Annotated in this window: 107 protein-coding genes and 1 pseudogene; 56 read left to right on the top strand and 52 right to left on the bottom strand. The window is 71.6% G+C overall.

What is annotated here, in order from left to right:
• Positions 1-159 precede the first annotated feature (159 nt).
• The 3 genes from ACH4SP_RS23040 (at position 160) to ACH4SP_RS23030 (ending at position 3,783) form a co-directional block, all read left to right on the top strand.
• Positions 160-924, top strand: a complete 765-nt coding sequence (locus ACH4SP_RS23040) for an RNA polymerase sigma factor (RefSeq protein ID WP_398417762.1) — start codon at positions 160-162, stop codon at positions 922-924.
• Positions 924-2,306, top strand: coding sequence for a hypothetical protein (locus tag ACH4SP_RS23035; RefSeq protein ID WP_398417417.1), 1,383 nt, complete (start codon positions 924-926; stop codon positions 2,304-2,306). Before ACH4SP_RS23040 ends, ACH4SP_RS23035 begins: the two co-directional genes overlap by 1 nt.
• A gap of 436 nt (positions 2,307-2,742) precedes the next feature.
• A complete protein-coding gene (locus ACH4SP_RS23030; protein WP_398417416.1) occupies positions 2,743-3,783 on the top strand; it encodes a nitroreductase/quinone reductase family protein in 1,041 nt (346 codons plus the stop codon).
• 75 nt (positions 3,784-3,858) lie between these two features.
• On the opposite strand, the gene ACH4SP_RS23025 is transcribed toward ACH4SP_RS23030, so the two are convergent.
• The 5 genes from ACH4SP_RS23025 to ACH4SP_RS23005 all read right to left on the bottom strand — a co-directional run bounded on the left by ACH4SP_RS23025 (position 3,859) and on the right by ACH4SP_RS23005 (position 7,431).
• Positions 3,859-4,293 carry a nitroreductase family deazaflavin-dependent oxidoreductase gene (locus tag ACH4SP_RS23025; protein WP_398417415.1) on the bottom strand — a complete coding sequence of 145 codons (435 nt, stop codon included), beginning with the start codon at positions 4,291-4,293 and terminating at the stop codon, positions 3,859-3,861.
• Between the two features lie 121 nt (positions 4,294-4,414).
• Positions 4,415-4,849: a VOC family protein gene (locus ACH4SP_RS23020; protein WP_398417414.1), complete on the bottom strand. Its 435-nt coding sequence runs from the start codon at positions 4,847-4,849 to the stop codon at positions 4,415-4,417.
• Between the two features lie 370 nt (positions 4,850-5,219).
• Complete coding sequence (locus tag ACH4SP_RS23015; RefSeq protein WP_398417413.1) at positions 5,220-6,284, bottom strand: methyltransferase; 1,065 nt, start codon at positions 6,282-6,284, stop codon at positions 5,220-5,222.
• A 33-nt stretch (positions 6,285-6,317) separates the two neighbouring features.
• Positions 6,318-7,145, bottom strand: a complete 828-nt coding sequence (locus ACH4SP_RS23010; protein ID WP_398417412.1) for a helix-turn-helix transcriptional regulator — start codon at positions 7,143-7,145, stop codon at positions 6,318-6,320.
• A 61-nt stretch (positions 7,146-7,206) separates the two neighbouring features.
• Entirely contained in the window at positions 7,207-7,431 is a 225-nt protein-coding gene (locus ACH4SP_RS23005; protein WP_398417411.1) for a hypothetical protein, read from the bottom strand.
• 338 nt (positions 7,432-7,769) lie between these two features.
• Here ACH4SP_RS23005 and ACH4SP_RS23000 point away from each other — a divergent pair, with 338 nt between their 5' ends.
• The 4 genes from ACH4SP_RS23000 to ACH4SP_RS22985 all read left to right on the top strand — a co-directional run bounded on the left by ACH4SP_RS23000 (position 7,770) and on the right by ACH4SP_RS22985 (position 10,083).
• Complete coding sequence (locus ACH4SP_RS23000; RefSeq protein WP_398417410.1) at positions 7,770-8,231, top strand: hypothetical protein; 462 nt, start codon at positions 7,770-7,772, stop codon at positions 8,229-8,231.
• A 207-nt stretch (positions 8,232-8,438) separates the two neighbouring features.
• Positions 8,439-8,789 carry a hypothetical protein gene (locus tag ACH4SP_RS22995; protein ID WP_398417409.1) on the top strand — a complete coding sequence of 117 codons (351 nt, stop codon included), beginning with the start codon at positions 8,439-8,441 and terminating at the stop codon, positions 8,787-8,789.
• A complete protein-coding gene (locus ACH4SP_RS22990; RefSeq protein ID WP_398417408.1) occupies positions 8,786-9,337 on the top strand; it encodes a hypothetical protein in 552 nt (183 codons plus the stop codon). The genes ACH4SP_RS22995 and ACH4SP_RS22990 overlap by 4 nt, the downstream gene beginning before the upstream one ends.
• Before the next feature lie 20 nt (positions 9,338-9,357).
• The gene (locus ACH4SP_RS22985) at positions 9,358-10,083 is read left to right on the top strand and encodes a hypothetical protein (RefSeq protein ID WP_398417407.1); all 726 of its coding nucleotides are present in this window, start codon (positions 9,358-9,360) and stop codon (positions 10,081-10,083) included.
• Positions 10,084-10,104: 21 nt separating this feature from the next.
• Here the strand turns inward: ACH4SP_RS22985 and ACH4SP_RS22980 are convergent, their stop codons facing one another.
• The 4 genes from ACH4SP_RS22980 to ACH4SP_RS22965 all read right to left on the bottom strand — a co-directional run bounded on the left by ACH4SP_RS22980 (position 10,105) and on the right by ACH4SP_RS22965 (position 14,000).
• Positions 10,105-11,133 carry a hypothetical protein gene (locus tag ACH4SP_RS22980; RefSeq protein WP_398417406.1) on the bottom strand — a complete coding sequence of 343 codons (1,029 nt, stop codon included), beginning with the start codon at positions 11,131-11,133 and terminating at the stop codon, positions 10,105-10,107.
• Positions 11,130-11,276: a hypothetical protein gene (locus ACH4SP_RS22975; RefSeq protein ID WP_398417405.1), complete on the bottom strand. Its 147-nt coding sequence runs from the start codon at positions 11,274-11,276 to the stop codon at positions 11,130-11,132. The genes ACH4SP_RS22980 and ACH4SP_RS22975 overlap by 4 nt, the downstream gene beginning before the upstream one ends.
• Positions 11,277-11,676: 400 nt before the next feature.
• Positions 11,677-12,993, bottom strand: coding sequence for an alpha-2,8-polysialyltransferase family protein (locus ACH4SP_RS22970; RefSeq protein ID WP_398417404.1), 1,317 nt, complete (start codon positions 12,991-12,993; stop codon positions 11,677-11,679).
• Complete coding sequence (locus ACH4SP_RS22965) at positions 12,993-14,000, bottom strand: glycosyltransferase family 2 protein (RefSeq protein ID WP_398417403.1); 1,008 nt, start codon at positions 13,998-14,000, stop codon at positions 12,993-12,995. Before ACH4SP_RS22965 ends, ACH4SP_RS22970 begins: the two co-directional genes overlap by 1 nt.
• Positions 14,001-14,164: 164 nt before the next feature.
• Between ACH4SP_RS22965 and ACH4SP_RS22960 the strand changes: the two genes are divergently transcribed.
• The 13 genes and pseudogenes from ACH4SP_RS22960 to ACH4SP_RS22900 all read left to right on the top strand — a co-directional run.
• Positions 14,165-15,529 carry a DUF6716 putative glycosyltransferase gene (locus ACH4SP_RS22960; RefSeq protein WP_398417402.1) on the top strand — a complete coding sequence of 455 codons (1,365 nt, stop codon included), beginning with the start codon at positions 14,165-14,167 and terminating at the stop codon, positions 15,527-15,529.
• The gene (locus tag ACH4SP_RS22955) at positions 15,529-16,794 is read left to right on the top strand and encodes a cytidylyltransferase domain-containing protein (protein ID WP_398417401.1); all 1,266 of its coding nucleotides are present in this window, start codon (positions 15,529-15,531) and stop codon (positions 16,792-16,794) included. Before ACH4SP_RS22960 ends, ACH4SP_RS22955 begins: the two co-directional genes overlap by 1 nt.
• A gap of 39 nt (positions 16,795-16,833) precedes the next feature.
• Complete coding sequence (locus ACH4SP_RS22950) at positions 16,834-17,751, top strand: N-acetylneuraminate synthase family protein (protein ID WP_398417400.1); 918 nt, start codon at positions 16,834-16,836, stop codon at positions 17,749-17,751.
• A gap of 5 nt (positions 17,752-17,756) precedes the next feature.
• On the top strand, positions 17,757-18,956 hold the full coding sequence (locus tag ACH4SP_RS22945) for a hypothetical protein (protein WP_398417399.1): 1,200 nt from the start codon (positions 17,757-17,759) through the stop codon (positions 18,954-18,956).
• Between the two features lie 133 nt (positions 18,957-19,089).
• Positions 19,090-20,313 (top strand): amidohydrolase, encoded by a 1,224-nt coding sequence (locus ACH4SP_RS22940; protein WP_398417761.1) that lies wholly within the window; start codon positions 19,090-19,092, stop codon positions 20,311-20,313.
• A gap of 300 nt (positions 20,314-20,613) precedes the next feature.
• Complete coding sequence (locus tag ACH4SP_RS22935; protein ID WP_398417398.1) at positions 20,614-21,657, top strand: BMP family protein; 1,044 nt, start codon at positions 20,614-20,616, stop codon at positions 21,655-21,657.
• A gap of 295 nt (positions 21,658-21,952) precedes the next feature.
• A complete protein-coding gene (locus ACH4SP_RS22930) occupies positions 21,953-23,617 on the top strand; it encodes an ABC transporter ATP-binding protein (RefSeq protein WP_398417760.1) in 1,665 nt (554 codons plus the stop codon).
• Positions 23,614-24,726 carry an ABC transporter permease gene (locus ACH4SP_RS22925; protein ID WP_398417397.1) on the top strand — a complete coding sequence of 371 codons (1,113 nt, stop codon included), beginning with the start codon at positions 23,614-23,616 and terminating at the stop codon, positions 24,724-24,726. Before ACH4SP_RS22930 ends, ACH4SP_RS22925 begins: the two co-directional genes overlap by 4 nt.
• On the top strand, positions 24,723-26,006 hold the full coding sequence (locus ACH4SP_RS22920; protein WP_398417396.1) for an ABC transporter permease: 1,284 nt from the start codon (positions 24,723-24,725) through the stop codon (positions 26,004-26,006). The genes ACH4SP_RS22925 and ACH4SP_RS22920 overlap by 4 nt, the downstream gene beginning before the upstream one ends.
• The gene (locus ACH4SP_RS22915) at positions 26,003-26,422 is read left to right on the top strand and encodes a cytidine deaminase (RefSeq protein ID WP_398417395.1); all 420 of its coding nucleotides are present in this window, start codon (positions 26,003-26,005) and stop codon (positions 26,420-26,422) included. Before ACH4SP_RS22920 ends, ACH4SP_RS22915 begins: the two co-directional genes overlap by 4 nt.
• 138 nt (positions 26,423-26,560) lie before the next feature.
• Positions 26,561-27,838 carry a thymidine phosphorylase gene (locus ACH4SP_RS22910; RefSeq protein ID WP_398417394.1) on the top strand — a complete coding sequence of 426 codons (1,278 nt, stop codon included), beginning with the start codon at positions 26,561-26,563 and terminating at the stop codon, positions 27,836-27,838.
• 223 nt (positions 27,839-28,061) lie between these two features.
• Positions 28,062-29,459, top strand: a complete 1,398-nt coding sequence (locus tag ACH4SP_RS22905) for a hypothetical protein (protein WP_398417393.1) — start codon at positions 28,062-28,064, stop codon at positions 29,457-29,459.
• Positions 29,460-29,565: 106 nt separating this feature from the next.
• Positions 29,566-29,748: pseudogene (locus tag ACH4SP_RS22900) on the top strand (hypothetical protein); the annotation flags it as partial.
• 39 nt (positions 29,749-29,787) lie between these two features.
• On the opposite strand, the gene ACH4SP_RS22895 reads toward ACH4SP_RS22900, so the two are convergent.
• The 3 genes from ACH4SP_RS22895 to ACH4SP_RS22885 form a co-directional block, all read right to left on the bottom strand.
• Positions 29,788-30,894 (bottom strand): sigma-70 family RNA polymerase sigma factor, encoded by a 1,107-nt coding sequence (locus ACH4SP_RS22895; RefSeq protein WP_398417392.1) that lies wholly within the window; start codon positions 30,892-30,894, stop codon positions 29,788-29,790.
• A gap of 141 nt (positions 30,895-31,035) precedes the next feature.
• Positions 31,036-31,761 (bottom strand): L,D-transpeptidase family protein, encoded by a 726-nt coding sequence (locus ACH4SP_RS22890; RefSeq protein WP_398417391.1) that lies wholly within the window; start codon positions 31,759-31,761, stop codon positions 31,036-31,038.
• A gap of 121 nt (positions 31,762-31,882) precedes the next feature.
• On the bottom strand, positions 31,883-33,232 hold the full coding sequence (locus ACH4SP_RS22885; protein ID WP_398417390.1) for an MFS transporter: 1,350 nt from the start codon (positions 33,230-33,232) through the stop codon (positions 31,883-31,885).
• Positions 33,233-33,294: 62 nt separating this feature from the next.
• On the opposite strand from ACH4SP_RS22885, the gene ACH4SP_RS22880 reads away from it, so the two are divergent.
• Positions 33,295-34,287, top strand: coding sequence for a LysR family transcriptional regulator (locus ACH4SP_RS22880; protein WP_398417389.1), 993 nt, complete (start codon positions 33,295-33,297; stop codon positions 34,285-34,287).
• Positions 34,288-34,332: 45 nt separating this feature from the next.
• Here the strand turns inward: ACH4SP_RS22880 and ACH4SP_RS22875 are convergent, their stop codons facing one another.
• Positions 34,333-35,436 carry a calcium:proton antiporter gene (locus ACH4SP_RS22875; RefSeq protein WP_398417388.1) on the bottom strand — a complete coding sequence of 368 codons (1,104 nt, stop codon included), beginning with the start codon at positions 35,434-35,436 and terminating at the stop codon, positions 34,333-34,335.
• 489 nt (positions 35,437-35,925) lie between these two features.
• Positions 35,926-36,699, bottom strand: a complete 774-nt coding sequence (locus ACH4SP_RS22870) for a prolyl oligopeptidase family serine peptidase (protein ID WP_398417387.1) — start codon at positions 36,697-36,699, stop codon at positions 35,926-35,928.
• A gap of 102 nt (positions 36,700-36,801) precedes the next feature.
• On the opposite strand from ACH4SP_RS22870, the gene ACH4SP_RS22865 reads away from it, so the two are divergent.
• Together ACH4SP_RS22865 and ACH4SP_RS22860 are read left to right on the top strand one after the other, a co-directional pair.
• Positions 36,802-37,944 (top strand): adenosine deaminase, encoded by a 1,143-nt coding sequence (locus tag ACH4SP_RS22865; protein WP_398417386.1) that lies wholly within the window; start codon positions 36,802-36,804, stop codon positions 37,942-37,944.
• Between the two features lie 179 nt (positions 37,945-38,123).
• A complete protein-coding gene (locus ACH4SP_RS22860) occupies positions 38,124-38,477 on the top strand; it encodes an ATP-binding protein (protein WP_398417385.1) in 354 nt (117 codons plus the stop codon).
• 102 nt (positions 38,478-38,579) lie between these two features.
• Here the strand turns inward: ACH4SP_RS22860 and ACH4SP_RS22855 are convergent, their stop codons facing one another.
• From ACH4SP_RS22855 to afsQ1, 5 genes are all read right to left on the bottom strand, one after another.
• Positions 38,580-38,780, bottom strand: a complete 201-nt coding sequence (locus ACH4SP_RS22855; RefSeq protein WP_398417384.1) for a PspC domain-containing protein — start codon at positions 38,778-38,780, stop codon at positions 38,580-38,582.
• 91 nt (positions 38,781-38,871) lie between these two features.
• Complete coding sequence (locus ACH4SP_RS22850) at positions 38,872-39,432, bottom strand: VanZ family protein (RefSeq protein ID WP_398417383.1); 561 nt, start codon at positions 39,430-39,432, stop codon at positions 38,872-38,874.
• A gap of 129 nt (positions 39,433-39,561) precedes the next feature.
• Positions 39,562-40,233, bottom strand: a complete 672-nt coding sequence (locus ACH4SP_RS22845) for a hypothetical protein (protein ID WP_398417382.1) — start codon at positions 40,231-40,233, stop codon at positions 39,562-39,564.
• Positions 40,233-41,753, bottom strand: a complete 1,521-nt coding sequence (locus ACH4SP_RS22840; protein ID WP_398417381.1) for an ATP-binding protein — start codon at positions 41,751-41,753, stop codon at positions 40,233-40,235. Before ACH4SP_RS22840 ends, ACH4SP_RS22845 begins: the two co-directional genes overlap by 1 nt.
• A complete protein-coding gene (gene afsQ1, locus ACH4SP_RS22835; RefSeq protein ID WP_189820919.1) occupies positions 41,750-42,427 on the bottom strand; it encodes a two-component system response regulator AfsQ1 in 678 nt (225 codons plus the stop codon). The genes ACH4SP_RS22840 and afsQ1 overlap by 4 nt, the downstream gene beginning before the upstream one ends.
• A gap of 181 nt (positions 42,428-42,608) precedes the next feature.
• Here afsQ1 and ACH4SP_RS22830 point away from each other — a divergent pair, with 181 nt between their 5' ends.
• Complete coding sequence (locus tag ACH4SP_RS22830; RefSeq protein ID WP_398417380.1) at positions 42,609-43,448, top strand: SigE family RNA polymerase sigma factor; 840 nt, start codon at positions 42,609-42,611, stop codon at positions 43,446-43,448.
• A gap of 427 nt (positions 43,449-43,875) precedes the next feature.
• Here the strand turns inward: ACH4SP_RS22830 and ACH4SP_RS22825 are convergent, their stop codons facing one another.
• Positions 43,876-44,634, bottom strand: coding sequence for a uridine kinase (locus ACH4SP_RS22825; RefSeq protein WP_398417379.1), 759 nt, complete (start codon positions 44,632-44,634; stop codon positions 43,876-43,878).
• A 158-nt stretch (positions 44,635-44,792) separates the two neighbouring features.
• Here ACH4SP_RS22825 and ACH4SP_RS22820 point away from each other — a divergent pair, with 158 nt between their 5' ends.
• Positions 44,793-45,239 (top strand): hypothetical protein, encoded by a 447-nt coding sequence (locus ACH4SP_RS22820; RefSeq protein ID WP_398417378.1) that lies wholly within the window; start codon positions 44,793-44,795, stop codon positions 45,237-45,239.
• A gap of 372 nt (positions 45,240-45,611) precedes the next feature.
• Positions 45,612-46,802 (top strand): mannosyltransferase family protein, encoded by a 1,191-nt coding sequence (locus tag ACH4SP_RS22815; RefSeq protein WP_398417377.1) that lies wholly within the window; start codon positions 45,612-45,614, stop codon positions 46,800-46,802.
• 27 nt (positions 46,803-46,829) lie between these two features.
• Here the strand turns inward: ACH4SP_RS22815 and ACH4SP_RS22810 are convergent, their stop codons facing one another.
• On the bottom strand, positions 46,830-47,483 hold the full coding sequence (locus tag ACH4SP_RS22810) for a PH domain-containing protein (protein WP_398417376.1): 654 nt from the start codon (positions 47,481-47,483) through the stop codon (positions 46,830-46,832).
• A 172-nt stretch (positions 47,484-47,655) separates the two neighbouring features.
• On the opposite strand from ACH4SP_RS22810, the gene deoC reads away from it, so the two are divergent.
• Genes deoC through ACH4SP_RS22795 form a run of 3 tightly spaced genes read left to right on the top strand, consistent with a single transcriptional unit; the run spans position 47,656 to position 50,955 of the window.
• Positions 47,656-48,618: a deoxyribose-phosphate aldolase gene (gene deoC, locus ACH4SP_RS22805; protein WP_398417375.1), complete on the top strand. Its 963-nt coding sequence runs from the start codon at positions 47,656-47,658 to the stop codon at positions 48,616-48,618.
• Complete coding sequence (locus ACH4SP_RS22800) at positions 48,618-50,054, top strand: aldehyde dehydrogenase family protein (RefSeq protein ID WP_398417759.1); 1,437 nt, start codon at positions 48,618-48,620, stop codon at positions 50,052-50,054. Before deoC ends, ACH4SP_RS22800 begins: the two co-directional genes overlap by 1 nt.
• Positions 50,047-50,955, top strand: a complete 909-nt coding sequence (locus tag ACH4SP_RS22795; protein WP_398417374.1) for an aldehyde dehydrogenase family protein — start codon at positions 50,047-50,049, stop codon at positions 50,953-50,955. The genes ACH4SP_RS22800 and ACH4SP_RS22795 overlap by 8 nt, the downstream gene beginning before the upstream one ends.
• A gap of 667 nt (positions 50,956-51,622) precedes the next feature.
• On the opposite strand, the gene ACH4SP_RS22790 is transcribed toward ACH4SP_RS22795, so the two are convergent.
• On the bottom strand, positions 51,623-51,826 hold the full coding sequence (locus tag ACH4SP_RS22790; RefSeq protein WP_398417373.1) for a hypothetical protein: 204 nt from the start codon (positions 51,824-51,826) through the stop codon (positions 51,623-51,625).
• A 235-nt stretch (positions 51,827-52,061) separates the two neighbouring features.
• Between ACH4SP_RS22790 and ACH4SP_RS22785 the strand changes: the two genes are divergently transcribed.
• The gene (locus ACH4SP_RS22785) at positions 52,062-52,754 is read left to right on the top strand and encodes an alpha/beta hydrolase (protein WP_398417372.1); all 693 of its coding nucleotides are present in this window, start codon (positions 52,062-52,064) and stop codon (positions 52,752-52,754) included.
• Between the two features lie 94 nt (positions 52,755-52,848).
• On the opposite strand, the gene ACH4SP_RS22780 is transcribed toward ACH4SP_RS22785, so the two are convergent.
• The 3 genes from ACH4SP_RS22780 to ACH4SP_RS22770 all read right to left on the bottom strand — a co-directional run bounded on the left by ACH4SP_RS22780 (position 52,849) and on the right by ACH4SP_RS22770 (position 56,270).
• Positions 52,849-54,531 carry a phospho-sugar mutase gene (locus ACH4SP_RS22780; RefSeq protein WP_398417371.1) on the bottom strand — a complete coding sequence of 561 codons (1,683 nt, stop codon included), beginning with the start codon at positions 54,529-54,531 and terminating at the stop codon, positions 52,849-52,851.
• 390 nt (positions 54,532-54,921) lie between these two features.
• Positions 54,922-55,731: a purine-nucleoside phosphorylase gene (locus tag ACH4SP_RS22775; protein ID WP_398417370.1), complete on the bottom strand. Its 810-nt coding sequence runs from the start codon at positions 55,729-55,731 to the stop codon at positions 54,922-54,924.
• Positions 55,732-55,832: 101 nt separating this feature from the next.
• The gene (locus ACH4SP_RS22770) at positions 55,833-56,270 is read right to left on the bottom strand and encodes a gamma-glutamylcyclotransferase (RefSeq protein ID WP_189820906.1); all 438 of its coding nucleotides are present in this window, start codon (positions 56,268-56,270) and stop codon (positions 55,833-55,835) included.
• Between the two features lie 350 nt (positions 56,271-56,620).
• Here ACH4SP_RS22770 and ACH4SP_RS22765 point away from each other — a divergent pair, with 350 nt between their 5' ends.
• Together ACH4SP_RS22765 and ACH4SP_RS22760 are read left to right on the top strand one after the other, a co-directional pair.
• Positions 56,621-58,060, top strand: a complete 1,440-nt coding sequence (locus tag ACH4SP_RS22765; protein ID WP_398417369.1) for an NAD(P)H-quinone dehydrogenase — start codon at positions 56,621-56,623, stop codon at positions 58,058-58,060.
• A 147-nt stretch (positions 58,061-58,207) separates the two neighbouring features.
• Positions 58,208-59,188: a DeoR/GlpR family DNA-binding transcription regulator gene (locus ACH4SP_RS22760; protein WP_398417368.1), complete on the top strand. Its 981-nt coding sequence runs from the start codon at positions 58,208-58,210 to the stop codon at positions 59,186-59,188.
• Between the two features lie 8 nt (positions 59,189-59,196).
• Here the strand turns inward: ACH4SP_RS22760 and ACH4SP_RS22755 are convergent, their stop codons facing one another.
• Positions 59,197-59,796 carry a TetR/AcrR family transcriptional regulator gene (locus tag ACH4SP_RS22755; protein WP_398417758.1) on the bottom strand — a complete coding sequence of 200 codons (600 nt, stop codon included), beginning with the start codon at positions 59,794-59,796 and terminating at the stop codon, positions 59,197-59,199.
• Positions 59,797-60,180: 384 nt separating this feature from the next.
• Positions 60,181-61,935: an acetyl/propionyl/methylcrotonyl-CoA carboxylase subunit alpha gene (locus ACH4SP_RS22750; protein ID WP_398417367.1), complete on the bottom strand. Its 1,755-nt coding sequence runs from the start codon at positions 61,933-61,935 to the stop codon at positions 60,181-60,183.
• 381 nt (positions 61,936-62,316) lie between these two features.
• On the opposite strand from ACH4SP_RS22750, the gene ACH4SP_RS22745 reads away from it, so the two are divergent.
• Positions 62,317-62,799, top strand: coding sequence for a hypothetical protein (locus ACH4SP_RS22745; RefSeq protein WP_398417366.1), 483 nt, complete (start codon positions 62,317-62,319; stop codon positions 62,797-62,799).
• Here the strand turns inward: ACH4SP_RS22745 and ACH4SP_RS22740 are convergent.
• The 4 genes from ACH4SP_RS22740 to ACH4SP_RS22725 all read right to left on the bottom strand — a co-directional run bounded on the left by ACH4SP_RS22740 (position 62,780) and on the right by ACH4SP_RS22725 (position 65,488).
• A complete protein-coding gene (locus ACH4SP_RS22740) occupies positions 62,780-63,400 on the bottom strand; it encodes a Maf family protein (protein WP_398417365.1) in 621 nt (206 codons plus the stop codon). The genes ACH4SP_RS22745 and ACH4SP_RS22740 overlap by 20 nt on opposite strands.
• A gap of 45 nt (positions 63,401-63,445) precedes the next feature.
• Positions 63,446-63,574: a morphogenic membrane protein MmpB gene (gene mmpB, locus ACH4SP_RS22735; RefSeq protein ID WP_398417364.1), complete on the bottom strand. Its 129-nt coding sequence runs from the start codon at positions 63,572-63,574 to the stop codon at positions 63,446-63,448.
• An 85-nt stretch (positions 63,575-63,659) separates the two neighbouring features.
• Positions 63,660-63,866 (bottom strand): acyl-CoA carboxylase epsilon subunit, encoded by a 207-nt coding sequence (locus ACH4SP_RS22730; protein WP_398417757.1) that lies wholly within the window; start codon positions 63,864-63,866, stop codon positions 63,660-63,662.
• A gap of 26 nt (positions 63,867-63,892) precedes the next feature.
• Positions 63,893-65,488, bottom strand: a complete 1,596-nt coding sequence (locus tag ACH4SP_RS22725; RefSeq protein ID WP_398417363.1) for an acyl-CoA carboxylase subunit beta — start codon at positions 65,486-65,488, stop codon at positions 63,893-63,895.
• 140 nt (positions 65,489-65,628) lie between these two features.
• Here ACH4SP_RS22725 and ACH4SP_RS22720 point away from each other — a divergent pair, with 140 nt between their 5' ends.
• From ACH4SP_RS22720 to ACH4SP_RS22700, 5 genes are all read left to right on the top strand, one after another.
• Positions 65,629-66,537, top strand: a complete 909-nt coding sequence (locus ACH4SP_RS22720) for a biotin--[acetyl-CoA-carboxylase] ligase (protein ID WP_398417362.1) — start codon at positions 65,629-65,631, stop codon at positions 66,535-66,537.
• 276 nt (positions 66,538-66,813) lie between these two features.
• Positions 66,814-68,037: an adenylate/guanylate cyclase domain-containing protein gene (locus tag ACH4SP_RS22715; RefSeq protein WP_398417361.1), complete on the top strand. Its 1,224-nt coding sequence runs from the start codon at positions 66,814-66,816 to the stop codon at positions 68,035-68,037.
• 62 nt (positions 68,038-68,099) lie between these two features.
• Entirely contained in the window at positions 68,100-68,906 is an 807-nt protein-coding gene (locus ACH4SP_RS22710; RefSeq protein WP_398417360.1) for an enoyl-CoA hydratase/isomerase family protein, read from the top strand.
• Between the two features lie 30 nt (positions 68,907-68,936).
• Positions 68,937-70,082, top strand: a complete 1,146-nt coding sequence (locus ACH4SP_RS22705; RefSeq protein WP_398417359.1) for a diguanylate cyclase domain-containing protein — start codon at positions 68,937-68,939, stop codon at positions 70,080-70,082.
• Between the two features lie 449 nt (positions 70,083-70,531).
• A complete protein-coding gene (locus tag ACH4SP_RS22700) occupies positions 70,532-71,290 on the top strand; it encodes a class I SAM-dependent methyltransferase (RefSeq protein WP_398417756.1) in 759 nt (252 codons plus the stop codon).
• Positions 71,291-71,308: 18 nt separating this feature from the next.
• Here ACH4SP_RS22700 and ACH4SP_RS22695 read toward each other — a convergent pair whose 3' ends face one another.
• Together ACH4SP_RS22695 and ACH4SP_RS22690 are read right to left on the bottom strand one after the other, a co-directional pair.
• Positions 71,309-71,707, bottom strand: coding sequence for a RidA family protein (locus tag ACH4SP_RS22695; protein WP_398417358.1), 399 nt, complete (start codon positions 71,705-71,707; stop codon positions 71,309-71,311).
• 41 nt (positions 71,708-71,748) lie between these two features.
• The gene (locus tag ACH4SP_RS22690; protein ID WP_398417357.1) at positions 71,749-73,128 is read right to left on the bottom strand and encodes a DUF2079 domain-containing protein; all 1,380 of its coding nucleotides are present in this window, start codon (positions 73,126-73,128) and stop codon (positions 71,749-71,751) included.
• 94 nt (positions 73,129-73,222) lie between these two features.
• Between ACH4SP_RS22690 and ACH4SP_RS22685 the strand changes: the two genes are divergently transcribed.
• The 6 genes from ACH4SP_RS22685 (at position 73,223) to ACH4SP_RS22660 (ending at position 80,159) form a co-directional block, all read left to right on the top strand.
• Positions 73,223-73,900 (top strand): response regulator, encoded by a 678-nt coding sequence (locus ACH4SP_RS22685; RefSeq protein ID WP_398417356.1) that lies wholly within the window; start codon positions 73,223-73,225, stop codon positions 73,898-73,900.
• 1 nt (position 73,901) lies between these two features.
• Positions 73,902-76,223, top strand: coding sequence for a sensor histidine kinase (locus tag ACH4SP_RS22680; protein ID WP_398417355.1), 2,322 nt, complete (start codon positions 73,902-73,904; stop codon positions 76,221-76,223).
• Positions 76,224-76,317: 94 nt separating this feature from the next.
• A complete protein-coding gene (gene hutH / locus ACH4SP_RS22675) occupies positions 76,318-77,883 on the top strand; it encodes a histidine ammonia-lyase (RefSeq protein WP_398417755.1) in 1,566 nt (521 codons plus the stop codon).
• 185 nt (positions 77,884-78,068) lie between these two features.
• Positions 78,069-79,265, top strand: coding sequence for an RNA-guided endonuclease InsQ/TnpB family protein (locus ACH4SP_RS22670; protein WP_398417354.1), 1,197 nt, complete (start codon positions 78,069-78,071; stop codon positions 79,263-79,265).
• Positions 79,266-79,291: 26 nt separating this feature from the next.
• Complete coding sequence (locus ACH4SP_RS22665; RefSeq protein WP_398417353.1) at positions 79,292-79,549, top strand: hypothetical protein; 258 nt, start codon at positions 79,292-79,294, stop codon at positions 79,547-79,549.
• Positions 79,550-79,610: 61 nt separating this feature from the next.
• Positions 79,611-80,159 carry a MarR family winged helix-turn-helix transcriptional regulator gene (locus ACH4SP_RS22660; protein WP_398417352.1) on the top strand — a complete coding sequence of 183 codons (549 nt, stop codon included), beginning with the start codon at positions 79,611-79,613 and terminating at the stop codon, positions 80,157-80,159.
• Between the two features lie 42 nt (positions 80,160-80,201).
• Here the strand turns inward: ACH4SP_RS22660 and ACH4SP_RS22655 are convergent, their stop codons facing one another.
• Positions 80,202-80,504, bottom strand: a complete 303-nt coding sequence (locus tag ACH4SP_RS22655; protein WP_398417754.1) for a hypothetical protein — start codon at positions 80,502-80,504, stop codon at positions 80,202-80,204.
• Positions 80,505-80,930: 426 nt separating this feature from the next.
• Between ACH4SP_RS22655 and ACH4SP_RS22650 the strand changes: the two genes are divergently transcribed.
• Entirely contained in the window at positions 80,931-82,199 is a 1,269-nt protein-coding gene (locus ACH4SP_RS22650) for an Ig-like domain-containing protein (RefSeq protein ID WP_398417351.1), read from the top strand.
• 144 nt (positions 82,200-82,343) lie between these two features.
• On the opposite strand, the gene ACH4SP_RS22645 is transcribed toward ACH4SP_RS22650, so the two are convergent.
• The gene (locus tag ACH4SP_RS22645; protein WP_398417350.1) at positions 82,344-82,820 is read right to left on the bottom strand and encodes a GNAT family N-acetyltransferase; all 477 of its coding nucleotides are present in this window, start codon (positions 82,818-82,820) and stop codon (positions 82,344-82,346) included.
• A 117-nt stretch (positions 82,821-82,937) separates the two neighbouring features.
• On the opposite strand from ACH4SP_RS22645, the gene ACH4SP_RS22640 reads away from it, so the two are divergent.
• Positions 82,938-83,276, top strand: coding sequence for a DUF1330 domain-containing protein (locus ACH4SP_RS22640; protein ID WP_398417349.1), 339 nt, complete (start codon positions 82,938-82,940; stop codon positions 83,274-83,276).
• Between the two features lie 4 nt (positions 83,277-83,280).
• Here the strand turns inward: ACH4SP_RS22640 and ACH4SP_RS22635 are convergent, their stop codons facing one another.
• On the bottom strand, positions 83,281-84,231 hold the full coding sequence (locus tag ACH4SP_RS22635) for a TetR/AcrR family transcriptional regulator C-terminal domain-containing protein (RefSeq protein ID WP_398417348.1): 951 nt from the start codon (positions 84,229-84,231) through the stop codon (positions 83,281-83,283).
• 255 nt (positions 84,232-84,486) lie between these two features.
• Between ACH4SP_RS22635 and ACH4SP_RS22630 the strand changes: the two genes are divergently transcribed.
• Entirely contained in the window at positions 84,487-85,932 is a 1,446-nt protein-coding gene (locus ACH4SP_RS22630) for an MFS transporter (RefSeq protein ID WP_398417753.1), read from the top strand.
• Between the two features lie 282 nt (positions 85,933-86,214).
• Positions 86,215-87,096 carry a GNAT family N-acetyltransferase gene (locus tag ACH4SP_RS22625; RefSeq protein ID WP_398417347.1) on the top strand — a complete coding sequence of 294 codons (882 nt, stop codon included), beginning with the start codon at positions 86,215-86,217 and terminating at the stop codon, positions 87,094-87,096.
• A 24-nt stretch (positions 87,097-87,120) separates the two neighbouring features.
• Here the strand turns inward: ACH4SP_RS22625 and ACH4SP_RS22620 are convergent, their stop codons facing one another.
• Positions 87,121-87,492, bottom strand: a complete 372-nt coding sequence (locus ACH4SP_RS22620; protein ID WP_398417346.1) for a hypothetical protein — start codon at positions 87,490-87,492, stop codon at positions 87,121-87,123.
• On the bottom strand, positions 87,473-87,736 hold the full coding sequence (locus tag ACH4SP_RS22615) for a hypothetical protein (protein ID WP_398417345.1): 264 nt from the start codon (positions 87,734-87,736) through the stop codon (positions 87,473-87,475). Before ACH4SP_RS22615 ends, ACH4SP_RS22620 begins: the two co-directional genes overlap by 20 nt.
• Here ACH4SP_RS22615 and ACH4SP_RS22610 point away from each other — a divergent pair.
• The gene (locus tag ACH4SP_RS22610) at positions 87,735-87,905 is read left to right on the top strand and encodes a hypothetical protein (protein ID WP_398417344.1); all 171 of its coding nucleotides are present in this window, start codon (positions 87,735-87,737) and stop codon (positions 87,903-87,905) included. The genes ACH4SP_RS22615 and ACH4SP_RS22610 overlap by 2 nt on opposite strands.
• On the opposite strand, the gene ACH4SP_RS22605 is transcribed toward ACH4SP_RS22610, so the two are convergent.
• The 4 genes from ACH4SP_RS22605 to ACH4SP_RS22590 form a co-directional block, all read right to left on the bottom strand.
• A complete protein-coding gene (locus tag ACH4SP_RS22605; RefSeq protein ID WP_398417343.1) occupies positions 87,902-89,044 on the bottom strand; it encodes a hypothetical protein in 1,143 nt (380 codons plus the stop codon). The genes ACH4SP_RS22610 and ACH4SP_RS22605 overlap by 4 nt on opposite strands.
• Positions 89,045-89,098: 54 nt before the next feature.
• Positions 89,099-89,938 carry a hypothetical protein gene (locus ACH4SP_RS22600; protein ID WP_398417342.1) on the bottom strand — a complete coding sequence of 280 codons (840 nt, stop codon included), beginning with the start codon at positions 89,936-89,938 and terminating at the stop codon, positions 89,099-89,101.
• Between the two features lie 252 nt (positions 89,939-90,190).
• Positions 90,191-90,889 carry a peptide-methionine (S)-S-oxide reductase MsrA gene (gene msrA, locus ACH4SP_RS22595; protein WP_398417341.1) on the bottom strand — a complete coding sequence of 233 codons (699 nt, stop codon included), beginning with the start codon at positions 90,887-90,889 and terminating at the stop codon, positions 90,191-90,193.
• Between the two features lie 104 nt (positions 90,890-90,993).
• Complete coding sequence (locus ACH4SP_RS22590) at positions 90,994-92,097, bottom strand: hypothetical protein (RefSeq protein ID WP_398417340.1); 1,104 nt, start codon at positions 92,095-92,097, stop codon at positions 90,994-90,996.
• 127 nt (positions 92,098-92,224) lie between these two features.
• Here ACH4SP_RS22590 and ACH4SP_RS22585 point away from each other — a divergent pair, with 127 nt between their 5' ends.
• Complete coding sequence (locus tag ACH4SP_RS22585) at positions 92,225-93,385, top strand: cystathionine gamma-synthase (RefSeq protein ID WP_398417339.1); 1,161 nt, start codon at positions 92,225-92,227, stop codon at positions 93,383-93,385.
• Between the two features lie 49 nt (positions 93,386-93,434).
• Here ACH4SP_RS22585 and ACH4SP_RS22580 read toward each other — a convergent pair whose 3' ends face one another.
• The 3 genes from ACH4SP_RS22580 to ACH4SP_RS22570 all read right to left on the bottom strand — a co-directional run bounded on the left by ACH4SP_RS22580 (position 93,435) and on the right by ACH4SP_RS22570 (position 94,863).
• Positions 93,435-93,689: a hypothetical protein gene (locus tag ACH4SP_RS22580; protein ID WP_398417338.1), complete on the bottom strand. Its 255-nt coding sequence runs from the start codon at positions 93,687-93,689 to the stop codon at positions 93,435-93,437.
• Complete coding sequence (locus ACH4SP_RS22575; RefSeq protein ID WP_398417337.1) at positions 93,686-94,255, bottom strand: sigma factor-like helix-turn-helix DNA-binding protein; 570 nt, start codon at positions 94,253-94,255, stop codon at positions 93,686-93,688. Before ACH4SP_RS22575 ends, ACH4SP_RS22580 begins: the two co-directional genes overlap by 4 nt.
• A gap of 104 nt (positions 94,256-94,359) precedes the next feature.
• Entirely contained in the window at positions 94,360-94,863 is a 504-nt protein-coding gene (locus ACH4SP_RS22570; RefSeq protein ID WP_398417336.1) for a MarR family winged helix-turn-helix transcriptional regulator, read from the bottom strand.
• Positions 94,864-95,087: 224 nt separating this feature from the next.
• Between ACH4SP_RS22570 and ilvA the strand changes: the two genes are divergently transcribed.
• The 3 genes from ilvA to ACH4SP_RS22555 all read left to right on the top strand — a co-directional run bounded on the left by ilvA (position 95,088) and on the right by ACH4SP_RS22555 (position 99,198).
• A complete protein-coding gene (gene ilvA / locus ACH4SP_RS22565) occupies positions 95,088-96,317 on the top strand; it encodes a threonine ammonia-lyase (RefSeq protein ID WP_398417335.1) in 1,230 nt (409 codons plus the stop codon).
• A gap of 1,040 nt (positions 96,318-97,357) precedes the next feature.
• Positions 97,358-98,335 (top strand): ATP-binding cassette domain-containing protein, encoded by a 978-nt coding sequence (locus tag ACH4SP_RS22560; RefSeq protein ID WP_398417334.1) that lies wholly within the window; start codon positions 97,358-97,360, stop codon positions 98,333-98,335.
• Complete coding sequence (locus ACH4SP_RS22555; RefSeq protein WP_398417333.1) at positions 98,332-99,198, top strand: ABC transporter permease; 867 nt, start codon at positions 98,332-98,334, stop codon at positions 99,196-99,198. The genes ACH4SP_RS22560 and ACH4SP_RS22555 overlap by 4 nt, the downstream gene beginning before the upstream one ends.
• Positions 99,199-99,269: 71 nt before the next feature.
• On the opposite strand, the gene greA is transcribed toward ACH4SP_RS22555, so the two are convergent.
• The gene (greA, locus tag ACH4SP_RS22550) at positions 99,270-99,767 is read right to left on the bottom strand and encodes a transcription elongation factor GreA (protein ID WP_398417332.1); all 498 of its coding nucleotides are present in this window, start codon (positions 99,765-99,767) and stop codon (positions 99,270-99,272) included.
• Between the two features lie 212 nt (positions 99,768-99,979).
• Positions 99,980-100,492, bottom strand: coding sequence for a DUF4307 domain-containing protein (locus ACH4SP_RS22545; RefSeq protein ID WP_398417331.1), 513 nt, complete (start codon positions 100,490-100,492; stop codon positions 99,980-99,982).
• A gap of 119 nt (positions 100,493-100,611) precedes the next feature.
• On the opposite strand from ACH4SP_RS22545, the gene mca reads away from it, so the two are divergent.
• Together mca and ACH4SP_RS22535 are read left to right on the top strand one after the other, a co-directional pair.
• Complete coding sequence (gene mca, locus ACH4SP_RS22540) at positions 100,612-101,493, top strand: mycothiol conjugate amidase Mca (protein WP_398417330.1); 882 nt, start codon at positions 100,612-100,614, stop codon at positions 101,491-101,493.
• A 21-nt stretch (positions 101,494-101,514) separates the two neighbouring features.
• Positions 101,515-101,832 (top strand): hypothetical protein, encoded by a 318-nt coding sequence (locus ACH4SP_RS22535; protein ID WP_398417752.1) that lies wholly within the window; start codon positions 101,515-101,517, stop codon positions 101,830-101,832.
• 587 nt (positions 101,833-102,419) lie between these two features.
• Here the strand turns inward: ACH4SP_RS22535 and ACH4SP_RS22530 are convergent.
• Positions 102,420-105,677, bottom strand: a complete 3,258-nt coding sequence (locus ACH4SP_RS22530; RefSeq protein WP_398417329.1) for a tetratricopeptide repeat protein — start codon at positions 105,675-105,677, stop codon at positions 102,420-102,422.
• 265 nt (positions 105,678-105,942) lie between these two features.
• Here ACH4SP_RS22530 and ACH4SP_RS22525 point away from each other — a divergent pair, with 265 nt between their 5' ends.
• Complete coding sequence (locus tag ACH4SP_RS22525) at positions 105,943-107,337, top strand: FAD-binding oxidoreductase (RefSeq protein ID WP_398417328.1); 1,395 nt, start codon at positions 105,943-105,945, stop codon at positions 107,335-107,337.
• A 105-nt stretch (positions 107,338-107,442) separates the two neighbouring features.
• Here ACH4SP_RS22525 and ACH4SP_RS22520 read toward each other — a convergent pair whose 3' ends face one another.
• The 4 genes from ACH4SP_RS22520 to ACH4SP_RS22505 are packed head-to-tail and all read right to left on the bottom strand — an operon-like array spanning position 107,443 to position 111,108.
• Complete coding sequence (locus ACH4SP_RS22520) at positions 107,443-108,861, bottom strand: amidase (protein ID WP_398417327.1); 1,419 nt, start codon at positions 108,859-108,861, stop codon at positions 107,443-107,445.
• Positions 108,858-110,102, bottom strand: coding sequence for an MAB_1171c family putative transporter (locus ACH4SP_RS22515; RefSeq protein WP_398417326.1), 1,245 nt, complete (start codon positions 110,100-110,102; stop codon positions 108,858-108,860). The genes ACH4SP_RS22520 and ACH4SP_RS22515 overlap by 4 nt, the downstream gene beginning before the upstream one ends.
• 2 nt (positions 110,103-110,104) lie before the next feature.
• The gene (locus ACH4SP_RS22510) at positions 110,105-110,626 is read right to left on the bottom strand and encodes a hypothetical protein (RefSeq protein WP_398417325.1); all 522 of its coding nucleotides are present in this window, start codon (positions 110,624-110,626) and stop codon (positions 110,105-110,107) included.
• Between the two features lie 20 nt (positions 110,627-110,646).
• Entirely contained in the window at positions 110,647-111,108 is a 462-nt protein-coding gene (locus ACH4SP_RS22505) for a helix-turn-helix domain-containing protein (protein ID WP_398417324.1), read from the bottom strand.
• Positions 111,109-111,525: the final 417 nt, after the last annotated feature.

The following is a 111,525-nucleotide window of genomic DNA, read 5'->3' as shown; positions in this document are numbered from 1 at the left end:
CTCGGTCTGTCAGCGGGTCGTTGCACGTTGTACAAGTCATGGACTAATCGCCCGTTGACGTCGTAGCGTGCACATTCGCGCTGGGGTGGGGCGTGCTGCGTGCGCCCACGGGAGACCAGCACATCGAAGACCAGCATCGACTGGGGACAGGTTGAGATAGTGCTGGGGGACGACGCGGAGCTGACCGCCGCGGTGCTCGCGGCGCAGGACGGGAACGAGCAGGCGTTCCGGACTGTGTACCGCGCCGTGCATCCAAGGCTGTTGGGCTACATACGCACACTGGTCGGCGAGCCCGAGGCGGAGGACGTCGCGTCCGAGGCGTGGCTCCAGATCGCGCGCGACCTCGACCGGTTCAGCGGCGACGCGGACCGGTTCCGGGGCTGGGCGGCACGGATCGGCCGCAACCGGGCGCTCGACCACATCCGGATGCGCGGCCGGCGCCCCGCCGTGGGCGGCGACGACACCGAACTCACCGAAAAACCGGCTGAATCGGACACCGTGGGCGAAGCGATGGAGTCGCTCGCGACGCACCGGACGATGGCGCTCATCGCACAGCTGCCGCAGGACCAGGCGGAGGCGGTGGTGCTGCGCGTGGTGGTCGGTCTTGACGCGAAGAGCGCGGCGAAGACGCTGGGCAAGAGGCCGGGCGCGGTACGGACGGCTGCCCACCGGGGACTGAAGAGGCTCGCGGAACTGCTGGAGAGCAGAGGCGCCGGGGAACACGCGGAGTACGTGGAGCAGGCGGAGTACGCGGAGTGCGCGGGGCGTGCCGAGTGGGCTGCGGGGGGCGAACTGGACGCCGTACCTCCGCAGCGGGACCGGCGGGCGGCCGCGGCGGCAGGACCGGCAGGACCGGTGCGCGGGAGGCCACGCGCATCGCACGGTGTGACGCAATCGCGCGCGCGGACGCAGAAGGAAACGTGATGGCCGACGAGCGCTACGAGTGGCTTGACGAGGAAACGGCGGAACAGCTGCTGCGCGGGGAGACGGGCGTCGGGGCGTCGGGGTCCTGGGCGGCGTCGGGGTCTGGGGACGGTTCGGGGTCTGGGCCTGGGTCTGGGCCGGGGTCTGCGGCCGGGGCGGAGCCCACGTCAGGTTCCGGTTCCACGTCCGGTTCCGTTTCGGAGGCCGCGCGGCTTGCCGCCGTGCTCGCCGAGCTGCGTGCGGGAGCGGCAGGCGCGGGAGCGGCAGGTACGGGAGCGGCAGGTACGGGAAAGGCAGGCGCGGGACTGGGTGCCGGGACCGGTGAACTCCCGGGTGAGGCAGCCGCGTTGGCGGCATTCCGGCAGTCCAGGGTCGTCGCTTCGGCACGACGGCGCAGCCGTTGGGGCCGTCCGCTGCGGCTCGGTCTGGTGAGCGTGCTCGCGGCGGGGACGCTCGGCGGTGTGGCCGTTGCCGCCGGTACGGGCGTGCTGACGTCGCCCTTCCCGTTCGGCCGCTCCGAACCCGAGCCCGCCTCGTCGGTGTCGGCCGCCGCGGACCCTGCCCCTTCGGACTCCGCCGAGACCGGTCCCGATGTGGAAGCGGACGGGGATCCGGAACGCAGCGGACGCCCCGACGACCCGGCCGTGAACAACACGTCAGGCACCGGCGGCCAGGACCCGTCCGCCGGTACGGGCGCGACCGGCGAGGTCCCCGGAGAGGCGAAGGACAGGGGCAGCGGCTCGAACGGTTCCGACGCGGGCGCCGCCGCCGGAGGAACCGGCTCGGACCACGGCTCGGCCGGTACGTCCGACACCTCCGACGCCGCCGGCACGTCCGACTCGTCGGGCTCCGGCACGGACGCGACGGAAAGCTCCGGCACGCAGGGCAGGCCGTCCAGCGACTGGCAGCGCCGTACCGCGAAGGCATGCCGGGACTACCGGGCCAACCGCCTGCCGGTGCACCTCAAGAAGTACCTGGAGGCCCAGGCCAAGGGTCCCGAGGGCATCAACCGCCTCTGTGACCGCCTGCTCGGCGGCGGCTCCCCGCCCGTGCCGGGAGGCCCGGGGCACAGCGACGGCGACCAGGGCGGCAACGGAGCACCCAGCGGCGGCACCGGTCCGGGCAGCGGAAACGGAAGCGGATCCGGAGGGAAGGACGAGAACGACGGCGACGGCGGAGACGGGAACGGCGACGGCGGCGGAGGAGGCGGAGGAGGCGGCGGGAACGGACGGCCGGGTGAAGCCGGCGGGAACCAGAGCCCTGTCCGCAGCGCCGCCAGGATCCCCGCCAGGAACCTCGCCCGCAGTGCCGTCCTGAGCCCCGCCAGCAGCCGTGACACCGCTGGCGGGGGCCGGCTGCTCACCGTTTCGAGCAGGGTGTGACGTTTTTCGGGGCGGCGACGCTGTAGAGAGTGAGCCGACTGGTCATCGGCTGCGCACGAGCCGGGGTTCCCCCCGTACCTACGGCTCTGCGCACCTGGCGCGGGCGGGATTCGTTCCCCCGGTCCCGTCCGCGCCTCTTTTCGTACGTCGTTGACAGCCGCCGCCGGTGCGGTCTCTAATGGTTGACGTGCAGCGCGGTGCCGGCCACAGAGCAGTGGGCAGGCCGGCGACCGAGCCAGCACCTTCTCCACAAGGGGCAAACGCGATGAGTCCAGACTCAGCACCCCGCATCTGACGCCGTTCCGCGTCCCGCGCCACCCTTCTCGTTCTCTCCCTCTCCTCCTCTCCTCCGCGCCGCACGAGTGCGCCCCTGAGCGCCTCGCTTGCCACGGAGTCACGGAGTCACCCACACCTGTTCAGGAGATGTCGACACCGCATGTCGTCCGCAGCAGCGTCATCAACAGAATCCGCATCCGCATCCCCGGCCGCACCCGCACCCGCATCCCCGGCCGCGCCCGCAGCAGAGCCCTTCGACTTCAACCAGTGGGTCATCGACGAGTTCCGCGCTCACGAGGGAAAGGTGGGTGGCCCCTTCGAGGGTGGTGACCTGCTCCTTCTCACCACCACGGGTGCGAGGTCCGGCAGGCGGTTCACGGTTCCGCTCGGGTACGCCCGTACCGAGGACGGTCAGCTGATCGTCACCGGCTCGAACATGGGCGCCCCGGAGCACCCCGCCTGGTACCACAACGTCCTCGCCCACCCCGCCGTCGAGGTCGAGGTCGGCACGTCGTCCTTCGGCGCGGTCGCCGTCCCGGCCGAGGGGGAACACCGCGACCGCCTCTTCGAGCGGATCGTCCGTACCGCCCCCGGCTACGCCGACTACCAGAAGCAGACCTCCCGCACGCTCCCGGTGGTCGTCCTCGAACGCACCGAGTACGGAGCCGAGTACGGAGCCGGGCCCGGCACCGGGGACAGCACCGGGTCCGGCGGCCCGCGCCCGATCCTCACCGTCGGGGACAAGCTGCTCGAAATCCACACCTGGCTGCGCGGCCAGCTCGCCCGCGTACGTACGGACGCCGAGGCCCACTTCGAGGCGGCGGCCTCGTTCCCGGGTGCTCCCACCCTGCCCGGCCTGGGCCTCCAGATCCGCCAGCACTGCCTGGCCTTCTGTGAGACCCTCGACTTCCACCACAAGAGCGAGGACGCGGCGGTCTTCCCGCAGATCGAACTCCACAACCCGCACCTCGCGGGCGCCCTGGCCCAACTCCGCGCGGAACACGTAAAGGTGGCCGCCCTCAAGTCCCAACTGGCGGAACTCCTGGGGGAGTTCCAGACCGCCGACCCGGGCGTCTTCCTCGCCGAACTCACCCGGATGTCGGACGAGTTGACCGCCCACATGGACTACGAGGAGTCGGTGATCCTCCCGATCCTGTCCGACATCCCGCTCCCGTCGGGCCCGCCCCCGGTCAGCGAGTAGCGGCGGCAGCGGCGGTGAACTGGCCGATCAGCACGGTCCAGTTCACCGCCGCGCGACGATGGTGCGCCCGCCCGGCTAGTTCCCCGTGCGCCGCAACCGCATCACCGGGATGTCCCGCTCGGTCTTCTTCTGGTAGTCCGCGTACTGCGGGAACAGCTCCACAAGACCCGGCCACACCCGCGCCTTCTCCTCCGCGCTCAGCGTCTCCGCGCGCGCAGCGAACCGCTCGGTCTCCACGCGGAGTTTCACCTCCGGGTTCTCCTGGAGGTTCAGGTACCACAGCGGGTGCTGGTCCGCGCCGCCCTTCGACGCGACGATCAGGTAGTCGTCGCCGTCCCGCCCGTAGATGAGAACGGTCCGGCGCAGGGTGCCGCTGCGGCGGCCCTCGTAGTCGAGCAGCAGGCAGGGGACGCCCTCGATGGTCGTACCCTCGGTGCCGCCGGAGGACTCGTACAGCTCGGCCTGCTTGGCGACCCAGCCGGTGGGGCTGATCTCGATCTTCTCGGTCACGTGAGCTCCTGTGGTGAGGTGGACGAGATGCTTCGCTCTGCCATTAAACGTGCCATGGCCGCGAACCGGCGGCGAACTAGCCATGGCCGCGAACCGGCCGCGAACTAGCCATGGCCGCGGACTAGTCGAGACAGAACTCGTTGCCCTCGACGTCCTGCATCGCGATGCACGACTCGTTGAACCCGTCGGCGACCAGCACTTGCACGCACACCGCGCCGAGCGCGACCAGTCGATCGCGCTCGGCCTTGAGCGTGGCGAGGCGCTCTTCGCCCACGAGCCCGGTGCCGGCCCGCACGTCGAGGTGCACCCGGTTCTTGACGACCCTGCCTTCGGGAACGCGCTGGAAGTACAGCCGCGGGCCCTCCCCCGAGGGATCCGTGCAGGCGAACGACGCACCCTGGCGCTCGGGCGGCAGCGAGCGATCGAAGTCGTCCCAGCTGGCGAACCCCTCGGGCGGCGGCGGGACGACGTACCCCAACACCTCGCACCAGAAGCGGGCCACGCGTTCGGGTTCCGCACAGTCGAAGGTGACTTGGAACTTCTTGATCGACGTCATCGGCACACCGTAGCGCGGGCTGTTCAGCGAGTCCCGGGGGTTTCGCCGCGACCGCTTGACCTGCCCCGTACGGTCCTGAGAACAGCCTTAGCCGTGCGGCAGGCGCGGCCTCGCCAGAGCGGCGAGACCGCCCCCACCTCCGGGCGCACCGCCACCGGCACCGCCGCCGCCCGCAGAGGCGGAGCTGGCGGCCGGCCCTCCGCCACCGCCACCGCACCGAAGCTCCCCCCTGACCTCGTCACCCGAACAGGTGCTGAAGGGAGGGGAGTTCAGCGCCGCGCGGGTGCGGTGCGTGCTGCGGGGACAGGGCGACCGTGCGTGAATCCGAGCCATCATCGCTCGTTTCCACGCATAGTCGCCCAGCTTGCCGTCAGCCCGCCACGACCTCGATGAGGGAGTACGGTGCGGCCTCCGCCAGCGGGGTGACCGCCGTGAGGGACAGGCCCGCGCGGTGGCACACTTCCTCGAAGTCCTTGCGGGTGCGCTCCCTGCCGCCCACGTTCACCAGCATGTTGAGGTCGCTCAAGTACGTGACTCCGCCGTCGCTGACGTCGGGTTCCGCGCTGGTGTCGACGACTTCGGGGAGCACGGGCTCCACGATCAGGACGAGCCCGCCGGGCGGCAGCACCTCGCGGCAGTGGCTCAGGATCGTGACCACCTGGTCGTCCGTCCAGTCGTGCAGGACGCTCTTCATCAGATAGAGGTCCGAGCCCTCGGGGACCGAACGGAAGAAGTCCCCGGCGATCAGCGAGCAGCGGTCCTCCAGCCCGTGCCGCGCCAGCGTCTTCGGTGCCTCGGCCAGACCCTCCGCCGTGTCGTAGACCGCACCGGTGAGGCCCGGATGCGCGGAGAGCACACCGGCCAGCAGGGTTCCGTCGCCCCCGCCGACGTCCGTGACCGTGGTGAACCGGCCGAAGTCGAAGGCGTACGGCAGCACGGCGGCGGTCTCCGAGACGGCCTGGCCCATCGCCGCGTTGAACTCCGCTGACAACTCGGGGTGCTGGGCGAGGTGGCTGAAGAAGTCCGTGCCGAAGACGGCGTCGAACGCGACCTCACCGGTCCGGACGCTGCCGTCCAGGTGCTCCCAGGCGCGTACGATCGCCGGCTCGGTGAACATCCTCACGAACGACTTGAGCGAGTCGGGGCGACTGGGGTCGAGGAGTGCGCCCGCGGAGGTCACCGAGAAGGAATCGGGGGCGTGTTCCCGCAGCACACCGAGCCCGGCCAGGGCGCGCAACAGCCGTGTCATGGGCTGGGGTTCGGCTCCGGCGTCGACGGCCACGTCGGCGGCCCGGCGCGGCGTGTCGCCCACCAGCTCCACCACCCTCAACCGGACCGCCGCGCGCAGGGTCTGCGCGGCCATGCTGCCGAACGCGAGCCGGACGATCAGATCACGGTCGGCCGTGCCTGCTGCTCGGACATCGGTGTTCGCCACAGGTGCCTTCCCTTCTTCGTGTGTGAGCACGGGTTATCCGGCGGACGTGGTCCTGCCGGCCAGCGCGCCCGGCGTGCACCCGGCGAGGGCCAGGACGTCGCGATGGAGATGGGGCTGGTCGGCGTATCCGCACGCCAGAGCGACGTCGCTGGCGCTCTCGCCCGCGCGGAGCGCTTGGGCAGCGTGGTCGAAGCGGACCAGCATGGCGGCACGCTTGGGGGTGAGGCCGATCTGGGCACTGAACCTGGACCACAGCCGCTTGCGGCTCCATCCGCAGGCCGCGGCGAGGTCACCGACCCGGATCCGGCCGCGACGGGCCACGATGGTGTCCCAGGCGGCGGCGACCTCGGGCGACATCGGCGGTGCCCCCGCGGCCCGTTTCGTGAGGAACTCGTCCGTCAGCGCGAGGCGTTCCTGCCACGTAGTGGCGTCGGTCAACTGCTCGCGGAGGCGTCGCTCGGGCCGCCCCCACAGGTCCTCAAGTCCGGTGACGGACCCGTGCAGTTCACGCGGGGAGACGCCCAGCAGCGCATGGGCGGCCCGGGGCGACAAGCACACTTCGACGCACTCGACGTGCTCGCCACGGATGCGGGCCGGTCCTGGCGACAGCGAAGCGACGAAGCTGCTCATGGGCCGGTGCCCGGTGGCGCTCTCCACCGTGACCGGGTTGCCCCCGAGCCCGATGATGACGATCACGGCGGGCTGGGGGATCACCCGCATGTCCAGCCCGGCGGCGACGCGGTCACGGAATCCGGCCATCCGGACGCCGTCGAGGGAGCTGCCGCCGAGGGGGCGGGCGACCTCCCAGCCGTACTCGGCATCGCGATCCATGGGGGTGTCCCCCACTTCGTGTCTGCGCATGCCCCTACCGTCGCCGACTGTGGTGGGCCTGTCTTGTACGAAAGTTCCGGGGTGTTCCTCGCTACCGCTTGACCCGTCCCCGTACGGCGAGGACGGCGAAGCCGAGGAGGACGGGCTCGGCGAGGCGGGAGGCCATTTCGGTGTATGTGCCGGCGGGGTTGACGGCCGGGGGCGTGTCGGTGACGTGGCGTACGTCCCCCCGGCCCGAGACGGTGCCCTGCGAGACGGGTTTCGGGTCGTCGGCGGGGAGGCCCCAGAGCATCATCGCGAGGAGCGTGCCGGCCATGGCGAGCAGCAGCCAGCCGAGGGCGCGGGTGGCGCGGAGGCCGTAGCCGGAGAGGGCCCAGTAGGTGTGGAGGAGGGTGCGTTCGGGGGGGGGGGGGGGGGGGGGGGGGGGCGGGGGGGGCCGCGGGGGGGGGGGGGGGCGGGGGGGGCGGGCCGGGGGGGGGGGGGGGGGGGGGGGGGCGGGGGGGGGCCCGGCCGCCCCCCCCCCCCCCGCCCCCCCCCCCCCCCCCCCCCCCCCCCCCCCCCCCCCCCCCCCCCCCCCCCCCGGCCGCGTCGCCAGCGAGTGCCGGAGGGCGTGCTGTCGAAGGTGCAGAGCCCTTCGAGGCGGAGCTGTTCCAGGTGGATGGTTCCGGTGAACAGGCAGCGGGTGAGGTCGACGTTCGAGAGGACGAGGTGGGCGGCGTCGACTCCGCGGAGGGAGGTCATACGGACGGAAGCGTCGGGCGTTCCGGTGACGAGGGACTCGTCGAGGACTCCTCCGTCGGAGAGTACGGGCGGAGCGGGCTCGGCAGAGATGGTCAGCGGGTACTCGAAGACGGCGTGCGCGAAGTCAACGGTGGCATGACGGAGTTGAAGGTACGCCGTCGAAATCCAGCGCGTCCGGCGGCACAGGAGAAGGCGTGCGGAGATGAGGGCGTGGTGACCGAAGGCGGCCGCGCTGAACCTGGCTTCGTTGGCGAAGAGCGCCAGGTGGAATCTGGCGTCGTCGGTGAAAGGCGCGTCATCGAAACCGGTGTTGCCGGGTTCAGCAGCAAACGGGCGTGGTGCGCGCTGCGGGACCAGGCTGGGGAAACGGGCTGACCCGGGCGGGAGGACGGACCGCCCCCGACCGTGTGTGGAAAAGAGCCATCATGGCTCTTTTCCACACACGGTCGCCCCAACGGGGGTGGGGTGTGTACGTTCGGTGGCCCATGGGGCCAGTGGGGCAGCGGGGTCGGCGAGGGGGCGAACCGGTCGGTGAAGGTACGGAAAAGTGCTCGGGCTCTTGCAGGGGCAGCGGCGCTGCTGATGGGTGCAGCCGTGGTGACCGGGGTGGTCGGGGGAGCCTCGTGGGTCGTGTCGCTGTGCCAGGGGCTGGCAGGGGCCTCGTATCTCGCGGTGGTGGTGCTTCCCGGCAGGATGCTGCTGCCCCGTGCCGATGCCGCCGTGCCCGGCCGGCGGGCCAGGCGCAACGGGCGTGCCCTGGTCGTGGCGGGCGTGCTGGTACTGACGGCCCTGGCGCTCGCCATCGCGCTCGCCGGGAACACCTCCCTGGCCCTCGGCGTCGCAGGACTCGCCCTCTTCGCCCCGGTGTCGTTCCTGCTGGGAGGGGCAGGAGCGGGAGCCGGGACGAGGGGCGGGGCGGGTGCCCGCCGGTGAGGAACGGGGCGGGGTACCTCAAGGGGCTCTACCGGTCCGTCGTGCTGTTCCTTCCGCTCCTGCCGGTGTTCGTCCTCAGCCAGATCATCTGGCATTCGGATACCGCGACGTCGACCAAGATCCTCTCCTCCCTCGGCATGCTCGGTGTCGTACTGCTGCTGTCACTCGTGCACCGGAAGGTCTTCGGGCCGCCGGTGGGGGTGGATGAGGTCGAGGCGCGGTATCGGAGCAGACTGCTGGGGCCGGGGGAGCGGCTGAAGCTGGTGGTTCCGGTGCGGGAGGCGGTGGGGCGGCTGCCGTATTCGATGCTGGGGCACGGGCTGGGGCACGGGCCGGGGCTGTGGCTGGCCTGCACGGACCGTAGGGTCGTGGCCTTTTCGTACGACCGGAAGGGCGGGGGCGGGGTGGCGCCCTTGTGGAGCGCGGAGAGCGGCGGGGTCGCCCTCCGGGGTGGGCGGGTGGTGCTGCCGGACGGTGTGGGTGGGCAGCGGAAGCTGGTGGTGGCGCCCGGGGTTCGGGGCGACGTCGAGTACTGGCTGGACTCGTGAGGGGAGGAGGGGAGGAGAGGGTGAAGGGGAAGGGGCCGGGGGCCGCTGCGTGCGCCGTGTTCTCGGGGTACGGGGTGCTCTGTGCAGGCCTGGTGTTCTTCGCCGTGCGGTGGGGGTATCCGGTCGGCGCCCTCTGTGCGCTCGTCGCCCTTGCTGCCCTCGGGCTGGGGGTGATCGGGCGGCTGATGTACATCGCGGGGCGGCCCGAGCGGCGGTGGTTCAGGTGGGAGCGGGTGGTGGGCGGGCGGCTTGCGCTGGTTCTGTATGCCGCCACCGTGCCGTTCGTCATCATCGAGATCACTGACGGCGACCGGCCGGACTGGGGGCGGTTCTCTTCCGGGGTGGCGCTCCTGGCGCTCCTCGCGATGCAGGGCGGGCAGTCCTGGAAGGACGACGACCGGGTGCGGGAGCTCCTGGCGGAGGGGGAGCGGCTGAAGGTGGCCGTTCCGGTGCGGTGGTCGCGGCGAACGTCCTTGTGGCGGCGGGCTGTTCAGGGTTCCTTTGTGGTGTTCACCGATCGTCGTGTCCTGCTTTTCGCCTATCACCGCTTCCTGGATGTTCCTGTGGCCCGCCCCCTCTGGGGCGAGTCGAGTGCGGACTGCGTCGCGATGCTCCGCGTGGCGGATCGGCGGCTCGTCCTCACTGAGGCGGGAGCAGGGGCAGGAGCGGGTGTCCAGGAGTTCAAGGTGGCGGCCCGGCGGAAGACGGATCTGGAGCGGTACGCCCTCAGGATGGCGCGGGTCTAGCGCGCCTCCGGCGTGTACGGGTCAGTCGGCCAGCACATCCACGCTCGGCTGGTCCCGGTGGCCCCGTACGGCCGTGACCAGCGCCGCCAAGTGGGGGCGGTCCAGCGCCCGGTACGCCAGGGTCAGGAGGTCGTGGGCGTGCGCTTCCAGGGCAGGGTCGCCGGCCGACGCCCAGTGCAGGTCGCGGCCCAGGGCGAGGGCCTCCGCCGGGTCGCCCGCCGCGCACCGGTCGCGGGCCTCGGTCACCCAGTCGGACACCACCGTCGGGTCCTCGAACTGGGCGTACACGTACTGCGCGAACCGGTACTCGTCCGCCCCGTTGTGCGGCGGCCGGTCCAGGATCGTGTCGCCCTCGACGAGGGCTCCCGCCTCGTCGAGGGTCGTGAGGCGGGCCGGGTCCACCGTGCGGGGGACGAAGCCTGGGTCGTAGCTGCGGGAGTAGTCGAGGCCCAGCTCGGGACGGTCCGCCGTCTCGAACGCGCAGAGTTCGGTGCGGAGTTGGGCGACGGAGCGAAGTCGCGGACTCTGTTCCGGGTTCGTCGGGTTCGTCGGGTTCGTCGGGTCGTCGTCGTGCAGGTCGCGCCAGACCCGTTCGATGATGTCGCGTACGGCGGTGAGCGGCGTGCCGGTGGAGTGGAGGGCGATGCCTCCTCCGTCGTGGGTGTAGTACGAGGCGACTCCGTCGCACGTACGCCCGTCGCCGAACCACAGGCCGTAGTGCAGCCCGTCCGAGCCGCCGTGCAGGAAGGTCAGGAACTCCGGGGGGTCGCGGTAGTAGCGGCCGTGAGAGCGGATGTCGATGCCGGGGCGGGGTGCGCGGGAGGGGTCCGCCAGGACGTCCATGATTCCGGTGGGGGAGACGTCCAGGTCCGCGAGGGTGCGGGCGCTCTCCGGGGTGAGGGCGGCCAGGAACTCCTCGAACAGGAAGAGGGAGTCGGGGAGTTCGAAGCCCCAGGAGCGGAGGACGGCTGCCCGAGCTGCGGCCTCGGCCCCGGCCTCGCCCCCGACGCCTGCTCCGGCCCCTGTTCCGGCTTCTCGGTGTGCGCTCATGGGGCGAGACTATCGACCTCGTGAACCGCCCCGACCGGCCGCTCGGGCTGCGGCACGGACTCCAGCGCCTGCATCATCGGTACCTGTAAAGCCAGCGCGATGACTGCGGCGATCAGGTGTCGTCGGGGGATGTAGGTGGCCATGGTGGAGCTCCCCTCACTGATGGCGATGCTGGTGCTGGTGGGCATCTGCCAGTAGGTCGAAGTTAGGTCGGGGACGGGTGCCCGAGCATCACCCCACGGGTCCAACTCCCATGTCGTACTTGAGTACCAGGACGGCTACGGGGTTCCGTCCGGAACGCAGGTAGTAGGGAGGGCGGAGGGGAGGGGAGGGGAGGGGAGGGGAGGGGAGGGGGGAGAGAAGGCAGGGAGGTCGGGACGGAGCAGGGGCGACTCGTCAGTACGACGATACGTGGGCGTGACCGCCCGGTCGCCGGGCGGGACCTGGTCCGCCGCGAAACCCTGCCCCTCCCCGCCATGGTCTTCATCCACGCGATCCTCGTACCGCGCTTCCGCAGGCTCAGGCCGTGAGCCTGCGGTGGCGTCAGGCCGTGAGCCTGCGGACCCGGCGTGCCATCCTCCGTACCGTCGCATTGCGCGGGATGAACGCCAGCTGCTGCGGTACCGCCCCCGGCAGGGAGAGCGCCGTCAGGCGGCGGCGTTTGAAGTAGCGGCGGGTGCGGGGTGAGAGGTGGCAGAGCAAGTAGCCCTCGGCCCTGGTGCGTTGGGCCCGCAGCACCTGTGGCTGCATCGCGAAGCCGACGGCCGCGAGGAGTGCGCTCAGCTCGCCGGTGGGCGGGGGAGCGACCTGTGTCGTCGCCTCCAGGTCCGGGAGGAGCGCGTCGACGAGCGTCACCGGGATGCGGTTGCTGTTCTCGTACGGGGTGAGGCGTTCGAGGAGCACCTCGGTGCCCACCCGGGCCACCGGGATCCCGTAGAAGGCGTGCGCGGTGAGGAGTGCCGTCGAGAAGCAGCTCACGACGAGGGCCGGACGCAGTCGCTGGAAGAGGACCTCGGCGATCAGCGGGGCGTCGAAGACCGTGAGGTGGGCGCCGAGCCGCTCCGCCTCCCGCTCCAGCAGCTGCGACCAGCGGCCCGGCGCGGACGGGTGCGGTTTGAAGACCACCCGGCGGTGGCCGCGTGCGACGGCGCCCCGCAGCATCCGTACGTGCAGCTCCTCTTCCTCCTCCGGCGTGAGGATGGAGAGCGCGGAGAGGTACTGGCCGAGGAGGAGGGCGGGGGCGTCGGTGTCCGTGGCCAAGTCGCCGTCACCGTCGGACAGTTCGCGCAGAACGCTGAGGAATGCTTCCTTCGGTACGGTCCCCTGTCGCACCCCGAACTCGCTCAGCAGCAGTGGCCGCAGGCCCGGCACCAGGTCCAGGTGGAGGAGGCGCCGCACCCGCCCGCCGACCAGCGGGTCCAGCTTGTTGCGGGTCGGGCCGTAGCTCATCAGGCCGTCCGCGTACACGTCGATCGGCGCGTCCGGGAAGCACTGGGCGATCGCCTGTGCCGGAGCGACCTGGATCGACTCCAGGATCAGGGAGAGCTTGGAGTCGCCGAGGTTCCACTCGCGCCTCAAGTGCCGTTCCCACAGGGGGACGTCGTCCGCGCGCGGCGTCCAGCCGCCGGGGTGCAGCGGGGCGATCGTCTCGTTCCAGTGGATCACGTCGTCGAAGCGCTCCCGGAGCGACTTGAAGCCCGGGGCCTCCGTCAGTGACGGGGCCGTCTCGGGGGTCGCCGCGTTGTTGCTGAGCAGCAGGACGCGGCGGGTGGCGGGCGGGAAGAGGTCGCTGTCGATCGCGGCGGCGAGGGTGGCCGTTCCGTACATGGTGGAGGCCAGGAAGATCTGCGTCGTGGGCATCAGAGCGCAGCCCCCGCCGGTCCCTGGCTCTGGACCTGGCGCAGTCCCAGTCCTGGTGCGCGTCGCAGTCTCCGCAGCCGGTTCGCCCGGTCCGCGTCCATCGAGTTCAGGGCCTCCGTCAGGACCCCTTGCGGCATTCGCCGCAGTGCCGCCGCGCTCATCGCCCGCAATTGCCTCGCCACCGCCGGTTCGAACCTTTCCGTACTTCCCAGATGGTGGGAAATGATCGCGCAGTACGTGCGTACCGCCTTCGGCAGAAGGGAACGCGCGTCCGGATCCTGTGCCGTTTCCGCCAGTACCTGATCGAAAGCGCGGATGAAATCCAGTTGGCGCACGTCCCCGATCTGAGTGAGCGAGGAGGAAATTCCCCGGCGGTAGAAGACTCCGAGAAGTCCGACCACTCCGAAGGAATCCGCCTCCCGGTGCAGTCGCCAGATCCACGGCCGGTCCTCCGCCGTGCGCAGCCCGTCCGTGAAGTGCAGCAGGCCCCGGTCGAGGAGCCGGCGGTGGTAGACGCCCGCCCAGGCGTACGCGTAGTCCACCGAGGTGGACCGGTCGGCGGGGAGGATCGCGTCGCGCGGTGACACGGACTCGCCGCGCCTGCCGTGCGGGACGCGCTGCACCGTGCGTGCGCGGCCCGTGCACTGGACGTGGTCCGTGCGGAGGAAGTCGCAGCCCAACTCCTCGATGGTGGCGAGGAGTTGGGACAGATAGCCCGGGGCGAGCCAGTCGTCGCCGTCCAGGAAGGTCAGATACTCGCCGCGGGCCGCGTCCAGGCCCGTGTTGCGGGCGGTCGCCAGGCCTCCGTTGCGTTCGTTTCTGAGCAGGACCGCGCCCGGAAGGTCGCGTTCCGCACGGCTGAGGAGTTCCGGGGTCTCGTCCGTCGAACAGTCGTCGACGAGAAGGAATTCGAAGTCCTTGCGCACGTTCGCACGCAGACTTCTCAGGGCATCTGGGGCGTATGTCTGCACGTTGTAGAACGGCACGACGACGGAGAGCTTGACCACCCGGGGGACATTAGGGCGTGCGGACGGATGAGGAGTGAACTGGTCATGTCGTAAAGGTGAATCACGAGGTCTTCCGGCCCTCGAATCCGCGCGTCGATTGCTGTTAACCGGCTGTTGCTGCCGAGTTGGGCCGACAAACGGAATCGTTCTCTAGTTTTCTCGTCGTGCCAGCAAGAACAAGCAGCGGAACGAGCAGCGGTGCAAGCCACGGTAATTCACTGCGAGTTGCTGTACTCGCGGATTCGGACACTCGTTGGAAATGGGGTGCGCTCACTGCTCGTCGGATAGTCGGGAAAAGCGGCCCCGGCGACTCCGGGGAATCCGGAGCCCCCGGCGGCACCGGTGCCTGTGCCGTCACCGGCTTCCTGCTGCGTGGACGCGCCACACCGACGGCACGTCAGCTCGGCGAGGTCGGCGGGGAGTTCGCCGCCCCGCGCGAGGTGACAGGGGCCGAATTCATCGCCGCCATGGGCCGGGAAGCGGACGCGTACGACGTGATCGTCCTCGCACTGGTGGGCGGCTCCGTCCAGGCGCTGCTGCACGGCCTCGCCCGCCTCTGGCCAGGACCGTCCCGCCGGCCGGTCCTCGTCACCGGCTACGTCGGAGTCGTCTACGAGAAGCTCGCCGACGGACTGCTGCTGCGGCACGGCGCGGACCTCGTACTCGCCAACTCCCCTCATGACGAAGGCCGGTTCAGGGAGGTGTACGAGGGCGTGGGCGCCGACGCGTCGGCGGTGACCGGTGCGCGGCTGCCCTTCCTCGGCGGTGCGCCCTACGGCGGAGTCGCCGACGCGGTCGTCTTCGCCGCGCAGCCCTCCGTGCCGGAGAAGCGGGCCGACCGCGCGTATCTGCTGCGCCGGCTGGTGGAGCACGCACGGCTGTATCCGGGGCGTGAGGTGGTGCTGAAGCTGCGCAGCAAACCGGGGGAGCACACCACGCATGTGGAGGAGCTCCCGTACCAGCGGCTGGTGCAGGACCTCCCCGTCGCCCCGCCGCCCAACTTCCGCCTCGCGTACGGGCACATGGGCGAAGTGCTCGACCGGGCGGGACTGCTGGTCACGGTCAGCTCCACGGCGGCGCTGGAATCGCTGCACCGGCGCATCCCGACGGCGGTACTGACCGACCTGGGCGTGCGCGAGCCGCTGGGCAACCACCACTTCCTCGGCTCCGGATGCCTCACCTCGTGGGACCGCCTGGACGCCGGGCACCGGCCGACGGCGGACGCCCAGTGGCTGGTCAGGCACGGGGTCGTCACGCAGAACGATCCGTACGAGGCGGTACGGGAGAAGATCGCGGACCTTCGCGGCCGGCCCGAACTCCCTTCCCCCGCGCCCTTCTACACCCCGGAATCCGCCACCGGCTACCTCCCCGGCATCCTCGCCCGCCACCGCCTCGACGAGGCACCGCCCGCGCGGGTCACGGGCGTACGGCGGGTCGTGCGCGACGCGGTGCGGGATGCGGCGCGGGGGGCTTACCGGCACGGGGTGCAGCGGGTGGCGCCCGTAATCCGACGCATGGGAGAGCTGTGATGCATGCCCCTCAGAGAGTCCTGGCGGTCATCCCCGCACGGGGCGGGTCCAAGGGCGTCCCCGGAAAGAACCTCGCCGAGGTGGGGGGAGTGCCGCTGCTGGTACGTGCGGTACGGGCGTGCCTGGCGGCGCGGCACGTGAGCGAGGTGGTCGTCTCGACGGACGACGACGGGATCGCGGCGGTGGCGCTGGCCGCGGGGGCGGAAGTGGTGGTGCGGCCGGGGGAGTTGGCCGGTGACACCGCTTCGAGTGAGGCGGCGGTGCTGCATGCGCTGGACGCGCAGGAGTACGAGGCGGATGTGGTGCTGCTGGTGCAGTGCACGAGTCCCTTCGTGACGGGGGATGACGTGGACGGGGTCGCGGGGGCGGTCCTTGACGGGGCGGACACGGCGGTGACGGTGGCTCCCTTCCACGGGTTCGTGTGGCGGGAGGGTGAGCCGTCTGCGGAGCCCGGGGCGGTGGCGAGCGCGGACCTGAACGAGAGGGCGCCCCTTCAGGGGCGCGGGGAACTGCGCGACCAGCCACGACGCACCCGCACGGGATCCGGCGTGAATCACGACAAGGCCACTCGGCCCCGGCGGCAGGACCGGCCGCAGGACTTTCTGGAGACCGGGGCCGCGTACGCCATGGCCGTCCCCGGGTTCCGTACCCACCGGCACCGGTTCTTCGGGCACACCGCCCTGGTCCGTACCGACCCCGCCCGGGTCCTCGAAGTCGACGATCCGCACGACCTCGCCAGGGCCCGCGCCCTCGCGCCCCTTCTCGATCCGCCCTCGCGGCCCACCCTCCGGGACGTCGACGCCGTCGTCATGGACTTCGACGGGACGCAGACCGACGACCGCGTGCTGGTCGACGCCGACGGGCGCGAGACCGTCGCCGTGCACCGGGGGGACGGCCTCGGGATCGCCGCGCTCCGCGACGCCGGGATCCCGGTCCTCACCCTCTCCACCGAGCGCAACCCCGTCGTCGCCGCCCGCGCCCGCAAGCTCCGCATCCCGGTGCTGCACGGCATCGACCGCAAGGACGTCGCCCTCAAGGCGTGGTGCGAGGAGCAGACCGTGGACCCCTCCCGCGTCCTCTACGTCGGCAACGACGTCAACGACCTCCCCTGCTTCGCCCTCGCGGGCTGGCCCGTCGCCGTGGCCGACGCCCACGACAGCGTCCGCGCCGCCGCCCGCACCGTGACCACCACACCCGGCGGCGGCGGAGCCATCCGCGAGATCGCCGCCTGGCTCCTCGGCCCGACCCTCAACACCCCTGCGTAAGACCCGAAATCACCCCAACACCCTTTAAGGACACGCAAGATGAGCAACGCCACCCGCCTCCGCACCCTCGGCTCCAAGACCGCGGGCCCCGGCCACCCCGTCTACATCACCGGTGAGATCGGCATCAACCACAACGGTGACCTCGACAAGGCCCTCGCCCTGATCGACGCCGCCGCCGAAGCCGGCTGCGACGCCGTGAAGTTCCAGAAGCGGACCCCGGAGATCTGCACCCCGCGCGACCAGTGGGACATCGAGCGCGACACCCCGTGGGGCCGCATGACCTACATCGACTACCGGCACCGCGTCGAGTTCGGCGAGGACGAGTACCGGTCCATCGACGCCCACTGCAAGAAGCGCGGCATCGACTGGTTCGCATCGCCGTGGGACACCGAGGCCGTCGCCTTCCTGGAGAAGTTCGACCTCCCCGCCCACAAGGTGGCCTCCGCCTCGCTCACCGACGACGAGCTGCTCCGCGCGCTCCGCTCCACCGGCCGTACGGTCATCCTCTCCACCGGCATGTCGACCCCGGCCCAGATCCGGCACGCCGTCGAGGTGCTCGGCAGCGCCAACATCCTGCTCTGCCACGCCACTTCGACCTACCCGGCCGTCGCCGACGAGCTGAACCTGCGGGTCATCAACACCCTCCAGGCCGAGTACCCCAACGTCCCCATCGGCTACAGCGGCCACGAGACCGGCCTGCAGACCACCCTCGCCGCCGTCGCCCTCGGCGCCGCCTTCGTCGAGCGGCACATCACCCTCGACCGCGCCATGTGGGGCTCCGACCAGGCCGCGTCCGTCGAGCCCGGCGGTCTCACCCGCCTCGTCCGCGACATCCGCACCATCGAGGCCTCGCTCGGCGACGGCGTCAAGAAGGTGTACGAGTCCGAGCTCGCCCCGATGCGCAAGCTGCGCCGGGTCCCGGGCGTGGTCGCCGAGCAGCAGCCCGTAGGAGTCTGATCGCCATGGCCCCAGCCAGCGCCCCCGGAAGCACCCCCGGAAGCACTCCCGGACGCACCCCGGGAAGCACTCCGGCAGGCTCCCCGCCGAGCACTCCGTCCAGCGACCTGTCCAGCGACCTGTTCAGCGTCCCGGCGAGCACCCCTGCCGGGGCCCCCGGCGGCCGCGGCACCCTCGCCTTCGTCGAGAGCCCGGTCCAGCTCCTCAACGTCCTGGAGTGGGCCCACGTCACCGCGTACGACATGGCGGACGTGACCGTCGTCGTCCTCTCCCCGCGCGACCCGATGTCCCGCGGCCAGCTCCGCCGGATGGCCGAGCTGGCCCGCGACGAGGGCTGCGCGGTCCGCTGGGAGGACGCCCGCGAGGGGGCCGGGGCGCCGCTGCGTACCGTCGCGGGGCTCGCCCCCGCCCTGCGAAGGGCCGAACGGGTCGTCATCGGCGACCCCTTCTCCCGGTACGTACAGCTGCTGCTCACGCTGGTGAGGGCGCCGGCCCTGGTGGTCGTGGACGACGGGACGGCGACGATGGAGTTCGCCGGGCAGCTCGCCCGCGGGGAGCGCCTGGTGCGCTGGCACCGGCGCGGCAGCCGCCCGGGGGTGCGCGAACTCCTCCTCGCCCCCGTGACCACCTCCGCACGCCGTCGGCTCGCTCCTGGCCCCCGGCGCACCGTGGAACTCTTCACCGCGATGCCGGTCGCCGAGGCCCTGCCCGGCATCACCGTCACCTCCAACGACCTCGCCTGGACCCGTGCCCGGTTCGGCCCGCCCCGCATCACGCGCACCGCCGACCTCGTCGGTACGTCCCTGGTGGAGACGGGCGTGGTGGACCCCGAGCACTACCTCCGCGCCGTCCGCTCCCTCACCCTCAGCCACGGCGCCACCCGCTACTTCGCCCACCGCCGCGAGAGCGCCGACAAACTGCACCGGCTCGCCCTGGAGACCGGACTTGAGATCGTCCGGCCCGATCTGCCCCTCGAAGTGATCGCCCGCCGGGGCCCGATCGGGCGTACGATCCTGAGCTTCCCCTCCACGGTCGTACACACGCTCCCGCGGGCACTCGTGGGGACGGACGTGAAGGTGGCGGTGTGCGACATCGATCCTGGCTGGCTGTCGGCCGACGCCTCGCCGCGCGCCCGGGGATTCCTCGCCGGAGTCAGCGGGACCGCCCGTGACGTGCGGAAACTCCGCGTACTGCCCGCGACGTAACCAAATGTCATACCCGTCTCACATCGTGGGCACACCTCACTCCGTCATTTTTCTTACGCCTATCGGGCTGAACTTTTGTTGATGGGTAGGCAGTTGGGGGCCGGGAGCGCCTACCGTTGACGGGGTGAACCAGTTGATCTCCCTCGTGTCCGAAGCCGGTCCCGACGCCGGAGACGATCTGCCCGGCACGCTGCCCGATGCGCTGCGTGCCGAACTGATCGCATTCCGCCGGGACTTGCACATGCACCCCGAGCTCGGCAACCAGGAGTTCCGCACCACCGCCGCGATCAAGGCCCGTCTGGAGCAGGCGGGCCTCGCGCCGCGCGTGCTCGCCTCAGGCACCGGGCTCGTCTGCGACATCGGTGAGTGGGACGGCGTGACGCCGATGCTCGCCGTGCGGGCGGACATCGACGCGCTGCCGATTCCGGACGCCAAGGTGGGGGTGGCGTACCGCTCGACCGTCCCGGACCGGGCGCACGCCTGTGGGCACGACGTGCACACCACCGTCGCCCTCGGGGCCGGCCTGGTCCTCGCCGAACTGCACCGGCGGGGTCAACTGCCGCGCCCGGTGCGGCTGTTGTTCCAGCCCGCCGAGGAGGTGCTGCCCGGCGGCGCCGCCGACGCGATCAAGAGCGGGGTGCTGGAGGGGGTCGGCAGGATGATCGCCGTGCACTGCGACCCCAAGGTCGACGCGGGGAGGATCGGCCTCCGTACCGGCCCCATCACGTCGGCCTGCGACCGGCTGGAAATCGCCCTTGACGGACCCGGCGGACATACCGCCCGCCCGCATCTGACCACGGACCTGGTGACCGCTGTGGCGAAGGTGGCGACAGAGGTCCCCGCCGTCATCTCGCGCCGCGTCGACGCCCGCTCGGGCCTCTCCGTCACCTGGGGCCGCATCGAGTCCGGCCACGCCTGCAACGTCATCCCGATGCACGCCGAACTGGCCGGCACGGTCCGCTGCCTGGACCTGGACACCTGGCGCGACGCCCCCGACCTCATCCACGCGGCCGTCGCCGACATCGCCGACCTGTACGGCGCCAAGTCGCAGATCAACTACATCCGGGGCGTCCCGCCGGTCGTCAACGACGGCGCGGTCGTCGACCTGCTGGTCGGCGCGATGGCCGCGCGGCGCGGCCCGTACTCCATCGAGGACACCGAGCAGAGCCTCGGCGGCGAGGACTTCTCCTGGTACCTCGAACACGTCCCCGGCGCGATGGCCCGGCTGGGCGTCCGCACCCCCGGCGACACCACCAAGCGCGACCTGCACCGGGGCGACTTCGACGCCGACGAGAGTGCCATCACGGTCGGGGTGGAGCTCTTCACCGCGGCCGCGCTCATGGACGTACAGGGCTAGGACCAGGGCGTACGAGGGCCGGCGCCAGGGGCGCGAGGGGTCGGCGCCGGAAGGAGCGGTAGGGCGTGCGCGGTGACCGGAAGGTCCCGCGGACGCCCTTTTGTAGGTTCCTACGGGGCCACTCGCTATGTCCGTTGTGAGTATGTACATTGCTTATGTACGACACACCCTGGCGATTCGAACGCGCGACGATCCGGTAACGACTGATGAACGGGTCTTTACGTGACATCTACGCGCGTTACGATCGCCGCGAAACCAGCGCCGTTCAGAGGCGCTTCGGTCAGGTTGAAGGAGCGTCCCGTGCGCCGGGTATCCAAGATCGCTGCAGCGAGCGTCGCCACCGCGGCCCTCGCGTTCACCGCCACCGCGTGTGGCGAGTCCTCCACCGGGAGCTCCAGCTCCGGTGCGGACGGCAAGCTGAAGATCGGCATGGCCTACGACGTCGGCGGCCGTGGTGACAACTCGTTCAACGACTCCGCTGCGCGCGGTCTCGACAAGGCCAAGAAGGACCTTGGCGCCGAGACCAAGGAGCTCACGGCCAAGGCCAACGAGACCCCCGCCGACCGCGAGGCGCGCCTCGCCTCGCTCGCCGAGGGCGGCTTCAACCCGGTCGTCGCCGTCGGTTTCGCGTACAAGGACGCGGTCGACAAGGTCGCCAAGAAGCACCCCAAGGTGAACTTCGGCCTGGTCGACTCGATCTCCGAAGAGAAGAACGTCAACAACATCGTCTTCACCGAGGAGCAGGGCTCCTACCTCGCCGGTGTCGCCGCGGCCCTCAAGTCCAAGAGCGCCCAGGTCGGCTTCATCGGCGCCGTGGACACCCCGCTGATCAAGAAGTTCGCGGCCGGCTTCGAGCAGGGCGTCACCGAGACGAACCCGAAGGCCAAGGTGCAGATCCAGTACCTCGGCACCGGCTCGGACATCACCGGCTTCGGCAGCCCGGACAAGGGCAAGGCCGCCGCCAAGGGCATGCTCGACAAGGGCATCGACGTCGTCTACACCGCCGCGGGCGGTTCCGGCGCCGGCGCCATCGAGGCCGTCGCGGGCAAGAAGGGCTCCTGGGCGATCGGCGTCGACTCCGACCAGGCCCTGGACCCGTCGCTGTCCAAGTACAAGGCGTCGATCCTCACCTCCGTCGTGAAGAACGTCGACGCGGGCGTCTTCGAGCTGGCCAAGTCCGTCAAGGACGGCAAGGCGAAGACCGGCACCTCCACCTACTCCCTGGCCGAGAACGGCGTCACCCTGACCACCACGGGCGACCACATCAAGGACATCCAGGCGAAGCTGGACGAGGCGAAGAAGAAGATCGTGGACGGCACGATCAAGGTCAAGACGACCATCTGACCCACCTCTTGAGGACGGGGCCCGCGGAGTTGCTCACGCTGCTCTCCGGGCCCCGCTTCCTGCGTCCGTACGGACAGCGGTCCGCCGGACAACCGGAACAGCCCCGCCCTCCTTCACTTTTGGGCCAGGCTGCTCCACAATTTGGCGGAGCTACGCGCGTAGCTCGCGCGGTGCGCGGTAACTTTCCGCCACACCCTTCGCGCCGTACGACCGCCGTACGACCCCTGCCGTCCCCGCAGTACCCGCCGAACCCCCTCGCCTCAGCTTCTTCGCCTCCTGCCTAGGAGAGTGCGCCATCAAAGCGTCCAGCAGTCCCCACGCCGACCCCAGCGCGAAAAGCGGCACCCCCGCTGTCGAACTGCACGGCATCACCAAGCGATTCCCCGGCGTCGTGGCCAACCACGACATCGCCATCACCGTGCGCCGCGGCACCGTGCACGCCCTCGTCGGCGAGAACGGCGCGGGCAAGTCCACCCTGATGAAGATCCTCTACGGCATGCAGAAGCCGGACGAGGGCACCATCACCGTCGACGGCACCCAGGTGTCCTTCAACAGCCCCGGCGACGCCATCGCCCGTGGCATCGGCATGGTGCACCAGCACTTCATGCTCGCGGACTACCTCACGGTCCTCGAAAACGTCGTGCTCGGCTCGGAGAAGCTGTACGGCATCGGGGACCGGGCCCGCGCCAAGATCAAGGAGATCTCCGACGCGTACGGGCTGAACGTCCGCCCCGACGCCGTCGTCGAGGACCTCGGCGTCGCCGACCGCCAGCGCATCGAGATCCTCAAGGTCCTCTACCGGGGTGCGCGCACGCTCATCCTCGACGAGCCGACCGCCGTCCTCGTGCCCCAGGAGGTCGACGCGCTCTTCGAGAACCTGCGCGGGCTGAAGGCCGAGGGCCTCACCGTCATCTTCATCTCGCACAAGCTGGGCGAGGTCCTGTCGGTGGCCGACGACATCACCGTCATCCGGCGCGGCACCACGGTCGGCACCGCCGACCCGGCGAACACCACGCCCAAGCAGCTCGCCGAGCTGATGGTCGGCAGCGAACTGCCGTCCCCCGAGACCCGCGAGTCGACCGTCACCGACGTGCCGATGCTGACCGTCTCGGACCTGCGCCTCAGCGCGACCGACCCGGACGGCGTCGTCCGTACGGTGCTCGACGACATCGCCTTCACCATCCACAAGGGCGAAGTCCTCGGCATCGCGGGCGTCGAGGGCAACGGCCAGGCCGAACTCGTCGAAGCCATCATGGGCATGCGCACCCCCGACACCGGGGCGCTCACCCTCGACGCCACCGACATCTCGGCCACCCCCACCCGCAAGCGGCGCGAGGACGGCATCGGGTACATCCCCGAGGACCGCCACAAGCACGGCCTCCTCCTGGAGTCCCCGCTGTGGGAGAACCGGATCCTGGGCCACGTCACCGAGAAGCCCAACAGCTCCAAGGGCCTCCTCGACCTCAAGGCGGCCCGCGCCGACACCCAGCGGATCGTGCGCGAGTACGACGTCCGCACCCCGGGCATCGACGTCACCGCGGCCTCCCTCTCCGGCGGCAACCAGCAGAAGCTGATCGTCGGCCGCGAGATGAGCCACGCGCCCAAGCTGCTCATCGCCGCCCACCCCACCCGCGGTGTGGACGTCGGCGCGCAGGCGCAGATCTGGGACCAGATCCGCGAGGCGCGCCGCGAGGGCCTGGCCGTACTGCTGATCTCGGCCGACCTGGACGAGCTGATCGGGCTCTCCGACACCCTGCGGGTCATGTTCCGCGGCCGTCTGGTCGCCGACGCGGACCCCGCCACCATCACCCCGGAGGAGCTGGGCTCGGCCATGACCGGCGCCGCCGCCGGGCACCTGGAGGCCTCCGCCGAAGACCTGGCCCAGGCTCAGGCCGAAGCCGCCGCGGGACGCGAAGAAGTCCCCGAGACCGACCCCCGGACTGGGGGAGAGGACCGATGAAGAAGTTCGACAAGGAGCGGTTGCTCCTGGGCATCGCGGCCCCGCTGCTCGCGATCGTGGCCGCCTTCCTGGTCACCGCCGTGGTGCTGCTCGCCACCGGCAAGGAGCCGTTCAGCGCCTTCGGCATCATGTTCGACTACGGCGTGAAGTCGGACAGCCAGGTCTACATCCTGAACAAGGCGACCACGTACTACCTGGCAGGTCTCGCGGTGGCCATCGGCTTCCGCATGAACCTCTTCAACATCGGCGTCGACGGCCAGTACCGCCTCGCCGCCTTCTTCGCCGCCGCCGTCGGCGGTGCGCTGACCCTGCCCGGCATCGTCCAGATCCCGCTGATCATCCTCACCGCGATGATCGTCGGCGCGATGTGGGCCGGCATCGCCGGTGTCCTCAAGGTCACCCGCGGCGTCTCCGAGGTCGTCTCGACGATCATGCTGAACATGATCGCCACCGCGATCATCGGCTACCTCCTCCAGCAGGGCCGCCTCGGCCACCTGGACAGCGCGGGCACCAAGGTCGCCACCAAGCCGCTGCCGGAGTCCTCGCACTTCTTCTCCTTCCCGACCCAGGCGGACCCCATCTGGGGCTTCATCGTGGTCGCCGCGATCGCCGGCGTCGCGTACTGGTTCGTGCTGGCCCGCACCCGCTTCGGCTTCGACCTGCGCACCGTGGGCCAGTCCGAGTCCGCGGCCGAGGCGAGCGGCGTCAACGTCAAGAAGATGGTCGTCACCTCGATGGTGATCTCCGGCCTCGTCGCCGGTCTGGTCGGCATGCCGACGCTGCTCAACGACAGTTACGAGTACGGCGGCGACTTCCCCACGGGCATCGGCTTCACCGGCATCGCCATCGCCCTCCTCGGCCGCAACCACCCCGTCGGCATCGCGCTCGGCGCGCTCCTCTGGGGCTTCCTGGAGCGCGGCACGGGCAAGCTCGAATTCGAGGGTTACGACAAGGAGATCGTCGGCGTCATCCAGGGCGTCATCGTCCTGTGCGTCGTCATCGCCTACGAAGTCGTCCGCCGCTACGGCCTCAAGCGCCAGCAGCGGCAGGTCGGCGAGAAGCTCGCCGCCCAGGCCAACAACTCCCAGAAGCAGGAGGTGTCGGCGTGAGCACGGCGACTTCCGTCCCGGCGGGCCCCAAGGCCCCCCGAGGCAAGCAGGCGGGCAAGCGCCGCCTCTCCTTCCCGATGGTCCTGCTGATCATCGCGGGCGCGCTCGTCGCGCTCTCGGCGGTCCGCGCCATCACCGGCGCGCAGGACATCACCGCGGCCGGCCAGATCAGCGCCGCACTCTCGATGGCCGTACCGATCGGCCTCGCGGGACTCGGCGGCCTGTGGGCCGAGCGCGCGGGCGTCGTCAACATCGGCCTCGAAGGCATGATGATCCTGGGCACCTTCTTCGGCGCCTGGGCCGGCTGGCAGACCAACCCCTGGATCGGTGTGCTCGCCGGTGTGCTGGGTGGCATGTTCGGCGGTCTGCTGCACGCGGTGGCCACCGTCACCTTCGGCGTCGACCACATCATCTCCGGCATCGCGATCAACATCCTGGCGCTCGGCGTCACCACGTACTTCGCGAAGCTCTGGTTCAACAGCGGCGAGGCCGCGGCCAAGGGCGGCAGCCCCAAGCAGTCCCCGCCGGCCGAGGACATCGGCTCGGTGACACTGCCGGGGGTCTCCGACTGGCTGGCGGACATCGAGAAGCACCACTGGTTCTTCGTCTCGGACGTCGCGGGCATCCTCGGCGGCCTGGTCACCAAGGTGTCCCTGCTGACGATCGTCGCCGTGCTGCTCTTCGCGCTGACCTTCTGGGTGCTGTGGAAGAGCGCGTTCGGACTGCGGCTGCGCTCCTGCGGCGAGAACCCGATCGCCGCCGAGTCGCTGGGCGTCAACGTCTACAAGTACAAGTACATCGCCGTCATCGTCTCCGGCGGCATGGCGGGACTCGGCGGCGCCTTCCTCTCGCTGGTCACCTCGCACATCTACAACGAGGGCCAGACCGGCGGCCGCGGCTACATCGGCCTGGCAGCGATGATCTTCGGCAACTGGCGTCCCGGTGGCCTCGCCATGGGCGCGGGCCTGTTCGGCTTCGCGGACGCGCTCCAGCTGCGCAACGGCGGCACCTCCGTCCACGCGCTGCTGCTGCTCCTCGTGGTGCTGCTGGTGGTCCTGGCGCTGTGGAAGGCGTACCGGAAGGCGTACATCGCGGCCGCCATCTCCGCCGTCATCGCGGCGGGCGTGCTGGTCTGGTACCTCGGTACGGACTCCGTGCCCAACGAGTTCGTCAGCGCCACCCCGTACGTCGTGACGCTGCTCGTGCTGTCGCTGTCCGCACAGCGGCTGCGGATGCCCAAGGCGGACGGCATGAAGTACCGCAAGGGACAGGGCAAGTGACGACCGACGGCCAGGGCGGCGACGTCGACTGGGAGAAGTTGCGGGAGGCCGCGCGGGACGCCATGTCCCGGGCGTACGTCCCGTACTCGAAGTACCCGGTCGGCGCGGCGGCGCTGGCCGACGACGGCACGGGCACCCTCCGCACCGTCTCCGGCTGCAACGTCGAGAACGCCTCCTACGGCCTCTCGCTCTGCGCGGAGTGCAGCCTCGTCTCCGCCCTGCAGGCGAGCGGCGGCGGCCGGCTCACGCACTTCACGTGCGTCGACGGCCGCGGCGAGACGCTGATGCCGTGCGGGCGCTGCCGTCAGCTGCTGTACGAGTTCGGCGGCCCGGAGCTCCTCCTGGAGACCTCGACGGGGGTCCGCACCCTCGGCGAGATGCTGCCGGACGCCTTTGGTCCGCAGCACCTCAAGTAGTACGTTCGCGGCCCCGTCACCCTGGTGTCGGGGCCGCGGCCCGTTACCCGCGCAACGCGCGTAGATGCGCGCATGGTTGTGTACGACGACAGGTTGTGTACGAGGACGTACGCATCCGTACGACCGGAAGGAACCCCCATGGACGTCATCTCCGTCATCCGCACCAAGCGTGACCGCGGCGAGCTGAGCCCCGAGCAGATCGACTGGGTCATCGACGCGTACACGCGCGGTGCGGTCGCCGACGAGCAGATGTCGGCGCTGGCCATGGCGATCCTGCTGAACGGCATGAACCGCGGCGAGATCGCCCGCTGGACCGCCGCGATGATCGCGTCCGGCGAGCGCATGAACTTCGACTCCCTGTCCCGGCCGACCGCCGACAAGCACTCCACGGGCGGCGTCGGCGACAAGATCACGCTGCCGCTGGCCCCGCTGGTGGCGGCCTGCGGCGCGGCCGTTCCGCAGCTGTCCGGGCGGGGCCTCGGCCACACCGGCGGCACGCTCGACAAGCTGGAGTCCATCCCGGGCTGGCGCGCGCTGCTCTCCAACACCGAGATGCTCGACGTGCTCGACTCGACCGGCGCCGTGATCTGCGCCGCGGGTGACGGCCTCGCCCCCGCCGACAAGAAGCTGTACGCGCTGCGCGACGTGACGGGGACGGTGGAGGCGATTCCGCTGATCGCCTCGTCGATCATGTCGAAGAAGATCGCGGAGGGCACCGGCTCGCTGGTGCTCGACGTGAAGGTCGGCTCCGGCGCCTTCATGAAGAACATCGAGGACGCGCGCGAGCTGGCGTCCACCATGGTCGGCCTGGGCACGGACCACGGCGTCAAGACGGTCGCGCTGCTGACGGACATGGCGACGCCGCTGGGTCTGACGGCGGGCAACGCGCTGGAGGTACGGGAGTCGGTCGAGGTCCTCGCGGGCGGCGGCCCGGCGGACGTCGTCGAGCTGACCCTCGCGCTGGCCCGCGAAATGCTGGACGCCGCGGGACTCGGCGACGCCGACCCGGAGAAGGCGCTGCGCGACGGCTCCGCGATGGACGTCTGGCGGCGGATGATCCAGGCCCAGGGCGGCGACCCGGACGCGGCGCTTCCGGTCGCCCGCGAGCAGCACGTGATCAACGCGTCGTCGAGCGGTGTGCTGACGAAGCTGGACGCCTACGCGGTGGGCGTCGCCGCCTGGCGGCTCGGCGCGGGCCGCGCGCGCAAGGAGGACCAGGTGCAGGCGGGCGCGGGCGTCGAGCTGCACGCCAAGCCGGGGGACAAGGTCGTCGCGGGCCAGCCGCTGATGACGCTGCACACCGACACCCCGGAGAAGTTCGCGTACGCGCTGGAGGCGCTGGACGGCGGGGTCCTGACCGCCCCCGAGGGCACCGACTTCGTACCGGCGCCGATCGTGCTGGACCGGATCGCCTGAGTCGGGGCACTCTTGGGGTGCTGCTCGTGTGACGCACGGGGCCGGTGGGACTCCTTCGGGAGCTCCTGCCGGCCCTGTCGTTCGTAGGGCGCAGAAAGCTTTCGACGGTCACCGGGAACGGTTTGCCGGGCTTCTGCCCTCTTCCGTACCACACCTGCTTCACGTACCCATGTACGAACTGACCTCTCGTGTACGAACCGCCCCATCCCAGGAGAGCCGGACCATGACCGTCGCGCCCCCGCCGCAGCGGACCGCGCAGCAGCCCGCCACCCGTCCGCGCCCGGCCCCGCAGGGTCCCGGCGGCCGACGGGCGGGCCTCTCCGGCCTGCGGCCACGACTCGGGCTGCCGCTGAACGGCGCCGACCGGGACGTGCTGTGGCTGTACCTGCTCACCCGGGTCGGGCTGTGGGTCACCTCGTACAGCGTGGCCTGGATCTTCCCGAGCGACGGCGAGGCGAAGCGCGCACCGTCGGCGCTGTCGCGGTGGGAGCAGTGGGACTGGACGCACTTCCTGCACATCGCGCAGTCCGGGTACTTCCCGGACGGCGCGGGACCCGGCACCCCGGACTGGGACAACCGGGAGGCGTTCTTCCCCGGGTTCCCGCTGGTGCTGCGGGCCGTGCACGTGATCGTCCCGAACTGGACGCTCGCCGGGCTGCTGATCTCGTTCGTCGCGGGCGCGGTGGCCGTGCTCGCACTGGCCCGAATAGCCAGGCTGCACCTGCCGGGGGAGCGTGTGGGGGCGAGCGTCGCCGAGAGCACTGCTCCGGTTCCGGTGCAGCGCTCCGGGAAGGGTGCGGCGGTACGCGCCGAGAGCAGTGCTCCCGAGAACACTGCACGCGCGAGCACTGCCTCCGAGAGCACTGCTCCCGGAATGGCGCAGCGCTCCGTTCTGTTTCTGCTGCTCTCTCCGTGTGCGGTGTTCCTCGCCGCCGGGTACACCGAGGCGCTCTTCCTCGCCTTCGCACTGCCCGCCTGGCTGGCCGCGCAGCGCCACCAGTGGCTGCTGGCCGGTGTCCTCACCGCCCTCGCCACCACCGTCCGCATCAGCGGTTTCTTCGTCGCCGCCGCCATCGGCGTGCACTTCCTGATCACCGCCTGGAAGGCCCGCACCGCCCGCGCCTGGCGCCCGCTGCCCTGGACCGTTCTGCCCGCGCTCCCGGCCTTCCTCTACAGCGCCTATCTGCACGCCCACACCGGCGACTGGATGGCCTGGAAGCACGCCCAGGAACGCGGCTGGTACCGGGAGTTCCACGCCCCCTGGGAGGCGTGGAAGACCACCTGGCAGGCCGCCTTCGACGGCGGCTACTCCACCGGCTACGCGTACATGTGGCAGGCCGAGCTGCTCGCCATGGTCGTCGGACTCGTCCTGTTCGGCGTCCTGATCGGGCTGCGCCGCTGGCCCGAGGCCGTGTACCTGGGTCTCAGCCTGTGGGCGCTGGGCACGTCGTACTGGTTCACTTCCGTGCCCCGCGCGACGCTCCTGTGGTGGCCGCTGTGGACGCTGCTCGCCGCGTGGAGCCTGCGCAGGCCACGGATCAGGACGGCGTACGTGGCGGTGGCCGCGCCGCTCATGGTGGTCTTCGCGGTGTCGTTCCTGTCGGGCCGCTGGACGGGCTGAGCCCCGGGAAGAGGCACTCGGAACCAATGGTTCCGTGCCCTACCGATGAGTTTCGGTCGCCCGTCCGGTCCTACCTCACGTGGAAGACTCATCGACGCACCGCCCCATGGCGCTCGTCTCCCCGGTGACCAGGGACGACGTACCGCACCTGTGCGAGCGGCTGCACGCACACATCCTGGCCACCGGCGCGACGGAACTGACGTGTGACGTCTCCGCCCTCACCGATCCCGGGCTGCCCGCAGTGGAGGCACTGGCCCGGATGCGGCTCACCGCTCGGCGGCTGGGATGCCGGCTCCTGCTCTGGCACCCCAGCCGCGAACTGTGCGACCTACTCGACCTCGTCGGCCTGTCCTTCGACCGGGGCACCCCCGGCGGCTCCGGCACCGGCGGCCGCGGCAGCCGCGGCGGCGGCCTCGAATCCGGAGATCCCCCCGGGCTCGGCGAGGGGGCCGGGGGTGCCGTCCGCCTCGATCCGCGCCGGGACACCGAACAGCGGGAACCACCGCTTGGTGTCGAGGAAGGTGTTGATGTGGGAGATCCGGCCGTCTGAGATCTCGACGACCTGGAGCGCCCACGGCTCGAAGTGACCCTCGGCCGTCGGGTGGTACTGCGCGAACGCGGGCGTCCCGTTGGCCACGGTCGCCAGCATCCGCGAACCCTTGCAGGCCGCACCGTGCGTGAGCATGAAGCCCGTGATGTCCGGCGCACCGACCAGCCACAGGTCGAACGGGGGCATGGAGAGCACGGCGTCCTCGTGGAGCAACGCGGTCAGGGCCTTCATGTCGTAGCCCTCGAAGGCCGCCACGTACCGCTCAAGGAGCTTGCGCTGCTCCTCGTCCATCGGTTTCACCGTGTCCGACTCGGACGTCTTCGACTCGGCGAGCGTCGCCCGCGCCCGCTGCAGCGCCGAGTTGACCGAGGCGACGCTCGTCTCCAGGAGCTCCGCGACCTCGCTCGCCTTCCAGGCGAGCACCTCGCGCAGGATGAGCACGGCGCGCTGCTTCGGCGGCAGATGCTGCAGGGCGGCCACGAAGGCGAGGCGCACCGACTCGCGCGCCACCGCCGTCTCGGCCGGGTCGGCGACGACGGTCAGCACCCGCCCGTCCGGGACCGGCTCCAGCCAGGTCGCCTCCGGCTGCGGGTTCAACTGTGCCTGGGCGAGCGGCCGCGGATCGGTGAAGTCCATCGGCCGGGCCCTCTTCTTGCTGCTGCCCAGCATGTCCAGGCACACATTGGTCGCGATGCGGTACAGCCAGGACCGCAGCGAGGAGCGTCCCTCGAAGCGGTCCTGGCTGCGCCAGGCACGCACCATCGTGTCCTGCACGGCGTCCTCCGCCTCGAAGGCGGAGCCGAGCATCCGGTAGCAGAAGCCGGTCAACTCGGTCCGGTAGTCCTCCAGTTGTGCATCCACACCTGGCGTCGCGACATCACTCACAGGGTCCACCCCACCGCTCATCCACCCACATCTCCTGTGCTGTGGAACTCTACGGGAGGGGTCTGACAACGTGGGGTGCAATGCCGTGAACCGCCCTTCCCCGTACGGGTGCCGCCCTGCGCCGACGCGGGTCCGGCCGCCTCAGGTCCCCGGCTTGCGCCCGTACACGAAGACGTCGTCCCCCTTCTTCAGCAGCCCCCAGTACTTCTTCGCGTCCGCGGTCCGCATGTTCACGCACCCGTGCGAGCCGGGCGGCCTCGACATCGGGATGCCCACCGCGTGGAAGGCGATGCCGCCGTCGAAGAACTGCGAGTACGGCATCCGCACGTGGTAGAGCGTCGAGTAGTGGTTGATGCTGCGCAGGTAGATCCGCTTCAGCCCGGTCCGCGTCTCGTACCCGTCGCGCCCCGAACGGATCGGCACCGGACCGTACTTGAGCTTCTTGCCGTCCTGGATCCAGGTCAGCTGCCGGGTCAGGTCGACGCAGGCGATGCGACCCTTGTTCACCGGGCACTTCCCGGCCGCGTTCGGATTGCGGCCGGCCGCCTTCTGCCTGTTCAGCTGCTCCATCGCCCGCCAGGTCACCGGGCCCGCGTAGCCGGCGGCCGGGGTGATGGAGTGCGTGGACTGGAAGTTCCGTATCGCCCGGCAGTCGGCGGCCGACTGCCGGCCGTCCGCCCTCAGCCCGAGGAACTTCTCCACCTGCTTCTGGTACGGACCCGTACCGGCCGTGCACGAGGCCGCCCGCGCGGGAGCGGCGGCTCCCACGGTCAGCACCGCCGGGACCACCAGCGCGGTGATCCCGACGGCTATCCCTGTACGCGTGCGCAGCGCGGCGCGCACTCTCTTCGTCTTCGTTTCCCCCATGGACGCCATGGACTTCCCTTTCCCCAGCCGTGCGGCACGCGCGTGCGTGCGGTGCTGCACGTTCTGTCCGCCTAGACGACCGGGGGATCAATCCGGTTGTACGGACAAGGGAGTTGAAGTGTCACGAATTCGCGACAACGAGGGAGGTACGCCGTTCCAGGCGCCTTTCCACCCGCGCGCAGCGCGTCCCGTACAGCGTGATCGACACGACGCCGACGACGGCCAGCAGCCCGAGCGCCACGACTCCCTCCCAGCCGCCGGCGTGGAACGCCGTCGCACCGAGGGTGCCGCCGACGCTGGAGCCGAGGTAGTACGCCGACTGGTACAGCGCGGAGGCCTGGGCGCGACCGGTCTTCGCCGCGCGGCTGACCGACGACGAGGCGACCGCGTGCCCGGCGAAGAAGCCCGCCGTGATGAGCACGAGCCCGGCCAGCACGCCCGCCAGCGAGTCCGAGAGCGACAGCAGCAGTCCGGCTGCGGTGGTGGTCACGGCCAGGTACAGCGCCCCGCGCCGCCCGGTCCGCGCCACCAGCTTGCCCGCGCCCGCCGAGGACACCGTCCCCACCAGGTACACCAGGAAGATCGAACCGACCACGCCCTGCGGCAGGCTGAAGGGGGCCTCCACCAGCCGGTAGCCGATCACGGTGTAGACCGCGCCGAAGACGGTCATGAAGAGCGCGCCGATCGCGTACAGCCGCCGCAGCAGCGGATCGGAGAGATGCGTGCCGACGGTCTTCGCGAGCACCCGCGGACTCAGCGTCCCCGGGCGGAAGTTGCGCGCCTTCGGCAGCATCAGCCGGAACACCACCGCGCACACCAGCGCCATCAGAGCCACGGCGGCGAGCGAGGCCCGCCAGCCCCAGAGCTGCGCGACCCACCCGGTCACGATGCGCCCGCTCATTCCGCCGATGGAGTTGCCGGCCACGAACAGCCCGATCGCCGCCACGAGCGCCTTCGGCCGCACCTCCTCCGCGAGGTACGCCATCGCCGATGCGGGCAGCCCGGCCAGCGCCGCACCCTGCACGGCGCGCAGCGCGATCAGCCACCCCACGTTGGGCGCGAGCGGAATCAGCAGCGCGACGCCGACCGCCACCACCAGGGAGTACGTCATCAGGGTCCGCCGCCCGAAGCGCTCGGACAGCGCACTCAGCGGCAGTACGAACAGGGCCAGCGCGCCGGTCGCGGCCGACACCGTCCAACTGGCCTGCGCGGCGCTCACGCCGAGCCCGGCGGAGATCGCGGGCAGCAGCGCCTGCGTGGAGTAGAGGAGGGCGAAGGCCGCCATGCCGGCCGCGAAGAGCGCGAAGCTCATCCGCCGGAAGCCGGGGGACGAGGGCGCCAGCCGGGTATCGGCGGCAGCGGCGGCACCATCGGCGCCGACAGCAGCAGAGGAATCAGAAGAAACAAAGGAAACGGGGTTCGCGGCGCCCACAATGACAGGTGTGGACGCCGTGGTACTGGCGGAAGGCATGCCAAGAACCTAGACCCGGCCTTCTCATGCGTCCAATGCACAAAGCCGCGATAATCCATCCCATGCTGCATAAGCAAAGCTCACAGCGTCGGCTGTCACCGAGTAGTTACGAAGAAGACATCTCGCAGGTGCTCGCCCCGCGCCTCGCCCAGTTTGCGGCGGTCGCCCGCCACGAGCACGTCACCCGCGCCGCGCACGAACTCGGCGTCCCCCAGTCCACGCTCTCCCGCGCGATGGTCCGCCTCGAACACGACCTGGACGTCAGCCTGTTCGCCCGCAAGGGCCGCACCGTCTCGCTCACCCCGGCCGGCCGCGCCTTCCTCACCGCGGTCGAACGCGCCCTCACCGAGGTCGAGAAGGCGGCCGAGCTGGTCAGGGCCGACGCCGACCCCACCACCGGCAAGATCGCCTTCGGCTTCCTGCACACCATGGGCTCGGAGACCGTCCCCGCCCTGATCCGCGCCTTCCGCGCCGACCACCCGCACATCCGCTTCCAGCTCGTCCAGAACTACGGCGAGGCCATGCTGGAGCGCCTGCGCGCAGGCGACCTCGACCTCTGTCTGACCTCGCCCGTCCCCGAGGCCCCCGACCTGGTCGCCCGCCGCCTCGACGAACAGCGCCTGCGCCTGGTCGTCCCGGACGACCACCGCCTCGCCACCCGCAAGCGCGTCCGTCTTGCCGAGGCGGCCGAGGAAACCTTCGTCACCCTCGAACCCGGCTACGGCCTGCGCCGCATCACCGACGACCTGTGCGCGGAAGCGGGCTTCAAGCCCAAGGTCGCCTTCGAGGGGGAGGAGGCGGAGACCCTCCGCGGCCTGGTCGCGGCGGGCCTGGGCGTCGCGCTCCTGCCGCCCCCCGCCGTCGCCCGCCCCGGCGTCGTGGAACTCACCGTCACCGCCCCGCGCGCGGCCCGCGAGATCGGCGTGGCCTGGCTGGACGGCCACCCGGACACGCCCCCGGTCGCCGCCTTCAAACGCTTCCTGCTCGCCCGCCGCGGCAACATCCTGCCGCAGACGGCCCTGGTGGACGTCACGGAGCGGGACGCTGCGGACTGAGAGGCTGCGGACTGAGACGCTGCGGGCCGACCGGCAGGGGATGCGCTAAGGACTGACGGCCAGCACCAGATACGCCGCGAACAGCGACAGGTGCACCCCGCCCTGCAGCGGCGTCGCCCGCCCGGGTACGAACGTCAGCGTGCCGACCGCCACGGTCAGCGCCAGCAGCACCATGTGCGTCGCCCCGAGCCCCAGCAGCAACGGCCCCTCCATCCAGATCGACGCGATCGCCACCGCCGGAATCGTCAGCCCGATGCTCGCCATGGCCGACCCGAGCCCGAGATTCAGACTGGTCTGTACGCGATCCCGCTTGGCCGCCCGTACGGCCGCGATGCTCTCCGGCAGCAGCACCAGCAGCGCGATCACCACACCCACGACGGACGCGGGCAGCCCGGCGGCGTCCACCCCCGCCTCGATGGTCGGCGAGACCCCCTTCGCCAGCCCGACCACGGCCACCAGCGACACGGCGAGCAGCCCGAGACTGATGAACGCGACGCGGGCGGGCGGCGGATCGGCGTGGTCGTCCTCGTCGATGACCTTGCCCTGCTGGGTCACGGGCAGGAAGTAGTCACGGTGCCGGACGGTCTGCGTCACGACGAACATCCCGTACAGGATCACGGCCGCGATCGCCGCGAAGATCAGCTGCGTCGTGGTGAACGCCGCGTCCGGAGTGCTCGTCGTGAACGTCGGCAGCGCCAGGCTCAGCCCGGCCAGCGTGGCGACGGTCCCGAAGGCGGCGACGGACCCCTCCGGGTTGAACACGGCCACCCGCCGTTTGAGCGAGCCGACGAGGAGGGAGATGCCGACGATGCCGTTCGTCGTGATCATCACGGCCGCGAAGACGGTGTCCCGGGCGAGCGAAGCACTCTTGTCCCCGCCGTCGGCCATCAGGGTGACGATCAGCGCCACCTCGATGATCGTCACGGCGACGGCCAGCACGAGCGACCCGAACGGCTCGCCCACCCGGTGCGCGACCACTTCGGCGTGGTGCACGGCGGCGAGGACGGCCCCGCCGAGGAAGCACGCGAGCAGTGCCACGACGGGTCCGGGCATGTCCCGGCCCCAGGAGAACCCGAGGAGGACGACGGCGAGGACGGGCACGAGGGTGGCCCAGTGGGTGGGTTTGATGTGATCCACGCTGGTGCTCATGCGATCGAGCGTGGCAGAGGGGCGGGGGTGGCGCGATTCAGCCCGTCCGGCGTTTGAGGACGCGCGGCGCAGCCGGGCGCGGGGCGCAGCCCCGGACATCAGCCCCCACCCGGCCCCGCGGCGAGCGGTTTAGGGAAGGGGCGGGGAGGGGCATGGCCCGCCGCAGGCGCGTGCAGCGGTGGCGGGCGCGTGCGGTCGCGGTGGGGGTGCGCTCCGCGTGGGGGCCGCCCCCTTGCCCACCCGCCCCCAAGCTCTCAACTTCGTTCGAGCAGGGGGGACCCCCGCCAAGCTCTTAAGGAGCAGGGGAGACCCCACTGCCCCCGGGGGGCGGCCCCGCTGCCCAAGAGGGCTAAGGGAACGGGAGTCAGGGGCGCGGGGCTGCATCGATTTGCGGCTCCGCCGCGTGGGCGCGACCAGCCACGACGCACCCGCACGTACACCCCACCCCACCGCCCTGCGCCCAGCAGCCCGCCCCGCGCAGCGGTCCGGCTACCCCCGCCCGAAACCCATCGCCAGTGGCATCCGCAGCCCCAGCGGCGGCGGTGCCGCCAGTGCGTCCGCCAGGGGCCGTGCGTACGGGCGGCCGAAGAGCGACCCCAGGACGAAGTCCACGGAGAGCGCCCGTACCTCCGCCCGGTGCTGCCGCATCCCGTGCCCGTCCGAGTGCACCTCGAACCGGCACACGTCCCGGTTCGACTTCTTCGCCCGGGCCGCCAGCCGTAACGACAGGTCGGGGTTGGCCCGCTCGTCGTTCGTGCCGTGCACGATCAGCACCCGCCGCCCCGCCAGCTGCCGCACGGGCTCCGCGTCGGCCGTGTCCGCCGCGTCCGCCGAGTCCGGCGCAGCCACCGCCCCCGGCAGCCAAGGCGCGAGCGCCACGACCGAGTTGACCGCCCCCGCCCCCGCCGCCCGCAGTGCCGCCCGGCCGCCCATGTCGACCCCGGCCAGGCACACCGGCACGTCCCCGTACCGCCGTACGGTCTCCGCGACGGCCCACTCCGCGTCCGCCGCGAGCCGCGCCGCTCCGCCGTTCCACCCGCGCCCCCGGTAGCGGACGACATGGGCGACGAGTCCCTCGGCGGCTCCGGCCCCGGCCAGCTCCCGGGCCAGAGCGCGTACGGACGCCTGGGCCAGCGCGGAAGGCCCGCGCGCGGACTCCTGCTCCCCGGGCGGCAGTACGAGAACGACGCCCGCCACTGCCCCATTCGTCCCAACGGCCCGCCCCAGCCGGGCGGTCGGGCCCGGCTCGACTTGCTGTGTCATAACAGAACAGTCTCAGAACCCGAGATGGACGCCACCCTTCCGCACGGTCACTGTTACGTATCGACCGGCGCCATCTACGCGCGTAGGGGCTACAGTGCCTCAATGACGAGCCAGACCACGAAGCAGATCCCCGTCCAGCCGCTCAACACGCCCACGGTGGACCAGATCCGCCGCGCGCCGAAGGTGTTGCTGCACGACCACCTCGACGGCGGCCTGCGCCCCGGCACGATCGTCGAACTCGCCCGCGAGGTCGGCTACGACAGCCTCCCCGAGACCGACGCCGACAAGCTCGGCATCTGGTTCCGCGAGGCCGCCGACTCCGGCTCGCTGGAGCGCTACCTGGAAACCTTCGCGCACACCTGTGCCGTCATGCAGACCCGCGAAGCCCTCTTCCGGGTGGCCGCAGAGTGCGCCGAGGACCTCGCCGAGGACGGCGTCGTCTACGCCGAGATCCGGTACGCCCCCGAGCAGCACCTGGAGAGCGGCCTCTCCCTCGAAGAGGTCGTCGAAGCGGTCAACGACGGCTTCCGCGAGGGCGAGAAGCGCGCCCGCGAGAACGGCCACCGGATCCGCGTCGGCGCACTCCTCACCGCGATGCGGCACGCCGCCCGCGCCCTGGAGATCGCCGAACTCGCCAACCGCTACCGCGACCTGGGCGTCGTCGGCTTCGACATCGCGGGCGCCGAGGCGGGCTTCCCGCCCACCCGCCACCTCGACGCCTTCGAGTACCTCAAGCGCGAGAACAACCACTTCACCATCCACGCGGGCGAGGCCTTCGGGCTCCCCTCCATCTGGCAGGCCCTGCAGTGGTGCGGCGCCGACCGCCTCGGCCACGGCGTCCGCATCATCGACGACATCGAGGTCGACGAGACGGACGGCTCGGTGAAGCTCGGCCGCCTCGCCGCCTACGTACGGGACATGCGCATCCCGCTGGAGATGTGCCCCACCTCCAACCTCCAGACGGGTGCGGCCACTTCGTACGCCGAGCACCCCTTCGGCCTGCTGCGCAGGCTGCAGTTCCGGGTCACGGTGAACACCGACAACCGGCTGATGTCCGGCACCAGCATGAGCCGCGAGTTCGAGCACCTGATCGGCGCTTTCGGCTACACGCTCGACGACATGCTGTGGACCACGGTCAATGCGATGAAGAGCGCTTTCATTCCTTTCGATGAACGTCTCGCGATGATCAACGACGTGATCAAGCCCGGATACGCCGAGCTGAAGTCCGAGTGGCTCTTCCAGTAGACCGTCGAGAACGCTCTGACCAGCAGTTTCACTGCTGAATCAAGTAGCTGTCCTCATGCATCGCACAGGCGGCCGGGAATATCAACTCCCGGCCGTCGGGTGGTGTTTGCGGGGTGCGGAAAGCTCTGACTAGCTTGCAGAGCCGCTCACTTCCCCCCATTTCTGAGGACGTTGTTTTCATGAAGCAGTCTGCTGCCAAGACCCTCGGTGCCGCCGCTCTCGGTGCCGCCTTCGTCGCCGCTGCCGCCGGCTCCGCCAGCGCCGCTCCCGCCGCCCCGGACGCCGCCGCCGCGCTGGGCACCGTCGCGGGCGCCCTCCCGGTCGACCAGGTCGCGGGCCAGCTCCCCGCCGGTGTCCCCGAGGCCCTGCAGGCGGGCTCGGACGCGCTCAACAAGGGTGCCGCCACGGCCCCGAAGCCCGGCGACCCGGTCGGCAGCCTCGTCGGAGGCCTGCCGGTCGGCAGCGCCCTGCCCACCGGCAACCTGCCCACCAGCGGCCTGCCCACCGGTGCGGTCCCGGGCCTCGGCGGCTGATCCAGCACGGCACCCGCACGGCACACGTGGAAGGGGCGCGTCTCCCACAGGGAGGCGCGCCCCTTCCACGTACGTGGGTACGGACTACCGGACGTGTGCGGACTACCAGGCGGTCTTCGCGGTCTTCTCGCCCGGCAGGAAGACCCACAGCCCCAGGTAGATCAGGAACTGCGGCCCCGGCAGCAGACAAGAGGCCAGGAAGATCACGCGCATCGTGGTCGCGGAGGTGCCGAAGCGCCGGGCCAGCGCAGCGCACACTCCGCCGATCACACGGCCGTCGCGGGGGCGGACAAGTGCGGTCATGGCGGGCTCCTTCACGAGCTCAGGTGGGGGAGCGCTTCGTCGGCTCCCGATGTACTCAATACTCCCGCCACCGCCCGAACCGGGCATCGCTCTACGGGGCGACCCCGACCCTGGAAATCCTCGGGGTCGACCCCCGCTCCGTCTCCTCCTCCGTCCGGGTCGCACCCCCTACCCGGGTACGAGCCCCCTCCCACCTGCGTCGGAGCCGCGCCCGTGTCAGCGGTACGACGACGAGGTGGGCCAGCGCGATCCCCACGGTGTTCAGCAGCACCGCGTCCACGTCCACGACCTGGCCCGGCACCCCGGTCTGCCACAGCTCGATGCCGAGCGACAGCAGGGCGCCGGCCGCCACGGTGCGTACGAGAGAGACGAACGGGGACACCCGCAGCCGCCCGCCCGCCATCGGCAGCAGCACCCCCAGCGGCGCGAGCAGCGCAAGACCCTCGCCGATCCGGCGGGCGGCCTCCACGGGCCCGAGCGCCAGGTCCGCCCGGATGCCGGCCAGCGGCCGGAGATTGGGGGCGGTCACCCACAGCACGTCGTCCAGGGGACGCAGGGTCACCCAGGCCACGAGCAGCAGATGCGCGAGGAGGAGAAGACTCCCCGTCACGCGGTAGCGGATGACGGCACTGCCGCTCTGACCTTGACGCACGCCCCCCAAGACGCGAGGGCCGCGCGGATCGGTTCCCCACCCGGAGCAAGAGGACCCGGAAAGGTGCGATCCGGTCCCGCCCAAGAGGTTTATTTACGAACAATCACGATGTGCGCTCACCACGTGCTCTCACGACGGCGAGGCACCCGGAAGCGTCGGCCCCGAACCGGCCGTGGCCGTCGGTGTGCCCCGTACGTCGCCCAGTGTCGGCACCGCCTCGGGGCGCGCCTTCAGGGCCGCCGTGCACTGGTACTTCCGGGGCGGGTCCTCGGACGGCCCGCCCAGCTCGACCGAGCCGCCGCCGTCGTCGGCCGCGCTCCCCGAGTACGTACAGACGATCTGGGCCAGCGCGTGGGGGGGCAGGTCGTCGGGCTGCCGGCTGAGCCGCAGCGTCTGCTTCGGATCCCCGGTCCGGGGCCCGGACACCGTCAGCGAGCCGCGCACGTCCGTACTGAACCCGGCCTGTTCCTCCTCCTCGGACGGATCCCGCTGGAGCTCGTCGAGGAGCGACCGGGCGGCCCGCATCCGGTCCGCGGCCATGGCCTCCTCGGGCACCGCCACCACCCGCTGCACGGACACCAGACCGGCCCCGCACACCAGGAAAACCCGCACCGTGGAGCCCGTCTGCGCCTGCTCCTCCGCGGACTTGGCCGGTACGTCGCAGGACACCCGGGACGGTGCGGCCCCCGCGTCGACGGGCACCTGGGTGGTGCGGATGCCGCACCCGGCGGTGGCCGCGAGAGCCACCAGCGCGGCGCACACGAGCCCCGCCCTCTTCCCTGCCTGCATCGGCTCCCGCATCAGCTCTGCCCCCGGACCTGGGTGTCGTCGGCCTGCTCCTCGGGCTCCAGGTCCCGGGGCAGCCGCAGCGTGAACACCGCGCCGCCGTCGGGCGAGTTGGCGGCCGTGATGCCGCCCCCGTGGATCAGCGCGTTCTCCATGGCGATGGAGAGACCGAGCCCGCTGCCTTCCGACCGGGGCCGGGACGCGCTCGCCTTGTAGAAGCGGTCGAAGACGTGCGGCAGGACGTCCGCCGGGATACCGGGGCCGTGGTCCCGTACCTCGATCACCAGCTCGCCGTCGACGGCCCGTACGGACACCCCGACCGGCGAACCCCCGTGCTTGAGCGCGTTCCCGACCAGATTCGCCAGGATCACGTCGAGCCGCCGCGGATCCAGCCGCACCATCAGCCCGCGCGTCGCGTCCAGCTCCACCGCGTCCAGCCAGGCACGGGCGTCGAGACAGGCCGTCACCTGGTCGACGACATCGACGTCGTCCAGCACCAGCCGGGCCGTGCCCGCGTCGAACCGGGTGACCTCCATCAGATTCTCGACCAGGTCGTTCAGCCGCCGCGTCTCGCTCACGACCAGGTGGACCGCGGGCGCGATCATCGGATCGAGGCTGTCCGCCTCGTCCTCAAGGACCTCCGCCACCGCGGTGATCGCGGTCAGCGGCGTCCGCAGCTCGTGCGACATGTCGGCGACGAACCGCCGGCTCGCCTCCTCCCGCGCACTCATGTCCGCGACCTTCTTCTCCAGCTGGGCGGCGGTCCTGTTGAACGTCCGCGACAGATCGGCGAGTTCATCGGTCCCCGACACCCGCAGCCGCGTGTCCAGCTTCCCCTCGCCCAGCCGCCGCGCCGCGTCCCCCAGCCGCTGCACCGGCTTCAGCACGGTCGTGGCCGCGGCCTGCGCCAGCAGCGCCGACCCCAGCAGCGCCAGCCCGGTCGCGATCCCCAAGGACCACGCCAGGGAGTTCAGATCGTCCCGCTCCTGCTTGAGCGAGGTCAGCATGTACCCGGTGGGCCCGCCCCCGATGACCTTGGCCCCGCCCACCAGGTACGGCGCGTTGCGCAGATTCGTACGCACCCAGAACAGGTGGTACGGATACGCGTTCCCGGCGGTGACCGGCTGTTCCCGGTTCACCTGCTGCGCGAGGTTGGTCGGTACGTCGTCGAGCGTGAAGGCGTCGAGGTCGGAGTACCCGACCACGGGCTTGCCGCCGTCGCGGCTGTCCACGAGCAGCACGCTGTACCCGGGGCTGGTGGACATCGCCGACATCTGCTCGGCGGCGGTCTGGAGTTCGGCCTGGGTGGGCTGGAGCGGCAGGGTGGCGACCCGGCTCTGCATCGCCTGCCGGAAGTCGTTGAGCGCGCTGTCCTGGGTGCGCGTCAGCACGGCTTCCCTGTTGAGCCAGTACGCGATGCCCGCCACGGACACGGCAGCGGTCAGCGCCACCAGGGCGAACACCACCACCAGCCGCAGCCGCAGGCTGGTCCAGCGCAGCCCGGCGATCAGGGCCCGCTTGGCGACCGTACTCACGAAGGCGTGTCCAACCGGTAGCCCACACCACGGACCGTACGGATCAGCGTCGGTGACGAAGGGACGTCCTCGACCTTCGCCCGCAGCCGCTGCACACAGGCGTCCACCAGCCGTGAATCGCCCAGGTAGTCGTGCTCCCACACCAGCCGCAGCAACTGCTGCCGGGACAGCGCCTGCCCCGGCCTCCTGCTGAGTTCGAGCAGCAACCGCAGCTCGGTCGGGGTCAGCTGCAGATCCTCCCCGTTCTTCGTCACGGTCATCGCCGAGCGGTCGATCACCAGCGACCCGAACGAGGCCGCGTCGTTGGCCTCCCGCTCACCGCGCCGCAGTACGGCCCGGATCCGGGCGTCGAGCACCCGCCCCTGCACGGGCTTGACGACGTAGTCGTCCGCGCCGGACTCAAGACCCACCACGACGTCGATGTCGTCGCTCCTGGCCGTGAGCAGGATGATCGGCAGCTGATCGGTGCGTCTGATCCGCCGGCACACCTCGAAACCGTCGATCCCCGGCAGCATCACATCCAGCACGATCAGGTCGGGGCGCTGTTCGCGCAGCAGTTTCAATCCGTCTTCACCCGTGGCTGCCGTGGCAACACGGTGTCCCTGACGCGTGAGCGACAGCTCAAGCGCCGTACGGATGGCGTCGTCGTCCTCGATCAGCAACAGGAATGGCACCTGGCCATTCTGGCCCATGGGGGCGTACGAGTTCGACAGTTGGAGCGCTCCCATCCGAGCCGACCTGCCGACACGGTCCCTGTGACAGCCCTGTGACAGTCGCCGGACCTCGCTATGAAACTGCGCGGGCAATCTCGTTTGCACACGGACTGCTACGGACTCCACCGACGGGGGGCGCGAGATGAACGCACTGCACAGCACCAACTCAAGCGCAGTTGTCACGCGTCTCCACGATGTCGTGAGGAGCATGGAGAAGTCCGGTGCTGTGACCGGGCGGGGGTGCGGTCGCAGCACCGGGCGTCAGCGGTCGTCGTCGTACAGCCAGTACATGACGATCGTGGACGTGCCGGGGGGAACCAACGGGGGGAACACCGGGGGGACCACGGGGGGCACCACCGGGGGGAACGGGGAAGCTGTCACGGGGACGCTCGGGGGAGCGTCGGCAGCACCGAAGGTGACGTACGGGGAGAGCTCGGGGGAGCGGGCGCACGCGACTGCGGCGGAGGCGGAATTCACCGCCTACGTCCAGGAGCGCCGCGCCTCCCTGTACGCAACCGCCTACCACCTGACCGGCGACCGCTTCGAAGCGGAGGACCTCCTCCAGAGCGCCCTCTTCTCGACGTACCGCGCCTGGGACAGGATCAGCGACAAGGCGGCGGTCGGGGGCTACCTCCGCCGCACCATGACCAACCTGCACATCAGCCAGTGGCGCCGCCGCAAGCTGAACGAATACCCGACGGAGGAGCTGCCGGAGACGGCTCTCGACACGGACGCCATGCGCGGCACGGAACTGCGCGCGGTCCTGTGGCAGGCCCTGGCACGCCTCCCCGAACTCCAGCGCACGATGCTCGTCCTGCGCTACTACGAGGGCCGCACCGATCCGGAGATCGCGGACATCCTCGACATCAGTGTCGGCACGGTGAAGTCCAGCATCTGGCGGTCGCTCCGCCGGCTGCGTGAGGACGAGGTCCTCAGCTTCGGCCGTGACGAGGAGGAGTCCTTCGGCGAGCTGGTCGCCTGAAGGATGTGAGGTGCTCGGGGACGAGAGTCTTTGTCCCTGGGCAACGGGGGAAATGGGGGAACGGGGGCCGCTGTTTCGGGGGAGACGGCGGTGGTACGGGGGGAATGGGGGGATCCGGGGGGATCCACGGGGGGTATGCGGAGCGGGACCACGTCGGCTGGGGGGCTGGCGGGGTCCCGTTTTCGTGTGCGGGCAAATTAGCCCGTCGAGGGGGTACCCCCTGGTCCCTAAGACCTTGGGGGAGTTTGAGGACGCGCGGCGCAGCCGTGCACCGGGCGCAGCCCGGGACATCAGCCCCCACCGGCGCGAGCCGTGAACCGCCCTGCGGCGAGCGCCACGCGGCGGAGCCGCAAATGTCACAGCGGGAAGGGGTGGGGAGGGGATGGCGCCGCAGGCAACACCGGCCACCCACCCAGCCGCACGCAGCCTACGCAGCCGGCTCCGCAGCCCCCGCCGCCGACGCGGAAGCCGTTCCGGCCGCGCCGGAAGCCCGTACAACCCCAGCTCCAGCTCCAGCTCCCGCTCCAGTTCCCGCTCCGGCAACCGCCCCCGGCCGCCGCCCCGCCGCCGCAGCCGCCAGCCGGCCCAGTGCCTCGTCCTTGCCGCACGCGAACGCCCCGAGCGCCACCTGCCGCGCCACGATCCCCCGCTCGGCGCGCATCAGCCGCCACCCCCGCCTCAGCAGGAACGGCACCGACTTGCGGCCCTCGCGCAGATCGCGCAGCAGCCGCCGACGGAACGTCGTGAAGGGCCGCCCGCGCAGACACAGCGCGTCGGCCAGCACGCCCAGTTCCCGGCACCGCGTCACGATGTCCGCCGCGAAGATCCCCTCCGCCACGAACAAGGGCGTGCGCTCGATGTCGAGCGCCTCCTCGTCCACCCGTGAGCTGGAGGCGAGGTCGTACACGGGAACAGTCGTCCGCCCGGTCCGGCAGAGCTCCTCGACGGCGGCGACCGCCACGTCCGCGTCCCAGGAGAGCGGAGAGTCCCAGTCGATGTCCGTACTGCCCGTGACCTGCGGCAACGTGGGGTCGTCGCCCTCTTTGTAGAAGTCGTCGAGGCGCAGTACGGGCAGCTGGGCGCGCGCGGCGAGGGACGACTTGCCGGAGCCGGAGGGGCCTGCGAGAAGGACGACGCGGGCGCGTACGGGAGAAGAGCTCACGGGATACAAGTGTGCGGCATTCACCCCGCCCAGGTCTCCCCGGGCGACGTCGTTCGTTTCGACGCCGACCCCTCAACTACGCTGCGTACGCGCGCGATTACCCAATCGCCGGTCACTCGTCCACGAACTCCCTCCCAGGATTACCCGATTACTCGCTCCAAGACGCAGATGGGTAGTACTTCATGGCACGTCACACAGCCCCCAGGTCCCCGCGCCGCGCCCTGCTCCAGGCCGGCCTCACGGTGACGGCGGTCGGCGCCGCACTGTCGGCAGGAGCGGGCGCCGCCCAGGCTGCTCCGGCCGCCACGCCCGCCGCGCTCGCCGTGGCCCCGGTCACCCTGCCGCTGCCCGGCGTCGACCAGTCGCTCGACGAGGTCGGTGCGACTCCGGGACAGGCACTGACCGGCGCACTCCAGCACGCGGCGGCGGGCGGCATCGCGCCCGCGAAGAGCATGCGGCTCAACCCGCTCGCGGGCACCTCGGTCGACCCGCTCGACAACACGGTCGGCACGCAGATCGCCGACTTCCAGCCGGTCAACACGGCGGCGGCGACGGCCCCCTTGGCCAAGGGCGCCGGCCTGAAGGACCTCCCGGTGGTGGGCACGGTGACGGGAGCCCTCCCGGGGTAGGGGGTGCGGGCCGCTGGGGCGCGGGGCGGCGGGGTGGTCGTCGTGCGGGCTGCTTGGCGCGGGGCGGCGGGGTGGTCTTCGTGCGGGTACGTCGTGGCTGATCGCGCAGTTCCCCGCGCCCCTAAAAGCCTGCCCCCTTAGCCCCCTAGCCCTCTTGGGCAGCGGGGCCGCCCCCCGGGGGCGGGACGGGTGGGCAAGGGGGCGGCCCCCCGCTGCGGCACGCCCCCTCACGACCGCACGCCCCCGCGACCGCACTCCCGCCCCCGCCCCGCCGTCCGAGTGCAATTCCCCCGCCACCCTCACCAGTCCGCCACCCCCACGCCCCACCCCCTGCAGCCTGTAGCTCCCGCACCCCCAGGAGCCAGGTCCGCCTTGTACGCGCAACGTACGACCGCAGCCACGATCACAGCCACAACCCCCGCAGCCGCAGCCACTCCCGCCCTCCTCGGCCACCTCGCCGTCCACCTCCTCGGTCTCTCCGTCCTCATCCCCTGGACGCATCTCCGCGGCCACGGCGTCTGGCCGCTGCTGGCCGCCTCCTGGGACTCCGAGTGGTACGCCGACATCGCCGAGCGCGGCTACGCCAGCCTCCGCAGCCTGGCCTTCTTCCCCCTCCAGCCGCTCCTGGTCAGAGGCGCGGACCAGGCACTCCCGGGGCCCTTTCCCGGCCCGGCCGCCCTCGGCCTGCTCCTCGCCGTGGCTGCGTCGTTCGTCGCCGCATGGGGGATCTTCGCCGTCGGGAACCACCTCCACGGGCGCCGTACGGGCACACTCCTCGCCGTCCTCTGGAGCGCGCACCCGGTGGCCCTCGTCCAGTGGATGGGCTACACGGAGTCGCTGTTCACGGCGCTCGCCGCCTGGACCCTGTACGCGGTCCTGACCGGCCGCTGGCTCACCGCCGCGACTCTCGCCTGCCTCGCGGGCCTCACCCGCCCCACGGGCATCGCCGTCGCGGCGGCAGTCATGGCCGCGGCCTGCTTCGGCAGCGGAGGCAGTGGAAGCAGCGGAAGCGGCGGAGGCAGTGGAGGCAGTGGAGGCAACGCAAGCAGCGGCACCGCCCGCCCCCACAGCGCCCTCCTCGCCGGCCTCATCGCCCCCCTCGGCTGGCTCTCGTACGTAGGCTGGGTGGGCCTGCGACTGGGCCGCTGGGACGGCTATCTCTCCGTACAACGCCACTGGAACAACGCGTGGGACGGCGGCGCGTCGACCCTCCGCGAGATGCGCGGGCTGCTGGTGTACTCCGCCGCGCCGCCGCTCTTCCCGGTCCTGGTGACGGGAGTGCTGGCGGCCTCCGCCGTGCTCTTCGCGCTCTGCGTCGCCGGCCGGCAGCCGCTCCCGCTGCTCGTGTTCAGCGCTGTGATGCTGCTCATCGTCCTCGGCACCGACGGCGTGTACTTCCCGCGCGCCCGCTTCCTGCTCCCGGCGTTCCCGCTGCTGCTGCCGGTCGCGGTGGCCCTCGCACGGGCCCGCGTGACGACGGCGGTGCTGGTGGTGGGCGGTGCGGCACTGTTCTCGGCGTACCTCGGCGGCTACATGACGCTGGTCTGGCCGGGGGCGCCGTAGCGGTCAGGCGGAACGTGCGCGCGGTCCCTAGACCGCCAGCAGCACGATCAGCGCCACCAGCCCCACCACGCACGGCACGATGATCTCGAACGCCCACCGCACCGACGGCTTGCCCTGCGCGCCCGGCCGCGCCGCCGACGATTCCGCGAGGTCCTGCAGGTCCCGTACGATCTGGTCGCTCGCGGCGACCTGCGGCCGGTCCGCGGGCGACGAGCGGCCGAACGCGGCGCGGCTCTGCTTCGGGTCGTCCGCCGCAGCGGCCCTCGCCTGGTTGCGGACGGCCTTCTTCCGCTGCCGCAGGGACACCGGCACGGACCACATCTGGTACTTCGCGCCGTCCGCCAGGACCTCACTGGAGTAACCGGTGCGGATCGCGTCGACGGATGCCCAGGGGAGCACGATCGTACGGAACGGATTGCGGATCCGGAGCCGGTCCTCGTTCGCGAACACGGCGGGCCGCAGCATGAACGCCACCACCAGCGGCACCGCGAAAAGCAGCCCGGAGAGCACCTTCCAGACCGTCATGGCCTCGCTCTTGCGCACCGCGTCGATGCCGAGCCAGAGGCAGACGGCGAGCATCAGGCAGCCCCAGAAGACATTGGCGCCCGTACGGAAGACGCGGTCGGCGTAGACCGTCGGCTCGTCGGAGTCCGAGGGGGGAGTGGGACCGGTGCTTGTCATGGGCCCGATTCTGCCTGACGCCCGGTACGAGGCCGAAGAAGCCCTTGCCCCCCAACGGAGCGCCCCTTCCTCCCCCACGGGGTGGCCCCTTCTTCCCCCCACGGGGTGGCCCCTTCTTCCCCCCACGGGGTGTACAGGACGCTACGCGCGTAGATATGCTCCAGTGGTGACCATGCCCACCTCTGCATCCGCTCCCGCATCCGCATTTGTCGACGCGACCGCGTCCGACAGCGCACTGCGCCGCTTCCTGCACGGGCTGCCCGGCGTCGACGCCGTCGGCCTGGAGGCCCGCGCCGCCGCGCTCGGCACTCGCTCGATCAAGACCACGGCCAAGGCGTACGCCATCGACCTGGCCATCTCGATGATCGACCTGACCACGCTCGAAGGCGCGGACACCCCGGGCAAGGTCCGGGCGCTGTGCGCCAAGGGCGCCCACCCGGACCCCACCGACCGCACGACCCCCACGGTCGCCGCGATCTGCGTGTATCCCGACATGGCGGCCACCGCCAAGGAGGCCCTGGCCGGAACCGGCATCAAGGTCGCCTCCGTCGCGACCGCCTTCCCGGCCGGCCGTGCCGCCCTCCCGATCAAGCTGGCCGACGTGCGCGACGCCGTCGAGGCGGGCGCGGACGAGATCGACATGGTGATCGACCGGGGAGCCTTCCTCGCCGGGCACTACCTCAAGGTCTACGAAGAGATCCTCGCCGTGAAGGCGGAGTGCGGCGACAGGGCCCGCCTCAAGGTCATCTTCGAGACCGGCGAGCTGTCCACGTACGACAACATCCGCCGCGCCTCCTGGCTCGGCATGCTGGCCGGCGCGGACTTCATCAAGACCTCCACGGGCAAGGTCGCGGTCAACGCCACCCCGCCCAACACCCTCCTCATGCTGGAGGCCGTCCGGGACTACCGCGCCCAGACCGGCATCCAGATCGGCGTGAAGCCGGCCGGCGGCATCCGCTCCACCAAGGACGCGATCAAGTTCCTGGTGCTGGTCAACGAGACCGTGGGCGCGGACTGGCTGGACAACCACTGGTTCCGCTTCGGCGCATCCAGCCTGCTCAACGACCTGCTGATGCAGCGTCAGAAGCTCAGCACGGGCCGCTACTCCGGCCCCGACTACGTGACGGTGGACTGATCCGCATGACTTTTGAGTACGCACCCGCGCCGGAGTCCCGCGCGGTCGTCGACATCGCCCCGTCGTACGGCCTGTTCATCGACGGCGAGTTCACCGAGGCGGCGGACGGCAAGGTCTTCAAGACCGTCAGCCCCTCCACCGAAGAGGTCCTGTCCGAGGTGGCCCTCGCGGGCCAGGACGACGTGGACCGTGCCGTGAAGGCGGCCCGCAAGGCGTTCGGCAGCTGGTCCGCGCTGCCGGGCTCCGAGCGCGCCAAGTACCTCTTCCGCATCGCCCGCATCATCCAGGAGCGCTCGCGCGAGCTGGCCGTCCTGGAGACGCTGGACAACGGCAAGCCGATCAAGGAGACGAGGGACGCCGACCTCCCCCTCGTCGCCGCGCACTTCTTCTACTACGCGGGCTGGGCCGACAAGCTCGACCACGCGGGCTACGGCGCCAACCCGAAGCCGCTGGGCGTCGCGGGCCAGGTCATCCCCTGGAACTTCCCGCTCCTGATGCTCGCGTGGAAGATCGCCCCGGCGCTCGCCACCGGCAACACGGTCGTCCTGAAGCCCGCCGAGACCACCCCGCTCTCCGCGCTCTTCTTCGCCGACATCTGCCGCCAGGCGGGCCTGCCGCGCGGCGTCGTCAACATCCTTCCCGGGTACGGCGACACGGGCGCGGCCCTCGTCAACCACCCCGACGTCAACAAGGTCGCCTTCACGGGCTCGACCGCCGTCGGCAAGGCCATCGCCCGCTCGGTGGCGGGCACCTCGAAGAAGGTCACCCTCGAACTGGGCGGCAAGGGCGCGAACATCGTCTTCGACGACGCCCCCATCGACCAGGCCGTCGAGGGCATCGTCACCGGCATCTTCTTCAACCAGGGCCAGGTCTGCTGCGCGGGCTCCCGCCTCCTCGTCCAGGAGTCGATCCAGGACGAGCTGCTCGACGCCCTCAAGCGCCGCCTCTCCACCCTCCGCCTCGGCGACCCGCTCGACAAGAACACCGACATCGGCGCGATCAACTCCGCCGAGCAGCTCGCCCGTATCAAGGCCGTGGCCGACACGGGCGAGGCGGAGGGAGCCGAGCGCTGGTCCGCCCCGTGCGAACTCCCCGCCTCCGGCTACTGGTTCGCCCCGACGCTCTTCACGAACGTCACCCAGGCGCACACGGTGGCCCGCGACGAGATCTTCGGCCCGGTCCTGTCCGTGCTGTCCTTCCGGACGCCCGACGAGGCCGTCGCCAAGGCCAACAACACGCAGTACGGCCTCTCCGCCGGCATCTGGACGGAGAAGGGCTCGCGCATCCTCGCGGTCGCGAACAAGCTCCGGGCGGGTGTCGTCTGGGCCAACACATTCAACAAGTTCGACCCCACGTCGCCGTTCGGCGGCTACAAGGAGTCGGGTTACGGCCGCGAGGGCGGTCGCCACGGCCTGGAGGCGTACCTCGATGTCTGAGTCGACCGACGTGAAGCGCCTGAGCGTTTTCAAGACCTACAAGCTGTACGTCGGGGGCAAGTTCCCCCGTTCCGAGAGCGGCCGGGTGTACGAAGTGCAGGACGCGAAGAACAACTGGCTCGCCAACGCGCCCCTCGCCTCGCGCAAGGACGCCCGTGACGCGGTCGTCGCGGCCCGCAAGGCCTTCGGCGGCTGGGCCGGCGCCACCGCGTACAACCGCGGCCAGATCCTCTACCGCATCGCCGAGATGCTGGAGGGCCGCCGCGAGCAGTTCGTCCGCGAGGTCGGCGAGGCCGAGGGCCTCTCCAAGTCGAAGGCGGGCGCGGTCGTCGACGCGGCGATCGACCGCTGGGTCTGGTACGCGGGCTGGACCGACAAGATCGCCCAGGTCGCGGGCGGCGGGAACCCGGTCGCGGGCCCGTTCTTCAACCTCTCCACCCCGGAGCCGACGGGCGTCGTCACCGTCGTGGCCCCGCAGGACTCCTCCTTCCTGGGCCTGGTCTCGACGATCGCCCCGGTCATCGCGACCGGCAACACCGTCGTCGTCATCGCGTCGGAGAAGTCCCCGCTCCCGGCCCTCTCCCTGGGCGAGGTCCTGGCCACGTCCGACCTCCCCGGCGGCGTGATCAACATCCTGACCGGCAAGGCCTCGGAGATCGCCCCCTCCCTCGCCGCCCACCAGGACGTCAACGCGATCGACCTCACGGGAGCGGGCGCGGGCACCGACCTGGCCCGCGACCTGGAGATCGCGGCGGCAGACAACCTGAAGCGCGTCCTGCGCCCGTCGGCCTCGACGGACTGGACCGCACCCCAGGGCACGGAGCGCCTGACCGCCTTCCTGGAGACCAAGACGGTCTGGCACCCGACGGGCTCGCTGGGCGCGTCGGGCTCGGCGTACTGACCGGGTAGCCCGCAAGGGACCGGGCCCCCGTACTCCCCGTAAACAGGGTGAGTACGGGGGCCTTCCGCATCCGTGGAGGACCCCGCCAAGGCTGTGGAGGAGCCCGCCAAGGGCCGTGGGGGACCCCGCTAAGGCTTCGCGCAGCCGAACTTGGCCGCGGCTGCCGCGGTGAAGGCGGCGAACACGTCGCGGGGCCGCGGCCTCCGGAGCGTACGCCTCCACCAGCCCCGCCCCGCCGTCCGTACAGGCCGCCGGGAGCTGGACCCAGGCACGGCCGCCGGGCCGCGCCGCCGCCCGGGAAGAACGACACCGTCGAGGCGTCCGGCCACCGGGCGCCGGTGGAGGCGAAGTCCCCGCGTTCGTCGGTCCCCCGGAGGTGGAGGGGCTGTGTGCCGGAGCCCGGCAGGGCCGCCGCGCTGCGCTCGATGACGCAGTCGAACCGCGTCCTGCCGTCGTCCGCACCGCTTCGCGGACCCGGACGGCCGGAGACCCTGCCCGCGCCCGTGAGTACGGCCTCGGCGTCCTGCGCGGTCACCACGCCCCCGCAGAGGGCGGAATCGCCGAACGCGTTCGTGTTTGCCGCGCCACATTGCCGGACTCCGCTGCCGCCCGATGAAGGCCTCTGAGCGAAGCGAAGCGGAGCCTACTGTGCCTCGGACAGTTCCCGTCAGGAGGGGCTGGCGCTGGCCATGACGGAGGCCACGACTCCGGTGACGACCAGGGCGAGGACCGCGAGACCCGCGAGGCCCGCCAGAGCGAGCAGCGACACGCGCAGGAAGTTCCCGGCCTGAGCTGCGATCCGCACCTCGGCACCGGCGGTGTCGCGCGGAGATGTGCCGTGCCGGTCGCTGTACCCGTTGTACGTATTCACCGTGCTTCGCCCCCAACTGTCGCTGATCTTGGGGTCACTGTACGTCAGGGGTCCGAGGGGCTCCAGGGGTTCGGGACGGGGTCGGTGGCCGGGCAGGCCCCGCGTCGTCCTCTCCGCGCGGAGGATCGCGCTCTCCGCGCTCGGGCCCGGCGGCCTTCGCGGTCGCGCCCTGGGAATCCTCGGCCTACCGTGGCTGCGAGGGGGCGGACTCCCGAGTGAGAGAGCAGGACGTGTGATGGCCGCCAAGCCCGCTGTCGTACTGGTGCACGGTTTCTGGGGCGGAGCCGCCCACTGGTCGAAGGTCATCGTCGAACTGCACCGGCGCGGGTTCACCGACCTGCACGCGGTCGAGAACCCGCTGACCTCGCTGGCCGACGACGCCGCGCGCACCCAGCAGATGGTCAAGCAGATCGACGGGCCCGTCCTGCTGGTCGGGCACTCCTACGGCGGCGCGGTGATCACCGAGGCCGGGGACCTGCCGAATGTCGCCGGGCTGGTCTACATCGCGGCGTTCGCCCCGGACGCGGGCGAGAGCCCGGGGCAGCTCAGCCAGGAGACGCCGCCCGCCGCGTTCGAGAACATCGCACCGGACTCCGACGGCTATCTGTGGGTCAGGCAGGACAAGTTCCACGAGAGCTTCTGCCAGGACCTGACCGCGGAAGAGGCACTCGTCATGGCGGTGACCCAGAAGGCACCCCTGGGCTCCGCCTTCGGCGACAACGTGACCTCCCCGGCCTGGCGCACCAAACCGAGCTGGTACCAGGTCTCCGCCCAGGACCGCATGATCCACCCGGACAACGAGCGCCGGATGGCCGAGCGGATGAACCCCCGCAAGACCATCGAACTCGACGCGAGCCACGCCTCGTTGGCGTCCCTGCCGGGTCCGGTCAGCGATCTCGTCGAGACGGCGGCGAGCGAACTCGGTTGAGCGGGGAAGAGCGAGGGGACCGTGTGTGGTTCCGAGCGGTCATCGCTCGGAACCACACACGGTCCCCGTCCTTGCCGCGCTCTCGCGGAAGCCGTCAGATGCCTGCCGCCGCCGACAGGTCGCGCTTGATGGCGGCCAGGGTTTCGGCGGCCCGGATGCGGGCCGCCGGGAGGGCGGACGCGTCCGTGACCGGGACGACGACCTCCAGGTAGCACTTGAGCTTGGGCTCGGTGCCGGACGGGCGGACGATCACGCGGGCGCCCGTGAGGTGGTAGCGGAGGCCGTCCGTAGGGGGGAGGGACTCCGTGCCCCGGGTGAGGTCCTCGGCGGATACGACCGGGAGGCCCGCCAGGGCGGTCGGCGGGTGCTCGCGGAGGCGGGTCATCGCGTTGGCGATGATGCTCAGGTCCTCGACGCGGACCGAGAGCTGGTCGGTCGCGTGCAGGCCGTGGGCGAGGGCCAGGTCGTCGAGGAGGTCGAGGAGGGTGCGGCCCTCCTCCTTGAGCTCGGAGGCGAGTTCGGTGATGGCCAGGGCGGCGGTGATGCCGTCCTTGTCGCGGACCCCGGCCGGGTCCACGCAGTAGCCGAGCGCTTCCTCGTACCCGTAACGGATGTTCTCGACGCGGGCGATCCACTTGAAGCCGGTGAGGGTCTCCTGGTAGCCGATGCCCGCCTGCTCGGCGATGCGGCCGAGGAGGGAGGAGGAGACGATCGACTCGGCGAACACGTCGTCCGGGCCCGCCGTGCCCTTGCGGACGATGTGGGCCGCGAGGAGCGCGCCCACCTCGTCACCGCGCAGCATGCGCCAGCCGCCGTCGACGGCGGCGTCGGGCACCGCCACGGCGCAGCGGTCCGCGTCCGGGTCGTTGGCGACGACCAGGTCGGGGGCGGGGGTGGTGCGGCGGGCCGTCGCGAAGGACAGGTCCATCGCACCGGGCTCTTCCGGGTTGGGGAAGGCGACCGTCGGGAAGTCGGGGTCGGGTTCGGCCTGCTCGGCGACGAGGGTCGGGGCCGGGAAGCCCGCGCGGGCGAAGGCGGCGAGGAGGACGTCCTTGCCGACGCCGTGCATGGCCGTGTAGACGGTGCGGGCCGTGCGGGGGGAACCGGGGGTCAGGACGGCGTCCGTGCGGGCCAGGTAGGCCTCCAGGACCTCCTCGTCGAGGACCAGCCAGCCGTCCTCGGGGCGGGGCACGTCCGCGAGGGCCTCGATCGCGTCGATCTCGGCGGCGATGTCGAGGTCGGCCGGGGGGACGATCTGGGAGCCGTCGCCCAGGTAGACCTTGTAGCCGTTGTCGCGGGGAGGGTTGTGGCTCGCCGTCACCTCGACGCCCGCCACCGCGCCCAAGTGCCTTATGGCGAAGGCCAGTACGGGGGTGGGGAGGGGGCGGGGGAGGAGTACGGCGCGGAGCCCGGCACCGGTCATGACGGCAGCGGTGTCGCGGGCGAAGTCCGCGGACTTGTGGCGCGCGTCGTAACCGATGACGACCACGTCGTCGGTGGAGTGGGGGCGGCCGGGCTGCTTCTTGAGGTACGCGGCGAGGCCGGCGGCGGCGCGGATGACGACGGCGCGGTTCATCCGCATCGGGCCGGCGCCGAGCTCGCCGCGGAGGCCGGCGGTGCCGAACTGGAGGGTGCCGGAGAAGCGCTCCGCGAGGTCGGCGGTGGCTTCGGCGTCGATGAGCTTGGCGAGCTCTTCGCGGGTCTCGGGGTCGGGGTCCTCGGCGAGCCAGGCGCTGGCGCGGGCGAGGAGGGTGGGGTCCTGGGGGGCCTGGGGCACGGTTCGCCTTTCGGAGGGTTGGTGGGGGTGGGGGTGGGGTGGGGGTTCTGGTCGCGGGGCGGGTCGCTCGGGCGCGGGGCGGGCCGGTGAGCGCGGGGCGGGCCGGTGGGTGGCCGGCGTTGCCTGCGGCGCTATCCCCTCCCCGCCCCTTCCCGAAACCGGGGGCAGGCCCCCGGACCCCCTGCACGGCTGCGCCGCGCGTCCTCAAACGCCGGACGGGCTGAAGTTGCCCTCAGCAGCACGGGGGCCTGCCTCTGGGGGCGCGGGGAACTGCGCGACCAGCCACGAACCACCCGCACGGACGAACCCCGCCCCCGGGAGGGGCGGCGAGGGGGGCGGGGCCGCGCAGCGGCACCCGCTCCCCGCCCGCCCGGCCCCGTCCCGCATCCGCTAGATCCGCTCCAGCACCCGCGCCAGCAGGCTGCCCATCCGGGCGGCGCTGTCGCGGCCCGCCTGGAGGACCTCCTCGTGGTTGAGGGGCTCGCCCGAGAGGCCCGCGGCGAGGTTCGTCACCAGGGAGATGCCGAGGACCTCCGCCCCCGCCTCGCGCGCCGCGATGGCTTCGAGGACCGTGGACATGCCGACCAGGTCGCCGCCCATGACGCGGACCATGTTGATCTCGGCCGGGGTCTCGTAGTGCGGGCCGGGGAACTGGACGTAGACGCCCTCCTCCAGGGTCTCGTCCACCTCCTTGCACAGGGCACGCAGACGCGGCGAGTAGAGGTCGGTCAGGTCGACGAAGTTCGCGCCGATGATCGGCGAGGCAGCCGTCAGGTTCAGGTGGTCGCTGATCAGGACCGGCTGGCCGGGGCGCATGCCGTCGCGCAGGCCGCCACAGCCGTTGGTGAGGACGACCGTCTTGCAGCCGGCGGCCACGGCGGTGCGGACACCGTGCGCGACGGCGGCGACGCCACGGCCCTCGTAGAAGTGCGTACGTCCGAGGAAGACCAGCGCGCGCTTGTCGCCGATCTTGTACGAGCGGATCTTTCCGCCGTGTCCTTCGACGGCCGGGGGCGGGAAGCCGGGCAGTTCCGTGACCGGGAACTCGGCCTCGGCCTCACCGAGGGCATCGACGGCGGGAGCCCAGCCGGAGCCCATCACGAGGGCGACGTCATGGGTCTCGGCGCCGGTCAGCTCGTGCAGACGGGCGGCCGCGGCGTCGGCGGCGGCCTGGGGGTCCGAAATAACAGATGCGTTCACGCGGACGAGGGTAGCCGCTCCAGCCCTACGCGCGTAGATGTCACGGCTGACGGCAACCCGATTGTTGCGTTGGAGGAAGCGACGAAGGGGCCGGAAAGCCCTCAGCAGGGGCGCTTGCGCAGTTCCATCACGTAGTCGTGCGGGGCGCCCGCCGACTCCGCCGCGTCGGCGATCTCGCCCAGGTAGCGGGCGGACGGCAGCCCGCCCTCGTACCCGTTGAGGACGTACATCCAGGTGGCTTCCTCGCCGTCCAGCGTGTGTACGCGGACCCGCATGCGGCGGTAGATGTCCAGGCCGACGCCCTCCCAGCGGTCCATCGAGTCCTCGTCCATCGGCGCGATGTCGTAGAGCGCCACGAAGACCTGCGAGCGCGGGGCCTCGACCACCGTGGCGAGCGAGCCCTCCCAGCCCATCTGCTCGCCGCCGAAGGTCAGCCTCCAGCCGTTGAGCCAGCCCGTGCCGCGCAGCGGCGAGTGCGGGGCGCGGCGGGACATCAGCCGCGCGTCGAGGTTGCCGGCGTACGCGGCGTAGAGCGACATGGCTCCGAGGGTACGGGAGGCCCGCTGATCCCGTACGGACGGCAAGGATCTCGTACCGGAAGAGGTGAGGAGGGCGAAGGAGGGGCGGGGAGAGGGACGGGGAGGGACAGCGGAGGGACGGCGGAGGGACGGCGGAGGGACGAGGAGGGGGATTACAACGACCGTCCGGCCCCGCTGGTTCCCGTATGGAGGGCCCCGGGGCGAAGCCCACGCCCGCGTGCGGGACAATGAAGTACGTACTGCACTCCTCCGGGGCGATCCCCCGGAACCCCGGCCGGGGCAGGCAGGACGGGCCGGGCGGAGTCGCAGCGGACTCAGGCGAACTCAAGCGAACGCGAGGCGGACTTTTCGTGACCCGGATCGTGATCATCGGTGGCGGACCCGGCGGGTACGAGGCGGCCCTGGTGGGCACCCAGCTCGGCGCAGAGGTGACCGTCGTCGACTGCGACGGACTCGGCGGGGCGTCGGTGCTGACCGACTGCGTACCGTCCAAGACCCTGATCGCCACGGCCGAGGTGATGACGACCTTCGACTCCTCGTACGAGGAGCTGGGCATCCTCGTGGCCGACGACACACCGCCGGAGGAGCAGTCCGCGCGTGTCGTCGGCGTGGACCTCGGCAAGGTCAACCGGCGGGTGAAGCGGCTCGCGCTCGCGCAGTCGCACGACATCGCCGCGTCCGTGACGCGGGCCGGTGCGCGCGTGATGCGCGGCCGCGGCCGGCTGGAGGGCCAGCAGGCCATGGACGGCTCGCGCACCGTGGTCGTCACCGCCGCGGACGGCACCGAGGAGCGGCTGACGGCGGACGCCGTGCTGATCGCGACCGGCGGCCACCCGCGCGAGATCCCGGACGCGCTGCCGGACGGCGAGCGGATCCTCAACTGGACGCAGGTGTACGACCTCGACGAGCTCCCGGAGGAGCTGATCGTGGTCGGGTCGGGCGTGACGGGTGCCGAGTTCGCCGGTGCGTACCAGGCGCTGGGCTCGCGCGTCACCCTCGTGTCCTCGCGCGACCGCGTGCTGCCGGGCGAGGACCCGGACGCGGCGGCCGTCCTTGAGGACGTCTTCCGGCGGCGCGGCATGAACGTCATGGCGCGCTCGCGCGCCGCGTCCGCCAAGCGCGTCGGCGACCGGGTGGAGGTCACCCTCGCGGACGGCCGGGTCATCTCCGGCTCGCACTGCCTGATGGCCGTCGGCGCCATCCCCAACTCCGCGGGCATGGGCCTGGAGGAGGCCGGGGTCAAGGTCAAGGACAGCGGCCACATCTGGACCGACCGGGTCTCCAGGACCTCGGCGCCGGGCGTGTACGCGGCCGGAGACGTCACCGGCGTCTTCGCCCTCGCCTCGGTCGCGGCGATGCAGGGACGTATCGCCATGTACCACTTCCTCGGTGACGCGGTCGCCCCGCTCGACCTCAAGACGGTCTCGTCGAACGTCTTCACCGACCCCGAGATCGCGACCGTCGGTTACACCCAGGCGGACGTCGACGCCGGCCGGATCGACGCGCGCGGCGTCAAGCTGCCGCTGCTGCGCAACCCGCGCGCCAAGATGCAGGGCATCAGGGACGGCTTCGTGAAGCTGTTCTGCCGTCCGGGCACGGGCATCGTCGTCGGCGGTGTGGTCGTCGCGCCGCGCGCGAGCGAGCTGATCCACCCGATCTCGATCGCCGTCGACAACAGTCTGACGGTGGAACAGATCGCGAAGGCGTTCACGGTCTATCCCTCCCTGTCGGGCTCGCTCGCGGAGGTGGCGCGGCAGCTGCACACGCGCAAGACCGCGGACGACAACTGACCGTACGGCACGCGGAGTTACCGGCCGGGGCGTGAACTCGCCACCGGCCGGGGCCGTATACCACTCCAGAGAGCTGTTTGCGACCAACTTCTGTTATTCGGCGCAAACTGCTGAAAACTATCGGCCGGTCAGGTTACTGTCAGTTTCGTGTTCGCTGCAGAACGTCGTCAATTGATCCTCGAAATGGTGCGGGCCAACGGGGCGGTTTCGCTCCGTGAGCTCGCCCGCGTCGTCCAGACCTCCGAAGTGACCGTACGGCGGGACGTGCGGGCGCTGGAGGCAGAAGGACTCCTCGACCGCCGGCACGGCGGTGCGGTACTGCCGGGCGGGTTCACCCGCGAATCCGGCTTTCCGCAGAAATCCCACCTCGCGACCGCGGAGAAGACGGCCATCGCCGACCTCGCCGCGGGGCTCGTGGAGGAGGGGGAGGCCATCGTCGTCGGCGCCGGTACGACCACGCAGGAGCTGGCGAGACGGCTCGCCCGGGTACCCGGGCTGACCGTCGTCACCAACTCCCTCCTGGTCGCACAGGCGTTGGCGCACGCCAACCGCGTCGAAGTCGTCATGACGGGCGGAACCCTGCGCGGTTCCAACTACGCGCTGGTCGGAAGCGGTGCCGAGCAGTCCCTCCAGGGGCTGCGGGTGTCCCGTGCCTTCCTCTCGGGCAGTGGTCTGACCGCCGAGCGCGGGCTCTCCACCTCCAACATGCTCTCCGCGAGCGTCGACCGGGCCCTGGTGCAGGCCGCCGCCGAGGTGGTGGTCCTCGCGGACCACACCAAGCTCGGCACCGACACCATGTTCCAGACGGTGCCCACCGACGTGATCACCCGGCTCGTCACCGACGAGCCGCCGCCCCACGACGAGCGCGCCGGTACGGAGTTGCAGGCGCTCGCCGACCAGGGCGTGCAGATCACCGTCGCCGGGCCGGGGGCCGGAGCGTCCGGCTCCGGGGGTGATGGCGTCCCGACGGGGCGTCCGCAGCCCCGCCGGGACATGCCGCTGCCGGGTCAGCGCAGGACCCATCCGGGCGGCCCCGGTTCGCAGTTGCGCAGCGCTGCCTCGATCGCCGAGCAGCAGGCGCAGTCGCCGGGGGAGCGGGCCAGGGTGGCCGATATGCGTCGCCGTTAGGCCGCGCGCTAGTCCGCCCTGGAGTCTGTCTCGTCGGTACGGGGGCGGAGCCCTCGTACCGCGAGCGACAGCAGTCGGTCGGCCAACTCCGGGTCGTCCGGGGACTGTTCGGCGGCCAGCGCGATCGCGTTGGTGAGCTGCATGAGGTCCCGGATCGGTACGTCGGGACGTACGGCGCCGGACTGCTGGGCGCGTACGAGCAGGGCCGTGCCGGCCTCGCGCATCGGGATGCTGCACGCGGACATCGCCGAGGCGCTGCTCTCGGTGCCCGCACCGCTGCCGGTGCCCGACGCCGACATGAGTGCGCGGGCCAGGCCCCGATACTCACTCGCATGAGTGATGATGGCGCGCAGCCAGGTGACGAGGGCCTCGCAGGGGGCCGTCGCATCCGCCAACGCGTGGGCGCGGGCGATCAGTTCGTCCACGGCGCCCTGGAAGACCGCGCTCATCAGGGCGTACCGGGTGGGGAAGTGCCGGTACAGGGTGCCGATGCCGACGCCTGCGCGGCGGGCGATCTCCTCCAGCGAGGCATCCGTCCCGTGCGCGGCGAACGCGGCGCGCGCTTCGGCCAGCAGCTTGTCGTAGTTGCGACGGGCGTCGGCGCGCATGGGCCGTGTGGGGCGGGGGCCCGGGACGGTGGGGGGACTGGTGGTCGCCATGGATCACAGCATGCCATTGGGAGGGGCGGGTGTGGGCGGTCGCGGGCGCGGGCGCGTGCGGTCGGGAGGGGCCGGGGCGGTGGCGAGCGCGTGCGGTCGTGGGCGGGCGTGCCGCGGTGGGGGGCCGCCCCCTTGCCCACCCGTTCCGCCCCCGGGGGGCGGCCCCGCTGCCCAAGAGGGCTAGGGGCTAAGGGGGCTGGCTTTTAGGGGCGCGGGGAACTGCGCGGCCAGCCATGACGTGCCCGCGCGACGACCACCGGCCAAACGCGCGGCGGCCCGCCACCCCCGAAGGGGGGACGGGCCGCCGCGCGGTGAAGCAGGGGGGGAGAGAGATCAGTCCTTGATCTCGCAGATGAGTGCTCCGGAAGTGACCGAGCCACCCACCTCCGCCGCCAGCCCCTTGACCGTCCCCGCGCGGTGGGCGTTCAGCGGCTGTTCCATCTTCATGGCCTCCAGGACGACGATCAGGTCGCCCTCGTTGACCTGCTGGCCCTCCTCGACCGCGACCTTGACGATCGTGCCCTGCATGGGCGAGGCCAGGCTGTCGCCGGAAGCGGCGGAGCCCGACTTCTTCGCGGCGCGGCGCTTCGGCTTCGCGCCGGCGGCCAGGCCGGTACGGGCCAGCGTCATGCCGAGCGACGACGGCAGCGACACCTCAAGACGCTTGCCGCCGACCTCGACGACGATCGTCTCGCGGCCCGACTCGTCCTCGTCGCCCTCGGCGCCGGGGACCGTGAAGGCCGGGATCTCGTTGACGAACTCGGTCTCGATCCACCGGGTGTGCACCGTGAACGGGTCCGCGGTGAAGGCCGGGTCGACCACGACCGCGCGGTGGAAGGGGATCGCGGTGGCCATGCCCTCGACGTTGAACTCGGCGAGCGCGCGCGCCGCCCGCTGCAGCGCCTGCTCGCGGGTCGCGCCCGTCACGATCAGCTTGGCGAGGAGCGAGTCCCACGCCGGGCCGATGACCGAGCCCGACTCGACGCCCGCGTCGAGGCGGACACCGGGGCCGCTCGGCGGGGCGAAGTTCGTGACCGTACCGGGGGCGGGCAGGAAGCCGCGGCCCGGGTCCTCGCCGTTGATACGGAACTCGAAGGAGTGGCCCCGTACGGCCGGGTCGTCGTACCCCAGCTCCTCGCCGTCCGCGATGCGGAACATCTCGCGGACCAGGTCGATGCCGGAGACCTCTTCGGTGACCGGGTGCTCGACCTGGAGGCGGGTGTTGACCTCCAGGAAGGAGATCGTGCCGTCCGCGCCGACCAGGAACTCGACGGTGCCCGCACCGACGTAGCCCGCCTCGCGCAGGATCGCCTTGGAGGAGGCGTACAGCTCGGCGTTCTGAGCGTCGCTCAGGAACGGCGCCGGGGCCTCCTCGACCAGCTTCTGGTGGCGGCGCTGGAGGGAGCAGTCACGGGTCGACACGACGACGACGTTGCCGTGGCTGTCGGCCAGGCACTGCGTCTCGACGTGCCGCGGCTTGTCCAGGTAGCGCTCGACGAAGCACTCGCCGCGGCCGAAGGCGGCGACCGCCTCGCGGACGGCCGATTCGTACAGCTCGGGGACTTCCTCCAGGGTGCGCGCGACCTTGAGGCCGCGACCGCCACCGCCGAAGGCGGCCTTGATCGCGATCGGCAGCCCGTGCTCCTCGGCGAACGCGACGACCTCGTCGGAGCCGGAGACCGGGTCCGGGGTGCCCGCGACCAGCGGGGCACCGGCGCGCTGCGCGATGTGGCGCGCGGCGACCTTGTCGCCCAGGTCGCGGATGGCCTGCGGCGGCGGGCCGATCCAGGTCAGACCGGCGTCGAGGACCGCCTGCGCGAACTCCGCGTTCTCGGAGAGGAATCCGTAACCCGGGTGGATGGCGTCCGCACCCGAGTCCTTCGCGGCCTGGAGCACCTTGGCCATGTCCAGGTAGCTGGCGGCCGGGGTGTCACCGCCCAGGGCGAACGCCTCGTCGGCCGCGCGGACGTGCAGAGCGTCCCGGTCCGGATCGGCGTAGACGGCTACGCTCCCGATCCCGGCGTCCCGACAGGCTCGGGCAACGCGGACAGCGATTTCGCCTCGGTTGGCGATGAGCACCTTGCGCACGATGGCTCCCTCCTTGTGAAACAAGCTGAGTTTAGGGACTGCCCACACGGCCCTACGACCCGTCCCCAATGGTGAGCTTGCCCACACGGAGTGTGATTCGAGGCGTGGTTGAGTCGCGAAATCCCTTGTCGTACCACGGTACGACGGGTTACCTCATCGCACAGTAGCCCTGTGGTGTGGCCAAGGTCTCTGTCCTGGCACCCAGTGGGGTGAGGGGTTTCTTTGTGGAGTCCCTACGAAGGGGCGGCCCATTCTTTGCCGTACGGAGGGCTCGGCACCGGCTCGGTGAGGAGGTTGTGCGGAACCCCTTGTCGTGGGCATTACCGGTTAGTAGCGTGCGCCGTTGACAGGCCCCTCCAGGCAAGTCCCGTACGGAAGTGGGTGGGCGCGGTGGCGCGCAGGCCGATAGCCGCTGTGACGGCGCTCGTGCTGTTCCTGGAGGCGATCGGCGTCGTCTTCGTCAACTACGTCCTGGGCCGGGTCGTGGACGGCCAGTCGATGTCCCTGGCGGGCCTGGACCCCGACGCGATGGCGGCGGGCGCCTGGGCGCTGGGCGGCGTCGCCGGTCTCTTCCTCGCGGTCTGCGGCGGCTTCCTGCTCCGTGCGGCGCTCAAGGACCGGGCGCCCGCCCGCCCCGTACGCATCCTGCTGATCGTCTGCGCGGTGGTGCACGGTGTGCTGGGGGCGGCGGCGGTCGGCCTGGTCGGCTGGTGGGCGTTCGCCTGGACGATGGTGGTGCTGGGGCTGCTCGTACTGAGCCTGCTGATGTACGGGACGAGGGACGCGGACCCGCGGGGCGCCGCGCCCTCGAAGCCCGCTGCGCCTCCGGCGGCCGGGCCCGACCTCAGGCCCACAGGTCCGTGATCGCCACGTCCAGTTCGGCGAGCAGGTCGCGCAGCAGGGGCAGCGAGAGCCCGATGACGTTCCCGGGGTCGCCCTCGATGCCCCGTACGAAGGGTGCCGAGCGGCCGTCGAGGGTGAACGCGCCCGCCACGTAGAGGGGTTCGCCGCTCGCCACGTACGCCGCGATCTCCGCGTCCGAGGGTTCCGCGAAGTGGACGGTCGTCGACGCGGTCGCCGCCGCCCGCCGGCCGCTCGCCGTGTCGATCACGCAGTGCCCGGTCTGCAGGACCCCGGACCGCCCGCGCATCGCCTTCCAGCGGGCCGTCGCGTCCTCGGCGTCGTCGGGCTTGCCGAGCGCCTGCCCGTCCAGTTCCAGTACGGAGTCGCAGCCGACGACCAGTGCCCCGGCGGCCTCCGGGAGCGCGGCCACCACGTCCGCCTTCGCCGTCGCCAGTACGAGGGCCAGCTCGCCAGGGGTCGGAGCGCTCAGCGCGTCCTCGTCGACACCGCTGACGATCACCTCGGGCGCGAGACCCGCCTGCCGCAGCAGTCCGAGCCGGGCGGGGGAGGCGGAGCCGAGAACGAGGCGACGGGCGGGGGAGGCAGAGGTGCTGGCAGTCATGTGTGCAGGGTAGCCAGCGTCGGCGAGCCGCTGCCACGAGCGCTGTCAGCGCACGCCCGCCACGAACATCGCCACCACCATCGCCAGTGCCAGCAGCACCCCCGCGCGGCGCAGCATGGCCTGCATGTCGCGCAGTTCCTTGGGCGGCTCATTCTTCGGGTCGGACCACAGCATGCCTTCGATAGTGCGGTCGCGATGCCGGTGGCGCCTGAGTACGTGTACTCAGGCGCCACTGCACGGAATGACTAATTCAGTGGGGCTACGAGGGCCAGTACGTGCGCCCCCACGCACTCGGTCCCGGCTGCGGCAGCCGGGCCGCCGCGACCCGGGCCGGGTCGGACCAGGCGGGGCGCGGCGCGGCAGGACCCGGTGCCGCGCTGCCCGAGGACGCGGCACGGGCCTGGACCACCGCCAGTGCGGCGGCCAGCTCCTCCGGGGTCGGGTTGCCCCGTACCACCTTGATCATGTCGGTCATGGGGCCGAACTCCCTTCCTAGAGCGGGATGTTGCCGTGCTTCTTCGGGGGCAGGGACTCCCGCTTGGTGCGCAGCTGGCGCAGCCCGCGCACGATGTGGCGGCGGGTCTCGGCCGGCATGATCACCGCGTCGACGTAGCCGCGCTCGGCCGCCACGTACGGGTTGAGGAGGGCGTCCTCGTAGTCCGCGATCAGCTCGGCGCGGGTCGCCTCCTGGTCCTCGGCGGCGGCGATGGTGCGGCGGTGCAGGATGTTCACCGCGCCCTGGGCGCCCATGACGGCGATCTGGGCGGTCGGCCAGGCCAGATTGAGGTCGGCGCCCAGGTGCTTGGAGCCCATGACGTCGTACGCGCCGCCGAACGCCTTGCGCGTGATGACGGTGATGAGCGGGACGGTCGCCTCGGCGTACGCGTAGATGAGCTTGGCGCCGCGCCGGATGATCCCGCCGTACTCCTGGTCGACACCGGGGAGGAAGCCCGGCACGTCCACGAAGGTGAGGACGGGGACGTTGAAGGCGTCGCAGGTGCGGACGAAGCGCGCGGCCTTCTCGCTCGCGTTGATGTCGAGGCAGCCGGCGAACTGCATCGGCTGGTTGGCGACGATGCCCACCGGGTGGCCCTCGACACGGCCGAAGCCGGTGAGGATGTTCGGCGCGAACAGGGCCTGGGTCTCCAGGAATTCGCCCTCGTCCAGGACGTGCTCGATCGCCGTGTGCATGTCGTACGGCTGGTTGGCGCTGTCCGGGATGAGGGTGTCCAGCTCCCGGTCCTCGTCGCTGGTCTCCAGGTCCGCCTCCTCGGGGAAGGCGGGCGCCTCGCTGAGGTTGTTCGAAGGCAGGTACGAGAGCAGCGACTTCACGTACTCGATGGCGTCCTTCTCGTCGCCCGCCATGTGGTGCGCGACACCGGACGTGGTGTTGTGGGTGCGCGCGCCGCCCAGCTCCTCGAAGCCGACGTCCTCACCGGTGACCGTCTTGATGACGTCGGGGCCCGTGATGAACATGTGCGAGGTCTGGTCGACCATGACCGTGAAGTCGGTGATGGCGGGCGAGTAGACGGCCCCGCCCGCGCACGGGCCGACGATCAGCGAGATCTGCGGGACGACGCCCGACGCGTGCACGTTGCGGCGGAAGATCTCCGCGAACAGGCCGAGCGCGGCGACGCCCTCCTGGATGCGGGCGCCGCCGCCGTCGTTGATGCCGATGACCGGGCAGCCGGTCTTCAGCGCGAAGTCCATGACCTTGACGATCTTCTCGCCGTACACCTCGCCGAGCGAGCCGCCGAAGATGGTGAAGTCCTGCGAGTACACGCAGACGGGGCGGCCGTCGACGGTTCCGTACCCGGTGACGACCCCGTCGCCGTACGGGCGGTTCTTCTCGATGCCGAAGTTCGTGGAGCGGTGCCGGGCGAACTCGTCCAGCTCGACGAACGAGCCCTCGTCCATGAGGAGTTCGATCCGCTCGCGCGCCGTCAGCTTGCCCTTGGCGTGCTGCTTCTCGACCGCGCGCTCGGAACCCGCGTGGGTGGCTTCTTCGATGCGGCGCTGCAAATCCGCGATCTTGCCGGAAGTGGTGTGGATGTCGATCTCTGCGGATCCTGCGGATTCTGCGGACACGGGGCTGCGGCTCCCTGCTTCGACTGCGTCAACGGCACGCACGGTGTCAACGGCGACGGTACGGACGGCTACTGGTCCGTAGCGTAATCGCGGGACTGCCGGGCGGCAGTGCGTCGTTTGCCACACCTACGCTGGCTTGCATGACGCCTCCCGATGCTTCAGACAGTCCTTCCGGCGGTCCTTCCGACGGTCCTTCCGGCAGTCGCTGGAACAACCTCGACCGGCCGCCCTTCAACGTGACGGGGCTGCGCCGCGCACTGGTCCGCGAGGGCGGGCTGTGGACCTCGCTCGACGTCGTCGAGTCGACCGGATCGACCAACAGCGACCTCGCCGGACGCGGAGATTCCGCCCCGGAGGGCGCGGTGCTCGTCGCCGAGGAGCAGACGCGGGGCCGGGGCCGCCTGGACCGCCGCTGGTCGGCGCCCGCGCGCTCGGGCCTCTTCTTCTCCGTCCTCCTCAAGCCGGGGGAGTCCGTCCCGGTGGAGCGCTGGGGCTGGCTGCCGCTGCTGACCGGCGTCGCGGTCGCGACCGCGCTGTCCCGGGCGGCGGGCGTGGACACCGCCCTCAAGTGGCCGAACGACCTGCTGGTCACGGTGGACGGCGAGGAGCGCAAGACGGGCGGCATCCTCGCGGAGCGGGTCGGCGACGGGGTCGTGGTCGGCGTCGGCCTCAACGTCTCCCTGCGCGCCGACGAACTCCCCGTCCCCGCGGCGGGCTCCCTCGCCCTCGCGGGCGCGGTCACCCTCGACCGGGACCCGCTGCTGCGGGCCGTCCTGCGCTCGGTCGAGGAGTGGTACGAGGCCTGGCGCACGGCCGGCGGGGACCCGGTGGGCAGCCGGCTCCAGGAGGCGTACGCGGCGGGCTGCTCGACGCTGGGCCGGTCGGTGCGGGCGGAGCTCCCGGGCGGACACGTGCTGACGGGCGAAGCGGTCGCGGTGGACGGCGACGGCCGACTGGTCATCGGGACGGCGGACGGGGTGCAGAGGCCGGTGGGGGCGGGGGACATCGTGCACTTGCGGCCGGGGGGATCCAGCCCGTCCGGCGTTTGAGGACGCGCGGCGCAGCCGTGCACCGGGCGCAGCCCGGGACGCCGGCCCCCGCCGGGGCGAGCTTGTGCGGTCGCGGTGGTGGGCGGTCGTGAGGGGGTGTGCTCCGCCCAAGGGGGCTGGGTGTCGCCAGGGACGGGGAGTGAGCCAGCGCACATCTGCCGTATCGTTGAGGCGACCCGCGGCACGCGGTCCGTGACGGGCGGTCCGGATCAGTTCGCGCGACAGATCGACAGGTGGCGGCAGAGCAGTGCGCAGGGAACGGGCAGGAGGCGGCAGGTGACCGTCGACGGAACCACGTCCGACGGGGACTCGGACCCCAACCCCTCTACTCCGGAGACCCCGGCGACCCCGGACGCTCCGGACGCCCCCAAGACCCCCAGGGCCCCGTCCGCCCCGGCGTCCCCGGTGTTCCACGAGGTCGACCACACCGCCGAACCCTCCGACGACCCCCTCGCCATCCGGCTGGAGCAGCTCATCCTCGGCGCCGAGCGCCGGTACACCGCCTTCCAGGCGGCCCGTACCGCCGGTGTCTCCATGGATCTCGCCTCCCGCTTCTGGCGTGCCATGGGTTTCCCCGACATCGGCCAGGCCAAGGCCCTCACCGAGGCCGACGTCCTGGCCCTGCGCCGGCTGGCGGGACTGGTCGAGGCCGGGCTGCTCAGCGAGCCGATGGCCGTCCAGGTCGCCCGCTCCACCGGGCAGACCACCGCCCGCCTGGCCGAATGGCAGATCGACAGTTTCCTGGAGGGCCTCACCGAGCCGCCCGAGCCCGGCATGACCCGCACCGAGGTGACGTACCCCCTCGTCGAACTCCTCCTCCCCGAGCTGGAGGAGTTCCTGGTCTACGTCTGGCGCAGGCAGCTCGCCGCGGCGACCGGCCGGGTCGTCCAGGCCGCCGACGACGACGAGATGGTGGACCGCCGCCTCGCCGTCGGCTTCGCGGACCTGGTCGGTTTCACCCGCCTCACCCGCCGCCTCGAAGAGGAGGAACTCGGCGAACTGGTCGAGGCCTTCGAGACCACCTGCGCCGACCTGGTCGCCGCGCACGGCGGCCGGCTCATCAAGACCCTCGGCGACGAGGTCCTGTACTGCGCCGACGACGCGGGCACGGCGGCCGAGATCGCGCTGCGCCTCATCGAGACCCTCTCGCACGACCAGACGATGCCCGCCCTGCGCGTCGGCATCGCCTTCGGCACCGTCACGACCCGCATGGGCGACGTCTTCGGTACGACGGTGAACCTGGCCAGCCGTCTCACCTCGATAGCTCCCAAGGACACGGTCCTGGTCGACGGCGCGCTCGCCGAGGAGCTGTCCCGCACCGGCGAGGCCCCGGTCTCCGAGGCGGAGGCCGCCGCCGAGGCGGAGAAGGCGGAGAAGGAGGGCACGGAGGCCCCCACGTACCGCTTCGGCCTCCAGCCGATGTGGCAGCGCCCGGTGCGCGGCCTCGGCATAGTGGAACCGTGGATGCTGGGCCGCCGCACGAAGCCGGACTCTTCCTGACCCCTTGACCGCCTCCCTAGGATCGATCCGAAACGATCGTTAACCGGGAGGGACCCCAGCTCATGGACGAGCAGCGGTACGGAGAATTCGTAGCGGTACGGCGCCACGGCGACGGCGGTCACGTCGCCGAGCTCGTCCTCGACCGCCCCAAGGCGATGAACGCGGTCTCCTCCGCGATGGCCGCCTCGATCGCCGAGGCCTGCACGGCGCTGGCCGCCGACCCGGCCGTCCGTACCACCGTCGTCACCTCCTCGAACGACCGCGCCTTCTGCGTCGGCGCCGACCTCAAGGAGCGCAACTCCTTCACCGACGCGGAACTGGTCCGTCAGCGCCCCACCGCCCGCGCCGCGTACACAGGCGTCCTCGACCTCCCGATGCCGACGGTCGCCGCCGTGCACGGCTTCGCACTCGGCGGCGGCTACGAGCTGGCGCTGGCCTGCGACGTGATCGTCGCCGACGGGACGGCCGTCGTCGGCCTCCCCGAGGTGTCCGTGGGCGTCATCCCCGGCGGCGGCGGTACGCAGCTGCTGCCGCGCCGCGTCGGGGCGGCGCGGGCGGCGGAGCTGGTGTTCACGGCGCGCCGGGTGGAGGCGCCGGAGGCGGCGGAGCTGGGCCTGGTCGACGTACTGGCGGAGTCCGGCGCGCACGCGCGCGAGGAGGCGCTCGCGCTGGCGGCCCGTATCGCGGCCAACTCCCCGGTCGGCCTGCGTGCCGCCAAGAAGGCGCTGCGGCTCGGCCAGGGTCTGGACCTGCGGGCGGGCCTGGAGGTGGAGGACGCGGCCTGGCGGTCGGTGGCCTTCTCCGGGGACCGGGCAGAGGGCGTCGCCGCGTTCAACGAGAAGCGCAAGCCGGAGTGGCCCGGGGAGTAAGGGGCATCAAATCGGGCCTAACCTGTACGAATGGGTGAGGACGTACGCGTGAAGGCCGTGGTTGCGCTGGCGCAGGCGATGGCGGCCGCACACACCCCGCGCGAGACGTGGCGGGCGGCGGCGCTGGGCGTGCGGGACGCGCTCGGCGGCAGCTTCGCCGCGCTCTCGGTGTGGGAGCGGGAGGCGGGCCGCCTCCGCGTCCTCGTCAACGAGGGGGACCGCGCGCCGGGCGAAGCGGAATTCCCGGAGGACGAGACGTACCCGGTCCACCAGTTCCCCGAGATCACCGAATTCCTGCACGAGCAGTGGGCGGGCGGCGGCGAACCGGACGCCTGGGTGGAGACGGCGGACGGCCCCGCGTCGTCCCGGCGCGGTTACTGCCACCAGCGCGTCGCGGCCCTGCGCCGGCGCGGCCGGGGCTGCTGCGTGGTCGCGCCGATCGTGCTGCACGGCAGGGCGTGGGGCGAGCTGTACGTGGCCAGGCCGCCGGGCCACCCCGTCTTCGACCGCGCCGACGCCGACTTCGCGACGGTCCTCGCGTCCGTCATCGCCGCCGGAATCGTCCAGACGGAACGCCTGGAGGAGGTCCGCACCCTCGCCTTCACCGACCCCCTCACCGGTCTCGCGAACCGCCGCGCCGTCGACATACGCCTCGACGAGGCGGTGGAGGCGCACCGCGCGTCGGGCGCCGTCGTCAGCCTGGTCGTCTGCGACGTCAACGGCCTCAAGCAGGTCAACGACACCCACGGCCACGCGACCGGCGACCGCCTCCTGGAACGCTTCGGCTGCGTGCTCTCGCGCTGCGGCGCGATGCTCCCCGGAGCACTGGCCGCCCGCCTCGGCGGCGACGAGTTCTGCCTCCTCTCGGTGGGCCCGACGGCCGACGACGTGGTCCGCGCGGCGGAAGAACTGTGCGTACGGGCAACGGAGTTGGAGTACGGCGACGGAGTGGCGTGCGGTGTCGCGTCCACCGGCGACCCGATCGGCGAGATCACCTCGGCCCGCCGCCTGTTCCGCCTGGCGGACGCGGCCCAGTACCGGGCCAAGGCGGCCCGCTCGCGCACACCGGTGGTGGCAGGCCGGGACGGGGCGGTGCTCCCCCTGGCAGAAGCCCCGCGCGACGCCCTGCCGGGGACGGGAGACCGGCGGAGGTTCCGGGGCGCGGGGCGGGACTAGGGCGCGTCGTACGGGGACCGGGCTCCGTCCTGCGGGGACCGGGTCCCGTAGTACAGGGCCAGTTCCGCCGATGACGGGACGGTGGTCCGCTGGGGGTGCCCCGCGCGAGGCAATGCCTCCGCGGCGGCGCGCGCGATGTGCGAACCCCGCCAGGAAACCGCCCCGGCGAAGCCGCGAAAGGCCTCTTGGCGGCTCTGGACGGGGGCGGTACGGCGATGTGCTCCCGCCGGTGAGGGGCGGGCCTCCCGCTCCGCGCCGGAGCCCGCCAGGCTCCCGCCCCCGCCCCCGTCAGGGTGCAGACAAATCCCCTCTGGCCTGGGCTTTTACCCCCGCTCCTCCTAAAATTTCCCCGTACCGCAAACAGTGCTTGGGGGGCTTTGGTGGACCACGACACGCAGCGCGACACGCAGCGCGACACGCAGCGCGGCATACGCACCGTCGACGACGTGATGAACCTGCTGGACGGCCTGTTCGGGCCGGAGGCCGACCGCTGGACCGACGGAGCTTCCGACTGGTGGGACGGCTTCTACGCGGACCGCGACAGGCCCGTCCCCTTCTTCGTGTCGAAGCCGGACGAGAGCCTGGTGGCGTACCTCGACAGCGGTCTGATCCCGTCGGGCGGCGCCCGCCCCCGCCGGGCCCTCGACCTCGGCTGCGGCCCCGGCCGCAACGCCCTCCACCTGGCCGCCGCGGGGTACGAGGTGGACGCCGTAGACCTCTCCCCGAAGGCGATCGCCTGGGCCGGGGACCGCGCCCGCGAGGCAGGTCCTGAGGTCTCGTCCCGACTGCGCCTCCACTGCGCCGACGCGTTCGCGCTCACCGCGGCCGAACTGCCGGGACCGTACGACCTGATCCACGACTCGGGCTGCTTCCACCACCTTCCGCCGCACCGCCGCGTCAGCCATCTCGCCCTGATCGGCCGCCTGTTGGCCCCCGGCGGTCACTTCTCCCTCACCTGTTTCGCGGCGGGTGAGGGCGGCATGGGCTGCGAACTCCCGGACGCGGAGCTGTACGGAGCCGCCCGCCCGCAACTCCACGGCGGTCTCGCCTACACCCCGGAATCCCTCCGCCGGATCTTCGCGGAACTCCCGGGCCTGACGGAGCTCGAACTCCGCCGCATGCGCGACGAGCCCGCCGACTCCCGGTGCTTCGGTGAGCCCTTCCTCTGGGCGGCGTTGTTCCGTCGAGCGGCAACTCGCCCCTCCTGAGCGGCAGTTGAGCTCTGCTCAGTTCTCGGTTGCCGGTACCGCGGCCAGTGCGTCGATCTCGATCCGGAACGCCGGGTTGACCAGTCCTGCCACCTGTACCAGCGAGCACGCGGGCGGGTGGGCCGCGTCCTGGTGTTCGTCCCGCACCCGGCGGAACGTCGGCAGATCGCCCAGATCGGTCAGGTACACCGTCAGCTTGACGACGTGCCGGAGGCCGGAGCCCGCCGCCTCCAGCGCCGCCGTCAGGTTCGCGTAGACCTGCCGCACCTGGGCCTCGGCATTCTCGGCGCCCACCAGGCGCCCCTCCGCGTCCACCGGCACCTGCCCGGACACGGCGACCATCTCCCCGGCGAACGAGACGGCATGGCTGTAACCGTTGACGGGCGGGGCCCCCTCGGGCCGTATGAAGTGCTGCACTTGGCTCTCCCCTCGAATGGTCGAACTCGGTGGGGCCGAACCTACCCCCGACCCCCTGCGGGCAGCTCGGAGCGGTGCAGGACGGCGAAGCCGTCCGCCGCGTACACCTGGCGGAAGCCGGGTTGGGTCGCCTTTGGCGGCTCCACCGAGAACGTGCTGTCCGTGGTGTCCAGGACCATCCAGTCGACCCGTGCGTTCGGGAGGCCCTGGCGGTGGAGAAAGACCGTCGTGCGGTCCGTGAGGTGCGGGGCGAGGCGGTTGGTGGCGGCGACCCGGGCCCCGTCGGGAATGTGTGAGAGTGCCCGGCGGGCGGCGGACGCGGTCGGCTGGTCCTGCCAGAAGGCCGGGCGTACGGCCTCGGCGAGCGGGAGGGCGGTGGCGAGCAGTGCTGCCACCGCCACAACTGCCGTACGGACCTGGGGGAATGGCGGTGGCCTGCGGTCCCGGGCGTCGATCAGGGCGAAGAACACGATCGGCATCAGGACCGCCGAGTAGTGGTGGTCGGTGTCCCAGTACATGGGGTTGGAGGACGTGAACCGCCAGGCCAGCGTGGGCAGTACGAGCAGGATCAGCGGGCTGCGCAGGGCGAGGAAGAGGGTGGGGAGGAGCAGTACGAAGAGGGTGGTGGCCTTGGTGTCCAGGCCGGACGGGGCGGCCGCGTCCGCGCCGCCCAGGGTGGAGAGGTACGTGTATCCGCCGCTCGGGTTGAAGTGCGGGAGGACGACCAGGACCGCGAGTGCCGCTGCCGCCGGGCCCAGTACGCACAGGGCCGTGCCCGCCCTCCGGTCGTGGCGGAGCAGCAGCAGGCCGAGCACGAGAACGGTCGCGCCCAGGTCCTCCTTGACCAGGACAAGCCCCGCGCCCCACATCGCGCACGCCCGCCACCGGCCCTCGCGGTACGCGGCGAGGGAGAGAGCGAGGAGGGGGAGGGCGAAGGCGACCTCGTGGAAGTCGAAGCCGATCAGCTTCTGGACTCCCCAGGAGAGTGCGTACGCGACGCCGATCCGGCGGCCTCCGGCGCGCGTGATCACGTACACCGACCAGGCGGCGAGGGCGGCCTGTGCGAGGAGCAGGGTCTCGACGTGCGGGGCGATGCGGTAGAGCGGGGCGAGGACGGCCAGGATCGGGTGGAAGTGGTCGCCGAGGAGCGGGAAAGGGGTGTCGGGGTCAGGGCCGGAGGCGGACCTGATCTCCGAGACGGGGAAGGCGAATTGGGCGTAGGAGCGGATCCCCTGGCCGAAGATGCCGAGGTCGTATCCGGTGGTGCGGAAGCTCGCGTGCATACGGAGGGCGTACGCCGCGTACACGACGAAGGCGACGCAGGCCGTCGCGGCGGCGGCACGGGTGCGTCCGGTGCGGACGGTCGTCGCGGCGGGGGCACGGGTGGGGGCCGGGGTGGGACGGATCAGGGTCGGGAACACCGGGGGAGTGTGGCTGCCACCTGCTGAGACGACGCTGAAGCTCCCTGAAGATCGTTTCAGGAAGGGGCCGGGCACCCCGTGAATACTGGGCTGCATGAGACTGCTGGTGGTGGAGGACGAGGAGCGCCTCGCCGCGTCCCTGAAGCGGGGGCTCGGCGCGGCCGGGTATGCCGTCGACGTGGCGCACGACGGCCTCGACGGGCTGTGGCGGGCGACCGAGCACCCGTACAGCGCGATCGTCCTCGACATCATGCTGCCCGGTCTCAACGGCTACCGGGTGTGCGAGCGGCTGCGGCGGGCCGGGATCGACACCCCGATCCTGATGCTGACCGCGAAGAACGGCGAGTACGACGAGGCGGAGGCGCTCGACACGGGCGCGGACGACTACCTCGCCAAGCCGTTCTCGTACGTGGTGCTGGAGGCGAGGCTGCGGGCGCTGCTGCGCAGGGGCGGGGCGAAGCGGGGGAGCGTGCTGCGGATCGGCGACCTGTGGCTGGACCCGGCCGCCCGGGAGTGCGGGCGCGGCGAGACCCGGATAGCCCTGACCGGCAAGGAGTTCGCGGTACTGGAGTGCCTGGCCCGGCGGGCGGGGGAAGTGGTGCCGAAGGTGGATGTGGTGGATGAGGTGTGGGACGCGTCCTACGACGGCGACCTCAACATCGTCGAGGTGTACGTGAGCGCACTGCGCAAGAAGATCGACGTGCCGTTCGGAAGGGCGGCCATCGAGACGGTGCGCGGCGGGGGCTACCGGGTGGCGGGCGACGGTGGGTGAGGTGCGGGTGAGGAGTGCGGGCGGCGCGGAGGACGCGGCCGTGGACGGCCCCGTCCCCGACTCCGGTCACCGGGACCGCGCTCCCTCCCGGGGGCCCCGGATCCGCACCGCCCTCGTCGCCGGGTTCTCCGCCGCCCTTGTCGTCGCCCTGCTGTCCGCCGTCTGGCTGATCGCCGACCGGGTCGCGGCCCGCGACGGCGTGGGGTCCGCCGATCCGTACGCGCCGATCCGGCTGTGGCCCGTCGTCCAGGGGACGGCCTGGTTCGGGGTGCCCGGCGGGGTGCTGCTCGTCGGGCTCGCCGTGTGGGGCGTCGCGCGACGGTGGTGGGTCGTGTGCGTGGTGGGCGGGGTGACCGGCTCGCTGTTGTGGGCGCACGCCGTCTGGGTCGAGGCCCTCAACGAGGCCGCGCCCTGGCAGACCGCCAGCGCCGCCCTGCGGGCCGGGTTCGGGTTCGCCGTGCCCGTGACCTCGCTGGCGGTCGCCTTCACGGCGTGGGTGGCGGCCGAGCCGTTGGGGCGGCTCGTGCCCTGGCGGAAGGGCGCGTGGCGGGCGCCCGTCGCGCTCGGTGCGGTGATCGTCGCGGCAGGGGCCGTGTGGGGTGTCGTACAGCCCTGGGACCGGATGCCGAACGACGCCGAGGACAACGGCCACGCCCTGTGGCTGCTCCTCACCTGCGGCACCCTCCTCCTTGTCGTCACCGGCTGGGCCGCCGCGCGCCTCACCCTGCGTCCCGTCGAGGCCATGCGCGCCGAGCTCGCCGACATCACCGCCCGCTCCCTGGACCGCCGCGTCCCGGTGCCCGCCATCGGCGGCGTCCTCCAGAAGCTCGCCCGTACCCTCAACGCCACCCTCGACCGCCTCCAGTCCGCCGCCGACCGGCAGGCCCGCTTCGTCGCCGACGCCTCGCACGAACTGCGCAGCCCCATCGCCAGCCTCCGCGCCTCCCTGGAGTCCTCGCTCACCCACCCCGGCGGCGTCGACTGGCCGCACACCGTGCGCGGCACGCTCACCGACATCGAGCGCATCCAGCACCTCACCGACGACCTTCTGCTGCTCACCCGCATCGACGGCCCCGCCCCGCACGCCGACGAGAGCGTCCCGCTCGCCGATCTCGCCAGCGATCTGGTCGAGGAGCTGCGCCACCTGCGCCGCAACAGCGCTCTGCGCGTCACCTGCACCGCCCCCGCCGACCTGCCGCCCCTCACCGGCAGCCAGGTCCGTCTGGAGCGGCTGCTGCGCAATCTCCTCGACAACGCCTGCCGGCACGCCCGCAGCGAGGTCGGGGCCGTACTGAGTACGGATGCCGGGCGGCGGACCGTACGGGTGGAGGTGCGGGACGACGGGCCCGGCATCCCGCCCGCCGACCGCGAGCGCGTCTTCGAACGCTTCACCCGCCTCGACGACTCCCGCACCCGTGCCGACGGCGGCGGCGCGGGCCTCGGGCTCGCCATCGCCCGCGAGATCGCGGTGCGGCAGGGTGGCACGCTGGTCGTGGGGGAGCGGGGGCCCGGGGGCGAAGGCCGCGGGGCCGTCCTGATCGCCGAGTTTCCCGTCGGAGCGGTACGGGAGGACCTGGCGACCGGCGCGGAAGAGGTGCCGGACGCGCCCCGCAGGCACCTCGCGGGATGGATCGCGGGCGGGGTGCTCGCGGTCGCCGTTCCGCTGCTCGCGGTGGGCTTCGCGACGACGGTGAGCGGGCCTCGGTCACCGGGCGTCGTCGGCGCCACACCGGCCCCGGCGCCGACGCCGACCGTGCAGGCATCTCCGGAGCCGTCCGGCTCCGCCATGGGCCTCCTGCAGCCCAGGGTCGAACACCTCCAGGACGGCGACGCGCACGCCGCCCTCTCCTTCTACGCCCCCGCCAGGACCGAGGAGGAGGGCTGGCAGCAGCTCGCGGCGATCGACGGGCTCTGGCCGGGGTCGGTGCCGGGCGGCAGTGTCCGCACCCCCGGAGCGAAGCTCCCGTACCCGCTCGGCCGTACCGTTTTCACGGCCTCGCTCGGCACCGAGGAGAAACCCTTCGGGTACGGAGCCCTGCCCGCGCCCGGTACCGGCCCGACCGGTACCGCCGCGGCGAAGGTCCGGGCAGGACCCGGCCCCGACGGAGTGGAGCAGAGTGCCGAACTCGTCCTCGGCTGGGCCCCGCCCACCGTCGGCGCGATCGGCTACCGCTGGTCCGACGGCACCGAGGTCCGCCCCCAGCTGCGCAGGCTGCCCGGCTCGGACCGGCTGTGGTTCGTGGTGCAGGGGCCGCCCGGCGCGACCTCCAGGGGGTACGACGTCTACGACCTCGCCGACCGCCGCACCGTCGGCAACCGGTAAGTCGGCAATCAGTAGGTCGGCAACCGGTAAGGGGCCCGTCCCGCATTGACTAGTGACAGCCACGCATTCAAACCGTAGGCTCCTGAATATGGATATGCACACCCTGGTCACGCCCGCCACCCCCGCCACCGTCGTGCTCAGCACCTCCGGCACCACCGTCGAAGATGTCATCGCGGTGGCCCGGGGCAACGCCCGTGTCGAGCTGTCCGCCGAGGCCGTCGTCGCGCTCGCCGCGTCCCGCGAGATCGTGGACGCGCTGGCTGCCAAGCCCGAGCCGGTGTACGGGGTGTCGACCGGGTTCGGCGCGCTGGCGAGCCGGCACATCAGCCACGAGCTGCGCGCCCAGCTCCAGCGCAACATCGTGCGCTCGCACGCCGCCGGCATGGGGCCGCGCGTCGAGCGCGAGGTCGTGCGCGCGCTGATGTTCCTGCGGCTGAAGACGGTCGCCTCCGGGCACACGGGCGTACGTCCGCAGGTCGCGCAGACCATGGCGGACGTGCTGAACGCCGGGATCACGCCGGTCGTGCACGAGTACGGTTCGCTCGGGTGTTCCGGCGACCTCGCCCCGCTGTCGCACTGCGCGTTGACGCTGATGGGGGAGGGGGACGCGGAGGGCCCCGACGGCACCGTCCGTCCCGCGGGCGAGCTGCTGGCCGAGCACGGGATCGCCCCCGTCGAGCTCAAGGAGAAGGAGGGCCTCGCCCTCCTCAACGGCACCGACGGCATGCTCGGCATGCTGATCATGGCGATCGCCGACCTGAAGCGGCTGTACACGTCCGCCGACATCACCGCGGCCCTCAGCCTGGAGGCCCTCCTCGGCACCGAGAAGGTGCTCGCGCCCGAGCTGCACGCGATCCGTCCGCACCCGGGTCAGGGCGCCTCCGCCGACAACATGCTGCGGGTGCTTGCGGGTTCGGGTCTCACGGGGCACCACCAGGATGATGCGCCGCGTGTCCAGGACGCCTACTCGGTGCGCTGTGCGCCGCAGGTCGCCGGTGCGGGGCGGGACACCATCACGTACGCGATCACCGTCGCCGAGCGCGAGCTGGCCGCCGCCGTCGACAACCCGGTGGTGCTGCCCGACGGCCGTGTGGAGTCCAACGGGAACTTCCACGGTGCGCCCGTCGCGTACGTCCTCGACTTCCTCGCCATCGTCGCCGCCGACCTCGGGTCGATCGCCGAGCGGCGCACGGACCGCCTCCTCGACAAGAACCGGAGCCACGGGCTGCCCGCGTTCCTCGCCGACGACGCGGGCGTCGACTCGGGGCTGATGATCGCCCAGTACACCCAGGCGGCACTCGTCAGCGAGATGAAGCGGCTGGCGAACCCGGCCTCGGTCGACTCGATCCCGTCGTCCGCGATGCAGGAGGACCACGTCTCGATGGGGTGGTCGGCGGCGCGCAAGCTCCGTACGACCATCGACAACCTCACGCGGATCGTCGCCGTCGAGCTGTACGCCGCCACCCGCGGCATCGAGCTGCGGGACGGGCTGACCCCGGCGCCCGCCTCGCAGGCGGCGATCGCGGCGGTACGCGCCGCGGGCGTGCAGGGCCCTGGCCCCGACCGGTTCCTGGCGCCCGACCTGGCCGCCGCCGACGCGTTCGTACGGAGCGGTGCTCTCGTCGCGGCCGTCGAGCCGGTCACGGGGCAGCTCGCGTAACTCACGTACGAGCAGGAGGGGCGTCCGGCACACCGCCGGGCGCCCCTCCTTCTGTGCGTTGCGGAGGCGCGACGGCTGCTCGCCGGAGGCGGGAAAAGCGAACGAACATCCAGCCGTTCCCCGGTGCGGGGGAACGGCTGGGGAAGCGGCACGTGTGTGTGGTGTCCGACCGTACGGTCGGTTGTATGAAGCTGGTGGTGCGGGTGAAGCTGCTGCCAACGCCTGTGCAGGCGTTGGTGCTTGAGGCGACGCTGCGTGCCTGCAACCGGGCCGCCACGTATGCCGCGAGGGTGGCGTTCGAGGAGAAGGTGTTCTCCCGCAACGCCCTGCAGAAGCTCGTCTATACGGATGTGAAGGCCACCTTCGGGCTGTCCGCGCAGCCCACTGTGCGGGCGGTCAAGAAGACCGACGACGCGTACACCACCCTGCGGGCGAACCTGAAGGCCGGAAACCTGGGCAAGGCGGGCTCGAAGCGGTGGGTGAAGGCCACCGGGTCACCCGTGGAGTTCCGTCCGGATGCGGCCCAGCCGTTCGACGACCGGTGTCTGTCCTGGCAGTACGACTCTCGCACGGTGTCGATCTGGACCCTGGATGGGCGGCTCAAGGGTCTGCGGTATACCGGGCAGGTGGACCAGCTCAAGGTCCTGGCCGAGCACCGGCGCGGGGAGTCCGACCTCATCCGGTGCAAGGGCAAGTGGTACCTGCTCGCCACCTGCGACGTACCCGACCCCGAGGTGTACGAGCCGGTGGACTTCCTCGGCGTGGACCGGGGCATCGTGAACCTCGCCACCACCTCCGACGGCACCAACCACCAGGGCCGACGACTCACGGGCTACCGCCGCCACCACGCCCGTAAACGCGCCGAACTCCAGGCCAGGGGCACCCGCTCGGCCACCCGCCGCCTGGCCCGCCGTACGAAGAAGGAGCACCGTCATGCCACCCAGGTGAACCACCAGATTGCCAAGGAGATCGTGTCCGCTGCGCAACGCACCGGCCGGGGCATCGCCGTCGAGGAGTTGGACGGGATCCGCGACCGGGTACGGCCAAGACGCAGCCAGCGGGACACCTTCTCTTCGTGGCCCTTCCATCAGCTCGGACAGCACCTGGAGTACAAGGCCTGCCGGGCCGGGGTGCCGTTCATTGCCGTGGATCCGGCCTACACCTCGCAGCGCTGTCCGCGCTGCGGGCATACCGAGCGGGCGAACCGGTCCGACCGGGACCACTTCCTCTGTCGTCGGTGCGGCCTCGCTGGGCCCGCCGACCACGTCGCCGGGGTCAACGTGCGCAACCGCGCACGCTCGTATGGGGTCTCCCCTGCTCGAGCGAAGCCGAGAGCTTGGGGAAGGGTGCTCGTCAACGCACCCGTCCCAGGCCCGGACTAGCTGGCCGGATCTGGGAGATGCGACCCGTGACCGCCCTACCGTCGGGGGCAGTCGGGAGCGCGACCCGGCTTGAAGGAACCGAGCCCACAAGCATCGGTCCCTTCAGTGCCGAGAAGTTGACGCTGGACTACAGCGTCGTACAGGCCACGCTCGCGCCCATCACCGTCGGCGGCTACGTCGCGGCCGGCTTCGTGGCCCTCGGCCTGATCGCCACCGCGCTCATTCCGAGGGCGGGCGTACGGGCGGCCACCTCGACGGCGGAGGAGGTCCCGGTCGCCGGTTAGGTTGGGCGGCGGAAACGTACCGCCGACGTACCGGCCCGGAAGAGAGAAGCGGACTGCCTCGATGAACGCGACGGAGCGCAAGGCGAAGGCGACGGAGCGCAAGCAGCGCGGCACACCCGCCCCCGAGGGCCCCGGCGGACAGCGCGAGCGGCTGACCGAAGGGCTGCGGCTGTACGGGGCCGACTACCAGGAAGTGGGGCGGCGGTTCGCGACCTGGCTCGGCCTGCACACCACCGACGCCGAGGCCCTGGTCCAGATCCTGTACGGCGAGGAGCGCGGCGAGCCGTTCTCCCCGGCCCGCCTCAGCGAGCGCATCATGCTCTCGTCCGGCGCGACCACCGCCCTGCTCAACCGGCTGGAGAAGGCCGGACACGTCGTGCGCACCCGCGAGCAGACCGACCGGCGGATCGTCACGCTGCGCGGCAGCGCCCGCGTCCAGGAGCTGACCGACGACTTCTTCCGGCCGCTGGCGGTGCGCATGGACGCCATGCTGGGCCGCTACTCGGCCGAGCAGCTCCAGCAGTTCGAGGGCTTCCTGAACGAGCTGCACGTCACCTTGAACGAGCACCTGGCAGAGCTGGACGGGACGGACACGCCGGGGACCCCCTAGGCCGGGCCCGGGGGACCTCCTGGGCCAGCCCCGGGGGACCTCCTAGGCCAGGCCCCGGGGAGCCCCGGCCGCGCCCCTGCGTCGTACCGAGTACGTCACGAAGCCCGCGCCGATCCCCAGGAAGGCCGTGCCGCCGATGACGTACGGAGTGGTGTCGACGCTGCCGGTGTCGGCGAGTGCGAGGCTCGTGGCGGGCTGTGCGGGGGTCCGGGCGGAGGCGTCGGGGGCGGTGGAGGTCCGAGCGGCCTGCTGGGCCTGCGCCGTCCCTCCGGCGGTGCCGGCCGTCCGCTCCGGGATCTCGACCGTCGCGTTGGCCGACGGGACGAACCACAGCGCGGCCAGCATCCCGCCGGCAGCGGTGGCGGTCAGCAGTGGTCGGAGTGCGGCCACGGTATCGATCCCCCTTGAGGCACCCGCGAATTGGTCGTGCGCGCCGATGCTAATGAAAGCAGCGGGTCCAAGGAAAGGCATGTGGGGGTGGAACCTTTGGTTCCGCCCGTCGAAACGCCCCCGAAACGGACTTAAGTCCGGCCCGGAATCTCTGCTTCCCCCGCATGACCCCGCCCGAGCAGGGGCAAATAGGGCGGCGTAGCGTCGGAAGCGTGCAGATGCCGGGCGAGCGCTCCCGCGAGTGGCATTGCCCACACTTTCCGCGAAAGTGGAACGGAGGCGTCGGTTCGCGGGTTGTAACTGCATTGACGGGGACGTGCTGCCCGGCGAGACCCGGGGAGTCCCGGCGGGGCCGGGGAAGATCGTGGGGAAGCGGCAACGATGGAGAAGCGTGTGATCACGAACAGCAAGCGACGCAAGGGTCTGATAGCCGCGTCCGCGCTGCTCGGCGGCGTTCTGGTGCTTTCGGGCTGTAGCGACGACGGCAAGAGCGACGGCGGCAACAGCGCCGACGGTTCGAAGAAGTCGCAGGAGCAGGCCGACGCCGCAGCGGCCAAGGACACCTCCAAGGCCCGAATAGAGATCACCCCCAAGGCCGGTGCCACCAACGTCGGCATCAACAACGACACCAAGGTCACCGTCGCCGACGGCAAGCTGACCTCGGTCAAGCTCACCGACGCGGCAGGCAAGGAAGTCAAGGGCAGCATTGCCGCCGACGGACTGAGCTGGCAGCCGGCGGGCAAGCTGGAGCGCGCCACCGTCTACAAGCTCAGCGCGACCGCCGAGGACGCGGACAAGCGCAGCGCCCACGAGAACCGCTCCTTCACCACCGTCTCCCCGAAGAACAGCTTCATCGGCAACTTCACGCCCGAGGACGGCTCCAAGGTCGGCGTCGGCATGCCGGTCTCGCTCCGCTTCGACAAGCCGATCACGAACAAGAAGGCCGTGCAGGCCGGCATCACCGTCACCTCCAGCAGCGGCCAGGAGGTCGTCGGCCACTGGTTCGACTCGCAGCGCCTCGACTTCCGCCCCCAGGACTACTGGAAGGGCAACTCCACCGTCACCATGAAGCTCGCGCTGGACGGCGTCGAGGGTGCGGACGGCGTGATGGGCGTCCAGGACAAGACGGTCAAGTTCACCGTCGGGCGCAACCAGGTCTCCACCGTCGACGTCAAGACGAAGCAGATGACCGTCACCCGGGACGGCAAGGTGATCAAGACGATCCCGATCTCCGCCGGTTCGCCGTCCAACCCCACGTACAACGGCAAGATGGTGATCTCCGAGAAGTTCAAGGAGACCCGCATGGACGGTGCGACGGTCGGCTTCACGGACGACGACGGCAAGGGCGAGTACGACATCAAGGACGTGCCGAACGCCATGCGGCTGTCCACCTCGGGCACCTTCATCCACGGCAACTACTGGGGCAAGGGCATCTTCGGCACCGCCAACACCAGCCACGGCTGCGTGGGTCTGGCGGACGCCCAGGGCGCCAACGACCCGAACACGCCGGGCTCGTGGTTCTTCAGCAACTCGATGGTCGGCGACGTCGTCGTCGTGAAGAACTCCCCGGACAAGACCATCAAGCCGGACAACGGTCTCAACGGCTGGAACCTGGACTGGGCGGCCTGGAAGGCGGGCTCGGAGGGCTGAGATCCCCCGCAGTCGCAGTAACGCGTACGAGGGCGGGCGTCACCCCACACGGGTGGCGCCCGCCCTCGTACGTACCGGCGGGGCTTGCGTAGCGCCGGGGCCACGCTTGCGTAGCGCCGGGGCCACGCTCGCCCCCCGCCGGGGCTACGGCTTCCAGACGAACCGGACGTCCGGCTCCAGCTCCTCGTTGCGCGAGCCGTCCGTCCGCTCGGCCTCGGTGAAGCCGTGCCGTACGTAGAACCGGTGGGCGGGCGTGTTGACCTGGAAGGTCCACAACTCAAGCCCGCCGGGCCGCAGTTCCTTGGCCTTGGCCACGAACAGGTCGCCGAGCCCGCGCCCGCGCCGCTCCGGGGCCAGGTACAGCTGGTCGATGCCCGCCTCGTCCAGTACCAGCACGCCCGCGAGCGCCCCCGTGCCGTCCGCCGCGACCCAGGTGTCGCCGCCCGGCACCAGGACGTACCGGAACCAGCCCCGTACCTCGTCGTCGCTGTGCGCCCGCCGCACGCCGGGCAGGGCGGCGTCGTACGAGCGCAGCCACACGTCGGCGGCGGCCTCCGCGTCCGCCTCGACGGCCGGGCGGAGGGTGAACGGGGCCTGTGCGTGCCGGTCGTCAAGATCCATCCGGTCAACCTACCTCTGACGTAATCGACCCCGCGCGGCCTTTTCGGCAGGATCCAATCCACCGCACAGGGCGCAACCCGCAGCCCCGGCAAGGGAATTCACCTCCAGGAGCAAGCCATGACCGCGTACGCCATCGCCCACATCGGCCCCGGAGAGGTCAACGAGGAGGTCCTCACCTACATGGACCGGATCCAGTCCACCTTCGCCCCCTTCGGCGGCCGCTTCCTCGTCCACTTCGCACAGCACGAGGTGCTGGAGGGGGAGTGGCACGGCTCGCCCGTGCTGGTCTCCTTCCCCAGCCTGGAAGCCGGCCGCGCCTGGTACGAGTCCGCCGCCTACCAGGAGATCCTCCCGCTGCGCACCCGCCACCTCGCGGGCGACATCATCCTGGTCGACGGAGTGCCGGAGGGTTACGACGCGGGGGCGACGGCGGACGGGCTGCGGAAGGCGCGGTAGCCCCTCACGCGCCTTCGCGGCCGCGGGAGATGAGGACCGCCACCCCGTCCAGGAGCCGTTCCACCCCGAACGCGAACAGGCTCTCCAGGTCCAGCTCGAACTCGTCCTGCCGGAAGAGCGCGCCGAGGATCGGGTAGTCGCCGGACGCCTGGACGGCCTCCGCGCGCGGCTCGTTGGAGGCCATCCACTCCTCCGGGGTCATCCCGGTGTCCTGCCGGGCCCGGTTCTCCCGTTCGAGGGTGGTGGCCAGCCCCTGCACGTGCCCGAAGAGGGTGAGGTGGACGTGCAGCATGTCGTACGCGCCGAGGCCCTGGCCGTCCAGCGCCCGCAGCACCCACTCGGTGTACCGCATGGCTTGCGGGGCGGCCGTCGGCCGGGTGAGGGTGGCCATGGCCTGCGCCATCCACGGGTGCCGGGTGTACATCTGCCACAACCAGCCCGCCGCATAGGTGAGTTGGGTCCGCCAGTCCGGCGGGCCGCCCTGCGCGCGGTCCTTCGTGAAGTCCCGCATGGGGCGCTCCGCGAACACCTCCTCCGACATGAGGTGCACGAGCTCCGCCTTGCCGGGGACGTGCCGGTACAGGGCCATCGTCGAGGTCCCGAGGTCGGTGGCGACGCGCCGCATGGTGAGGGTGGCGAGCCCCTCGGCGTCCGCGATCGCGAGGGCGGTGCGGACGATCCGCGCCCGGGCCAGCCCGGCGGGCCGCGGCCCGGCCGCCCGGCCGCCGGGCCCGGCGACCGGCCCCGCGACGACCGTGCCCACGCCGGGCACCGGACGTACGAGTCCCTCCTGCGCGAGCGCCGCGAGGGCCCTGCTCGCGGTGGCCATGGCGACGCCCCACTCCCGGGTGATGTGCCGGGTGGACGGAACCCGGTCGCCGGGCGCGAGGTCGCCGGACGTGATGCGGCGGCGGATGTCGTCGGCGATACGGGCGGAAGGGGGCAGGGCGTCCATACGGGGAGCGTACTAGTGCACCTGGGTAGTGCGCGAGCCCGCAGCCAGCTGTTTCTTCCGGTGCACTAGGTCACTCACTTCCTCCTGGCGGGCCAAGCTGTTTACGTCGTACGCAGCGCACGCGGCCCGCGTGCGTACGCCGTACAGACACTGTGCCGGGAGCCTGCCGTGACCACCGTCGCACCCCCACCCACCCCGCCCACCCCACCGGCCCCCCTCGCGGGCCGCCGCGAATGGACCGCCCTCGGCGTCCTGATGCTGCCCCTCCTCCTCGTCTCCATGGACGTCTCCGTCCTCTACTTCGCGATCCCCTTCATCGGCCGCGACCTCGGCCCGAGCGCCACCGAGCAGCTCTGGATCCTGGACGTGTACGGCTTCGTGCTCGCCGGACTCCTCATCACCATGGGCGCACTCGGCGACCGCATCGGCCGCCGCAAACTGCTCCTCATCGGGGCGGCGGCCTTCGGGGCGGCGTCGGTGGCCGCCGCGTACGCCCACACCCCCGAAATGCTCATCGCCGTAAGGGCGTTGCTCGGCATCGGCGGTGCGACCCTGATGCCATCGACCCTCGCCCTCATCCGCAACCTGTTCCGCGACACGGGCCAGCGGGCCAAGGCCATCACCGTCTGGACGGCCGTCATGACCGCCGGAATCTCACTCGGCCCGGTCCTCAGCGGCGTACTCCTCGAACACTTCTGGTGGGGCTCGGTCTTCCTCATCAACCTCCCCGCGATGCTCCTGCTCCTGGCCCTCGCGCCCTTCCTCCTCCCGGAGTTCAAGGGGCCGGCGGGCTCGACCGGCCGCTTCGACGTGCTGAGCGCCGTACTCTCGCTCGCCGCCGTGCTCCCCGTCATCCACGGCATCAAGGAACTCGCGAAGCACGGCGCCCAGTTGACCCCGTTCCTGACCATCGCGGCGGGCCTCGCCCTCGGTGCGCTCTTCGTCCGCCGCCAGCGCGTCCTCGCCCACCCCATGGTCGACCTGGCGCTGCTGCGCCGCCGGATGTTCGGCGGGGCGGTCCTCGCCAACGTCGTCGCGATGTTCGGCACGGTCGGCTTCGCGGTCTTCTTTACCCAGTACCTCCAGTCGGTGCGCGGCATGAGCCCCCTCACCGCCGCCCTCTGGAGCCTGGTGCCGTCGGCCGCGGTGATGGTCCTCGCCCCGGCGGGCGCGGCGCTCGCCGCCCGCACGGACCGCGCGTACGTCATGACCGGCGGCTTCCTCCTCGCCACGGCCGGCTTCCTCTGGCTCTTCGGCGCCCGCGCCGACTCCCCGCTCTGGTACGTCCTCACCGGCTGCTCGCTGTACGTCGGCGGCATCGTCGTCGCCATGACCCTCGCCAACGAGATGGCCCTCGGCGCGGCCCCGCCGGAACAGGCGGGCTCGGCGGCGGCGGTCGTCGAATCGGGCACGGAGTTCGGCGGCGCACTGGGCATGGCGATCCTCGGCAGCATCGGCGCGGCGGTCTACACCCGGGGAATGGCCGACGCGGCCCCCGCCGCGGTACGGGAGACCCTGGGCGGCGCGCTCGCCGCCGCACCCCAACTCCCGCCGCACCGGGCGGAGTCGCTCCTCGCCACGGCCCGCGACGCCTTCACGGACGGCATGAACTGGGCGGCGCTGGGCGCGGCGGCCGTCATGCTGACGGCGGCGGCACTGGTCTGCACGCTGCTGCGGACCCGAAGGAGGCGGCCCGCATGACGCGGGCCTGCACGGCGCGATCTGCATGACGTGGGCCCGCACGGCGCAGCCCCGCATGGCGCGGTCTGCATGGCGCGGTCTGCATGGCGCGGTCTGCATGGCGCGGGCCCGCATGGCGCGGGCCCGCATGACGCGGTCCGCATGACGCAGCCCCGCATGGCGCGGGCCTGCACGACGCAGTCCTGCACGACGCAGTCCTGCACGACGCAGTCCCGCATAACGCGGGCCCGCCCGGGTCAGGTATCCAGAGGCCCCCCGCCCCGCCACCTCAAGGAGCCCCGGATGCACCCCCGATCCGTCCCCCCGCCCCCACCCGTCCGTATTGCCGCCGCGAGCGTCTCCGACCTCCATCTGATGCGTGCCTGGGCGGACGCGGAGGGCTGGAATCCGGGCGTCGCCGACGCCCAGCCGTTCTTCGCCGCCGACCCGGGAGGCTTCCTGCTCGCCCGCCGCGAGGGCGACGACACCCCCACGTCCTGCGTCTCGGTGATCCGCTACGGCACCGACCACGCCTTCCTGGGCCTCTACCTCACCCGCCCCGAACTGCGCGGACAGGGCTACGGAATCCAGGTCTGGAACGCGGGCATGGAACGCCTGAAAGGCCGCAACGTCGGCCTGGACGGCGTGGTCGCCCAACAACCCAACTACCGCAAATCCGGCTTCACTTCAGCCTGGACGAACACCCGCTACGAAGGAGTCCCGCAGGACGGCACCCCGGCCCTGCCCGGTGACGTCACCGTGGTCGACGCCACCACCCTCCCCTTCACCGAGCTCGCCGCGTACGACCGCCGCTTCTTCCCGGCGCCGCGGGACGCCTTCCTCGCCTCCTGGCTCACGGCCCCGCACCGTACGGCCGTGGCGGCGATCCGCGACGGAAACCTGGCCGGTCTTGCCGTGCTCCGCACCTGCACCGCCGCCTCCCGCATCGGCCCGCTCTACGCCGAGACCCCCGACATCGCCGCCACGCTCCTCACCACCCTGGCGGCCACCACCCCCGGCGTCCCGATCGCCCTGGACGCCCCCGACTGCAACCCCGCCGCGATCCGACTCGCGGAACGACTGGCCCTGACCCCGACCTTCGAAACGGCCCGCATGTACACGGCCGAACCCCCGGACATCGACCGCACGGGCCTGTACGCGATCACCACCCTGGAACTGGGCTGACCACCCCTCCACCTACTTCCCCACCTACCCCTCCACCGTCAGCCCGCCCGGATCGGGCCAGACCGTGAGCGGCTCGTCCGCACCGGTGTAGATCTCCAGCCCCGACAGATACCCACCGGCTGTGAAGAGCAGCACCCCCGCCCCGTACTCCGAATCCGCACAGAACGCCTCCACCACCGGACTGCCGTGCTCCGGCGCCGCCGCCACGGCGGCCCGGTCCACCCCCAGATCCACGGTCGCGCACCCGCACCGGCACCGCCCCGTCACCCGCACATACGGAACCTGCTCCCGCAGCGCGGCGAGCACTGCCCCCGGCCCGTCCAACAGGACGTCGAGGACGGCGACGGCGCCGGGAGCCAGCGGCTCGTTCAGCGGCTCATTCAGCGGTTCGTTCATCGGCGAACAGGTCCTCGGCGGTGGCGGCGGTCAGGGCACGGTTGTACCAGCCCCGGATGACGGCGTCGTCGGTGCAGCCGAGCACCCGCTTCCGTACGGACTCGGGCACGGGGATCCCCCGCGCCTCCAGCACCAGCAGAACCCCGGATGCCAAGCCCTCCTCGCGGCCCTCCTCGTGAGCCTCCCTGCGGATGCGCTGCTGCGTCTCGGAGCGGAAGAACGAGAGGTCGAGGTCGGCGGTCATGAGGTCCCTCCAGATCTGGGCGGCCGGGGTGCCGTCCGAGCGGCTTGAGTTCGGTCAGGCCCGTGGGCATCTCGGTGACCGATTCCGGATCGGCGAAGGGGATGCCCAGTGCCCGGAAGGCCCGGCCGAGAAGGCCGCGGAACGGACGGGCGAGTCGGCGATCGTCTAGCGCCCGTCCGGCGGGGCAGGGTGCCTGGAGTCCCGTCGTGTCTCCAGTGCGCCCAGCACCCACGGTGCTTGACGCCGGTGCACCGCGAGCAGCAGCTCGCGGTCGCCGTCCCTGAGTTGGACGACCCGGAAGTCCTTGGCCTCCGCCGTGTTCAGCGGGCGGGTCGGGTCGGACAGGTGCCAGTGCCGTACCTGTTCCAGTACGAGACCGGGCGGCAGCTCCTCGCGGCGGAAGGCGCCCGTGGGGTCATTGGTGTACGCGAGGAGGCCGCCGGGGCCCGCCACCAGATGGCTGTGCCGGGGGTGCCCGCCGGGGCCGCTGGTATCGCCCAGGACCCGTACCGGGAACGTGCGGTCGCGGTCCGGGCGGCGGGGCGCGACCGTGACCGGGCCGGTGGGCCGGGCGGGGCGGACGCGCAGGTACAGGGCCATCAGCGCGCCGACGACGACGGCACCGGCCGCCATCCAGCCGGTCCGCTTCAGGGCCGTGCCGACCGGATCGCCGTAGGAGGCCAGTACGCCCGCGCAGATCCCGAGCATGATCAGCATCAGCGCCGGAACCTGGGCGGGCTGCAGGAACATGGGCTCCGGCTCGCCCGCCCGCGAACCCCCCGGCTCGTACCGCCGTCCCTGCAGGCCGAGCAGCGCGAAGCCCGCCCCGCCGAACGCCAGCCCCAGCCCCCAGGCCAGCGCCCCGCCGTGGGCCGTGCGCGGATTGGCGTCGGTGAAGACGGTGTGCGTCGCACCGGCAGGCGTGTAATTGAGGTGCCGCACCTCGCCGCGCCAGCTCACCAGCAGCACCGCCGTGCCCTTCGGGGCGAAACCCGTGTGCTCCCCGTCGTCGAGGCGGAACTCCAGGCGCCGTCCGTCCGCCGTGACGACCTCCGCATGGGCGCGCGGATTGCGGCCCTCGCCCTTCCAGGTCCGCTCCAGCGTGCCCCGGGCGGAGCTCAGACAGTCGCGGGCCGCCGCCCCCGCCTCCCCGGCCGGGCAGCTCCGCGCCGTCTCGTACGCCCGCCCGGCCAGCACCTTCTGCGGCACCACCGAACCCAGCAGCCACCCGGCCACCAGCATGGCGGCGAGACCGAGAGCCACGGCGACGTAGGAACGGGGCCAGGAAACGGATATCTTGCGCATCACGCACGCCAGGTTACTTATCGGGGGTGCTTTTCGGGGCTGCTTGTCGGGGCCTGATCAGCGGCGCCGGGCCCGTTTCCCTGGTTTCCGTTCCACTTGGCGTCTCTCCGCGTTGAAGTCCCTGATGACATCAGGGTCTATCGACATGGTGTAGGTCACGGTGATGTGGGCGACGGAGCCGTCCCCCTTGGCGAGGGTCGCAGATGCTCTGTCGGTTTCACTGGCCAACGTTTCCACGAACCTGTGAAATCCGTCGATCGAGCCCCGGGAATAGAGCGATGCCAGCTCGAACAGCCTGGCCATGTCGCCGGGAGGCCTCATCGACCGTAGAGCGATGGCCCAGTCCATCAGGGACTCGTAGACGCCCAGGAGGCGATGGGCGATGTGGACGATCAGCTCGGGGTCTCCGGGTGACCCGGGCAGACCGAAGGCTCTGTCCTGTGCCTCCTGGGACATCCACCTGTTCACGCTGGTGCCGGCTTTCTCCAACTCGCCGAAGGCCGCTTGGAGATGGAAGCTGGCCTCGGCCGCATCCGGGATGGCCGGACCGATCGAGCAGTGCCCCAGGCTGTAGTCGAGCCGCTTGGACTGAAGGCCTTCCAGTCCGACACGGAGCTCTCCGGCGTAGAGGAGGTACTCCCAGAGGTTGGGCCGTGAGCGACGGACCTCCGCGACTTCCGCCGGAGTCCGCGGCACCCTTGCGCCGAGGAAACCGGTGGTGGGGGGCGTGTCGGCCTCCAACGAAGCAGAGTTCGCCTGGTAGTTGACCGTGACGTTGTGGATGACTCCGGCCTGCACCACCGGGCCGGACGCCTGCCCGGAGACCGAGTTGCTGACATGCTGCGGCGGTTGGAGCAGAAAGTCCCCGTTGTGGTCGTCCGACGGCGGGACTTCCATGCGCTCTCCCGACACTCGCTACGTGCACGACCCAGGTGTTTCAGGATAGCGGTGGGTCGAGAGCGGCAAGTGGTGGTGCCGAAAGGCGCGATGCGTCACTTCGCGATGCGTCACTTCGGAGCTGAACGAGCTGCCGAGCAGCGACAAGCTGCCCGGCAGGGGCCCTGGTGAGGTCGGAACGGATCGCCGACAGGCACCCGGCGGACGGTGCCGACGTCGCCCGACCCGCTGCCCCACCGGGCAGGACGCGACCTAGCCGTCGGCCGATGCGATGCCCGTCGGGCAGGACCGGCCCCAGTTGGTCTCGGAGGGGGCGCTCAGTGTGACGCCCGTGCCGCCGATGCCGCAGTAGCCGTCCGGGTTCTTGTCCAGGTACTGCTGGTGGTACGGCTCGGCGGGCCAGAAGGGGTTGTCGGCCGCAGGGAGGATCTCGGTGGTGATCGTGCCGAAGCCGGAGCCCGTCAGGACCTCCTGGAAGGCGGCACGGGAGGCCTCCGCCTCCACCGTCTGCTCGGGGGTGTGGGGGTAGATCGCGGAGCGGTACTGGGTGCCCACGTCGTTGCCCTGGCGGAAGCCCTGGGTGGGGTTGTGGGACTCCCAGAAGAGCTTCAGGAGGGTGGGGTACGAGACGACGGCCGGGTCGAAGACGACCCGGACGACCTCCGTGTGGCCCGTGAGACCCGAACAGACCTCCTCATAGGCCGGGTTGGGGGTCGTACCGCCCTGGTAGCCGGCCAGGGTCGTCCAGACGCCCTTGGTCTGCCAGAACTTCCGCTCGGCGCCCCAGAAGCAGCCGAGGCCGAAGTCGGCGACCGCCAGGTGGGAGGGGTACGGGCCGGAGAGCGGGTTGCCGAGGACCGTGTGCCGGGACGGGACCTCGAATTCCGGGGTCGCGCGGCCCTTCAGGGCCTGCTCGGGGGTCGGGAGCTGCGGCGTACGGCCGAAGAGCATGGTTCTCCTCCAGGGACAACAGGTCAGTCGGTCCGTACAACGTGGGAGGGGCGGCGGGGATTCCCCGCCGCCCCTCCCACGTACGCGTACGCACGGCCGGGCCCCTAGCCCCGCAGCGTCGCCGGGCTCCCGCCGTTCGCCTCGTAGCCCGCCACCGCCAGGTTCCGGTGGACCGTGTAGTCGGCCGCCGGGTCCTGGCCGAGGGTCCACGGGAGGGCGCCCACGTAGCCGTCGACGGCCGCGATCTGCTTGACCGCCTCCGCCCAGCGCTCGGAGCGCACGAGGAAGAGGATCAGCAGGTGGCGCACGTGCGCCAGCATCGGATCGTCCGGGCGGGCGGCGTGCACCGCGAAGAGCGCGCCCTCGACCGCCCGGGTCACCACCGCGCTCTGGTAGAAGCTGCGCACCAGATTGACCTCGGGCAGGTGGTCGTGGACGGCGAAGAGGGGGAGGGCCGCCAGGAGCGAGCCCTGGGGGGCCCGCGAGGCGGCCGCCGTCGCGAAGGCGTCCGCCTCGGCGCGCGAGCCGTGCCACTTCTCGGAGAGGTAGTGCAGGGCGACCAGATGCGCCCCCATGTGCGTCGGCGCGCGGTCGATCACCTTCGCCCAGAGCCGGTCGAACTCGGGGCGGGGGTAGCCGAGCCCGCGCGCCACGGAGAGCTCGACGATGGCGGGGACGGGGTCGCCAGGGGCGAGCAGGGCCGCCGTGGCGCAGAGGTCGCGGGCCTCCTCCAGGATGATCCGGAAGTCGTCCGTACCGGCGGACGACGAGCGCCAGGCCTGCTGCACCAAGAACTCTGCGTGAACTTCCGCGCCGCCCGCGTCCTTGGGCGACTCGGAACGCCAGTCGCGCAGCCAGCGGCCGCCCTCGCCAGGGCGCTGGGCCAGTTCGAGGGAGGCCGCGCCCGCGAACGACTGCACGCGCTGCCAGCGCACCTCGCCCTCCTTGGGCGTACCGGAGAGCAGCTGCTGCGCCGCCCGCCAGTCCTGGGTGCGCTGCACGACGTCCAGTACGTCGAGGAGGTCCTGGTCCGGCCCGGGGAGGCGGACGTCCAGCGCCTCCTGCCGTACGAAGCCGTACTCCTCCGGGTCGGCGGCGTCGGGCGAACCGGGCGCGGCCAGCCGGATGCCGCCGCGCCTGCGCAGCAAGAACGGACCGAGGGCGGCACCCAGCATGAGCGCCGCGATCAGGAACCAGAGAATCTCCATACGGCCATTGTCCCGGACCGGCCCGCATCCCGGATCGGCCCGCATCCGGGACCGGCCCGCATCCCGGATCGGCCAATGTCCCGGACATCGGACGTGACGTGCCGGACGGCGAACTACCCTCGGCCCCATGACCCATGAGCAGAGCCGCCAAGAGCGCGCCTTCGAGACCCTCGCCATCCACGCCGGCAACACCGCCGACCCCCTGACCGGAGCCGTCGTACCGCCGATCTACCAGGTGTCGACGTACAAGCAGGACGGAGTGGGCGGGCTGCGCGGCGGCTACGAGTACAGCCGCAGCGCCAACCCGACCCGGACCGCCCTGGAGGAGAACCTCGCCGCCCTGGAGGGCGGCCGGCGCGGGCTCGCCTTCGCGTCGGGGCTGGCGGCCGAGGACTGCCTGCTGCGGACGCTGCTGTCGCCCGGCGACCACGTGGTGATCCCCAACGACGCGTACGGCGGCACCTTCCGCCTGTTCGCGAAGGTCGTGTCGCGGTGGGGCGTGGAGTGGTCGGTCGCCGACACCTCCGACCCGGCGTCGGTACGGGCCGCCCTCACGCCCCGTACCAAGGTCGTGTGGGTCGAGACGCCGTCCAACCCGCTGCTCGGCATCACGGACATCACCGCCGTCGCCGGGATCGCGCACGCGGCGGGCGCGAAGCTCGTCGTCGACAACACCTTCGCCAGCCCCTACCTGCAGCAGCCGATCGCGCTCGGTGCGGACGTCGTCGTGCACTCGACGACCAAGTACATGGGCGGGCACTCGGACGTGGTGGGCGGCGCGCTCATCACCGACGACGCCGACCTCGCCGATGAGCTGGTGTTCCACCAGAACGCGATGGGGGCCGTGGCCGGGCCCTTCGACGCGTGGCTCGTCCTGCGCGGCATCAAGACCCTCGCGGTCCGGATGGACCGGCACAGCGAGAACGCGACGCGGGTCGCGGACATGCTGACCGCGCACCCCGCCGTCGCCCAGGTCTTCTACCCCGGGCTGCCGGAGCACGCCGGGCACGAGGTCGCCGCCAAGCAGATGAAGGCGTTCGGCGGCATGGTGTCGTTCCGGGTCAAGGGCGGCGAGGAGGCCGCCGTGGAGGTGTGCAACCGGGCGCAGCTCTTCACGCTGGGGGAGTCCCTGGGCGGTGTCGAGTCGCTGATCGAGCACCCGGGGCGGATGACGCACGCCTCGGTGGCCGGTTCCGCGCTGGAGGTGCCCGCCGACCTGGTCCGGCTCTCCGTCGGCATCGAGTCCGGCGACGACCTGCTCGCCGACCTCAAGCAGGCGCTGGGATAAGGGAGTCGGGGCTGTTCGCCCTAGCGGCCCACTGAATTCGTACGGGCCGCTAGAAGCCCTCCACCGGCGGCGTGCTGTCCGCCGGTGGAGCCAGCCACGGCTGGGCGATCGACGCCCACACCAGGAACGCGATCCCGGCCGCCACCGCCAGCACCCACAGCACCCGCCGCAGCACCTTGCGCCGCCGCAGGCCGCGCACCCCGCGCTCGGTGGCCCGTACCAGCAGGTCCGCCGGTACGGGCGGGTGCGGGGCCCGCTCCAGGAGCAGCCGGACCTCGTCCTCCTTCTGCCGGCGCAGGCTCACGGCGAGGCCGCCGCCCGGCCCTGCGGAGGCCGGGGCTCCCGTGGGCCCTGCGGAGTCCGGGGCTCCCGTGCGCTCTCGTACACCTGGGAGACCGCGCGGGCGCAGATCGCCCGCACCCGCTGCACCGGCAGCCCGATCTGGGCGGCGGCCTGCTCCTCGGGGACCCCCTCGTACAGCCGCAGCACCACGATCAGCCGCTCCTGCGGGGTGAGCGATTCCAGTACGCCGCCGAGGCCGGGCCGCTGCTGTCGCTGCGGCCGGTGGGGCAGGCGGAGTGCGCGGTGGAGGTGGGGCAGGTGCGGCCGGTGGTGCCAGGCGGTGCGGGCGAAGCGCGCGGCGAGTTCCTGCCGGGTGCGGTCGTACGGGTCCTCGCCGCGCAGCGACTCCCAGTGGACGTACGTACGGGCGAGCGCGGCGGCGAGGAGGCGCTGGGCGCGCGGATTGGCGTCCGGCGGCTCCGCGCTGAGCAGCGTCGCGGCGTGCAGCAGCCGGCCCGCCGCTCCCGCGACGAAGGCTTCGAACTCCCCGGCCTGGCGCCGCTGTTGGGCCGCCTCTCGCTCGCGCACCGTGCCTCCCGTCCCCGCCCTCCCGTCCGCCGCCTCCAGTCCTCATATGAGGACAGTGGATGCGCCAGGTCAAGAGGTCGGCGGGGCCGAGCCCCCGGCCTGCTTCAGGAAGCGGGCGGGGTGTCGCCCGGGACCGCCGTCTGGCGGGCGGAGAGGGCGCCGTTGAAACGGGTCAGCAGTGTCGTGAACGCCTCGCGCTCGTCCTCGCTCCAGCCGTCCGTCACCTGTGCCATCAGCTCGCGCCGCGAGGACCGCACCTCGTCGAGGCGGGCGTGGCCGCGCGGCGAGAGCTGGAGCACGACCGCACGGCCGTCCTCCGGGTGCGAGGTGCGCTTCACCAGGCCGGAGTCGACGAGCGGCGCGACCTGCCGGGTCACGGTCGACGAGTCGATGCCCATGCCTGCGGCGAGCGCCTTGACTCCCATCGGGCCTTCCTGGTCGAGGCGGTTGAGCAGCAGGTAGGCCGCGCGGTCCATCGAATTGCGGACCTGGCCGACGCCGCCGAGGCGGGTCTGTTCCGCACGCCGGGCGAAGACGGCCACCTGGTGCTGAAGGGCATCGAGGAGACCGGCTGCGGGGTCGGTCGTCATGTCCTGGGTAGGGGGCATGGCTCGGGCTCTCTTCGTACGGTGGTCGGGTTGGTGGGGCAAGGGTACGCGGCCCCCGGCACGCACGTACCTGCGCTGCGCAAACCTGTGGATAAGTAAGGAGTGCCCAGGCCCGGAAGGCCCTACCTGCGCGGTCCGGCCCCCGGTCCGGCCCTCGGTCCGCCCCCGGTCCGGGCTCCGGACGGTGCCCCGTCCGACCCCGGCCGAGCTGCGAGACTTGCCGCATGAGCTTCCGCACGCCCGCCCACGCCCGCAGCCTGATCCTCGACGACGTGCGCGGTGCACAGAAGATGCTCTCCGGGGTGGCCCGCTGCACGCCCATGGAGGGCAGCAGGTACCTGACCCGTCTGGTCGGGACGTCCGTCCACCTCAAGTGCGAGAACCTCCAGCGGACGGGGTCCTTCAAGCTGCGCGGCGCGTACATCCGGATCGCCGGGCTCTCGCCGGAGGAGCGCGCGGCCGGGGTGGTGGCCGCCAGCGCGGGCAACCACGCGCAGGGCGTGGCCCTCGCCTCCGCGCTCCTGGGCGTGCGGTCCACGGTGTTCATGCCGGTCGGCGCACCCCTGCCGAAGGTCGCGGCCACCCGCGAGTACGGCGCGGAGGTGAGGATGCACGGACAGGTCGTCGACGAGACCCTCGCCGCCGCGCAGGAGTTCGCGCACGACACCGGGGCCGTGTTCATCCACCCCTTCGACCACGAGGACGTCATCGCAGGTCAGGGCACGGTCGGCCTGGAGATCCTGGAGCAGTGCCCGGAGGTCGGGACGATCGTCGTCGGCATGGGCGGCGGCGGGCTCGCGGCGGGCATCGCGGTCGCGGTGAAGGCCGTGCGGCCGGACGTACGGATCGTCGGCGTACAGGCGGAGGGCGCGGCCTGCTACCCGCCGTCGCTGGCCGCCGGGCGGCCGACCACGGTCGAATCCCTCCAGACGATGGCCGACGGCATCAAGGTGGGACGGCCGGGGGACGTGCCGTTCGCCCTCGTCGACGAGCTGGTGGACGAGGTGCGTACGGTCTCCGAGGACGAGCTCTCCAGCGCGCTGCTGCTCTGCCTGGAGCGGGCCAAGCTGGTCGTGGAGCCCGCCGGGGCGAGCCCGGTGGCGGCGCTGCTGAGCCGCCCGGAGTCCTTCGCGGGGCCGGTCGTCGCGGTGCTGTCGGGCGGCAACGTGGACCCGCTGCTGATGCAGCGCACATTGCGGCACGGAATGGCCGCGGCCGGTCGATATCTGTCACTTCGGTTGCGGCTGACGGACCGTCCGGGAGCGCTTGCGACGCTTCTCGGGGTGTTGTCGGTGGCGGACGCTAACGTCGTTGACGTGAGCCACGCACGGACCGGCCCGCGGCTCGGACTCACGGAGGTGGAGGTGGAGTTGCAGCTGGAGACGATGGGACCGAAGCACTGCACCGAGGTACGGGAGGCACTGCGGGAAGCGGGATACCTGGTGGTGTCCTAGAGGGCGACGAAGGCCCTCGACTCGACACCGCCACGACCGGGCGCCCTCGGGGCACGCTCGCGGGGCCCGGACCCGTGAACGGACGCTCGTCCGAGGCACGCTCGGGCCTCGGACAGGCTCGGGCACGCCCCGCTCGGGCGGCCTCGGGCACGTTGTTCTCGGACGCTCTCGATGCGGCGCTCTTGGGGGCATGGGCAGGGCGTACCCGGGTGCTCTCGGGTTCGGCGTTCTCGGGTGGTCCTGGGCGCGCTGCTCTCGGGCGCTCTCGGGCACGCCCTTTCCGGGTGGTCCTGGGTACGGCGCTCTCGGGTGGTCTCGGGCACGCCCTTTCCGGGTGGTCCTGGGTACGGCGTTCCCGGGTGTTCCTGAACGCGCTGCTCCTGGGCGGTCCGGGGCACGCACCTCTCGGGCCGCCTCGGGCATGGCACTCCCGGGCGATCTCGGGGTGCCCTTCAGCGGGCAGTTCGGAGATAGCCGGATCGGGCACTCCCCAGCCTGCCGGGCCGACACTCCGGAGCCCGCCGAACTCGACAGCCCGCGAGCCCGCGGACTGCTGGATCGGGCAGGTCTGCGATTGCCGAACCGGGCTGTCCGGCAGGCCGTCGGATACCGCTCCGGGATCGCTGGTCCGGGACCGCTGGTCCAGGTGGTCCGGGACTGCTGGTCCAGGTGGTCCGGGGCCGCTGGTCCGGGCGGTCCGGGGCCGCTGGTCCGGGCGGTCCGGGGCCGCTGGTCCGGGCGGTCCGTATGGTCCGGCGATTGCCGAGCGGTCGTGCAATGCGCCCGGCCAGGCAGTGCGCAGACCGTCGGGTCCCGCTCCGGAGTGCTGAATCCGGTGTTCCGGGGGCCGCGTTGAGCGCGTCCCTCCAGAGGGACTGGCCGGCCGTCCCGTGATCCCTCCGGGGCAGTCCCGGAAATCCCTTCTCCGGACGCGATGTATCGCGTTATGGTGTGTCTCGCGCTCTGCCTCGCCGGGCGGGACGAGTCCGGCAAACCTAAAATTTCGCGTAGGAACCACCCACACACATGGGGGACCCCTTATGCCAGGCGCCATCTATGCCGAGGGGCTGGTCAAGACCTTCGGCGACGTGAAAGCCCTGGGAGGCGTCGATCTCGACGTCCCCGAGGGCACCGTTCTCGGACTGCTCGGGCCGAACGGCGCGGGAAAGACCACCGCCGTCCGCGTCCTGACCACCCTGCTCCAGCCCGACAGCGGAAAGGCCTTCGTCGCCGGGATCGACGTCCTCAAGCATCCCAACGAAGTGCGGCGCTCGATCGGCCTCTCCGGCCAGTTCGCGGCCGTCGACGAGTACCTCACCGGCCGCGAGAACCTCCAGATGGTCGGCAGGCTCTACCAGATGTCCACGAAGGCGGCGAAGGCCCGCGCCGCCGAACTCCTGGAGCGCTTCAACCTCGGCGACGCCGCGGACCGTACGGCCAAGACGTACTCCGGCGGAATGCGCCGCCGCCTCGACCTCGCGGCAGCCCTCGTGGTCTCCCCGCCCGTGATGTTCATGGACGAGCCGACCACCGGCCTCGACCCCCGCAATCGGCAGCAACTCTGGGAAGTCATCCAGGAGTTGGTCGCCGGAGGTACCACCCTCCTGCTCACCACCCAGTATCTGGAGGAGGCCGACCACCTCGCCCACGACATCTGCGTCATCGACCACGGCAAGGTCATCGAACGCGGTACGTCGGACCAGCTCAAGGCCCGCACCGGCGGCGAGCGCATCGAGGTCGTCGTCCACGAGCGCGAGCACATCCCGATCGCCGACGAGGTGCTGCGCGGCTTCGGCAAGGGCGGCACCAAGGTCGAGCAGCACACCCGCAAGCTGACCGTCCCGGTCACCGGCGGCGCGAAGCTCCTCGCCGAGGTCATCCGCGAGCTGGACGCGCGCGGTGTGGAGATCGACGACATCGGCCTGCGCCGCCCGACCCTCGACGACGTCTTCATCTCGCTGACGGGCCATGCGGCGGAGGAGCCCGCCGAGGACGAGGAGGAGGTGGGGAAGAAGTGAGTGCCGACACCGTGACGACAGTGAAGTCCCTCGCGCCCGTGGCCAGGGGAGGCCCGCTGCAGTCGGTCACCGACTCGCTGACCATCGCGAAGCGCAACCTGATCCGGATGTCTCGGATTCCCGAAATGATCCTCTTCGGGATCATCCAGCCGGTGATGTTCGTCGTGCTGTTCACGTACGTGTTCGGCGGCTCGATCCAGGTCGGCGGCTCGACCTCGCCACAGGCCTACAAAGAGTTCCTGATGGCGGGCATCTTCGCCCAGACGGTCACGTTCGCGACGGCCGGTGCGGGCGCAGGCATCGCCGACGACATGCACAAGGGCCTCATCGACCGCTTCCGGTCACTGCCCATGGCCCGCGGCGCGGTCCTCACCGGCCGCACCCTCGCCGACCTGGTGCAGACCGCGCTCACCCTGGTCGTACTGGCGGGCGTCGCCCTGCTGATCGGCTGGCGCACCCACGAGAACCTCCTGAAGGTGCTGGCGGGCTTCGCGCTGCTGCTCCTGCTCGGCTACGCCTTCTCCTGGATCGGCGCACTGATCGGCCTGTCCGTCCGCACCCCCGAGGCGGCCACCTCGGGCGGCCTGATCTGGCTCTTCCCGCTGACCTTCATCTCGAACGCGTTCGTGCCGGTCACCGGCATGCCGACGTTCCTCCAGCACGTCGCCGAATGGAACCCGTTCAGCGCCACCGTGCAGGCGGCCCGGCAGCTCTTCGGCAACACCATGGACACCATGCCGACCTCGATCACCGGGGCCTGGCCCATGGAGCACCCGGTCTGGGCCTCGCTGATCTGGTCCGTCCTGATCATCGTGGTCTTCCGGACCCTCGCCGTGCGCAAGTACCGCTCGGCGACCGCCTGACCGTGCGTACGCGAGAGCCCCCGGCGCACAGTCGCTGCCGGGGGCTCTCGTACGTACCGAATCGTGCGGACTCAGCCCTGGTAGGGCGTCGCCTCCAGGATCCGCACCATGGCCTTCTTGCCGTTCGGCAGTTCGTACTCGGCGTCCTCGCCGACCTTCTTGCCGATCACGCCGGTGCCCAGCGGGGACTGCGGCGAGTACGTCTCGATGTCGGCGCTCGGGTACTCGCGGGAGGCGAGCAGGAACGTCATCGTGTCGTCCTCGTCGCCGTCGAAGGCGATCTTCACGACCATGCCGGGAGCCGCCTCACCACTGGCGGTGGGGGCCTCGCCGACCTTCGCGCGCTCCAGGAGCTGCTTCAGCTGGCGGATGCGGAGCTCCTGCTTGCCCTGCTCCTCCTTGGCCGCGTGGTACCCGCCGTTCTCACGGAGGTCGCCCTCCTCACGGGCCGCCGCGATCTTCGCAGTGATCTCACCGCGCGCCGGACCCGACAGGTACTCCAGCTCTTCCACGAGCTTGTTGTACGACTCCTGGGTCAGCCAGGTGACGTCGTCGCTGGTCTGGGTCACAGGTGCTCCTCGAAGTTACGGATAACAAAGCATCGCCCTACCCCAGAAGGATGTGCCTCCACGGGCGGGCGAAACCACGAGCCTAACAATTCGATGCCCGTCAGGGGAGAACCAAAACCGTCAGAACTGCGTCAACGCAGGTCAGAGGGTGTAGTTAGGGGTACGGAGCAGGTACGGGCAGGCACGGCAAGGAGCCGCCCGGTCACCATCGGCTACTGTCCGTCAGCGGTGCAGCTCAGCAGCTCCGCGCTCGTCGCCTTCGCCGTCGTGCGCACCGAGTAGAGCTCGTCGATCCGGCTCTTGCCCTTCTCCGTGATCCGTACGTCCTTGCGCCCGACCTCGGCGCCGTTCTCGGCGAGCGCGCGCACCGTGCACGTACCGGTGGCGTCGGCGTCCTTGCGGATCTCCAGGTGGACCTGCACCTCGGACTGCGAGGACTTGAGGTCGAACTTGATCAGCTCGGCGCTGATCACCTGCTTCGAGATGTACCCGTACCCGATCCAGCCGATCAGCAGGAGCAGCAGCACTCCGAGCACCGAGCCGATGACCTTCAGCTTGCGGTCCGCACGCTGGTCGGCGGAGCGGCCGTAGCGGTCCGCGGGAACACCAGGGGCGCTGGGAACACCAGGGGCGCTGGGAGCGCCGTCGGTGCCGGGCGTGCCGGAGGCGCCGGGCGTGCCGGGATCGCCGGGGGTGCCGGAAGCTCCGTCACGTACCGCATTCATGCTGTGATCCTCCGGCTGCGCAGGGGTCAGGAATATTCCCACCCCCGGTTCGGTCACTATATGAGTCGTACTTTGCGCCGCAGACACCGAGGGCGCCCGGATCACCGAGGATCGAGATCTTGACTGAGCAGCTGCGCTTGATGGCCGTGCACGCCCACCCCGACGACGAGTCGAGCAAGGGTGCGGCCACCATGGCGAAGTACGTGTCCGAGGGGGTGGACGTCCATGTCGTGACCTGCACGGGCGGGGAGCGCGGCTCCATCCTCAATCCGAAGCTCCAGGGCGACAAGTACATCGAGGAGCACATCCACGAGGTCCGCCAGCGCGAGATGGACGAGGCCCGCGAGATCCTGGGCGTCAAGCAGGAGTGGCTCGGCTTCGTCGACTCCGGGCTGCCCGAGGGCGACCCGCTGCCGCCGCTGCCCGAGGGCTGCTTCGCACTGGAGGACGTCAACGAGGCGGCCGGCCGTCTGGTGAAGTCGATCCGCGCCTTCCGGCCGCAGGTCGTCACCACGTACGACGAGAACGGCGGCTACCCGCACCCCGACCACATCATGACCCACCAGATCACGATGGTGGCCTTCGACGGAGCGGCCGACCCGGCGGCCTTCCCCGAGGACGAGTTCGGGCCCGTCTGGCAGCCGCTGAAGCTCTACTACAACCAGGGCTTCAACAAGCCGCGCACGGTCGCGCTGCACGAGGCGCTGCTGGACCGCGGCCTGGAGTCGCCGTACGGCGACTGGCTGAAGCGGTGGGAGGAGTTCGAGCGCGTCGAGCGCACGCTGACCACCTTCGTGCCCTGCGGAGAGTTCTTCGAGATCCGCGACAAGGCACTGCTCGCGCACGCCACGCAGATCGACCCGGACGGCGGCTGGTTCCGGATCCCGATGGAGATCCAGCGGGAGATCTGGCCGACGGAGGAGTACGAGCTGGCGAAGGCTCTCGTGCCGACCTCCCTCCCCGAGAGCGACCTCTTCGCGGGCATCCGCGACAATGCGTAGGTGAACGTTTCCCAGGCAGCAATGACTCAGCTCGTGCCGCTCGCCGCCGAAGGCTTCGACAAGAACAAGGTGACCCCGGGAATCCTGGGCTTCATCGTGTTCGCGGCGCTGGCGCTCGGCGTGTGGGCGCTGATGAAGTCGATGAACCGGCACATGGGCAAGGTCTCCTTCGAGGAGGCACCGGATCCGGATGCGAAGGCTTCGGAGGGTGCGGAGGGCGACGCCAGGCCGAAGGCCGCGGCGTCCGCCGCGTCCGAGACGCCCGCCAAGCCCTCCGGCGCTTCCGGCGCCTCTGCCAAGGGCTCGGGCGGCTCGGGCAGCTCCGGCAAGAAGAAGTAACCCACCGCCGGTCCGCCTGCTCGGCGGCTCGACCGCTCGGCAGCTTGGCGGTTCGGCGCTGCCGGCAGGCCGCCTGCCCGGCGGGCGGCTCGGCGCGAGCAGTCGGCCAGGTCCGGCTGCTCGGTGCGAGGGCACGCCGCCGGTGACCTGGTGACAGCGGCAGGCGCGCGGACTCCGGCCGCAGGTGGCCGGAGCCCGAGCCCGAGCCCGCTGGCCTGAGCCTGCCGGAGTCTGCGCCCGCTGGTCCGTACCCACCGGAGTCTGCGCCTGCCTGGTCTGCGCTCGCCGGTCTGCGCCTGCCGGTCCGTGCCCTCTGCCGGTCTGCGCCGCCGGTCTGCGCTCGCCGGTCTGCGCTCGCCGGTCTGCGCCTGCCGGTCCGTGCCCTCTGCCGGTCTGCGCCGCCGGTCTGCGCCTGCCGGTCGGTACCCTCTGCCGGTCTGCGCCGCCGGTCTGCGCCTGCCTGGTCTGCGCCTGCCGGTCCGCGCCCGTCCGTCCGTGCCCGTCTGTGAAGGCAGCGCCGTGCCCGGCGGTTCCCGCCTCTTGGTGAGCGCGGCTCCCGCGCCTCTCGGCCCCGTTGTTCCCCGCCGCTACTTCACCGCCCCCACCGGCACCCCCATCACCTCCCTCGAATGCCGGTTCGGGACCATGCCCAGGCGCCATGCCTGCCAGCCCGCCGTCAGGTCCGCGCCCCGGCCCAGGACCACCCGGTACGCCTCCGCGCAGTCCGTCAGGCGGTCGTCGCGGGTGGGGTGGGGCTCCGAGAGGAGCAGGGCGAGTTCCTCCTCGGCCAGCGACGTGCCCGCCTCCGCGCCGCCCGGGTGGGCGAACGGGAGGAGGGTGCAGCGCAGGAAGCGGGCCCAGTCGCCGCCGCGCCTGTCCTCGTACGAGGCGAAGAGTGCGACCGCCTCGTCGCAGAGCGAAAGGGCCTGCTCCGGGCGGGAGTTGCCCGCGTCGACGACGACCAGTTCCAGGACCGTCCACGCCTCGCCGTGGGCGACGCCGATGCGGCGGAAGTCCTGGCGGGCGTCCATCAGGAGCTGGCGGGCGAAGCCGGAGTTGCGGAGGTTGCCGGTCTGTACGGCGCGCTGGTCGCGGGTGACGCGGCCGGAGTGGTGGCGGGCGCAGGCCAGGCCGTACACGTCGCGCATCCGGGAGAACATCGTCCGCGCCCGCTCCAGCTCCCGTACCGCCTGGTCGTGGTCGCCGCGCTCCTCCAGCGCCTGGCCCAGGTAGTACAGCGTCCATGCCTCGCCGCGCGCGTCCTCGTTGTCGAGGTGGCGGGAGAGGGCCTGGCGCAGGCCGTCGACCGCCGGGCCCGGATCGCCCGCGACGAGGCGGGCGCGGGCGAGCTGGGTGAGCGCCCACGCCTCGCCTCGGTCGTCGCGGGTACGGCCGTACAGGTCGAGGGCGGCCCTCAACTCCCCCTCCGCACGCGGCACTTCACCCATCCGCAGGCACACCTGGCCGAGCTGGAAGTGCGCCCACGCCTGCCCGTGCAGCGACTCGCCCTCCCGGTGCAGGGCCAGCGCCGTGTCGAGGAGTTCGACGGCCTCGGCGAGGTTCGCCCGGTCGCGCTCCACCGCCGCGAGGGCGTGCAGGTTCCACGCGCGGTCGCCCGCCAGCGCCGCCGACGACTGGAGGTCGAGGGCCTCGCGCAGCTTGGCCGCCGCCTCGGTGAGGTTGCCCTGGTGGTGCAGGGTGATGCCGAGCGAGCCGAGCGCGCGGGCCGCGCCCGCCTCGTGCTGCGCCTCGAAGTAGAGGTCGACGACCGAGGAGAGCGTGGTGCGCGCCTTGTCGAGCTCACCGAGCTGGCGGGCCGCGATGCCGGTCCGCCACTGCACCGAACGTACGAGGAGCCCCTGGTCGACGGCTTGGGTCAGCTCGCTGATCTCGCCCAGGCGGTAGAGGTCGCCGCGCAGCAGGCAGTAGTCGCACAGGGCGCCGAGGAGGTTGAGGACGAGCTGCTGGTCGACGCCCTCGGCGTGCCGCAGGGCGGCCGTGATGAACGACGACTCGTCGTCCAGCCAGCGCAGCGCCGCGTCCAGCGAGGTGAAGCCGTGCGGGCCGAAGCGGTCCGCACGGGTCGAGTTCTTGCCGTCGACGAGGCGGATCACCGAGTCGGCCAGCTCGCCGTAGTTCTGGATGAGGCGTTCCTGCGCGGCCGTCCGCTCGGCCGGTTCCTCCTCGTCGAGCAGCCGGGCGTACGAGAAGGAGCGCACCAGGTCGTGCAGCCGGTAGCGGCTGCCGCCGACGTGGTCGATCAGCCCCGCCCCGGCCAGCTCCGACAGCCGCCGCCGCGCCTCCTGCTCGTCGGTGGCCAGCAGTGCGGCCGCCGCCGCACCGCCGAGACTGGCCCGGCCCGCGAGGGAGAGCCTGCGCAGCAGCCGCCGGCCCTGCTCGGACTGGTCGGCGTAGCGCAGCGAGAGCGCCCGCTCGACCGGGTCCACCGGCCCGTACGCCCCGAGGTCGGCGGCCAGCGTGCGCATGCTGCGCGGGCCGAGCGACGACCCCGCGACCCGCAGGGCGAGCGGCAGCCCGCCGCACAACTCCCTTGTGCGGTCCGTCGATTCACCGTCGTAGGGAGCCTGCTGCGAAGGGTGGTCGGCCTCGGCGACCGCCCGCAGCAGCTCCTCGGCGCCCGCCCCGTCCAACGGCTCCACCGCCAGCTGGTGCACCCACGCCGGGGTGTCCTGCGGCAGGTCCAGCGGGGCGCGCGCGGTGACCAGGACGAGGCTGTCCGAGCGCTCCGGGATGAGGGTGCGGACCTGCTCCGCGTCGGTGGCGTCCTCCAGTACGACGGTCACCGGCAGGCCGGTGAGGTGCTGGTGGTACAGCTCGGTCAGCCGCTTCAAGTGCTGTTCCTGCGTGGACCGTTCGGAGCGCTGCTCGCGGAAGAGGAGCTGCTCGCGGGGTGCGCCGAGCCGGTTGAGGAGGTGCAGCAGGGCGTCCCGCGTGGACGTGGGGACCTCCGTCTTCCCCGGCGCGCCGTTGCGCAGATCGACCACGCACGCGCCCCGGAACTGGTCCTTCAGCCCGTGCGTCGCCCGCAGTGCGAGCGTCGAGCGCCCTGAGCCGGGCTCCCCGTACAGCACGACCACCGTCGGCCGCGTCTGCGTGCTCGCCCGCGCCGCGTGCACCCACTGTGCGATCTGTGCCATTTCCGCCCGCCGACCCGCGAACGGCCCGTCCACCTGCCGCAGTTGGGCGAAGGACTGCTCCAGTACGGTCCTGCGCCGGGCGGCCGCACTGCGATTGCCGCCGCGCAGCACGGTCGGCGCCGCCGCCGTCTTCTGCGCCGTGCCGGGCGGCCGTGCCCGGGTCGCGGCGGCCACCATCCGCTGCTGGTCCAGATACGGGCGTACGCCCCGTACCTCCAGCGCCGTCAGCCACGTCAGCTTCAGCTGTTCGTGCCCGCCGGGCTGCCCCAGCGCACCCGCCCGCCGGTGCGCGGCCGGCCAGTGGGCGGCGGTCACCCTGGCGACGGTCGCGGCCGCCCCGGCGACGGCGACCACGGCCCCGGCGGCGAGGGCGGTGCCCGACGCCGTCCCCAGGGCCAGATCGGTGCTGAACGCGGCGATCGCCGCCACGCCCGTCACGAGCACGGGGGTGCCGATGCTCTGCCTGCTGAAACGTTCCGACAGGGGCTGATGCCCGGCGCCCGCCTTGTCGAGGGCGGCCACGTACGCGGCGTACTCCTCGGCGGCCGGTGCCAGCATCGCGTCCAGCACGGCCCGCCCCCGCACCAGCAGCGCCCGCCCGTCGGTCCGCCCGCCGGACCGCCGCACCTCTTCCTCGACGGCCCGCTCCAACACCCGCTCGGCATCCGCCCGGTGGCTCTCCCGCACGTGTGTGTCCCCCCTCCCTCAGCGATGTCCGGACGCGGCGGAGACGTCGCAGCTCCGCTGTGGGACGCCCGGATGCCTCAAGTGTCCTGCTTGACGGGCCAGTACGCGAGAGAACCCGTGCGTCGAGGGCCGAAGCGGCCGGTGCCGGGCGTCGGGCACGCCGTCGGGCGGCGGAACGGAGAAGCGGCGCAGTCGCCGAATCTCCATAACGAATGCTTCTCGACCCGCTCTTGGGGTTGCGGGAAATCGCCGACATCCTTGATCCATGGGAAATACGGCTCATCAGAGAACGCAGGAAGTCCCCACTTTCACCGGCCCGGTCTTCCGACCGGGCGACGCCGGATACGACGAGGAAGTCTCCGGCTACCAGACCGCGTACACGCACCGTCCCGCGCTGGTCGTCGGCGCGGCCGACGCGGAAGACGTCCGCAGGGCCGTGGCCCACGCGGCGGAGCACGGATTACCCGTGGCCGTGCAGGCGACGGGACACGGCCTGTCGGTGGCCGTCGAGAGCGGGGTGCTGATCAGTACCCGGCGGATGACCGAGGTGCGGATCGACCCCGGAGCCAGGACCGCCCGCGTCGCCGCAGGGGTCCGGGCGGGCGCGCTGATCGAGGCGGCCGCAGCCCATGGGCTGGCGCCGCTCACCGGCTCCTCGCCGGGCGTCGGGGTCGTCGGATACACCCTGGGCGGCGGAATCGGGCTGCTGGCCCGGCAGTTCGGCTATGCGGCCGACCACGTGCACGCCCTGGAGATCGTCACCGCGGACGGAGTGCTGCGCCGGGTGGAGCCGGGGGACGAGCTGTTCGGCGCGGTGCTGGGCAGCGGCAGCAACTTCGGCGTCGTCACCGCCCTGGAAATGTCGCTCGTCCCGGTCAGCACGCTCTACGCGGGCCAACTGGTCTTCGACGCTCCGCTGATCGAGAAGGCACTGGAGACCTGGCGACGGTGGAGCGCCGGGGCGCCCGAGGAACTGACCTCGTCCGTCACCCTGCTCGGCCTCCCCGACATCCCGCAGGTCCCCGCCCCGCTGCGAGGCCGTTACGTGGCCTCCTTCCGCATCGTCTACAACGGCCCTGCCGAGGAGGGGGAACGCCTCGTCGCACCGCTGCGCGAAGTCGGCGCCCGCCTCGTGGACAGCCTGCGGACCATGCCCTTCACCGAGTCCGGCACCATCCACAACGACCCGGTCGCCCCGCAGTCGTACGCCGGCACCAATGCCCTGCTCGGCGAACTGCCCCCCAAGGCGCTGGACTCCCTGCTCGCCGTGGCCGGGCCGCAGTCGCCCGTACCGTGCGTCCTGGCCGTACGTCACCTCGGCGGCGCCCTGCACGGGCAGGGGCAGGCCGGGATCGCGGTGGACCACCGGGAGGCGGAGTACCTCGTCTGCGCCCTCTCCCTCTACGGACCCGGCGGCACAGGCCCCGACGAGGTCCGCGACCGCCACGCCCAGCTGCGCGAGGCCCTGGCGCCGTGGACCCTCGGCCACAGTCTCAACTTCCTCTACGGAGACGGCGAGCACGCCGACGAGGACCAGACCCGGGCCGGCTACCGGCCCGGCACCTACGACCGCCTGGCCGCCCTCAAGTCCGCCCACGACCCGCAGAACCTCTTCCGGTTCAACCGCAATGTCCGCCCCGGACCTTCCGTCTCCCCGTAGGGGAAGCGCGGGCCGGCCAGGCGGGTGGGCCCGGGAGCCACCACCGGGCATCCGTGCTGCGCACGGGGTGGCTCCCGGCCTCGGCCACACCGGTCGGGCCGGCTGTCAGGCAGCCTCCGCGGCGAGTTGACCGGCCACCGCGACGACGGTGCGGTCGGCGAGGTGGGGACCGATGATCTGGACGCCGAGCGGCATCCCGTCACGGTCGCGGCCCATGGGGGCGACCGCGGCGGGCAGGCCGACGTGGCTGACGAGGTTGAGCCAGGCGGTCTGGCCGAAGAAGCTGCGCCTTTCGCCGTCGACGGTGAAGTACCGCTCGGTGGGCGGAACGCCGGTCTGGTCGGCCACGGCGGCGGTCGGCGCGGCCGGGGTGATCAGTACGTCCACGGTGCGGAAGTAGGCGGCCCATCGTTCGCGCAGCTGCTCGCGTTCTTCGTGAGCCCGCAGCCAGTCCCGGTGCCGCATCGTGCGCGACCGCAGGAACAGTGCGGCCGGGTGGTCGTCCGGCAGCTGCTCGGCGGACCGGGTCTGTCCGTCGAACTCCTCCTGTCCTGCGGTGGCGGAGGAGGTGGCGAACATCAGCTGCTGGAAGAGCCGGTCGGAGTCGGCGAAGTCGTCGATGGGACGGGAGTGTTCGTCCAGGCTCGCCCCGGCGGCGCGGAGGCTGGTGGCGACCTGTTCCAGCAGGTGGCGGGTGTCCGTGTCGACGGGGCAGTAGGGGTCGTCCGCCCAGATGCCGATGCGCAGGTCGGCGAGTGAGGTGTGGCGGGCGGCCGGCAGCTGAAGGCTCCAGCCGGGACTGTCCGCGGGGGAGGGGCCGGCGAGCACGTCGAGGGCCAGGTCGAGGTCCTCGGCGCTGCGGGCCAAGGGGCCGATGGTGAGCATGTCGGAGCTGGTCATCCAGCCCGGCGGCCGGGGGACGTGGCCACGGGTGGGCACGATGCCGCGGGTGGTGCGCAGCCCGTAGACGCCGCAGTAGTGCGCGGGAAGGCGCAGCGATCCGGCGAGGTCGGAGCCGACTTCCAGCGGGGTGAGTCCGGCGGCGACGGCGGCGGCGGGTCCGCCGGAGGAGCCGCCTGCCGTGCGCGCGGCGTCGTACGGATTCGGAGTGGTACCGAACAGGTCGTTGCTGGTCTGGATGTCCTGACACATCGGCGGGGTGTTGGTCTTGCCGATGATGATCGCTCCGGCGGCCCGGAGCAGGGCGACGGCGTCGGCGTCCGCGGCGGGGACGTGGTCGGCCAGAGCGCCGCCGCTGGTGGTGCGCAGTCCCGCGGTCTCCAGAGAGTCCTTGACGGTCATGGGCAGTCCGAGCAGCGGCCCGCCGGGCTTGCCGCGGGAGCGCCGTTCGTCAGCGGCGTCCGCCGCGGCGAGGGCCCGTTCCGAGTCGGTGGTGACGACGGCGTTGATCTTCGGCTCGGCGGTGATGCGTTCCAGGTACGCGGTGGTCAGCGCGCGGCTGGTGGTCTCGCCGCGCTCCAGTGCGTTCAGGGTGTCGCGGGCGGAGGGGTACTGCGGGGTCATTGCGGTTCGCGTTCCTTCTGCGTGGGGACGGTGAAGTGGGCGGCGATCTCGGTCAGGGCACGTACGTCCTGATCGGGGATGCGCACGTCGGCGCGGACGCTCTTGTCCGCGTACTCGGTGGGTCCCGGTGTCTCCTCCCCGTTCTCGAAGGCGAGGAGAGCGGCGTGAAGCTGGTCGGCGGTGACGGCGTGGGCCAGGCGGCGGCCGGAGAGACCGGCGGCGCGGTGCCGTTGCTCGGACTTCTGGCGCACAGCGGGCGCGAGGTGGTGCCGCAGTGTCCACTGCCCGTCCCGGATCTCCACACTGCGCCGGTGCAGGTGCCAGGTGAGGATCTCCTTGCGGCGCCCGTAGAGACGCCAGTTCAGCCGGTGCCGCAGCGCGCTGCTGTCGGACGGCGGTTCCGGGGCGGCGTGGAAGGACAGGTGCGGCAGTGCGTGGGACATCGCCGACCACAGCTGTTCCAGCCGTTGGTAGTCGCGCGGGGCCCGTACCCAGGCCCGTACCCAGGGGAGGATCTGAACGCCGAGGACGGGGACGAACCATCCACCGAGGTTGAGGAAGGTGCCGATGTCGGCGAACAGCCAGGCAGCCGACTCGGCGGCCGGCGGGAGGACGCCACCGTTCATCGCGGCGATGATCGCGGCAAGGCGTTCGATGCTGAAGCCGAGGGTCAGCAATGCGCCGACGGCGACGACGCGCAGGCCGATCGAGACCCAGCGAGGCTGTCCGTCCCGACGTGCCACGGCAAGACAGGCTCCGCCCAGCAGCAACTCCCCGGTTGCGTAGGCGCCGACGTAGATCAGCATGTACGCCTGGTAGGCGGGGGTGTGGGCGTAGGCGGCGGTGACGTTCTGCGGAGAGGAGGAAACAGGGGTGAGGGAGAAGAACAGGGTGGCAAGGACCGCGATGACGACGGCTCCGGTCAACAGCGACCGGCGTGCGACACGGCGGGCACGCGGGGCGGAAAGCCCCCAGTGGGCAAGAACGACAAGCTGGCATACCAACAAGGTGACGACTGCGCTGTGGGCCAGCAGCACGCCGGTGGAGGGACGGCCCAGTACCGCGTCGAGAACCCGCCACACGGGGTGCAGGCTGACGACGAAGGAAGCCATCGAACAGGCGAACGCGGCGGCGAGTGCGGCCCGCGAAGGGTCGTTGCGCAGTCGGCGCGGTGACCGCACCAAGGCCAGCAGACCGGCAATGGCCAGGGCCAGGCATATGGGGTGGAGCAGCTGCTGCATCTCTATTTCCCCCGGCCAAGGAGGGTGCGGGTGACCCGGTCGACCAATTCGTCGGCGACGTTCGGCCGCGGTGCGCCGGGGCGATGGATGCGGTGCTGGAGCAGCGTGGCGATCAGCTCCGCCTCCCGCTCATCCTGGTGGGCGTAGAAGGCGCGTCCCAGGACGCTGCGCACCATGTCCGGGTCCAGACGGGACGAGATCCGCCGGGGTATGGGCGCCGGGGGCGGCAATTTGGCTTCGGCGGACTGATGATTGCGCAGGATGTGCGCGACTTCGTGCGCGATGATGTGGTCCTGGTGCGATCTGCTCGTCTCCTCGACGACGAAGATGTAGTCGGTGTGGACGGTGCGCAACCACATGCCGCACACCGCCTCCTCGTCCCACTCGGGCGGCGCCGCTTCGAGGCGGATCGGCAGTCCTGAGCGTTCCTCGATGTGCGGCAGCAGCTCGCGGATGCTGCCGACGGGCGGAAGGTGCAGGCCGCGCACGAATTCCGCGCACTGACGGTGAGTAATTTCGCGCATGTCTCTCTTCTCTTCCGTTGTTATGCATCCGATTCAGGCGGAAGATCCTCCAGTTCTCGTACGTGCTCGATCTGGGCCAGAATGGCCTTCAGGGACTTCGGTGACAATCCGGCAACGCGTGCCGCGACCCGCTGCACCCCCGCATCCCGCATGACCCGCAGCATCTCCAGCTCTTCGCTCACGGCTGCGGCCTCCTCGTCGTCGAAGAAGTACGCGACCGGCACGCCGAAGAAGTTGGCCAGCGCCTCCAGATGCCGCTTGGTGGGGTTGTCGCGCCGCCCCGTCCGCAGCTGCCACAGGTAGACGTGGGAGACCTTCGACCCGCCGGCCTCCGCGATCTTCTGCGCGACTTCCTCGTTCGAGTAGGGCCCGCGGTCGCGTGGATGCACGATCTCGAAGAGCCGTGTCAACCGCTCCGCCAGGCTCTCGCCGCGTCCGGCCGCCGGCTCTGCCGGGCCGGGCTGTTGGGGGTGTTGGGGCACTCCATCCTCCGATTAATCTCAGTTGACGTGATCGCCTGGTTGCCAAGTACCCTCCTGAAGGCATTAACTGAGATTAGCAATCGACGTCACGTCATTGGCCCTGCGCCGACGCGATGTCTACCGCCGAAGCAGTGAGCCACCCCATCGTAAGGAGCACACCCGGGGGTTGGGCACCACGCGTGCTCGTAGCGAGCTGACCACTCGCTTCCGTCTCCTTGCCCGGCGGACGGGAACACCATGCAAAGAGGCCCCGAATGCTGACCATGGAAGCCCTGACCGACGGCACCGAGCAGGGGACGCGCACCCTCGAAGGGCGGGGCGCCGACGGACTCGTCGTCGCGTCGCGCGACCGGAATGTTCTGCTCCGCGCCCGGACGGCCAGCCGCCGCTGTCGGTCACCGGAGCGCTCGTGTCCGA

It is taken from the genome of Streptomyces sp. NPDC021093 (assembly GCF_044333135.1).
Lineage (GTDB): Bacteria > Actinomycetota > Actinomycetes > Streptomycetales > Streptomycetaceae > Streptomyces.
This window is presented reverse-complemented; position numbering and strand designations above follow the sequence as displayed.

Coding starts and splice junctions, on each gene's coding strand:
- ACH4SP_RS23035 (WP_398417417.1), top strand. CDS start 924: ATGGCCGACGAGCGCTACGAGTGGCTTGACGAGGAAACGGCGGAACAG.
- ACH4SP_RS23030 (WP_398417416.1), top strand. CDS start 2,743: ATGTCGTCCGCAGCAGCGTCATCAACAGAATCCGCATCCGCATCCCCG.
- ACH4SP_RS23020 (WP_398417414.1), bottom strand. CDS start 4,849: ATGACGTCGATCAAGAAGTTCCAAGTCACCTTCGACTGTGCGGAACCC.
- ACH4SP_RS23010 (WP_398417412.1), bottom strand. CDS start 7,145: ATGCGCAGACACGAAGTGGGGGACACCCCCATGGATCGCGATGCCGAG.
- ACH4SP_RS23005 (WP_398417411.1), bottom strand. CDS start 7,431: ATGGCCGGCACGCTCCTCGCGATGATGCTCTGGGGCCTCCCCGCCGAC.
- ACH4SP_RS22995 (WP_398417409.1), top strand. CDS start 8,439: ATGGGTGCAGCCGTGGTGACCGGGGTGGTCGGGGGAGCCTCGTGGGTC.
- ACH4SP_RS22980 (WP_398417406.1), bottom strand. CDS start 11,133: ATGAGCGCACACCGAGAAGCCGGAACAGGGGCCGGAGCAGGCGTCGGG.
- ACH4SP_RS22975 (WP_398417405.1), bottom strand. CDS start 11,276: ATGGCCACCTACATCCCCCGACGACACCTGATCGCCGCAGTCATCGCG.
- ACH4SP_RS22970 (WP_398417404.1), bottom strand. CDS start 12,993: ATGCCCACGACGCAGATCTTCCTGGCCTCCACCATGTACGGAACGGCC.
- ACH4SP_RS22955 (WP_398417401.1), top strand. CDS start 15,529: ATGCATGCCCCTCAGAGAGTCCTGGCGGTCATCCCCGCACGGGGCGGG.
- ACH4SP_RS22950 (WP_398417400.1), top strand. CDS start 16,834: ATGAGCAACGCCACCCGCCTCCGCACCCTCGGCTCCAAGACCGCGGGC.
- ACH4SP_RS22945 (WP_398417399.1), top strand. CDS start 17,757: ATGGCCCCAGCCAGCGCCCCCGGAAGCACCCCCGGAAGCACTCCCGGA.
- ACH4SP_RS22925 (WP_398417397.1), top strand. CDS start 23,614: ATGAAGAAGTTCGACAAGGAGCGGTTGCTCCTGGGCATCGCGGCCCCG.
- ACH4SP_RS22910 (WP_398417394.1), top strand. CDS start 26,561: ATGGACGTCATCTCCGTCATCCGCACCAAGCGTGACCGCGGCGAGCTG.
- ACH4SP_RS22905 (WP_398417393.1), top strand. CDS start 28,062: ATGACCGTCGCGCCCCCGCCGCAGCGGACCGCGCAGCAGCCCGCCACC.
- ACH4SP_RS22890 (WP_398417391.1), bottom strand. CDS start 31,761: ATGGGGGAAACGAAGACGAAGAGAGTGCGCGCCGCGCTGCGCACGCGT.
- ACH4SP_RS22885 (WP_398417390.1), bottom strand. CDS start 33,232: ATGCCTTCCGCCAGTACCACGGCGTCCACACCTGTCATTGTGGGCGCC.
- ACH4SP_RS22880 (WP_398417389.1), top strand. CDS start 33,295: ATGCTGCATAAGCAAAGCTCACAGCGTCGGCTGTCACCGAGTAGTTAC.
- ACH4SP_RS22875 (WP_398417388.1), bottom strand. CDS start 35,436: ATGAGCACCAGCGTGGATCACATCAAACCCACCCACTGGGCCACCCTC.
- ACH4SP_RS22870 (WP_398417387.1), bottom strand. CDS start 36,699: ATGACACAGCAAGTCGAGCCGGGCCCGACCGCCCGGCTGGGGCGGGCC.
- ACH4SP_RS22865 (WP_398417386.1), top strand. CDS start 36,802: ATGACGAGCCAGACCACGAAGCAGATCCCCGTCCAGCCGCTCAACACG.
- ACH4SP_RS22860 (WP_398417385.1), top strand. CDS start 38,124: ATGAAGCAGTCTGCTGCCAAGACCCTCGGTGCCGCCGCTCTCGGTGCC.
- ACH4SP_RS22855 (WP_398417384.1), bottom strand. CDS start 38,780: ATGACCGCACTTGTCCGCCCCCGCGACGGCCGTGTGATCGGCGGAGTG.
- ACH4SP_RS22845 (WP_398417382.1), bottom strand. CDS start 40,233: ATGCGGGAGCCGATGCAGGCAGGGAAGAGGGCGGGGCTCGTGTGCGCC.
- ACH4SP_RS22830 (WP_398417380.1), top strand. CDS start 42,609: ATGAACGCACTGCACAGCACCAACTCAAGCGCAGTTGTCACGCGTCTC.
- ACH4SP_RS22820 (WP_398417378.1), top strand. CDS start 44,793: ATGGCACGTCACACAGCCCCCAGGTCCCCGCGCCGCGCCCTGCTCCAG.
- ACH4SP_RS22810 (WP_398417376.1), bottom strand. CDS start 47,483: ATGACAAGCACCGGTCCCACTCCCCCCTCGGACTCCGACGAGCCGACG.
- deoC (WP_398417375.1), top strand. CDS start 47,656: ATGCCCACCTCTGCATCCGCTCCCGCATCCGCATTTGTCGACGCGACC.
- ACH4SP_RS22795 (WP_398417374.1), top strand. CDS start 50,047: ATGTCTGAGTCGACCGACGTGAAGCGCCTGAGCGTTTTCAAGACCTAC.
- ACH4SP_RS22785 (WP_398417372.1), top strand. CDS start 52,062: ATGGCCGCCAAGCCCGCTGTCGTACTGGTGCACGGTTTCTGGGGCGGA.
- ACH4SP_RS22770 (WP_189820906.1), bottom strand. CDS start 56,270: ATGTCGCTCTACGCCGCGTACGCCGGCAACCTCGACGCGCGGCTGATG.
- ACH4SP_RS22755 (WP_398417758.1), bottom strand. CDS start 59,796: ATGCGCGCCGACGCCCGTCGCAACTACGACAAGCTGCTGGCCGAAGCG.
- ACH4SP_RS22740 (WP_398417365.1), bottom strand. CDS start 63,400: ATGACTGCCAGCACCTCTGCCTCCCCCGCCCGTCGCCTCGTTCTCGGC.
- mmpB (WP_398417364.1), bottom strand. CDS start 63,574: ATGCTGTGGTCCGACCCGAAGAATGAGCCGCCCAAGGAACTGCGCGAC.
- ACH4SP_RS22730 (WP_398417757.1), bottom strand. CDS start 63,866: ATGATCAAGGTGGTACGGGGCAACCCGACCCCGGAGGAGCTGGCCGCC.
- ACH4SP_RS22720 (WP_398417362.1), top strand. CDS start 65,629: ATGACGCCTCCCGATGCTTCAGACAGTCCTTCCGGCGGTCCTTCCGAC.
- ACH4SP_RS22710 (WP_398417360.1), top strand. CDS start 68,100: ATGGACGAGCAGCGGTACGGAGAATTCGTAGCGGTACGGCGCCACGGC.
- ACH4SP_RS22705 (WP_398417359.1), top strand. CDS start 68,937: ATGGGTGAGGACGTACGCGTGAAGGCCGTGGTTGCGCTGGCGCAGGCG.
- ACH4SP_RS22700 (WP_398417756.1), top strand. CDS start 70,532: ATGAACCTGCTGGACGGCCTGTTCGGGCCGGAGGCCGACCGCTGGACC.
- ACH4SP_RS22685 (WP_398417356.1), top strand. CDS start 73,223: ATGAGACTGCTGGTGGTGGAGGACGAGGAGCGCCTCGCCGCGTCCCTG.
- hutH (WP_398417755.1), top strand. CDS start 76,318: ATGCACACCCTGGTCACGCCCGCCACCCCCGCCACCGTCGTGCTCAGC.
- ACH4SP_RS22670 (WP_398417354.1), top strand. CDS start 78,069: ATGAAGCTGGTGGTGCGGGTGAAGCTGCTGCCAACGCCTGTGCAGGCG.
- ACH4SP_RS22660 (WP_398417352.1), top strand. CDS start 79,611: ATGAACGCGACGGAGCGCAAGGCGAAGGCGACGGAGCGCAAGCAGCGC.
- ACH4SP_RS22655 (WP_398417754.1), bottom strand. CDS start 80,504: ATGCTGGCCGCGCTGTGGTTCGTCCCGTCGGCCAACGCGACGGTCGAG.
- ACH4SP_RS22650 (WP_398417351.1), top strand. CDS start 80,931: ATGGAGAAGCGTGTGATCACGAACAGCAAGCGACGCAAGGGTCTGATA.
- ACH4SP_RS22645 (WP_398417350.1), bottom strand. CDS start 82,820: ATGGATCTTGACGACCGGCACGCACAGGCCCCGTTCACCCTCCGCCCG.
- ACH4SP_RS22640 (WP_398417349.1), top strand. CDS start 82,938: ATGACCGCGTACGCCATCGCCCACATCGGCCCCGGAGAGGTCAACGAG.
- ACH4SP_RS22635 (WP_398417348.1), bottom strand. CDS start 84,231: ATGGACGCCCTGCCCCCTTCCGCCCGTATCGCCGACGACATCCGCCGC.
- ACH4SP_RS22630 (WP_398417753.1), top strand. CDS start 84,487: ATGCTGCCCCTCCTCCTCGTCTCCATGGACGTCTCCGTCCTCTACTTC.
- ACH4SP_RS22625 (WP_398417347.1), top strand. CDS start 86,215: ATGCACCCCCGATCCGTCCCCCCGCCCCCACCCGTCCGTATTGCCGCC.
- ACH4SP_RS22620 (WP_398417346.1), bottom strand. CDS start 87,492: ATGAACGAACCGCTGAATGAGCCGCTGAACGAGCCGCTGGCTCCCGGC.
- ACH4SP_RS22610 (WP_398417344.1), top strand. CDS start 87,735: ATGAGGTCCCTCCAGATCTGGGCGGCCGGGGTGCCGTCCGAGCGGCTT.
- ACH4SP_RS22615 (WP_398417345.1), bottom strand. CDS start 87,736: ATGACCGCCGACCTCGACCTCTCGTTCTTCCGCTCCGAGACGCAGCAG.
- ACH4SP_RS22600 (WP_398417342.1), bottom strand. CDS start 89,938: ATGGAAGTCCCGCCGTCGGACGACCACAACGGGGACTTTCTGCTCCAA.
- msrA (WP_398417341.1), bottom strand. CDS start 90,889: ATGCTCTTCGGCCGTACGCCGCAGCTCCCGACCCCCGAGCAGGCCCTG.
- ACH4SP_RS22590 (WP_398417340.1), bottom strand. CDS start 92,097: ATGGAGATTCTCTGGTTCCTGATCGCGGCGCTCATGCTGGGTGCCGCC.
- ACH4SP_RS22585 (WP_398417339.1), top strand. CDS start 92,225: ATGACCCATGAGCAGAGCCGCCAAGAGCGCGCCTTCGAGACCCTCGCC.
- ACH4SP_RS22570 (WP_398417336.1), bottom strand. CDS start 94,863: ATGCCCCCTACCCAGGACATGACGACCGACCCCGCAGCCGGTCTCCTC.
- ilvA (WP_398417335.1), top strand. CDS start 95,088: ATGAGCTTCCGCACGCCCGCCCACGCCCGCAGCCTGATCCTCGACGAC.
- ACH4SP_RS22560 (WP_398417334.1), top strand. CDS start 97,358: ATGCCAGGCGCCATCTATGCCGAGGGGCTGGTCAAGACCTTCGGCGAC.
- ACH4SP_RS22545 (WP_398417331.1), bottom strand. CDS start 100,492: ATGAATGCGGTACGTGACGGAGCTTCCGGCACCCCCGGCGATCCCGGC.
- ACH4SP_RS22535 (WP_398417752.1), top strand. CDS start 101,515: ATGACTCAGCTCGTGCCGCTCGCCGCCGAAGGCTTCGACAAGAACAAG.
- ACH4SP_RS22525 (WP_398417328.1), top strand. CDS start 105,943: ATGGGAAATACGGCTCATCAGAGAACGCAGGAAGTCCCCACTTTCACC.
- ACH4SP_RS22520 (WP_398417327.1), bottom strand. CDS start 108,861: ATGACCCCGCAGTACCCCTCCGCCCGCGACACCCTGAACGCACTGGAG.
- ACH4SP_RS22515 (WP_398417326.1), bottom strand. CDS start 110,102: ATGCAGCAGCTGCTCCACCCCATATGCCTGGCCCTGGCCATTGCCGGT.
- ACH4SP_RS22510 (WP_398417325.1), bottom strand. CDS start 110,626: ATGCGCGAAATTACTCACCGTCAGTGCGCGGAATTCGTGCGCGGCCTG.